At 70.0% G+C, this 113,785-nt stretch carries 106 protein-coding genes, 3 tRNA genes and 1 pseudogene (2 of these 110 only partly in view); 60 read left to right on the forward strand and 50 right to left on the reverse strand.

Annotation, left to right across the window (positions count from 1 at the left end; all coding sequences use genetic code 11):
* From LV79_RS06310 to LV79_RS06320, 3 genes are all read left to right on the forward strand, one after another.
* Positions 1–172, forward strand: the final stretch of a protein-coding gene (locus tag LV79_RS06310; protein ID WP_425547584.1) for an exodeoxyribonuclease III. Its footprint begins 683 nt before the window's first position; 172 of the gene's 855 nt are visible here — the last part of the coding sequence; its start codon lies beyond the left edge, outside the window; its stop codon occupies positions 170–172.
* A 141-nt stretch (positions 173–313) separates the two neighbouring features.
* On the forward strand, positions 314–1,030 hold the full coding sequence (locus LV79_RS06315) for a Crp/Fnr family transcriptional regulator (RefSeq protein WP_253832967.1): 717 nt from the start codon (positions 314–316) through the stop codon (positions 1,028–1,030).
* Between the two features lie 56 nt (positions 1,031–1,086).
* Complete coding sequence (locus LV79_RS06320) at positions 1,087–1,575, forward strand: hypothetical protein (protein ID WP_253832969.1); 489 nt, start codon at positions 1,087–1,089, stop codon at positions 1,573–1,575.
* A gap of 358 nt (positions 1,576–1,933) precedes the next feature.
* Here LV79_RS06320 and LV79_RS06325 read toward each other — a convergent pair whose 3' ends face one another.
* Positions 1,934–4,846: an AfsR/SARP family transcriptional regulator gene (locus LV79_RS06325; RefSeq protein ID WP_253832971.1), complete on the reverse strand. Its 2,913-nt coding sequence runs from the start codon at positions 4,844–4,846 to the stop codon at positions 1,934–1,936.
* A 200-nt stretch (positions 4,847–5,046) separates the two neighbouring features.
* Between LV79_RS06325 and LV79_RS06330 the strand changes: the two genes are divergently transcribed.
* Genes LV79_RS06330 through LV79_RS06340 form a run of 3 tightly spaced genes read left to right on the forward strand, consistent with a single transcriptional unit; the run spans position 5,047 to position 7,461 of the window.
* Positions 5,047–6,243, forward strand: coding sequence for a hypothetical protein (locus tag LV79_RS06330; RefSeq protein ID WP_253832973.1), 1,197 nt, complete (start codon positions 5,047–5,049; stop codon positions 6,241–6,243).
* Entirely contained in the window at positions 6,236–6,535 is a 300-nt protein-coding gene (locus LV79_RS06335) for a hypothetical protein (protein WP_253832975.1), read from the forward strand. The genes LV79_RS06330 and LV79_RS06335 overlap by 8 nt, the downstream gene beginning before the upstream one ends.
* Positions 6,532–7,461 carry a carbohydrate kinase family protein gene (locus LV79_RS06340; protein WP_253832977.1) on the forward strand — a complete coding sequence of 310 codons (930 nt, stop codon included), beginning with the start codon at positions 6,532–6,534 and terminating at the stop codon, positions 7,459–7,461. The genes LV79_RS06335 and LV79_RS06340 overlap by 4 nt, the downstream gene beginning before the upstream one ends.
* A gap of 11 nt (positions 7,462–7,472) precedes the next feature.
* On the opposite strand, the gene LV79_RS06345 is transcribed toward LV79_RS06340, so the two are convergent.
* The 3 genes from LV79_RS06345 to LV79_RS06355 form a co-directional block, all read right to left on the reverse strand.
* Entirely contained in the window at positions 7,473–9,563 is a 2,091-nt protein-coding gene (locus LV79_RS06345; protein WP_253832979.1) for an NB-ARC domain-containing protein, read from the reverse strand.
* Between the two features lie 185 nt (positions 9,564–9,748).
* On the reverse strand, positions 9,749–10,264 hold the full coding sequence (locus LV79_RS06350) for an OsmC family protein (protein WP_253832981.1): 516 nt from the start codon (positions 10,262–10,264) through the stop codon (positions 9,749–9,751).
* Positions 10,265–10,329: 65 nt separating this feature from the next.
* Positions 10,330–13,785, reverse strand: a complete 3,456-nt coding sequence (locus LV79_RS06355) for an indolepyruvate ferredoxin oxidoreductase family protein (RefSeq protein WP_253832983.1) — start codon at positions 13,783–13,785, stop codon at positions 10,330–10,332.
* A 138-nt stretch (positions 13,786–13,923) separates the two neighbouring features.
* Between LV79_RS06355 and LV79_RS06360 the strand changes: the two genes are divergently transcribed.
* From LV79_RS06360 to LV79_RS06370, 3 genes are all read left to right on the forward strand, one after another.
* Entirely contained in the window at positions 13,924–14,403 is a 480-nt protein-coding gene (locus tag LV79_RS06360) for an Lrp/AsnC family transcriptional regulator (RefSeq protein WP_253832986.1), read from the forward strand.
* A gap of 108 nt (positions 14,404–14,511) precedes the next feature.
* A complete protein-coding gene (locus LV79_RS06365) occupies positions 14,512–15,063 on the forward strand; it encodes a hypothetical protein (protein WP_253832988.1) in 552 nt (183 codons plus the stop codon).
* 34 nt (positions 15,064–15,097) lie between these two features.
* Complete coding sequence (locus LV79_RS06370; RefSeq protein ID WP_253832990.1) at positions 15,098–15,838, forward strand: maleylpyruvate isomerase family mycothiol-dependent enzyme; 741 nt, start codon at positions 15,098–15,100, stop codon at positions 15,836–15,838.
* Between the two features lie 10 nt (positions 15,839–15,848).
* On the opposite strand, the gene LV79_RS06375 is transcribed toward LV79_RS06370, so the two are convergent.
* The 4 genes from LV79_RS06375 to LV79_RS06390 all read right to left on the reverse strand — a co-directional run bounded on the left by LV79_RS06375 (position 15,849) and on the right by LV79_RS06390 (position 18,929).
* Positions 15,849–17,195: a sensor histidine kinase gene (locus LV79_RS06375; RefSeq protein WP_253832992.1), complete on the reverse strand. Its 1,347-nt coding sequence runs from the start codon at positions 17,193–17,195 to the stop codon at positions 15,849–15,851.
* A gap of 490 nt (positions 17,196–17,685) precedes the next feature.
* Positions 17,686–18,372, reverse strand: coding sequence for a response regulator transcription factor (locus tag LV79_RS06380; protein ID WP_253832994.1), 687 nt, complete (start codon positions 18,370–18,372; stop codon positions 17,686–17,688).
* Positions 18,373–18,384: 12 nt separating this feature from the next.
* Positions 18,385–18,546, reverse strand: coding sequence for a hypothetical protein (locus LV79_RS06385; protein WP_253832996.1), 162 nt, complete (start codon positions 18,544–18,546; stop codon positions 18,385–18,387).
* A complete protein-coding gene (locus LV79_RS06390; protein WP_253832998.1) occupies positions 18,546–18,929 on the reverse strand; it encodes a hypothetical protein in 384 nt (127 codons plus the stop codon). The genes LV79_RS06385 and LV79_RS06390 overlap by 1 nt, the downstream gene beginning before the upstream one ends.
* Before the next feature lie 129 nt (positions 18,930–19,058).
* Here LV79_RS06390 and LV79_RS06395 point away from each other — a divergent pair.
* Positions 19,059–20,057 (forward strand): annotated as a pseudogene (locus LV79_RS06395) (MFS transporter); the annotation flags it as partial.
* 108 nt (positions 20,058–20,165) lie between these two features.
* On the opposite strand, the gene LV79_RS34345 reads toward LV79_RS06395, so the two are convergent.
* Complete coding sequence (locus LV79_RS34345; protein ID WP_253833000.1) at positions 20,166–20,753, reverse strand: DUF5134 domain-containing protein; 588 nt, start codon at positions 20,751–20,753, stop codon at positions 20,166–20,168.
* Positions 20,754–20,773: 20 nt separating this feature from the next.
* Positions 20,774–21,001, reverse strand: coding sequence for a hypothetical protein (locus LV79_RS06405; protein ID WP_253833002.1), 228 nt, complete (start codon positions 20,999–21,001; stop codon positions 20,774–20,776).
* Between the two features lie 224 nt (positions 21,002–21,225).
* Here LV79_RS06405 and LV79_RS06410 point away from each other — a divergent pair, with 224 nt between their 5' ends.
* The 4 genes from LV79_RS06410 (at position 21,226) to LV79_RS06425 (ending at position 27,808) form a co-directional block, all read left to right on the forward strand.
* Complete coding sequence (locus LV79_RS06410; RefSeq protein WP_253833004.1) at positions 21,226–22,548, forward strand: GlnX family signal transduction membrane protein; 1,323 nt, start codon at positions 21,226–21,228, stop codon at positions 22,546–22,548.
* An 11-nt stretch (positions 22,549–22,559) separates the two neighbouring features.
* Positions 22,560–23,534, forward strand: coding sequence for a glutamate ABC transporter substrate-binding protein (locus LV79_RS06415; RefSeq protein ID WP_253833006.1), 975 nt, complete (start codon positions 22,560–22,562; stop codon positions 23,532–23,534).
* Between the two features lie 542 nt (positions 23,535–24,076).
* Positions 24,077–26,632 carry a serine/threonine-protein kinase gene (locus LV79_RS06420; RefSeq protein ID WP_372495328.1) on the forward strand — a complete coding sequence of 852 codons (2,556 nt, stop codon included), beginning with the start codon at positions 24,077–24,079 and terminating at the stop codon, positions 26,630–26,632.
* Positions 26,633–26,773: 141 nt separating this feature from the next.
* On the forward strand, positions 26,774–27,808 hold the full coding sequence (locus tag LV79_RS06425) for an RICIN domain-containing protein (protein WP_253833008.1): 1,035 nt from the start codon (positions 26,774–26,776) through the stop codon (positions 27,806–27,808).
* A gap of 20 nt (positions 27,809–27,828) precedes the next feature.
* Here LV79_RS06425 and LV79_RS06430 read toward each other — a convergent pair whose 3' ends face one another.
* Genes LV79_RS06430 through LV79_RS06440 form a run of 3 tightly spaced genes read right to left on the reverse strand, consistent with a single transcriptional unit; the run spans position 27,829 to position 30,837 of the window.
* Positions 27,829–28,959 (reverse strand): metallophosphoesterase, encoded by a 1,131-nt coding sequence (locus LV79_RS06430; RefSeq protein ID WP_253833010.1) that lies wholly within the window; start codon positions 28,957–28,959, stop codon positions 27,829–27,831.
* A gap of 9 nt (positions 28,960–28,968) precedes the next feature.
* The gene (locus LV79_RS06435) at positions 28,969–29,550 is read right to left on the reverse strand and encodes a PaaI family thioesterase (RefSeq protein ID WP_253833012.1); all 582 of its coding nucleotides are present in this window, start codon (positions 29,548–29,550) and stop codon (positions 28,969–28,971) included.
* A gap of 48 nt (positions 29,551–29,598) precedes the next feature.
* Positions 29,599–30,837 (reverse strand): MFS transporter, encoded by a 1,239-nt coding sequence (locus LV79_RS06440; RefSeq protein WP_301320765.1) that lies wholly within the window; start codon positions 30,835–30,837, stop codon positions 29,599–29,601.
* Between the two features lie 231 nt (positions 30,838–31,068).
* Between LV79_RS06440 and LV79_RS06445 the strand changes: the two genes are divergently transcribed.
* The 5 genes from LV79_RS06445 to LV79_RS06465 are packed head-to-tail and all read left to right on the forward strand — an operon-like array spanning position 31,069 to position 34,250.
* Complete coding sequence (locus tag LV79_RS06445; RefSeq protein WP_253833016.1) at positions 31,069–31,521, forward strand: hypothetical protein; 453 nt, start codon at positions 31,069–31,071, stop codon at positions 31,519–31,521.
* Positions 31,521–32,735, forward strand: coding sequence for a WXG100 family type VII secretion target (locus LV79_RS06450; protein ID WP_253833017.1), 1,215 nt, complete (start codon positions 31,521–31,523; stop codon positions 32,733–32,735). The genes LV79_RS06445 and LV79_RS06450 overlap by 1 nt, the downstream gene beginning before the upstream one ends.
* Positions 32,732–32,998, forward strand: coding sequence for a hypothetical protein (locus LV79_RS06455; protein ID WP_253833019.1), 267 nt, complete (start codon positions 32,732–32,734; stop codon positions 32,996–32,998). The genes LV79_RS06450 and LV79_RS06455 overlap by 4 nt, the downstream gene beginning before the upstream one ends.
* The gene (locus LV79_RS06460; RefSeq protein ID WP_253833021.1) at positions 32,995–33,735 is read left to right on the forward strand and encodes a WXG100 family type VII secretion target; all 741 of its coding nucleotides are present in this window, start codon (positions 32,995–32,997) and stop codon (positions 33,733–33,735) included. Before LV79_RS06455 ends, LV79_RS06460 begins: the two co-directional genes overlap by 4 nt.
* A complete protein-coding gene (locus tag LV79_RS06465; RefSeq protein WP_253833023.1) occupies positions 33,732–34,250 on the forward strand; it encodes a hypothetical protein in 519 nt (172 codons plus the stop codon). Before LV79_RS06460 ends, LV79_RS06465 begins: the two co-directional genes overlap by 4 nt.
* Positions 34,251–34,829: 579 nt before the next feature.
* Here the strand turns inward: LV79_RS06465 and LV79_RS06470 are convergent.
* Complete coding sequence (locus tag LV79_RS06470) at positions 34,830–35,594, reverse strand: helix-turn-helix domain-containing protein (RefSeq protein ID WP_253833025.1); 765 nt, start codon at positions 35,592–35,594, stop codon at positions 34,830–34,832.
* A 38-nt stretch (positions 35,595–35,632) separates the two neighbouring features.
* Complete coding sequence (locus LV79_RS06475; protein WP_253833034.1) at positions 35,633–36,838, reverse strand: L,D-transpeptidase; 1,206 nt, start codon at positions 36,836–36,838, stop codon at positions 35,633–35,635.
* A 381-nt stretch (positions 36,839–37,219) separates the two neighbouring features.
* Between LV79_RS06475 and LV79_RS06480 the strand changes: the two genes are divergently transcribed.
* The gene (locus LV79_RS06480; RefSeq protein ID WP_026425160.1) at positions 37,220–37,423 is read left to right on the forward strand and encodes a cold-shock protein; all 204 of its coding nucleotides are present in this window, start codon (positions 37,220–37,222) and stop codon (positions 37,421–37,423) included.
* 81 nt (positions 37,424–37,504) lie between these two features.
* On the opposite strand, the gene LV79_RS06485 is transcribed toward LV79_RS06480, so the two are convergent.
* The 4 genes from LV79_RS06485 to LV79_RS06500 form a co-directional block, all read right to left on the reverse strand.
* Positions 37,505–37,849, reverse strand: coding sequence for a hypothetical protein (locus LV79_RS06485; RefSeq protein ID WP_253833037.1), 345 nt, complete (start codon positions 37,847–37,849; stop codon positions 37,505–37,507).
* Between the two features lie 786 nt (positions 37,850–38,635).
* Complete coding sequence (locus LV79_RS06490; protein ID WP_253833039.1) at positions 38,636–40,855, reverse strand: heavy metal translocating P-type ATPase; 2,220 nt, start codon at positions 40,853–40,855, stop codon at positions 38,636–38,638.
* Complete coding sequence (locus tag LV79_RS06495; RefSeq protein ID WP_301320767.1) at positions 40,852–41,025, reverse strand: heavy-metal-associated domain-containing protein; 174 nt, start codon at positions 41,023–41,025, stop codon at positions 40,852–40,854. The genes LV79_RS06490 and LV79_RS06495 overlap by 4 nt, the downstream gene beginning before the upstream one ends.
* An 80-nt stretch (positions 41,026–41,105) precedes the next feature.
* Positions 41,106–41,402, reverse strand: coding sequence for a metal-sensitive transcriptional regulator (locus tag LV79_RS06500; protein WP_253833043.1), 297 nt, complete (start codon positions 41,400–41,402; stop codon positions 41,106–41,108).
* A 232-nt stretch (positions 41,403–41,634) separates the two neighbouring features.
* Here LV79_RS06500 and LV79_RS06505 point away from each other — a divergent pair, with 232 nt between their 5' ends.
* The 15 genes from LV79_RS06505 to LV79_RS06575 all read left to right on the forward strand — a co-directional run bounded on the left by LV79_RS06505 (position 41,635) and on the right by LV79_RS06575 (position 60,324).
* A complete protein-coding gene (locus LV79_RS06505; protein WP_253833045.1) occupies positions 41,635–41,880 on the forward strand; it encodes a hypothetical protein in 246 nt (81 codons plus the stop codon).
* A gap of 396 nt (positions 41,881–42,276) precedes the next feature.
* Positions 42,277–42,349: transfer RNA gene (locus LV79_RS06510), tRNA-Glu, on the forward strand.
* A 27-nt stretch (positions 42,350–42,376) separates the two neighbouring features.
* Positions 42,377–42,450: transfer RNA gene (locus LV79_RS06515), tRNA-Asp, on the forward strand.
* A gap of 154 nt (positions 42,451–42,604) precedes the next feature.
* Positions 42,605–42,678: transfer RNA gene (locus LV79_RS06520), tRNA-Phe, on the forward strand.
* Positions 42,679–43,652: 974 nt separating this feature from the next.
* Positions 43,653–45,173 carry a sugar transferase gene (locus LV79_RS06525; protein WP_253833047.1) on the forward strand — a complete coding sequence of 507 codons (1,521 nt, stop codon included), beginning with the start codon at positions 43,653–43,655 and terminating at the stop codon, positions 45,171–45,173.
* A 91-nt stretch (positions 45,174–45,264) separates the two neighbouring features.
* Positions 45,265–46,332, forward strand: coding sequence for a Gfo/Idh/MocA family protein (locus LV79_RS06530; RefSeq protein ID WP_253833049.1), 1,068 nt, complete (start codon positions 45,265–45,267; stop codon positions 46,330–46,332).
* Entirely contained in the window at positions 46,329–47,348 is a 1,020-nt protein-coding gene (locus LV79_RS06535) for an NAD-dependent epimerase/dehydratase family protein (protein ID WP_253833051.1), read from the forward strand. Before LV79_RS06530 ends, LV79_RS06535 begins: the two co-directional genes overlap by 4 nt.
* The gene (locus tag LV79_RS06540; RefSeq protein ID WP_253833053.1) at positions 47,348–48,475 is read left to right on the forward strand and encodes a DegT/DnrJ/EryC1/StrS family aminotransferase; all 1,128 of its coding nucleotides are present in this window, start codon (positions 47,348–47,350) and stop codon (positions 48,473–48,475) included. Before LV79_RS06535 ends, LV79_RS06540 begins: the two co-directional genes overlap by 1 nt.
* Positions 48,472–50,559, forward strand: coding sequence for a glycosyltransferase (locus LV79_RS06545; RefSeq protein ID WP_253833055.1), 2,088 nt, complete (start codon positions 48,472–48,474; stop codon positions 50,557–50,559). The genes LV79_RS06540 and LV79_RS06545 overlap by 4 nt, the downstream gene beginning before the upstream one ends.
* A gap of 2 nt (positions 50,560–50,561) precedes the next feature.
* Positions 50,562–52,415, forward strand: a complete 1,854-nt coding sequence (asnB, locus tag LV79_RS06550; RefSeq protein ID WP_253833057.1) for an asparagine synthase (glutamine-hydrolyzing) — start codon at positions 50,562–50,564, stop codon at positions 52,413–52,415.
* On the forward strand, positions 52,412–53,053 hold the full coding sequence (locus tag LV79_RS06555) for an acetyltransferase (protein ID WP_253833059.1): 642 nt from the start codon (positions 52,412–52,414) through the stop codon (positions 53,051–53,053). Before asnB ends, LV79_RS06555 begins: the two co-directional genes overlap by 4 nt.
* An 89-nt stretch (positions 53,054–53,142) precedes the next feature.
* Positions 53,143–54,249 (forward strand): DegT/DnrJ/EryC1/StrS family aminotransferase, encoded by a 1,107-nt coding sequence (locus LV79_RS06560; protein ID WP_253833061.1) that lies wholly within the window; start codon positions 53,143–53,145, stop codon positions 54,247–54,249.
* Positions 54,246–54,824, forward strand: a complete 579-nt coding sequence (locus LV79_RS06565) for an acyltransferase (RefSeq protein WP_253833063.1) — start codon at positions 54,246–54,248, stop codon at positions 54,822–54,824. The genes LV79_RS06560 and LV79_RS06565 overlap by 4 nt, the downstream gene beginning before the upstream one ends.
* 490 nt (positions 54,825–55,314) lie before the next feature.
* Complete coding sequence (locus LV79_RS34350) at positions 55,315–59,262, forward strand: DUF4082 domain-containing protein (protein ID WP_253833065.1); 3,948 nt, start codon at positions 55,315–55,317, stop codon at positions 59,260–59,262.
* 18 nt (positions 59,263–59,280) lie between these two features.
* Complete coding sequence (locus tag LV79_RS06575) at positions 59,281–60,324, forward strand: glycosyltransferase family 2 protein (protein WP_253833066.1); 1,044 nt, start codon at positions 59,281–59,283, stop codon at positions 60,322–60,324.
* Between the two features lie 43 nt (positions 60,325–60,367).
* Here the strand turns inward: LV79_RS06575 and LV79_RS06580 are convergent, their stop codons facing one another.
* Entirely contained in the window at positions 60,368–60,553 is a 186-nt protein-coding gene (locus tag LV79_RS06580; protein WP_372495273.1) for a DUF397 domain-containing protein, read from the reverse strand.
* Positions 60,554–60,562: 9 nt separating this feature from the next.
* A complete protein-coding gene (locus tag LV79_RS06585; protein ID WP_253833075.1) occupies positions 60,563–61,423 on the reverse strand; it encodes a helix-turn-helix domain-containing protein in 861 nt (286 codons plus the stop codon).
* A 151-nt stretch (positions 61,424–61,574) separates the two neighbouring features.
* Between LV79_RS06585 and LV79_RS06590 the strand changes: the two genes are divergently transcribed.
* From LV79_RS06590 to LV79_RS06600, 3 genes are all read left to right on the forward strand, one after another.
* Positions 61,575–61,793, forward strand: coding sequence for a hypothetical protein (locus tag LV79_RS06590; protein ID WP_253833077.1), 219 nt, complete (start codon positions 61,575–61,577; stop codon positions 61,791–61,793).
* An 88-nt stretch (positions 61,794–61,881) separates the two neighbouring features.
* Positions 61,882–62,379 (forward strand): SigE family RNA polymerase sigma factor, encoded by a 498-nt coding sequence (locus LV79_RS06595; RefSeq protein WP_253833080.1) that lies wholly within the window; start codon positions 61,882–61,884, stop codon positions 62,377–62,379.
* 10 nt (positions 62,380–62,389) lie between these two features.
* Positions 62,390–63,217, forward strand: a complete 828-nt coding sequence (locus tag LV79_RS06600) for a hypothetical protein (protein ID WP_253833082.1) — start codon at positions 62,390–62,392, stop codon at positions 63,215–63,217.
* 22 nt (positions 63,218–63,239) lie between these two features.
* Here the strand turns inward: LV79_RS06600 and LV79_RS06605 are convergent, their stop codons facing one another.
* From LV79_RS06605 to LV79_RS06625, 5 genes are all read right to left on the reverse strand, one after another.
* Positions 63,240–64,061 (reverse strand): glycosyltransferase family 2 protein, encoded by an 822-nt coding sequence (locus tag LV79_RS06605; protein WP_253833084.1) that lies wholly within the window; start codon positions 64,059–64,061, stop codon positions 63,240–63,242.
* Positions 64,058–65,614 (reverse strand): oligosaccharide flippase family protein, encoded by a 1,557-nt coding sequence (locus tag LV79_RS06610; protein WP_253833086.1) that lies wholly within the window; start codon positions 65,612–65,614, stop codon positions 64,058–64,060. The genes LV79_RS06605 and LV79_RS06610 overlap by 4 nt, the downstream gene beginning before the upstream one ends.
* Positions 65,611–67,053 carry an O-antigen ligase family protein gene (locus LV79_RS06615; protein WP_253833088.1) on the reverse strand — a complete coding sequence of 481 codons (1,443 nt, stop codon included), beginning with the start codon at positions 67,051–67,053 and terminating at the stop codon, positions 65,611–65,613. Before LV79_RS06615 ends, LV79_RS06610 begins: the two co-directional genes overlap by 4 nt.
* A 2-nt stretch (positions 67,054–67,055) precedes the next feature.
* Positions 67,056–68,087 (reverse strand): YveK family protein, encoded by a 1,032-nt coding sequence (locus LV79_RS06620; RefSeq protein WP_253833090.1) that lies wholly within the window; start codon positions 68,085–68,087, stop codon positions 67,056–67,058.
* A 140-nt stretch (positions 68,088–68,227) separates the two neighbouring features.
* The gene (locus tag LV79_RS06625; protein ID WP_253833092.1) at positions 68,228–69,859 is read right to left on the reverse strand and encodes a hypothetical protein; all 1,632 of its coding nucleotides are present in this window, start codon (positions 69,857–69,859) and stop codon (positions 68,228–68,230) included.
* A 264-nt stretch (positions 69,860–70,123) separates the two neighbouring features.
* Here LV79_RS06625 and LV79_RS06630 point away from each other — a divergent pair, with 264 nt between their 5' ends.
* Complete coding sequence (locus LV79_RS06630) at positions 70,124–71,290, forward strand: right-handed parallel beta-helix repeat-containing protein (RefSeq protein ID WP_253833100.1); 1,167 nt, start codon at positions 70,124–70,126, stop codon at positions 71,288–71,290.
* 99 nt (positions 71,291–71,389) lie between these two features.
* Here LV79_RS06630 and LV79_RS06635 read toward each other — a convergent pair whose 3' ends face one another.
* The 4 genes from LV79_RS06635 to LV79_RS06650 form a co-directional block, all read right to left on the reverse strand.
* Positions 71,390–72,322 carry a nucleotidyl transferase AbiEii/AbiGii toxin family protein gene (locus tag LV79_RS06635; RefSeq protein WP_253833102.1) on the reverse strand — a complete coding sequence of 311 codons (933 nt, stop codon included), beginning with the start codon at positions 72,320–72,322 and terminating at the stop codon, positions 71,390–71,392.
* A complete protein-coding gene (locus LV79_RS06640; protein ID WP_253833104.1) occupies positions 72,288–73,226 on the reverse strand; it encodes a type IV toxin-antitoxin system AbiEi family antitoxin domain-containing protein in 939 nt (312 codons plus the stop codon). The genes LV79_RS06635 and LV79_RS06640 overlap by 35 nt, the downstream gene beginning before the upstream one ends.
* A 99-nt stretch (positions 73,227–73,325) precedes the next feature.
* The gene (locus LV79_RS06645) at positions 73,326–74,291 is read right to left on the reverse strand and encodes a TolB family protein (RefSeq protein WP_253833106.1); all 966 of its coding nucleotides are present in this window, start codon (positions 74,289–74,291) and stop codon (positions 73,326–73,328) included.
* Positions 74,288–75,526, reverse strand: coding sequence for an MFS transporter (locus LV79_RS06650; RefSeq protein WP_253833108.1), 1,239 nt, complete (start codon positions 75,524–75,526; stop codon positions 74,288–74,290). Before LV79_RS06650 ends, LV79_RS06645 begins: the two co-directional genes overlap by 4 nt.
* A 197-nt stretch (positions 75,527–75,723) precedes the next feature.
* On the opposite strand from LV79_RS06650, the gene LV79_RS06655 reads away from it, so the two are divergent.
* Entirely contained in the window at positions 75,724–77,109 is a 1,386-nt protein-coding gene (locus LV79_RS06655; protein ID WP_253833110.1) for a glycosyltransferase family 4 protein, read from the forward strand.
* A gap of 30 nt (positions 77,110–77,139) precedes the next feature.
* Complete coding sequence (locus LV79_RS06660; protein WP_253833112.1) at positions 77,140–78,465, forward strand: UDP-glucose dehydrogenase family protein; 1,326 nt, start codon at positions 77,140–77,142, stop codon at positions 78,463–78,465.
* A gap of 74 nt (positions 78,466–78,539) precedes the next feature.
* Here the strand turns inward: LV79_RS06660 and LV79_RS06665 are convergent, their stop codons facing one another.
* Positions 78,540–79,349, reverse strand: a complete 810-nt coding sequence (locus LV79_RS06665; protein WP_253833114.1) for a hypothetical protein — start codon at positions 79,347–79,349, stop codon at positions 78,540–78,542.
* A gap of 459 nt (positions 79,350–79,808) precedes the next feature.
* On the opposite strand from LV79_RS06665, the gene LV79_RS06670 reads away from it, so the two are divergent.
* A complete protein-coding gene (locus LV79_RS06670; RefSeq protein ID WP_092781370.1) occupies positions 79,809–80,018 on the forward strand; it encodes a sigma factor-like helix-turn-helix DNA-binding protein in 210 nt (69 codons plus the stop codon).
* Complete coding sequence (locus LV79_RS06675; RefSeq protein ID WP_253833116.1) at positions 80,019–80,564, forward strand: Clp protease N-terminal domain-containing protein; 546 nt, start codon at positions 80,019–80,021, stop codon at positions 80,562–80,564.
* A 63-nt stretch (positions 80,565–80,627) separates the two neighbouring features.
* Here LV79_RS06675 and LV79_RS06680 read toward each other — a convergent pair whose 3' ends face one another.
* The 3 genes from LV79_RS06680 to yczE form a co-directional block, all read right to left on the reverse strand.
* Positions 80,628–80,990 carry a VOC family protein gene (locus tag LV79_RS06680; RefSeq protein WP_253833118.1) on the reverse strand — a complete coding sequence of 121 codons (363 nt, stop codon included), beginning with the start codon at positions 80,988–80,990 and terminating at the stop codon, positions 80,628–80,630.
* Positions 80,991–81,074: 84 nt separating this feature from the next.
* Entirely contained in the window at positions 81,075–82,157 is a 1,083-nt protein-coding gene (locus LV79_RS06685) for a calcium:cation antiporter (protein ID WP_253833120.1), read from the reverse strand.
* Positions 82,158–82,167: 10 nt separating this feature from the next.
* A complete protein-coding gene (gene yczE, locus LV79_RS06690; RefSeq protein WP_253833122.1) occupies positions 82,168–82,809 on the reverse strand; it encodes a membrane protein YczE in 642 nt (213 codons plus the stop codon).
* A 60-nt stretch (positions 82,810–82,869) separates the two neighbouring features.
* Here yczE and yczR point away from each other — a divergent pair, with 60 nt between their 5' ends.
* Together yczR and LV79_RS06700 are read left to right on the forward strand one after the other, a co-directional pair.
* Positions 82,870–84,312 (forward strand): MocR-like transcription factor YczR, encoded by a 1,443-nt coding sequence (gene yczR / locus LV79_RS06695; protein WP_443612876.1) that lies wholly within the window; start codon positions 82,870–82,872, stop codon positions 84,310–84,312.
* Between the two features lie 1,549 nt (positions 84,313–85,861).
* Positions 85,862–86,719 (forward strand): S8 family peptidase, encoded by an 858-nt coding sequence (locus LV79_RS06700; protein WP_253835853.1) that lies wholly within the window; start codon positions 85,862–85,864, stop codon positions 86,717–86,719.
* Here LV79_RS06700 and LV79_RS06705 read toward each other — a convergent pair.
* The 4 genes from LV79_RS06705 to LV79_RS06720 all read right to left on the reverse strand — a co-directional run bounded on the left by LV79_RS06705 (position 86,639) and on the right by LV79_RS06720 (position 90,992).
* Entirely contained in the window at positions 86,639–88,633 is a 1,995-nt protein-coding gene (locus LV79_RS06705) for a CHAT domain-containing protein (RefSeq protein WP_253833126.1), read from the reverse strand. The two genes, LV79_RS06700 and LV79_RS06705, sit on opposite strands and share 81 nt — an antisense overlap.
* Entirely contained in the window at positions 88,621–89,019 is a 399-nt protein-coding gene (locus tag LV79_RS06710; protein ID WP_253833128.1) for a hypothetical protein, read from the reverse strand. Before LV79_RS06710 ends, LV79_RS06705 begins: the two co-directional genes overlap by 13 nt.
* Positions 89,016–89,582 carry an RNA polymerase sigma factor gene (locus tag LV79_RS06715; RefSeq protein ID WP_253833130.1) on the reverse strand — a complete coding sequence of 189 codons (567 nt, stop codon included), beginning with the start codon at positions 89,580–89,582 and terminating at the stop codon, positions 89,016–89,018. Before LV79_RS06715 ends, LV79_RS06710 begins: the two co-directional genes overlap by 4 nt.
* A gap of 243 nt (positions 89,583–89,825) precedes the next feature.
* Entirely contained in the window at positions 89,826–90,992 is a 1,167-nt protein-coding gene (locus LV79_RS06720; RefSeq protein WP_253833132.1) for a pyridoxal phosphate-dependent aminotransferase, read from the reverse strand.
* 86 nt (positions 90,993–91,078) lie between these two features.
* Between LV79_RS06720 and LV79_RS06725 the strand changes: the two genes are divergently transcribed.
* A complete protein-coding gene (locus LV79_RS06725) occupies positions 91,079–92,290 on the forward strand; it encodes a DUF445 domain-containing protein (protein WP_253835856.1) in 1,212 nt (403 codons plus the stop codon).
* A gap of 35 nt (positions 92,291–92,325) precedes the next feature.
* Here LV79_RS06725 and LV79_RS06730 read toward each other — a convergent pair whose 3' ends face one another.
* Entirely contained in the window at positions 92,326–92,799 is a 474-nt protein-coding gene (locus tag LV79_RS06730; RefSeq protein ID WP_253833134.1) for a CGNR zinc finger domain-containing protein, read from the reverse strand.
* Positions 92,800–92,888: 89 nt separating this feature from the next.
* Here LV79_RS06730 and LV79_RS06735 point away from each other — a divergent pair, with 89 nt between their 5' ends.
* The 4 genes from LV79_RS06735 to LV79_RS06750 are packed head-to-tail and all read left to right on the forward strand — an operon-like array spanning position 92,889 to position 96,862.
* On the forward strand, positions 92,889–93,257 hold the full coding sequence (locus tag LV79_RS06735) for a VOC family protein (RefSeq protein ID WP_253833136.1): 369 nt from the start codon (positions 92,889–92,891) through the stop codon (positions 93,255–93,257).
* 47 nt (positions 93,258–93,304) lie between these two features.
* Positions 93,305–93,829 carry a PadR family transcriptional regulator gene (locus LV79_RS06740; RefSeq protein WP_253833138.1) on the forward strand — a complete coding sequence of 175 codons (525 nt, stop codon included), beginning with the start codon at positions 93,305–93,307 and terminating at the stop codon, positions 93,827–93,829.
* Positions 93,826–94,506, forward strand: coding sequence for an ABC transporter ATP-binding protein (locus LV79_RS06745; protein WP_253833140.1), 681 nt, complete (start codon positions 93,826–93,828; stop codon positions 94,504–94,506). Before LV79_RS06740 ends, LV79_RS06745 begins: the two co-directional genes overlap by 4 nt.
* A 52-nt stretch (positions 94,507–94,558) precedes the next feature.
* Positions 94,559–96,862 carry an FtsX-like permease family protein gene (locus LV79_RS06750; protein ID WP_253833142.1) on the forward strand — a complete coding sequence of 768 codons (2,304 nt, stop codon included), beginning with the start codon at positions 94,559–94,561 and terminating at the stop codon, positions 96,860–96,862.
* Positions 96,863–97,065: 203 nt separating this feature from the next.
* On the opposite strand, the gene LV79_RS34355 is transcribed toward LV79_RS06750, so the two are convergent.
* The 4 genes from LV79_RS34355 to LV79_RS06770 all read right to left on the reverse strand — a co-directional run bounded on the left by LV79_RS34355 (position 97,066) and on the right by LV79_RS06770 (position 101,833).
* Positions 97,066–97,749, reverse strand: a complete 684-nt coding sequence (locus tag LV79_RS34355) for a phytanoyl-CoA dioxygenase family protein (RefSeq protein ID WP_253833144.1) — start codon at positions 97,747–97,749, stop codon at positions 97,066–97,068.
* A gap of 50 nt (positions 97,750–97,799) precedes the next feature.
* The gene (locus LV79_RS06760; RefSeq protein ID WP_253833146.1) at positions 97,800–99,668 is read right to left on the reverse strand and encodes a helix-turn-helix domain-containing protein; all 1,869 of its coding nucleotides are present in this window, start codon (positions 99,666–99,668) and stop codon (positions 97,800–97,802) included.
* A 72-nt stretch (positions 99,669–99,740) separates the two neighbouring features.
* Positions 99,741–101,057, reverse strand: a complete 1,317-nt coding sequence (locus tag LV79_RS06765) for an MFS transporter (protein ID WP_253833148.1) — start codon at positions 101,055–101,057, stop codon at positions 99,741–99,743.
* A 20-nt stretch (positions 101,058–101,077) separates the two neighbouring features.
* On the reverse strand, positions 101,078–101,833 hold the full coding sequence (locus tag LV79_RS06770; protein ID WP_253833149.1) for a 3-hydroxybutyrate dehydrogenase: 756 nt from the start codon (positions 101,831–101,833) through the stop codon (positions 101,078–101,080).
* A gap of 123 nt (positions 101,834–101,956) precedes the next feature.
* Between LV79_RS06770 and LV79_RS06775 the strand changes: the two genes are divergently transcribed.
* Positions 101,957–102,319, forward strand: coding sequence for a TFIIB-type zinc ribbon-containing protein (locus LV79_RS06775; protein WP_285469566.1), 363 nt, complete (start codon positions 101,957–101,959; stop codon positions 102,317–102,319).
* 13 nt (positions 102,320–102,332) lie between these two features.
* On the forward strand, positions 102,333–102,947 hold the full coding sequence (locus LV79_RS06780; RefSeq protein ID WP_253835860.1) for a P-loop nucleotide/nucleoside kinase family protein: 615 nt from the start codon (positions 102,333–102,335) through the stop codon (positions 102,945–102,947).
* Here the strand turns inward: LV79_RS06780 and LV79_RS06785 are convergent.
* Positions 102,934–103,437 carry a DinB family protein gene (locus tag LV79_RS06785; RefSeq protein ID WP_253833151.1) on the reverse strand — a complete coding sequence of 168 codons (504 nt, stop codon included), beginning with the start codon at positions 103,435–103,437 and terminating at the stop codon, positions 102,934–102,936. The two genes, LV79_RS06780 and LV79_RS06785, sit on opposite strands and share 14 nt — an antisense overlap.
* 133 nt (positions 103,438–103,570) lie before the next feature.
* On the opposite strand from LV79_RS06785, the gene LV79_RS06790 reads away from it, so the two are divergent.
* From LV79_RS06790 to LV79_RS06815, 6 genes are all read left to right on the forward strand, one after another.
* The gene (locus LV79_RS06790) at positions 103,571–103,999 is read left to right on the forward strand and encodes a helix-turn-helix domain-containing protein (RefSeq protein ID WP_253833154.1); all 429 of its coding nucleotides are present in this window, start codon (positions 103,571–103,573) and stop codon (positions 103,997–103,999) included.
* Positions 103,977–104,594, forward strand: coding sequence for a hypothetical protein (locus LV79_RS06795; protein ID WP_253833156.1), 618 nt, complete (start codon positions 103,977–103,979; stop codon positions 104,592–104,594). The genes LV79_RS06790 and LV79_RS06795 overlap by 23 nt, the downstream gene beginning before the upstream one ends.
* Before the next feature lie 84 nt (positions 104,595–104,678).
* Positions 104,679–104,972, forward strand: coding sequence for a DUF2516 family protein (locus LV79_RS06800; protein WP_253833158.1), 294 nt, complete (start codon positions 104,679–104,681; stop codon positions 104,970–104,972).
* A gap of 152 nt (positions 104,973–105,124) precedes the next feature.
* The gene (locus LV79_RS06805; protein ID WP_253833160.1) at positions 105,125–105,703 is read left to right on the forward strand and encodes an alpha/beta fold hydrolase; all 579 of its coding nucleotides are present in this window, start codon (positions 105,125–105,127) and stop codon (positions 105,701–105,703) included.
* Positions 105,700–106,239, forward strand: coding sequence for a YbaK/EbsC family protein (locus LV79_RS06810; RefSeq protein WP_253833168.1), 540 nt, complete (start codon positions 105,700–105,702; stop codon positions 106,237–106,239). Before LV79_RS06805 ends, LV79_RS06810 begins: the two co-directional genes overlap by 4 nt.
* Before the next feature lie 112 nt (positions 106,240–106,351).
* Positions 106,352–107,044 (forward strand): response regulator, encoded by a 693-nt coding sequence (locus LV79_RS06815; protein WP_253833170.1) that lies wholly within the window; start codon positions 106,352–106,354, stop codon positions 107,042–107,044.
* Here the strand turns inward: LV79_RS06815 and LV79_RS06820 are convergent.
* Positions 107,033–108,154, reverse strand: coding sequence for an LOG family protein (locus tag LV79_RS06820; protein ID WP_253833172.1), 1,122 nt, complete (start codon positions 108,152–108,154; stop codon positions 107,033–107,035). The genes LV79_RS06815 and LV79_RS06820 overlap by 12 nt on opposite strands.
* Positions 108,155–108,197: 43 nt before the next feature.
* Between LV79_RS06820 and LV79_RS06825 the strand changes: the two genes are divergently transcribed.
* The gene (locus LV79_RS06825) at positions 108,198–108,632 is read left to right on the forward strand and encodes an SRPBCC family protein (protein WP_253833174.1); all 435 of its coding nucleotides are present in this window, start codon (positions 108,198–108,200) and stop codon (positions 108,630–108,632) included.
* Here the strand turns inward: LV79_RS06825 and LV79_RS06830 are convergent.
* The 5 genes from LV79_RS06830 to LV79_RS06850 form a co-directional block, all read right to left on the reverse strand.
* The gene (locus LV79_RS06830) at positions 108,629–109,456 is read right to left on the reverse strand and encodes a GNAT family N-acetyltransferase (RefSeq protein ID WP_253833176.1); all 828 of its coding nucleotides are present in this window, start codon (positions 109,454–109,456) and stop codon (positions 108,629–108,631) included. The genes LV79_RS06825 and LV79_RS06830 overlap by 4 nt on opposite strands.
* A gap of 259 nt (positions 109,457–109,715) precedes the next feature.
* Positions 109,716–110,591 (reverse strand): formyltetrahydrofolate deformylase, encoded by an 876-nt coding sequence (purU, locus tag LV79_RS06835; RefSeq protein WP_253833186.1) that lies wholly within the window; start codon positions 110,589–110,591, stop codon positions 109,716–109,718.
* Positions 110,592–110,894: 303 nt separating this feature from the next.
* Positions 110,895–111,632, reverse strand: coding sequence for a MerR family transcriptional regulator (locus LV79_RS06840; RefSeq protein WP_253833189.1), 738 nt, complete (start codon positions 111,630–111,632; stop codon positions 110,895–110,897).
* 66 nt (positions 111,633–111,698) lie between these two features.
* Entirely contained in the window at positions 111,699–112,517 is an 819-nt protein-coding gene (locus tag LV79_RS06845) for a class I SAM-dependent methyltransferase (protein WP_253833191.1), read from the reverse strand.
* Positions 112,518–113,049: 532 nt separating this feature from the next.
* Positions 113,050–113,535, reverse strand: coding sequence for a DUF2505 domain-containing protein (locus LV79_RS06850; RefSeq protein ID WP_253833193.1), 486 nt, complete (start codon positions 113,533–113,535; stop codon positions 113,050–113,052).
* 25 nt (positions 113,536–113,560) lie between these two features.
* On the opposite strand from LV79_RS06850, the gene LV79_RS06855 reads away from it, so the two are divergent.
* A protein-coding gene (locus LV79_RS06855; RefSeq protein ID WP_253833195.1) for a UDP-N-acetylmuramate dehydrogenase crosses the window boundary here: on the forward strand, positions 113,561–113,785 show its 5' end (the start). 864 nt of this gene lie beyond the right edge of the window; 225 of the gene's 1,089 nt are visible here — the first part of the coding sequence; its start codon is at positions 113,561–113,563; its stop codon lies off the right edge, out of view.

The following is a 113,785-nucleotide window of genomic DNA, read 5'->3' on the forward strand; positions in this document are numbered from 1 at the left end:
CGATAGAGTTGCCGCCGCCTGGGTGGATAGATATGCCCGCAAGGGAAGTGGCCCTAGCGACCACGCGCCGGTGATCGTCGACTTGGACGAAGCCCCTGACGGCGACATCGGCCCGGTAGTGCCACCACCGTCCGCGCGGGGTACGACAGCCAAACTCCCTCAGTCTCAATAGGTACACGCGGAGTAGAGGTTTTCGCGTTCGTCGTGGGCTGATCCGGGCTATCCGCGCGGCATCGGGGTGACGCGGGCCTCCTCCTCCGGCAGCCGTGCTGGGTCGTTCTTACCGTCGTCCGTACGACAGACGGGAGACGACGTGGGTGCTGATTCCGACTGGCCGTCGACCACCTTGCTCGGATCGCTCGCCGAGCGCACGCGGGCGGCGCTGCTCGCGGCGGGCTCCGAGATCCGCTACCCGCGCAACCACTACCTGGTGCGCCAGGACGAGGAAGGCGACATCGCGTACCTCATCATGGAGGGCGCGGTGAAGGTCTTCATCGAGACCGCCAACGGCACCAAGAGCCTGCTCGGCATCCGCGTCGCCGGGGACATGGTCGGCGAGATGGGCGCGATCGACCCCGACGCCCGCCGCTCGGCCACCGTGCAGGCGGCGACCGCGCTGGTGGTCCGCTCGGTGCACCGCAACCGCTTGCGCGCGCTGCTCACCGAGTACCCGGACCTGGCCATCGAGGTGAGCAGGATGATCAGCGCCCGGCTCCGCTGGGCCAACCGCCGCCGGGTGGACGCCACCATCAAGGACGGCCGGGTCAAGCTGGGCAGGCTGCTGGTCGAGCTCGCCAGCTACTACGGCGAACGGGTGGGTGACCACTGGGAGCTGCGCATCCAGCTCACCCAGCACGAACTCGGCTACATGGCGGGCCTGGCCAACCGCACCGTCGAGAAGGCGCTGGCCGACCTGGAGCAAGAACAGGTGATCAGCAAGGCGTACCGGCGCATCCGGATCACCGACCTGCCGCGCCTGCGCCAGATCGCGAGCTGGGGCGAGAATCCGCCGCCGTGCGTAGTGCCCTAGCCTGAAGTGCCGGAGAGTGTCGATCGCACCCCTCGGCGACCCGAAAGGCTCAATCCATGGCACCGATCGGCGCAGAGGCTTCACAACTCTGCGTGGCCGCCGCCGGGACCTGCGGCCAGGCCGCCGAGAAGGTGGTGACCACGGCCGTCGACGCCGCCGGGCTGACCGTCCGCTGGCAACCGGGCACCCCGCTCAGCGGCACCCTCGCTCCCGCGGGCCCAGCCCCCGTCGACCGCTTCCTGCGCGCGATCGATATCGAACTCGCCGAGCACAACGCCCACCGGTCCCGCCTCCGCCTCCGCATCGCCCTGCACCTAGGCGATCCCGAGTCCACCCGAGGCCTGCTCGCGATCCCCGCCCTAGCCGACGCGCTGGACGAGGCCCCGGACGCGACCCTGGCGGTCCTGGTGTCGGACCGGGTCCCCCGAACCACCCGCCCCACCACCGACTTCGCCGAACTCCACCACCGCGGCGACTCCTTCTGGCTCTGGACCCCCGGCTGGCGCCCACCTCACCGCCGCACCACCACCCCCCTCTGGCGCTGATCACACCCGTGCCTACATTCCGCAAGAAGGCGGAATGTTTCCGTAGAACGAGTGGATATCGCGCTGATCTGCGCGTCTTCTGTGACTAATCGCAGGTGTTCGCCCACTTTAGTGGAACACACGTACTGGTGACCCTCTGTTTCGCCGTTGCCGAGGGGGTCTTACGATGCCGCACTGAAGCGGAAATTGCCGCTGCGGTACTCGAATTGACAGCAAAGGCGGCACCCAGTGCAGCACGCAATCCTCAGTCTGGTTCCCCACGCCGACCTCCTCCTGGCGAGCGCCAAGGTGGCCGGAGGGGTCATCCAGTTCTTCTTCGATCGCTGGATCGATATGTCGACAATTCGCTAGCCAAGGGCTAGCGCGGTAGCGGGCGGGTGGGCTCGGCGGTGTCGTCGAGCGGGGTGGGTCCCCGAGGTGCTGGGACGGTTCGGGCGACGCGGGCTTGGGCCGCGCGGACCCATCCGCTCACCCGCCGCGCCCGCTCCGCGTCGATCGACGCCAGCAGTTCGGCGCACTCCTGCCACACCGCCGCCGCGCGTTCGTGTGCACCCGCCGAGCTGTGGCATCGCCCGAGGATCTCCAGGGCGTCGGCGCGCCCGTGCTGGTCCTGGAGGTCGTGGAAGATCCCTGCGGCTGCCTCCGCTTCGACAGTGCCGCCGCCTTCGAGGCCGAGCCGGGCCTCCGCGAGCACGAGCAGCGTCGCCGCGGTGCCCGCGCGGTTGCGCACTTGCTCGTGCATCGGCAGCGCCTTCGTGCCGTACTCGACGGCGGTCGCGAACTGTTCGATGCCCAGGTGCAGCCGGGCCAGCGCGGTCACCGTGGTCGCGGCGCCGCCGGTGTCCCCGATCTGCTTGGCCAGTCCGAGCGCCAGGTGGTACTGCACACCGGCCTCGTCCAGGTTGCCCAGCTGGACCGACAGGTCACCGAGCCGGTGGTGCACCTTCGCGATGGCCCACGGCTTGCCCTCGTCCCGCTCGAACAGCGTGAGGCTCCGCCGGAAGTGCCTGTCCGCATCCCCCAGTCGACCGCTCTTCAAGGCCAGCGTGGCGATGTTGTGCTGGCACACCGCCTGCCCGTAGACGTGCCCGATGGACACGAACAGGTCGTGTGCCCGCTCGTACTGCCTGATCGCCTCGGCGTCGTCGTGCAGCAACTCGAAGATCCGGCCGAGGTTGTTGATGCTCCCCGCTTGCCCTTCCACGTCCCCGGCCGCCTCCGCCGCGCTGATGCCGAGCCTGCTGGCCTCCAGCGCCTCGTGCAGGTACCCCAGCCTGCGGATCGGTTCGTAGATCGCCGCGGACAGGCGCCACAGCTGCGCGCTCAGGCCGGTCCGCGCCGCCAGTCGGATGATCTCCATCAGGTTCGGCCGCTCGTGCGTGAACCAGTCCAGTGCGGTCTTGTCGTCGGTGAACCGCGCGGGTACCACCGAACTCGTCGCGGCGAGCTCGGGGACGTCGTTGTCGTCGGGGGTGGTCTGGTGCCGGGCGGCGACCGCGGACAGTACGTACCAGTCGACCATCCGCCGCCTGGCCTCGTCGTGCTCGGTGTGTTGGGTCGCGCGCTCGGCGGCGAGGACGTGCAGCAGGTCGTGAATCCGGTAGTGGTCCGCCCCTTCCTGCTGCAACAGTTGCGCGCTGAGCAGCCGGTCGACGGAGTGGTCGGTGCTCGCCCGGTCCGCCCCGTTGATCGCCGCCACGACCGAGCCGCTGAACGTGGGCAACGGGTGCACCCCCAGCAGGTCGAACAGCCGCCGCTCTGGTTCGTCGAGGTTGGCGATCGACCAGGAGAACACCGTGCGCGGGGTCCGGTCGGGGGAGCCGCCCGCGTCGAGGATGCGTTCCCGCAGCTGGGTGGCCAGGTCCCGGAGCGACACCGACGGCTTGGCCGCGACGTGCTCCCCGGCGATCAGCAGCACCAGGGGGAACCCGTCGGTGAGCGCGGCGATCACGCTGGCGGCGGCCGGGTCGTCGGTGACGCGCGCGCCGAGCCGGGTGCGCAGCAACTCGATCCGCCGCTGGTCGTCGAGCGGCTGGATGTTGATCAGGTACGCGTTGTCCGACAGCGCGAGGCTGGTCAGCGACTGCCTGCTGGAGATGATCACCGGGCACTGGTTCATCGCGGCGAGCAGCGGCTTGGCGTGCTCTGCGTCGCTGACGTTGTCCAGCACGACGATCAGCCGCTTGCGGCTGGTCAGCTGCCGCAGCAGGACCGCTTTTTCCTCAGGCGCGTCGCCACCCGAAATCTTGTGCTGGCGCAGGAAGTCGGTCATCACGTGGGTCGGGTCGAGCGGCGCCGCGGCGGAGAACCCGTGGAAGTCCTTGTACAGCAACCCGTCTGGGAAACGGTCCATCCTCGAGCGCACCCAGCGTGCGATGAGCGCTGTCTTGCCGACGCCCGGTGGTCCGTCGATGGCCACCAGGGCGTCGGGGCGGGCGGTGGCTTCGTCGAGGCGGCGCAGGGCGTCTTCGCGGCCGATGAAGTACGGGGTGTCCCTTGGTAGGTCCGCGAGGGCGGGGCCGGGTGGTGTGTCGGTGACCTGGGGGCCGCCCGCGACCAGGTCGTCGTGGAGTTTGCGGAAGGTGGACTCGGGTTCGCGGTGGTGTTCGGCGGTGTAGCGCTGGGTGAAGGCGCGGTGAAAGTCCGGGATGTCCCTGGTGCGGCCCGCCGCGTGCAGTGCGCGCATGTACTGGCCTGCCAGGTGTTCGTCGTGCGGGCGTTCCTCGCGGATGGCGGGGAGCTCGCGCAGGACGTAGTCGTGGTCGCCGGTGGCCAGTTTCGCGTCGAACAGGGCGCGGTACGCGGGGATCAGCTCGCTGCCGATCAGGTCGTCGCGCATTCGCCTGGCGTAAGAGGTCTTGCTCTCGCCTAGCGGGTGGCCGTCCTCCCACAGTGCTACCGCGCGCTCCAGTTGGCGCGCCGACTCTGCCGGGTCATCTGTCGCCTCGCTCTGGGCGACGAGGGCGCGGAACCGGTGGTAGTCAACGCGATCCGTGTCGACCTCTAGCGAGTACCCGGCGCTGGTGGAGGTGATCCGGGCGCCCGCGATCGCGCGTTCGAACGCCCTCTTAGCCCGGGAGATATAGATGGTCAGCGTCTGGCGGGCCTCCGCAGGGCAGTCGTCGTCCCACAGGAACTCGATCATCCTGTCCCGGCTGACCGGCTTGTTCGCGTAGAGCAGCAGCAGCGCGACCAGGCTGCGCGGCTTGAGGTGCGTCGCCGTCCAGACCCGTCCGTGCAGCCGGATGGGGCCAAGGATGCGGATGTCCACCGACGTCCTCCTCCGGCGCGGCCGGGGCTGGTGAAAGCCGAGTGTCGCGCGACTGTGACCCCGGTCGCACCGCACCAGGGCGGCGTTACTTAATCGTTACTCGCGTGTTCCGGGGTCCGCAGGCCGACTGCAAGGCGACTGTTCGACGCCGCCTGGACTGTTGAGCAGGTGATTCCGTTGTTCACAGGGGGTGGGGAAGGGTGGAAGAGATCGAGTGGGCCACGGTGCCGGTCGGCGTCGATGCCCAGCGTTGGCAGACGGTCCGCACGCGGCGCACTGTCCTGGTGGTAGTGCACACCTTGGTGTCCGGCCAGCGGTTGCTCGACGTGGTCGGCCTCGTCGAGTCGGACCCGAGGGTGCAGGTGCTCTACACGCGGGCGCCCGATGTGTTCGGTGGGGGTGTGGACCGGTTCCTGGCCGGGGTGGGCGCGTTCCGGATCCCGTGGGCGCAAGCGGTTCGGGAGCGGTTTGACCTCGTGCTCGCCGCGTCCAGTGGCGGCCTCGAACGGGTGCACGGGCCGTTGGTGCTGTTGCCGCACGGCGCGGCGTACGGCAAGAGGACCGGCGCGGGCGGCCCGGTCTACGGACTCGACGCCCCGCGGTTGGTGCGCGACGGTCGTGTCCTGCCGTCCGCGCTGGTGTTGTCCCACGAGCGGCAGCGCGAGGTGCTCGCGGACCAGTGCCCGCAGGCGGTCGACGCGGCCTTGGTCGCCGGGGACCCGTGCTACGACCGGATGATCGCCAGTTCCGGGTTGCGGGCGCGGTACCGGGCGGCACTAGGCGTGCGACCCGGCCGCGAACTGGTGGTCGTGACGTCCACCTGGGGTGCGTCGTCCTTGGTGCGGGAGGAGTTGCCGCTCTACACGCGGTTGGTGCGGGAGCTGGACCCGCGGCGCTACCGGGTCGCCGCGACGGTGCACCCCGCGGTGTGGTTCGGCCACGGGGAACGGCAACTGCGGTCCTGGTTGGCCCAACCGCTGGCCCGCGGCCTGGTCCTGGTCGAACCGGAGCAGGACTGGCGGCCCGCCGTGATCGCCGCCGACCACGTCATCACCGACCACGGCTCGACCGGTGTGTACGCGGCGGCGATCGGGAAACCGGTGCTGGTCACCGGATCCCCCGCCGACGGCCTCGACCCGGCATCACCGCAGGCGCTGCTGGCCGAGTCCGCGCCGAGGTGGACGCCGCGCCGCCGAGTGGGACGCCAGTTCCACCAGGCGGACCCGGACCTGGCTGCCGCCGTGGCCGCCCGGCTCACGTCGCACCCGCGCGGCTCGCACAGGTTGTTGCGGGAGCGGCTCTACGAACTGCTCGACCTGCCGCTCACCGGCAAGCACCGCGGCCCCGAGCAGATCCCCGTGCCCGTGCGGGTTTCCGAGGGGAGGAACTTTGCCTAGCCACACGGTCGACGTCGTGCTCGTCCACTGGGCGAACACCGGCCGCGCCGCGAGGCAGAGCGCCGACGTCCTGCTGGCCGAGCACCACGACCAGTACACCGCGCGGCGGTGGGCGGCACGCACCCTCGCCGAGTACCCCGGCTGCCTGGTCGCCGCCGCCCGGCACGACGGTGGCCTCACCGCCGTCGCGAGACACCACAGTGGACGTCCACTGTGGATGGAGCTGACCGGCCCCGTCGACCCCGACCTGGCGTCGGCGGCCGCAACCGCGTTGGGAGAGGTGATCGCATGAGGAGCAGGATCGCGGTGGCCGGAGTGGTCACCGCCAGCACGGCGTGCAGCGTCCCGGCGTTCCCGGTACCGCTGATCTCCAGCAGGAGGTTGCCCGGCGGGGTGCACTTCCGGCTCTCGGGCAGCGGGCACACCGTGGCCAAGACCGTCACCCGGCTCGGCTCGGAGGTCGCCTTCGCCACCTACGTCGGTTCGGACCTGCTCGGCGCCGTCGCCGCGCAGGGTCTGCGGGACCAGGGGCTCTTCGGCCCGGGGGTCCAGGTCTGCGCGGAGCAGCCGAGGTCCCTGCTGCTGTTCGACCCGGGTGGGACGCGGTCGGGCACCAGCGACCTGCGCGACACCCCCGGGCTGACCTACCCGGGTCCGGTGTTCGACCAGTTGCTCGGCGGCTGCGACCTGGCCGTGCTGTCGAACATCTCCTTCACCCGACCGCTGGTCCCGGTCGCGGTCGAGCGCGGCGTCCCGTTCATCACCGACGCGCACCTCGTGGACACAGTGGACAGTGCGCACAACCGGGACTGGATGGCGGCCGCGCACGCGGTGTTCTGCTCGCACGAGGGGTTGCCCCGGGGCCCGGTCGACTGGGTCGCGGACATGTGGCGAGCGCACCGCACGCCGGTTGTGGTCGTCGGGTGCGGCGCGGACGGCGCGATCGTCGGACTGCGTGCGGACCGCCGGATCTGGCAGGTGTCACCGGTGACCCCGCGCGGGGTGTCGTACCAGAGCGGGGCGGGCGACACGCTGCTCGGTTCGTTCGCCCACCACTACGCCAGGTCGGGCGACGCCTTGACGGCCTTGCGCGCCGCGGTGCTCAGCGCGGGTTGGGCCGTGGGCGGTGAGCCGGGCACAGACCGCTCGCCGACCGCCGCGGTCCAAGAGGAACTGGTGGCCGCTTTGGGGCTACCCGCCGTCCAACGATTGCGTTAGCCGACAAGAGGTCAGGCCTCGCCCACCACGGGCGGGGCCTGACCTGGGTGGCGCAGTGCGAACGCCAGGTTCGCGTGCTGCTGCCGCGCGGCCGCCTCGCCGCGGGCACTGGCGGCTTGAGCCAGAGCCTCATGCGTCGCGGCCGCGTCTTGGCGCGCCTGGTACTGGGTGAACACGGCCAGTGCGGTGGTCAGCGGCTCCATCGCACCAGCGTGATCACCGAGGGCGAGTCGGGCGCGGCCCAGCTCGCGGCGGGCCCGCGCTGAGTTGTACGGGTCGGGTTCGGCCAGCCCGTCCAGCACGGTGTTCGCCTCAGTCAGGTGGCTCAGCGCCGCTGCCGGTGCTCCAGCCGCGATCTCGCTGGCACCGAGATCCGTCAAGAGCACGCCGGTGGTACGAGGTGAGGCGAAGTCCCGCAGTGTCTCCAAGGCTGTGGTGAACTCAGTGGTCGCCGCTTGGTGCGCGCCGCGCACGTGGTGCAGCAGGCCAAGGCTCTTGTGGGCGCTGGCCAAAGCGCGCTGATCGCCACGGGTCTCAGCATCGAGCAGGGATGTCTTGATCTCTTCTTCCGCGCTGTCGTACCGCCCGGTCTCGGTGTAGAGGCGAGCCAGTCGCCTGCGCGTCTTCGCCGCCAGAGAGGCATCGCCGAGCGTCTCCGCGGCTGACTTGGTGATGGTGCAGACCTCGATGGCGGCGGCGAACTGCTTGCTCACCGCGAAGGCGGGTTGCATGGCGTGGCCGAGCAGGTAGACCGACGCGGGCCAGCCCTGGTCGAGGCAGGTGCGCATCACCACGACGATGTCGTTGCGGACGCGTTCCACCCACTCGACCGCCCGGGTGTGGTCGTGCACGGCGTCGGGTAGGGCGACCGCCACCGCCTCCGGCCAGCGGGGTTGTGGGCGGTTCGGCATCAGCGCGGAGCTGACCGCCCTGGTCGCGGCGATGTACCAGTCCACCACGCGGCGCTGCACTGTGGCGGCGTCGTCGCGGGTGGCGGCGATCGCCTTGGCGTGCACGTGGACGAGGTCGTGCGGGCGGTACCAGCCCTCGTCGAGGGCGTCGACGAGCCCGGCGTCGACGAGGTCGTCGATGGCGTCGGCCGCGTCGTCGGCGGTCGTGTCCGTCGTCCAGGCCAGCAGCTCCGGGACGACCAGGCCGGGACTGAGCCCGATGGCCCGGTACGCCGCTGCTGTGCGGGTCGGTAGGCCTTGGTAAGCGAGGTCGAAGGTTGCGCGCACGGAGAAATCCTCCTCGCTGGAGAGCACTTCGAGCCGTCGTTGCTTGTCCCGCAACCGGTCAACCATCCAAGCGAGTGAACGCCTCGGTCGAGCGGCGATGAGGGCCGCCGCCACGCACAGCGCGATCGGGAGGCCGCCGCACATCCGGGTCAGCAGCGCCGCGTTCGGCCGCTCCGCCGCGACCCGGTCGGCGCCGACATAAGCGGCGAGCAGCCGCAGTGACCGGTCCTGGTCGAGCGGCTCGACCTTGACGGTGACGGCCCCGGTGGCGACCAGCGCGATCAGCTGCCGCCTGCTGGTCACCACGACCAGGCTCTCCGGCGCGGCCGGGACCAGCACCCTGGCCTGTGCGGCGGAGGTGGCGTCGTCGAGCAGCACGGCCAGCCGCCTGCCCGCCGTCAGCGACCGGTAGAGCGACGCTCGGTCGGCCAACGACGACGGGATCGACTCGGCGGGGATGCCCAACGCGCGCAGGAACCCGCCGAGGACGTCCTCGACCGGTACCGGCTCGCCGGTGGGCTGGGTGAGTTCGGCGAACAGCTGCCCGTCCGGGTAGCGGGCGCTGATCGTCGCCAACCACCACAGGGCCAGCGCCGTCTTGCCGACCCCGCCGACACCGCGCAGCACCACGACCCTCGGCGCGGTCGACGACGAGCCGCTGACCGTCTCGTCGAGCTCGGTCTGCTCCCGGGGCCGGTCGACGAAGTGCGGTGGCGGCGGGTGCAACTGCCTCGGCACGATGGCGGTCGGCGCGGAGGTGAGGTAGACGTCGCCGTGGATGTGTCCTGCTTGGACGGTGGGACCACCGACAGCACCGGCGATGGTGTTCCCGGTCTCGGGTCTGTCGTCTTCCCGCCGTCCCATCCAGCCCCCCGGCTTTCAACGGAACTCCGCGCACCGAGCCTAACGCAGCGGGTTCGCGCTCCGGGGTCGTTCTGGAGTGACATCCTCCGGCTGTTCCAGTGCCATCCGGGTGGTCGCGTTCACTCGGGGGAGTGGTTTGCTGCCCCTGCCCCGAACCCAACCGCCGACTGGGTGATTCCCGTGGTTCAGGCCAGTTCGACCGACACCGGCACCGCGTTGCCCAGGGTGTGCCCGACCGGGGAGGACGCGATCACCCGCTGGGGCAGCGCCACGATGTCCTCGGCGGGCGCGGGCGAGGCGATGCGCACCTTCGCGGTGATCGAGTCGAACCCGGCGTGGCCCTGCTTGAGCCCGAGGAACACGTGCAGGTCGATGTCGCCGCGCAGGTCGATGGCCACGGAGTCCAGCGGGATGCCCGCCACGGTGGCGTTGGCCGCGTAGCCGACCGCCAGGCAGTTGCCCAGCGCGCTCAGCAGTTGCTCGACCGGGTTGGGCGCGGTGTCCTGGCCGCCGAGCGCGGGCGGCTCGTCCGACGCGGTCTCGGCGAAGGCGCGGACCCTGGCCGTCGACTGGAACCCGCCCCGCCAGGTGACGTGCGACGCCCAGGTCGTCTTGGCCTTCGCGCTGTCCTCGGTGATCGCGGCGACCAGCGCGCCGACCGCTTCGATGTTGACGTCGTTGAGCCGGGTTTCCACCGTCATCGTCACTCCTGCCCTAGGGGACAACAGATTCCGACGGCGGGGGACCCGGCGCAACCGCGACCGCGCTATGAGACGGTGGGCCTTGCGGTTGACACGGTCCCGGTCCACGTCGACCCGGTGCCGCCCAGCCGGGAAACCAAGTCCGCCAACCGTTCGCGATAAATCTCCACGTTGGCCAGCTTGATCTCCTCGTAGCCGCGCACGACGTCGGGCAGCGAGGCGATCTCGACCGCGAGCTCGTACTGGTCCACAGCGGACACCAACCTGGGCACCAGCGACACGTACTCGGCGACCAGTTCCCGCTCCACCTTGCGCAGGTGCGCGTGGCCGAACGGGTCGACCGCCGTGCCCCGCAGCCGCCGCATCGCCCGCAGCACCCCGAACGCCGGTCGGGCCGTGCGCTTGAGGGTGATCTTGCGGCGCATGCCCATCGCCCGCAGCACCGGCGGGTGCAGCGCGAACCCGACCTGGGTGCCCGCGCCGAACTTCGCCTCGACCTCGGCCTGCGCGGCCAGGTGCAGCCGGGCGACCTCGTACTCGTCCTTGTAGGCCATCAGCTTGAACAGGTTCCGCGCGACCGCCTCCGACAGCGTGGTCGGCAGACCTGCCGCCCGCTCGGCGTCCGCCACCCGCCGCACGACCCCGAGGTAGCGCTGGGCGTAGGCCTCGTCCTGGTAGGCCACCAGCTCCGGCAGCCGCACGTCGAGCAGCCTGCGCAGCTCGCCGGTGAAGCCCTCCGCGAGCGGGGACGACGGCACCTCGGCGGTGGTCGAGCCGTCCAGCCAGGACGGGTCGAGCACGGCCTTGCGGCCCGCGCGGAACGCCTGGGTCGTGGTGGCCACCCCGACGCCGTTGATCTCGATGGCCTTCTCGATCGCCTCGGCGGTCAGCGGCAGCACCCCGAGCTGGTAGGCCGCGCCGATCACCAGGAAGTTGGCCGCCGCGGTGCCGCCGAAGAGGCGCTCGGCCAGCTCCAGGGCGTCGAAGGCGCGCAGGTCCTTGGTCTTGGCGGCGATCTTGGGCACCAGGTCGCCTGGGAAGGCGACGGTGTGGTCGACGACCATCCGGCCAGTCGGCACCTGGGCGGTCGAGACCACCGCGACCGTGCGCTCCGGCGCGCACCGGGACAGGTTGGGCTCCGTGGTGGCGGCCAGCGGGTCGAACACCAGGTAGCCGTCGGCCGCGCCAGCCGGGACCAGGCCGGGCAGCTCGTCGCGCACCGGCGAGATCCGCAGGTGCGACACCACCGCGCCCGCCTTCTGGCTCAGCCCGGTCTGGTCGAGCGCCCGCGCGTCCAGCCCGCTGATCAGCGCGGCCGTGGCCAGCACCTGGTTCGCGGTGACCACGCCGGTGCCGCCGATGCCGACCATCACCAGCGCCGCCGAACTCGGCCGGGACGCGGGCTCGGGCAGGTCAGCGGGCAGGTCGGTCTTGCTGGCTGGCTTCTTCTTGCCCTCACCGGGGACCACGGTCATGAACGACGGGCAGTCGCCGAGCAGGCAGGAGTAGTCCTTGTTGCACGAGGTCTGGTCGATCTGGGTCTTGCGGCCGAACTCGGTCTCCACCGGCTCGACGCTCAGGCAGTTGGACTTGCGCCCGCAGTCGCCGCAGCCCTCGCACACCGACTCGTTGATGTGCACCCGGGTGACCGGGTCCGGCGCCAGGCCCCGCTTGCGCTTGCGCCGCTTCTCCGCCGCGCACTCCTGGTCGTAGAGCACCACCGTGACGCCCGGGGTGTCGCGCAGCTCCTGCTGGACCTCGTCCAGGTCGTCGCGGTGGCGCACCTTGACCCCCGGCGCCCACGACGTGCCGCGCGGGTACTTGCGGGGGTTGTCGGTGACCACGACGGTCTTGGCGACGCCCTCCGCGTGCAGCATCCGGGTGACCGCGACCGGGTCGACCGAGCCGTCCGCGTGCTGGCCGCCGGTCATCGCCACGGCGGCGTTGTAGAGCAGCTTGAAGGTGATGTTCGTGCCCGCCGCGATGGCCTGGCGGACCGCGAGGCTGCCGGAGTGGAAGAAGGTGCCGTCGCCCAGGTTCTGGAAGAAGTGCGGGGTGTCGGTGAACCGGGCCGCGCCGACCCAGCTGACCCCCTCGCCGCCCATCTGGGTGAAGCCGACGCTGCGGTCCATGAAGGTGGTCAGCGCGTGGCAGCCGATGCCCGCGCCCGCCAGCGACCCGTCCGGGATCTCGGTCGACCGGTTGTGCGGGCAGCCGGAGCAGAAGAACGGCGTGCGGTTGACGACCGTCAGCGCGATCTGCGACCGGGTCGAGCGCTGCGGCAACCGCACGTGCTCGCGGCCGAGGCGCTCGGCGAGCAGCGGCCCGAGCACGGTGACCAGCCGGTCCGCCTCCAGGGCGCCGGTGACCGGGATGAGCGCCTTGCCGTCGGGCCCGCGCTTGCCGTAGACCCTCGGGCGCACGGCCCGGTCGAACAGGGCCTCCTTGACCAGCGTCTCGATGAACGCGCGCTTGTCCTCGACCACCACGACCTCGTCCAGGCCGTCGGCGAACCGGCCGAGGAGCTCCTGGTCGAGCGGGTGCACCATGCCCAGCCGCAGCAGCCGCACCCCGCGCCGCTCCAGCTCGCCCTCGGTCAGCCCCATGCGGCCGAGCGCGTCGCGCAGGCAGGCGTAGGTGTGGCCGGAGGCGATGATGCCCAGCCGGGCGTCGCGCACCGCGCCCTCGACCCGGTTGAGGCCGTTGGCCGCGCCGAACGCCACGGCGGCGGCGAGCCTGCCCTCCAGCACCTCCCGCTCCAGGGCCAGCGCCTCGGGGATGCCGACGCCCGCCTTGAAGGTCGGCTTCCACGGGCGGCCGTTCCACTCGAACTCCGGCACCGCGATCTCCGGCACCGCGCTGAGGTCGACCACCTCGTAGGCGTCGCCGATGGCGGTGACCACGGTGAACGCCGTCCACGCGCCGCTGAACCGGGACATCTCGAAGCCGAAGCGACCCAGCCGCAGCACGTCGGCCACGTCGACCGGGGCCAGCACCGGCATGTACGACTCGGCCAGTGCCATGGTCGAGTTCGACGGCAGCGACGACGACTTGCTCGCCGGGTCGTCCCCGGCCACCACCAGCACCCCGCCCTTGGGGGTGGTGCCCATCCAGGTGCCGTGCTTGAACGCGTCGACCGAGCGGTCCACGCCGGGGGCCTTGCCGTACCAGAGGCCGAAGACGCCCTCGAAGCGCGACCCTGGCAGCTGCGGGGCCAGCTGGGAGCCGTAGACGACGGTCGCGCCCAGCTCCTCGTTGACGCCGGGGATGAACTCGATGTCGTGCTCGGCGAGCAGCGCGGCGTTGCGGTCGAGGACCAGGTCCAGCCCGGCCAACGGCGACCCCCGGTAGCCCGACACCAGCCCGGCGGTCTTCCAGCCGCGGGCCTGGTCGGCGCGGTGCTGGTCGACCAGCAGCTTGCCCAGCGCCTGCACCCCGGTCAGCGCGCCGAGCCCGCTGACCCGGCTGACCACGTCGGCCGGTCGGTACTCGTTGGCCAGCTCGGGGAGCAACCCGGTCATCGCGTCCACACCTCTTCCGTGCGCCCTGCGCGCTTCCCGCAAGGAGACGGCTCACTATGAGCGCTGTGCAAGACTCCACGTCCAGAGTTGAGCGAATCGCTCAAAAGCGGGTCACTCGATAGTGGAAGGTTGCGCATCGTGGGCATCGTGAACCGACTCGACCTCAGGGTCATCCGGGAGCTTGTCGCGAACCCGCGGGTGGGCATCACCGAGCTGGCCGAACGGCTCGGCATCGCCCGCAACACCGCGCACGCCAGGGTCGGCCGGTTGGAGCGCCAGGGCGTGGTCGGCACCCGGGGGCGGGCGGTCGACTACACCCAACTCGGCGTGGAGGTGACCGCGTTCGTCACCGTGCAGGTCGCCCAGGGTCGGCTGGTGTCGGCGATCGAGGACCTGGCCGCGGTGCCGTTCGTGCTCGAGGCGCACGGCATCGCCGGGGACGGCGACCTGCTGGTGCGCGTCGCCGCCCGCAACACCCGGCACCTGCACGAGGTGATCAACGCGGTGCTCGCCTGCCGGGGCGTCATCCGCAGCACCACGGCGGTCGCGATGACCGAGCAGATCCCGTTCCGGGTCGCCCCGCTGCTCGACGCGGTGGAGCAGTCGCTCGCCGAGTGACCGGTGTCCCCTTTGGTCACAGCCGGATATCGTTCGGCTGTTCCCGGGCCGCTCGGTCGAGTCGCCGGAGTAGGTTTTCGAGCCACATCCGGCGAAGGGATTCCGCCTGTGGACCGTCTCCTGCTCGCGGCTTTCAGTTTTCCCGCAGTCATTTTCACGTTCCTCATCGTCGTGGTCGCCGGTTACTGGTTGTTGGTCGCGCTTGGAGTGTCCACAGTGGAGGCCGTCGGCGCCGCGGACCCGGAAGCCTTCGGCCTGGGGCGGGTTCCGCTCAGCGTGGCGCTGTCGATGGTGACGGTGCTCGCCTGGGGTGTGAGCATGCTCGGTGACGTGGTGCTCACCACCGCGGAACCGTCACCGCTGTTTCCCGGGGTGCTGATCCTGGTCGTCGCCCTTGCCGCCGCGCTAATCGGAACTCGATTCGCGATCCCGGTGCTGAACAAACTGCTGCCGGTTCGGCTCGACCTCGTGGGAACGGATTGCGTCGTGCGCACCGGGCGGGTCGACGGCAGTTTCGGTGCGGCCGAGGTGACCACCGTGGACGGTCGGACCGTTCTCGTCCAGGTGCGACAGTCCGGTGACCGACCACTGCGGACCGGTGCCAGGGCCCGCATCCAGGAGTACGACCGGCGCGGCGGCTTCTTCTGGATCACGGCGTAGGGCGGCTGTCGGTGGCCCGTGGTTGAGTCAGACCATGGATCACGCCACCTACCTGTCCCACGTGCGAGTGGAGAGCGCCCGGCTGCGCGCCGCCGCGGCGACCGCGCTGGACCGGCCCGTCCCCACCTGCCCCGGCTGGACCGGCGCCGACCTGCTCAACCACGTCGCCGAGGTCTACCTGGAGAAGGCCCAGATCATGCGGCTGGGCGCCTACCCGCAGCCGTGGCCGCCGGACCTGACCGGCACGGACCCGCTGGCGAACTTCGACGCCGCCACCACCGACATCCTCGCCGAGCTCGCGGGCCGCGACCCGGCCGACCACTCGCTGACCTGGTACGACCCGGACCAGACGGTGGGCTTCTGGCACCGGCGGATGGCCCACGAGGCCGTCATCCACCGCATCGACGCGGAGGAGGCCGCGGGCGTCGAGTCCGCCCCGGTGCCCGACGACCTGGCCACCGACGGCATCGACGAGGTCCTGATCACCTTCCTCGCTTTCGCGTCCGCCGCCTATCCCGGAGGATTCGACGGTGCGTTGGAGAACCTCGACGGTCGAACTGTCCGCATCGAGGCGGGCGCGTCATCCTGGTACGTGACCCTCGCCCCCGCGATCACGGTCGCCCCAAGCGGCACCGCGGACGCCACCCTCCGCTCCACCCCCGACCAGCTGCTCCGCTGGCTCTGGCGCCGCCCCACCACCGGCGACATCACGGTCGAAGGCGACCAGACCCTCGTCGCGACCCTTCACCACCTGCTCAAGTCCGCCACGCAGTAGCCGCCCGACATCACCGGGCGGCCAGGCGCACGGTGAACGCCGCCCCGCCTTCTGCCGCAGGCCCGGCCGTGATGGTGCCGCCCATCCTGGTGACCAGGCCGTGCACGAGGGCAAGGCCGATCCCGGTGCCCACGGGGCGGGTGGTCGCGTAGCGGGCGTTGAGCAGGCCGCGTTCGAAGGCGAGGTCGTACTCCTCCGGGGCCAGGCCTGGGCCGCCGTCGCGGACCTGCAGCACGGCGTGGTTGGCGTCGGCGGCCAGTGACAGCACGATGGGGCGACCCGCGGGCGTGACCCGGAGGGCGTTCTCGGCGAGCCCGTCCACCACCTGCCGCAGCCGTCGGGGGTCGGTTGTGACCACGACCGGACCGGTGGGGGACTCGATCGAGAACCGGACCCCGGCGGCGGCGCAGCGGGCCGACCACACCTGCGCGGACTCGGCGACCAGCGCGGTCAGGTCGACCGGCACCAGGTCGAGCCGGAAGTCGTCGGCGCCGAGCCGGGCGAGGTCGAGCAGGTCGCTGACCAGGCGGTCGAGCCGGTCGGCCTCTTGTTCGATGGTGCGCCCGGCCGAGGTGACCTGGTCGCCGGTGACCACACCGTCGGCCAGCGACTCGGCGAAGCCCTTGACGGCGGTCAGCGGGGTGCGGAGTTCGTGCGAGACCGACAGCAGGAACTCCCGTTGCCGGGCCTCGCTTCGCTGCAACGCGTCGGACAACGAGTTCACCGCCTCGGCGACGTCGGCCACCTCGCGGGGACCCTGGACCGGCGCCCGCAGATCGCGGCGACCGTGGGTCATCGAGTAGGCCACGGCCGCGGTGCGGGTCAGGGGTCTGGATAGGAGCCTCGCCAGCACCAGTCCAGCGCCCGCCGCCACGAGCAGACCGACAGCGAGCGCGAAGGCGATGTTGCGGACCAGTTTGCGCCCCGCGGCCTTCGACGTCTCCGCCTCCCGCACCAACGCGATCGCCCCGCGAGCGTCGGCAGGCCGCAACTCGACCAACAACGTCCGCTCCCCCACCTCGACCGCCTTGTGCTCCGGCCCGGTCACGTCCAACAACCCAGCCTGCCGAGCCACCTTCTCCGCGGTCGCGTCCCCGGACACCACCACCCCGTTCGGCCGCGCCTGCACCACAGCCACCCCCTGGCCGTTGAGCACCTCCACCATCCGCCGCAACCCGATCCGGTTGTCCGCGAACTGACTGGCGAACACATCAGCCTGATCCGACAACGTCTGCTGCGTAACCTCCCGAGCCGTCACCAACACCAACCGCGCCGAGATAACCCCACCGATCAGCGCCACCAACCCCGCCATAGCAACACTCAACGCGGTAACCCGAACCGCCAACGAGGCCCTCATCCGCACTCCTTCACTGACCCCCTCACTCACCCCTCGCACCCAACCACCCCCCGCCGTTCCCGCCAGCCCACATCACCACCGCCCCACCGTTCCCGACAGCCCACGCCGTCACTGCTCTGCCCCGTCTCCACCAGCCCGCCTCACCACACTCGCCACTGCCCCGGCGAGACCCGCGGCACCACTCGTGACACCAGTTGTGCTTGACGCCGACGGCAGCAAGGCAGGTCCCGAGTGTGGACCGTGTGCCGAGTGCTGGGAGGCGGGCTGGGATGGCGAGGTGAGGTTGGGGGCCATCTGTGGGTGGGGCTGAGTCTTGGCCGATTGGGTGCGGATTGGTGCTGGCTGGGCGCAGTGATGCTGGTGCTGGGTTGGTTGGATCGGCTGAGCGTGGTTGGGACCAGGTCGGCTGGGTGGTGCCGACTGGGGTGGGGTAATCGGCCAAAGCCAAGGCCAAGGCCAAGGCCAAGCAGGGCAGGGCCAAGGGCCGGACTCAGGTGGGGTCTGCGGCGTAGCCGATGCCTCGGACTGTGCGGATGGGGTTGGTGGGGCCTAGTTTGGCGCGGAGTTGGGCTATGTGGACGTCGACGGTGCGGGTGCCTGCGGCGGCGGTGTAGCCCCAGACCGCGCTGAGGAGTTGGGCGCGGTCGAAGACCTGGCCGGGGCGGCGCATCAGGTGGGCGAGCAGGTCGAACTCCGTGGTGGTCACCGGTACCTCCACGTCGTCGGTCCACACGCGGCGTTGGCCGAGGTCGAGTCGGGTGCCGCCCGCGCGCAGGACCTCGCCGACCACCGGGCCGCTCGCGCGGCGCAGGACCGTGCGGACCCTGGTGACGAGTTCGCGCGGGCTGAACGGCTTGGTGATGTAGTCGTCGGCGCCGAGTTCGAGGCCGAGGACGCGGTCCACCTCGTCGTCGCGGGCGGTGACGAACAGCACCGGGGTCCAGTCGTCGGCGGCCCGCATCCGGCGGCACACCTCGATCCCGTCCACCCCGGGCAGCCCGATGTCGAGCACCACCGCGACCGGCTTGAGCCGCTGGGTGGCCGCGATCGCGGCGAGGCCGTCGGTCTCGACGTGCACGCCGAAGCCGTCCCGGCGCAGGTAGAGGGTGACCAGGTCGGCGATGGCCGGGTCGTCCTCGACGACGAGCACCAGCCCGCGCCCGGGATCGGCTGTCATGCGCGCACCGTACTAGTCGCCCGCCAGTTCCGACTCGACATTGTCCAGTCTGGACTCGATGCCGCCCAGGTCCTGCTCGACCGACCCGGTGCCGCCGGGCGCGGGTGTGCTCCCGGTGTCCTGGCACGCCACGCAGCCCAGCAACATCGCGGCGGCAACGACGGCGCGGCGCATCACTTGGACCCGCAGTACTTGCCCTTGAACTCCTCGGCCCGCTGCTTGGCCTTGGTTAACTGGTCCACCCGACCCGCGCGCCGGTCGGCCTTCTCGCGCAGCAGGGTCGCGGAGGTCCCCCGGCCCGCCGCCTGCTCCTTGTCCGCCCGCGCCCGCAGCCACGCGGCCGACCCCTTGACCTCGGCGCCCCCGTTGATCCGCTCGACCAGCCTGCCCACCCGCTGCTCGATGCGCGGGATCCGCTTCTGGCAGATCGCGGTGACCTGCTCCGGGCTCAGCGTGATGGTGACCGGCGTGCTCGGCTGCGCGGCGGCGACTCCCGCCCCGGTGAGTCCGGTGCCGATGGTGATCGCCGCGATGATGACGGCTGACCTGGCTCGCATGGTGGTTCCTCCCTTGTGGTGACGAGGTCCAGGTTGCCGGGCGCTGGTTAAGGCCGTTGCCGGTGTGAGGTTCGGGTTGTGTAAGGACGGGCGTTGACGTCGATGTGAAGAAGCTTCAATACTGACCCGATGTCCTCCCGGTGGCCGGTCGTCGCCGCGTTCGCCGCCCTCGGGGTGGCCACGCAGGTGAGCTGGCTGACCTACGCCGCCACCACCACGGCCGCCGCCCGCCACTTCGGGGTGTCCGACCAGGCCGTCGGCTGGCTGGCGAACCTCTTCCCGCTGCTGTTCGTGGCCCTCGCCGTCCCGACCGGGATCGCCCTCGACCGCGCCCTGCGCCCCACCCTGGCCGTCGGCGCGCTGCTCATCGCTGCGGGCGCGGCGCTGCGGGTCGCCGAGGACGCCTACTGGGCCGCGCTGGTCGGGCAGACCCTGGCCGCCGTCGCCCAGCCGATCCTCGCCAACGCCATCACCCGGGTCGCCGCCGCCTACCTCGCCCCCGCGGACCGGCCACTCGGGATCGCGATCGGCGCGGGCGCCACCTACCTCGGCATGATCACCGCGATCGGCATCGGCACCGCCATCCCGGACGACATCCCCACCGTGGTCGCGATCGGTGCCGCCATCTCGATCGCCGCCGCCGTGGCCGGACTGCTCGCCCTGAGAGTGCCCCCGCCGCGACAACCCGAGTCCGAAGTGTCCCCGCTGAAGGTCTGGCGGGACCCGGGCGTGCCGGTGCTGGCCACCATCGTGTTCCTCGGCATGGGCATCTTCGTCGCGCTGGCGACCTGGTTGGAGCCGCTGCTGGCCCCGGCGGGCATCACCGCCGACACCTCCGGCCTGCTGTTGCTGGTCATGCTCGTCGCGGGCGTGGCCGGGTGCGTCCTCGTGCCACCGTTCGCCGCGCGCAAGGCACTCGAACCGAAGGCGCTGCAACTGACCGGTGTGGTCACGGCCCTGGCGTGCCTGCTGCTCGGGTTCCTCCCGATGGCCACCGGCGTCGCGGCGAGCGTGCCACTCGGGTTCCTGCTGCTGTCCGCGCTCCCGGTCGCCCTGGCGATGGTCGAGCGCGACGACCCGGGCAAGGCGGGCCCGATCACCTCGCTCATCTGGATGACGGGCAACGCGGGCGGGGTGGTCGTCTCGCTCGCCGTCGGCTTCCTGCTCGACACGCCCGGTCTGGCCTTCACCCTGCTTGCCGCCCTCGGTGTCGGGTCGGCCTGGTTGGCCGGGGAACTAGAGCATGACGAAGATGAGGTAGCCGGTCCCGAGAGCCATCACGAGCTGGCACGTGGCGGCGACGCGGCCATCGGCGAGCACACCGGTGCCCCCACCGCGAACGACGGCCGGTCCCAACCGGACGGCCTGGACGGCGAAGAACGCTACGAACGCCCAACCGAGCGCGGGTAGCGCCGCCGCGCCGGTGTGCGGCCCGGTCCACGCCGAGGACATCGAGTGCGCTGTGTGGGGGACCGCCAAGAGCATGTAGAGCATGCCGAGCCCGGCGACGGCGTGCTGCCAGTCATGTCCGTGCCAGCTGACCGGGGCACGACGACCACGCAGCAGGGTCGAACCGAGGAACCAGGCGGTCACCAGGGTGAACAGCGCCTGCCACCCGGCGGCGGGCAACGGGCCGCCGACCGGGGAGCACATCACCGCCATGCCCAGCGCCATGGTGGTGTGTGCGGTGTCCACCGCCCGGTGGCAGCCGGTGTAACCGGGCGCGGGCAGGCGCGCGGCGGCGACGAGCCGGGCAACGCCGTACCCGGCGATCGCGAGGAACGCCGTGGTGAGCACCCATCCGAGCCATACCGGGTCTGCCACAGTCCCCTGCTACCTGCCGCTCACCTGCCAGCCACCAGCACCTGGTCGACGACCCCGTTCTTCACGTCGTCGACCAGGTCGCTGAGCTGGCCGAGGCTCATCTGGATCCGCTGCCCGAAGTCGTCGGTGATCACCACGCGGCGCTCGTCCGGCGCGTCCGGGTCGATCCACAGTTCGGGACAGCCGCAGTTGCACTGCCCGCAGAACGTCGCGATGTGCTTCATGCCGTGCTCAGTGTTCCCGTTCATGCAAGTCACGGTCCCACCAGGGCCGACGGCGATCCAGACAGCAACCGAGCGACTACCGCGCGCACAAGTGGGACCCAGCGGTGACCGGCTGTGTCCACCGCGTGATCACGACCTGGTCGCCGAGATCGCCGACTTGGTGGCTCGGGGCATACCGCTGCACTAAGTTCGAGTCGACCGGGCAGCGGAGGGGAAGGCGGCGGGGACGTGCGGTTGGGTGTGACCCCGTGGTGACGGCCGCGCCGCAGCGGCCGCCAGGTCCGTCGGCCATCGGGCGGGTGACCCGCTCGGCGGCCACCACCCCGGGGCGGCTGTCGCTGGTGGCGGTCCTGCTGCTGGTGCTCACCGCGGTGACCGGGATCGTGACGGCGCTGACCGCGCAGGCCAAGCGCGACACCCTCGACGACCTGGTCGCGCACCGGGAGCCGCTGGCGACCGCGGCGCAGCAGATCTTCCGCTCGCTGTCCGACGCCGACGCGACGGCGGCGAGCGCGTTCCTCTCCGGCGGTGTCGAGCCCGCGGCGCTGCGCACCCGCTACGAGTTCGACATCTCGCAGGCCGGTACCGCGCTGGGCAAGGCGTCCGCCGACGTCGGCGGTGATCTGATGGCCGCCGAGCAGGTCGAGATCCTGTCCCAGCAGCTGCCCGTCTACGCGGGACTGGTGGAGACCGCGCGGGCCAACAACCGGCAGGGCTTCCCGGCAGGCGCGGCGTACCTGCGCGAGGCGTCGGGGCTGATGCGCTCCAAGCTCCTGCCCGCGGCCGAGCAGCTCTACGAGATCAACTACGACCGGCTCCAGGCCGAGCAGGAGTCCGCGCGGTCGGTGCCCTTCGCGCCGATCGCACTGGTGGTCGTGCTGCTGCTGGCCCTGGTGGTCACCCAGCGGTACCTGACCCGCAAGACCAACCGGCTGCTCAACATCGGCCTGGTCGCGGCCACCGCCTCGGTCGCGCTGACGATGATCTGGGGCACCGTGGCGATGGTGGTGCTCTCCAGCCACGTCGGCGACGCCGAGCGCGGTGGCGCCCAGCAGGTCGACGTCCTGGTGCAGGCCAGGATCAACTCGCTCAAGTGCCGCGCGGACGAGACGCTGACCCTGGTGGCCCGCGGCGACGGCCCCGGCTACGAACAGGAGTGGCAGCAGTTGGCCGCCACCATCACCGGCGACGGGCAGGGCAACCTGTTGCGCCAGGCCAAGGACCTCGCCTCCAGCGACGCGATGGCGGGCGAGGTGCAGCTCGCAGTGCAGAACGCCCAGGCGTGGGCCGACGCGCACCGCAAGATCCGCGAGCTCGACGACGGCGGCCAGTACGAGGAAGCCGTCAAGGTCGCCATCGGTGACGCCCCCGACAGCGCGGCCGCCGCGTTCGGCAAGCTCGACAAGAACCTGATCACCGCGCTCAACGCCGGGCGCGAGGAGTTCTTCACCCAGACCACGCGCGCGGGCAACGCGCTCACCGGCCTGGTGCCCGGTATCGCCGTCCTCGCGATCGTCGCGGCGGCCGGGATCACCTTCGGCATCCGCGAGCGGCTGCGGGAGTACCGATGAGGGGCGCGGCGATGCGGAGCGTCCTGCTCACCCTGGTGCTGGCCTTCGGCGTGACCGCGTGCGCCTCGTCCGGCCACCCGGTCGACCTGGCCACGGTGTCCTCAGTGGACCGGCCGCAGCCGGTCGGCGTCGAGGTGAACCCGCCGACCACCACCGGCGCGGCCACCCAGGTGCCGCCGTGCGACCCGACCGCGAGCCTGCGGCCGAGCACGAACCTGCCGCAGCCGGGCGCGATGCCGACCGGGTCGACCATGCGCGCCATCCAGGACCGGGGCAGGCTCATCGCCGGGGTCGACCAGAACACCTTCCTGTTCGGGTTCCGCAACCCCACCAGCAACGCGCTGGAGGGCTTCGACATCGACCGGGTGCGCGACGTGGCCGCCGCGATCTTCGGCGACCCGAACAAGGTGCAGTACAGGGTGATCACCTCGGCCGAGCGGATCGACGCGCTCAAGAGCGGCGAGGTCGACATCGTGGTCCGGACCATGACGGCCACCTGCGCGCGCTGGGTCGACATCAACTTCTCCACCACCTACTACGTGGCGGGCCAGCGGGTGCTGGTCGACCGGGCGTCGCAGATCACCGGGATCGACCAGTTGGGCGGCAAGCGGGTTTGCGCGAGCAAGGGCTCCACCTCGATCGCCCGGCTGCGCGAGTCCCCGGCGCCACCGGAGATCGTCGCGGTGGACAACTGGTCGGACTGCCTGGTGATGCTGCAGCAGGGCCAGGTCGTCGCGGTGTCCACCGACGACACGATCCTGGCCGGGATGGTCGCCCAGGACCCGAACGTGAAGATGGTCGGCCCGCGGTTCACCGAGGAGCCCTACGGCATCGGCATCCCCAAGCAGTACGAGGACATGGTGCGGTTCGTCAACGGGGTGCTCGAGCGCTCGATCACCGGTGGGTCCTGGGTGACCAGCTACAACAAGTGGCTGGCGCAGGCCGGTGACCGGGCCGTGCCGCCCCCGGCCAGGTACCGGGACTGAGCGGAGGTGCCCCGATGACGCACAGGACATCGCCGGGTGAGCCGGAGCCGACGCCCAAGCCCGCGCGTTGGAACTTCGACTCGCCCCCACCGTCCCGCGAGGAGTCCCCCATCGACGACCCCGCGCCGCCGACCCAGGTCGTCCGGCCACCCCAACCGGGTCAGCCCGCCCCGGTCTGGCAGGCACCCGCGCAGCAGGTCGCGGGTGGGCAGCAGGTTCCGCTGACCTCGCAGGCGCCCGCCCAGCCCGGCGCGCAGTCCCAGCCGCCCGCGCCCGTGGTGCCGCCGCCGGGTGAGCAGTCCCAGCCACTGCCGCACGTCCCCGTGACCCAGCAGGCACCGGGCGAGCAGTCCCAACCGATGCCGCACGTCCCGGTTGGACAGCCGAACCAGCCACTGGTCAACGAGCAGCCGCAGGCAGGGCAGGGGAACCGGCAGCAGCGCGGTCCGGCCGCGCCGTCGAACCAGCAGCAGCCCCGGCAGTCGCAGACCGGGCCGAGGCCGCGCCCGGGCAGGCAGCCCGGTCCCGGCCAGTCGCAGCCGTTGCCGCTCAACCAGTCCGCGCCGCCCCGTCGCCCCGGTCGGCACGCCGCGCCCGGTCCCGTCCAGTCGACCGGCTCGCACCCGTTCCCGCAGCCGGGCCAGTTCTCCAGTGGACCGCACCCGTTCCCGCCCGCGCGACCGCCGGTGCCGCCCGGCTCGCGGTCGGGCTCGCACCCGGTGCCCCCGCCGCCCGGTGTCCACTCCGGACAGTTCTCCCGGCCGCCCGCGCCACGTCCGCAGGCCGGTCCCGCGCGCCCGCCGATCCCCGACACCAGCGCCGCTGACATCACCGACCGGCACTCCATCCCGGACGAGAGCCCGCCGAGCCCGTTCGCCCCGCCGGACGACTCGCCGATGACCAGCGTACTCGCCGAGACGACGCTCACCCAGAGCATCGTGCCGCCCAAGCCGGAGGCGGAGGAGGACGAGCCGCCCAAGACGGAGCTGTTGACCCGCACCGACACCGGCTCAGGCTCGTTCCCCGGCACCGGTCGCCGCACCGGGTCGCGCGCGTCCGGCCGGGGCAGGCTCGGCGCCGGTCTGGTCGAGGTGCCGGTGGTGCCGGTGAAGGACCCGGCGAGCGCGGTGCTGGAGAACCCGGTCGTCGCGGAGAACAAGCGGTTCTGCACCAACTGCGGCGCCCAGGTCGGCCGGGGTGTCGACGGTGAGCCGGGCGAGGCGGAGGGCAGCTGCGCGACCTGCGGGCAGGACTTCAACTTCCGGCCCCGGCTCTTCCGCGGCGACCTGGTCGGCGGCCAGTACGAGGTGCTCGGCAGCATCGCCTACGGCGGTCTCGGCTGGATCTACCTGGCCAAGGACCACAACGTCAGCGACCGCTGGGTCGTGCTCAAGGGCATGATCGACACCGGTGACGCGACCTCGATGGCCTCGGTGGTCGCCGAGCGCCGGTTCCTCGCCGAGGTCGAGCACCCGAACGTCGTCAAGATCTACAACTTCGTCGAGCACCCGGACCCCAAGACCGGCTCGATGGTCGGCTACATCGTCATGGAGTACGTCGGCGGCCAGTCGCTGCGCCAGCTCGCCCTCGAGCACCACCGGCAGACCGGTCGGGCCGAGCCGCTGCCGATCGGCCAGGTGATCGCCTACGGGCTGGAGATCCTGCCCGCCATCGGCTACCTGCACAGCATCGACATGCTCTACTGCGACCTCAAGCCGGACAACGTGATCCAGGCGGGCGAGCAGCTCAAGCTGATCGACCTCGGCGCCGTCCGCAAGACCGACGACTACGAGAGCCCGCTGTTCTTCACCGCCGGGTACGCCGCCCCGGAGCTGGCCGCCGAGGGCGCGACGGTCGCCTCCGACATCTACACCGTCGGCCGGACCCTGGCGGTGCTCTCGATCGAGTTCGCCGGGTACACCACCCGCTACAAGCACACCCTGCCCGGTCCGGACGCCGAGCCGCTGTTCGCGCTGTTCGGCAGCTACTACCGGGTGCTGAGCCGGGCCACCCACGCCGACCCGGCCCGCCGGTTCACCTCCGCCGAGGAGATGGCCGACCAGCTGACCGGGGTGCTGCGCGAGGTCATGGCGCTGGGCAGCGGGAAACCGCGGCCTGGACTGTCCACTGTGTTCGGTCTGGAGACCAAGACGTTCGGCGCGTCCGACGCGCTGCCGGTGCCCAACCCGGTCGAGGTGGCGACCGTGCTGCCGCTGCCGCTGGTGGACACCGACGACCCGGCCGCGGTGGCGTTGGCGAGCATCACCGCCACCGAGCCCGCCGAACTGGTCGCGGCGTTGGCCAGCGCGCCCCAGGACTCCCTCGAGGTCCGCCTGCGGATGGTCAAGGCCCGGCTGGACCAGGGCGACCTGCGCGCGGCCGGTGCCGAGCTGGACGCCGCGCGGCGGCTGCCGAAGTCCCCTGCCGACTGGCGCCCGGACTGGTTCCACGGTCTGCTCGCGCTCGCCAACAACGCGCCCAAGGCGGCCAGGGACGCCTTCGCCCGGGTCTACGACGCGGTGCCGGGTGAGATCGCGCCCAAGCTGGCGCTGGCGGTCAGCGCGGAACTGGCAGGCGACCACTTCGCCGCCGCCCGGTTCTACGAGCTGGTCTGGCGCACCGACCACTCTTTCGTGAGCGCCGCGTTCGGCCTGGCCAGGGTGTACCTGGCGCAGGGTGGTCGGGCAGGCGCGATCGAGGTGCTGGAGGCGGTGCCGGACACCTCGAGCCACCACGTCGCCGCGCAGGTCGCCGCGATCAAGGTCAAGGCGCGCGGCCACGAGGTGGAGCGGGTCGTCGAGCACGAGCTGCACGACGCCGCCAAGCGCCTGGAGCGGCTCGCGCTCGACGCCGAACGCCGGACCAGGCTGGCCGCGGAGGTCTTGGAGGCCGCGTACGGCTGGGTCAAGGCGGGCAAGCCGGGCGCGAACCCGTCCAACGCCCAGCGCACCGTCCTCGGCTGCGAACTGTCCGAACGCGAGCTGCGGTTCGGGCTCGAGCGCTGCTACCGGGCGCTGGCACGGCTCGCCAGCACACCGGAGCAACGGCATGCCTTGGTGGACAAGGCAAACGCGATTCGACCCCGAACGTTGACCTAAATCCCGCGCAAGCTGGGAACTGTAGCTAGAAGAGGTGGTTTAGCGACCCGTACCGGGGATTGCTGCGCTGCCCGCGTGCCCCCCACGATCGGAAGTCCCCCTGTGACAACCGAAAGCGGGTCGGCTATGCGAAGACTGGCGATGACCGCGGTGCTCGTCCTGATCACGGCGGTCACCACCGCCACCACCTCCAGCGCGGCGCCCGCCGGGTGCGCCGCACCCGGTTCGGTCAACTGCCTGCAGATCACCAGCGCCGCCTTCGCCGGTGGGCTCGACATCGAGGACCCCGGCGACGCGCACTCCTACCTCCAGTTCGGCGGCGCCCTCGGCGACCGCTCGTTCTGGAAGCTGGAGCAGAACCCCGACTTCACCTTCCGCGTCCGCAACCTGGCCAGCGGCAACTGCGTCGACGTGTGGCGGTCCAACAACTACCTCGACCAGTGGGAGTGCGTCGGCCAGTCCAGCCAGCGCTGGCACCTGGTGCCCTTCACCGACGACTTCTCCAGCTTCTACCTCAAGCAGGAGGACACCGGCCTCTGCTGGACCCTGGACGACGAGGGGTACGTCTACGTCGACGACTGCGTGACGGGCAGCGCGCAGCAGTCCTTCAAGCTCGGCGTCAACAGCAACCTCCCCGGCACCAAGACCCTGGCGATCAAGTACGCCATGGACCGGTGCGACAAGAACCCGCAGACCTGCGGCTGGAAGGAGGACAAGACCAAGTACCCGGCGCACCTCGCCCCGGTCGCCTGCGTCAGCCTGCTGGTCAAGAACGGCACCCCGAACAACGCCACCTACTCGCGGGCCTGGAACCAGACCGTCGGGTGGCAGAACACCGTGGGCGGCAGCGTTTCCGTGTCGGTCCAGGTCGGGGTCAGCCTGGGCATCAAGGCGCAGGTGACCACGCAGATCCAGGCCAACTACGCGCACAGCTGGATCGGCTCGGAAGCGGTGACCGACACGGTCTCCATCACCCTCGCGCCCGGTGAGTACGGCTGGGTGACGCGGGCGGCGCTGGTCAAGAAGGTCACCGGCACCTGGACGTTGGACATCGGCGGTCAGAGCTGGACGCAGAAGGCCACGATCATCATCCCGGCCAAGGACGGCACCGACTCGAAGCTGAGTTCCATCGTGCTCAAGGCCGCGAAGACCCCGCCGACCGACTGCAAGGGCTAGGGCGTGTTCTGAAACACGCCCTAGGCGCCCGGGGTCAGCTCGACGACGGAGATGTCGGGCTCGGCGCCGACGCGGACCGGCGGACCCCAGCTGCCCGCGCCGTTGGTGACGTACAGCCAGGTGTTGTCCACTTTGGAGAGACCGGACACCGCGGGCTGGGCGGCCCGGACGAGGTAGTGGAACGGCCAGAGCTGGCCGCCGTGGGTGTGGCCGGACAGCTGGAGGTCGACGCCGAGGTCGACGGCCTGCTCGAGCTGTACGGGCTGGTGGGCTAAGAGGACAGTCGCGCCCACCCGCCCGGCCACGGCCTTCTTCATGTCCGGGCCGTCACCGAGGCTCTTGCCGGTCACGTCGGTCACGCCCGCGAGGGTGAAAGCGTCGGTGCCGCGGGAGATCCGGGTGTTCTCGTTGTGCAGGTAGTGCAAGCCGAGGCGTTCCAGCTCGGTCACCCACGGCTGGTAACCGGAGTAGTACTCGTGGTTGCCGGTCACGAAGTACGTCGGGGCTTCCAGGTCGCCGAGCGGGGCAGCGGCACCGCCCAGTTCGGCGACCGTCCCGTCGGCGAGGTCGCCGACCATGGCGACCAGGTCCGGCTGGGTCTCGTTGATCATCCGGACGATCCGCTCGGTGTGCGCGCGGCCCATCAGCGGTCCGAGGTGGATGTCGCTGACCACCGCGATGCGGAACCCGCGCAACCCGGTCGCCAGCCCGCCGATCGGCACCGTCACCCGCTTCACCGCGGGCGGGCCGAGCGCAGACACCGTGCCCGCGCCGACGATGCTCGCCGACGCCGCAGCCGCGACCACGGCCGCCGCGCGCGAGAGGAACAGCCGCCTGCTCTCGTCGGTCTCCTCGGCGGGCTTGGTCCACTTGCGCAGCGCCAGGCGCGGCAGTTCCAGCACGGCGAGCACCAGCAGCAAGTAGAAGAACAGCGCCAGCCACAGGTAGCCCGGCCACGCGAACCACGCCGCGATGTCGACCCCCACGAACCGGGGCAGCACCAGCGCGGCGACGGCCAGCAGCGCGAACACCCCGAGCACGACCGTGCCGATCTTCCTGGCCCGCGCGGTCGTGGTGGTGTCGCGCACCAGCCGCTTCCACAGGTAGAGGTGCAGCGCCAGCACACCGAGCCCGACCACGGCCATGAACATGCGGCCAGCCTACGGATTCAGCTCCACCGGCCGTGAGCCGAGGAGGCTGGGGTCGGCGGCGACCGCCCGCAGGTCCTCCGCGCGCCCGTTGTCGATGAAGTGCTTGATCTCCACCAGCACGAACAGCGCCCGAGCCCGCACCGCCACCGGCCCGTCCTCGCTGTCGATGCGCCCCTCGGCGCTCACGTAGACCTTGCGGCCCGCGACCCCGTCGAGGTGCGCGTCGATGACCAGCGTCGTGCCCACCGGGACCGGCCGCAGGAAGTCGGTCTCCAGCCGCCCGGTGACCGCGGGCCTGCGCAGCAGGTTCCCCACGGTCGTGCCGAGGGCCTCGTCGAACGCGCAGGCCAACAGTCCGCCGTGGGCCAGTCCCGGCGCGCCCTGGTGCGCCTCGGTGACGGTGAACCGCGACAGGATCCGGTGTCCTTCGCCGACGGACGCCCGCAGGTGCAGCCCGTCTTCCTGCCGGTCGCCGCACCCGAAGCAGTACGCGTAGTGCGGCGGCAGGTCTGTCCCCGGCGCGGGCGTGTCCTCGTGGCGCTCCGGCATCTCCACCGCCACGGGCGGCCACACATCAGCGGTTCGGCTCATTACCGGAGAGTAGGCCGACCGGTCGCTGTGGCCGCGCACACGCCCTGGTCAGTCGTCGAGCGCGCGCAAGGGCTTGCCCGCCGTCTCCGGGAGCAGGTGGATCGGCACGGCGGCGATCAGGGCGGCACCCATCAGGTAGTACGCGGGGACGAGTTGGTCGCCGGTGGTGTCGACCAGCTTGGTGACGATGTAGGGCGCCGTCCCGGCGAACAGCGCGGTCGACAGGTTGTAGCCGATGGCGAACGCGCTGTAGCGAACCCTGGTGGGGAACATCGCGGGCAGCACGGAGGGGATGGTCGCCAGCAGGATCGTCAGCGGCAACGCGACCAGTGCCAGACCTGCGACCAGGGCGACCGTGCCGCCGGACCCCATCAGGGAGAAGGCGGGGATCGGCAGGACCAGGAACCCGGCGCACGCGGCGTAGAGGAACGGCTTGCGGCCGAACCGGTCGGTCAGTGCCCCGACCGGGCCGACCAGGGCCATCATCCCGACGATCACCGCCATGATCACCAGCAGCGGCGTCCGACCGGACAGCCCCAACGTGGTGGTCAGGTAGGACTCCATGTAGGACAACATCACGTAGTCGGCGACGTTGAGCAGGATGATGTAGCCGATGAGGTGCAGGATCGGCCGCCACTGGGTGCGCAGCACGGTCTTGAGCGGCGACGCGTCGACCTGGTGGCGGGCCGCGAGCTCCTCGAACAGCGGCGTGTCCTCGAGGCGGGTCCGCAGGTAGAGCCCGACCAGCCCCAGTGGACCGGCGAGCAAGAACGGGATCCGCCAACCCCAGTCCGCCATGGCCGCGTCGCCGAGCGCGATCGTGCACGTCGTGACCACGCCTGCGCCTAGCAGGAACCCGCCGAGCGAGCCGAACTCCAGCCAGCTGCCCAGGAACCCGCGCCGCCGGTCCGGGGCGTACTCGGCGATGAAGGTGGCCGCTCCGCCGTACTCGCCACCCGCCGAGAAGCCCTGGACGAGCCGGGCGAGCACGACCAGGATGGGGGTCAGCACACCGGCCGTCTGGTACGAGGGGAACAGTCCGATCGCGAACGTCGACCCGGACATCAGCACGATCGTCGCGGCCAGCACCTTGCGCCTGCCGAGCCGGTCGCCGAGCGGGCCGAAGACGAACCCGCCGAACGGCCGGGCGATGAAGGCCACCGCCAGCACCGCGAAGGTCCCCAGGACGTTCTCCGTCGGCGTCGCCGCGTCGAAGAACACCGCGCCGAGCACGGCGGGCATGAAGCCGAAGACGCCGAAGTCGTACCACTCGATGCAGTTGCCCATGGCCGACGCGGCCACCGCCCTGCGCACCGGCGGCTGCCCCTGGTCGGTCCTGGTCGTCTCACTCACCGTGTCCGATTCACTCACTCGTGGAGGGTAACGTCACCTATTCACCGGTGCTGATCCGTGCGTGGTTGCCCACGTGAGCGCCGGACGTGCCCAGTTGTGCACAAGCCCCCCGCGTGGGGTAGAACGCGGAATCGCGGTCAGTCAGGCTGGCGGTGGGAGGAAGACATGACGTGGGTGCACAACGCGCGCGAGGCTGAGGCGCTGCTCGCCAGGTACCAGCCGGTGGCGCACGCCGAGCTGGTGACCGAGGTGGTCGCCGGTCCCCGGGGCGACTTCACCATCACCGGGTCCGGCAGCGACGCCGTCGAGGTCGACTACGCCGCCCTGGAGCGGGCCGACCGGGAGCTGGCCGCGCTGCACGACGACCTCGTCAAGCAGCTGCGCGCCGCCGAGGACCTCGGTGAGCCGCTGTCCGCGGGCACGGGCCCGGTCGCGGTGGCCATGTCGCGGTCGTTCCTCGGGCGCGCCGACACCACGGACGGCCTGCGCGCGGTGCTGTCCAACTACTTGAAGGAGCTGGCCGAGGTGCGGGCCACGATCAAGGCGACCCTGGTCGCCTACCGCAGCGTCGACGAGCACGCCGAGACCGCGATCCGCCACGCCGGGGGTGCGCTCTGATGGCGGGCCACCACGCGTACTCCGACGACCACGAGCCGACCGCCAAGCAGTGCCGCGACAAGGAGGGGCGCAAGCGCAACAAGGAGCTCGACGACTTCCGCCAGGTCAACTGGGACCACTACGACCACGCCACGCTCTACAACATGGTCATGAAGGCCGAGCCCGGCCTGCTCGCCGAGCGCGCCGGGCAGTGGTCGGACCTGTCCAAGCGGATCGCGGGCACCACCGGTCACGTCCAGAACATCCTGCAGGGCCTGCTCGGCACCTGGCGCGGTCCGGCGGCCAAGAGCGCGGCGGAGTCCAACACCCGGCTCACCCAGTGGGCGGGCGAGGCCGCGCACACCACCGACCGCATCGGTGAGGGCCTGTCGAACTTCGCCGGGGCGGTCATCGACGCCCAGCAGCGGATGCCGGAGCCGGTGTTCTACTACGCGCAGCGGCACTTCGAGTCCGGCTACGACATCAAGGTCGACCGCGACCCCAGCGACGCCATCCTGCTCAAGGCGCTTGCCGAGGACCAGCAGCCTTCCGCGACCCAGCACGCCGAGGCCAAGGCCAAGGCGGTGCAGGTGATGAAGGCCTTCGCGACCGAGAGCCACGACGTGCGGTCCACGCTGCCGGACTACCCCTCCACCGCGCCCGCGCCGCGTCCCGGTGCGCCGGAGCCGGTCCCGACGATCACGTACACGGCGATGCCCGAGCACGAGAAGTGGCCGCCGAGCAAGCCGCCGACCACCACCACGCCGCCACCGGAAGACCCTGGCGGCCCCGGTAAGCCAGGCGGTCCTGATGGCCCGGGTGTTTCCCATGTCCCGGACAGCGGCACGGACGTGTCCAACTACAACCCGACCACGTCGCCGACCACCGGGTACGGCCCTGGTGCGACCGGGTACGGGCCTGGCGGCAGCCAGTCCGGCGGCTCGGTCGGCGGCGGGTTCGGCGGGGCCTTCGGTGGGCGAACCGGCAGCGATGCCGTGCCGCGCGGCGGTGCCCTGTCCGGTGTGGGCGGGCTCGGTGGCGGTCGTGCGGGCGGTGGCTTCGCTGAGGGCGCTCCCGGACGCGCTGGTGCCGCGGCTGGCGGCATGTACCCGCCGATGGGAGGCGGTGCGGGTGCCCAGGGCGAGGAAGACAGCGAGCACAAGAACCGCTACGTCGAGGGCATGGACTTCTTCGACGACCTGCCCCCGGCGTACCCACCGGTCTTCGGCGCATGACCGGCTTCACCGTCGACCCCGGTGAACTCGCCACCGCGGCGACGGTCCTGCGCGACGCGACGACGTCCGTGGCGGAGGTCCGCTTCGACCAGGTCGACGCGGGCCCTGGCCGGTTGAACGCCGTCGTCGCTGTGCTGTCCGCGGACACCCAGGAGGCGCTGACCTCGGTGGCGGGCAGCCTGGCGCACGCCGCCGAGACGGTCGCCGACGCCGGGAACGCTTATCTCCGAGCCGACTCCGACGCCACCGGGCGTCTCCGGTGAGCAGCTACCCGGGTCTCGGTTTCGACCCGGCGGCAGGGGATCCGGACGCTGTCGCGGATCTCGCCCGGGAGTACACCCGGGCGGCGGACGCTGTGGACCAGGCCAAGGCCGCCGCCGATCGTGGGCGGGACTTGGCCTCGGGGTGGACAGGTGACGCGGCCGCTGGGTTCTCCGCGCGGCTGCGGGAAGTCGACACGGCAGCGCGGGTGACTCTCCTGCGCCAGGCCGCGACTGTCCTCAGTGGATGGACGACGACCCTCGTCGCCACCAAGGCGACCGCCGAGCGACTCGACCGCGCGGCCACCGCGCTCCGCCGCCAGATCGCCACCGCAGAGGACACCGTCGACCGCTGGCGCGACGAACTCGACCTCACCCGCTCCGCCCACGCCGCCGCTGAACACGCCACCGCCGAGACCGGCCTGGCCGACCTGCGCGACCGCCTCGACGCCGTCCTCCGCGAGGCCAGAACCCTCGCCGCCGACCACGAACACGCCGCCAACGCCGTCGCGGACCACCTGGACTCCCTGCGCGGCAACCCAATCGAGGTTCCCATGGCCACCCGGTCCATAGTGGACTTGCTCAACCGCCTGTCCACCACGTCAGCCGCCATGGCAGGCCTGGTCGCAGGCCCCGCAGGCGCTGCACGCCCACCCAGCGCCATCACCGCCTTCACCACCGCCCTGCGCACACCCCCACCGGCGCCGAGCACCATCACCGTCGCCGAGCGCCCCCGGTGAGACTCGCCCCGGTCACGGGCATCACCCCGGTCACCCTGGCCTCACCGGACCGAACCGCCGCCGAACTGACCACCCTCATACTGGCCACCCGCGGCCCCGAAGCCGCCCACGACCCAGCAATCGCCCAGTCAGCCCACGAAGCGGCAACCCTCGCCCATGCCTCCGGAGCAGGCCTCGTCGCCACAGTCACCCACCCCACGGCTGACCCGGCGATCCTCACGGCCCTCCTCACCACGACCGACACCCCGAACGGCTCCGGCTCTACTGCGGACCTCCGCACCCACCTGACCCAGGACGACATCCCAGACACCACCGAATCCACCACCGAACGCGGCTACCCGGTCGTCATCATCGAACGCATTACTACTTCGCCGGGTTGCCAGCTGCAGGCTGCGGTATTTCAGCCTGGGACGGCTCGGGTGGCCCTGTTTACGCTGCACTCGGTGAGTGGGCGGGGGTGGTGGGAGCTGGCTGGCCTCTTCGGGCAGCTTGTGACCTCGGTGGAGTTCGGTTGAGCGGCTCCTCCACAGGGGGCTGAGTTGTCCACAGGGTCTCCTGTCAGCCTTCTCGCCTCCGGTGGCGCTTCGGTAGGCTGTATATCGGGGGCTGCTCAGGGGCGGGTGGGGGTGTCTACAGTGGATTCCTGCCGCTCGGACTGGGTGCGGCGGGTTGTCCACAAAAGGTTGAGTTATCCACAGGGCTGACTTTCAGCCTCTCTGTGCTTGCGGCCCCCTCGGTAGGCTGTGTTTTCGGGGGTCGTTGGTTCGGGTTGATCTTGTTGGCCGTGGGCGGCAAGGCGTTGAGCTGGGGAAGTCCGGGTCTCGTGGCCTTCGCTGCGCTGCGGTAGACGGCTCGCCTGCGGCATCGGACAGGCGCGAGAATGCGAGCCAGCGCCGTGGTGGAGCGATGGCGGGTCAACGTCGTCAGCGGGCGGTCTTGGGGCCAACGTCGTCGGTGGGCGTTTGAGGGCCAACGTTGTTGGGGTGGGGGCGACGTCCCCGTCACTCTGTGTCTCGCCAGACGCTCCACCGCCTCTTCGCGTCCCGCCAACACCGTGAGAGGTGCCGCGCTCCGCCACGTCCCCAGCCCCCAGGTCAACGGGTGTGGCGGTCTCGGTAGTCGCGGGGGGAGTGGCCGGTGGATTTGTGGAAGGTGCGGGAGAAGTGGGCGGCGTTGGTGAAGCCGCAGTGGCGGGAGATTTCGGCGATGGTGCGCGAGCCCTGGGTGGGGTCGGTGAGGAGTTCTTTGGCGCGGTCGATGCGCATGGTGCGGATGCGGCCGGAGATGCCGTCGCCGTCGGTGAAGAGTTGGTAGAGCCTGCGCCGGGAGATGAACAACGCGTCGGCGATGCGGTCGGCGGTGAGGGTGGGGTCGGCGAGGTGGTCGCGGATGTGGTCGATGGCGGCGCGGCGGCGGGTGGCGAGGGCGTCGGCTCGGTCGAGTTCGGTGCGCAGGGCGGTGCGCAGGACCAGTTCGGTCAGGCCGAGGAGGAACGCGCGGGCGCCGTGCTGGTCCAGTGACTCCGGTGCCGCGACCAGGTGCGCCACCGACGAGGACACCAGCGACTGCAGCCCCCGGTCCAACGGCACCGGCTGGAACAGCAGCGGCCGCAGCTCCCCGAAGCCCACCGACAGCTTCCCCGCCGCCACCGAGATCAGCACCACGCCGCCGCGCACCCGCACCGAGCACTCGCCGAACGCCAGCGCCACCCCCTGCGGCGGCAGCCTCGGCACGGTGGCCCGCAACAGGACCTGCACCTGCGGGGGTTCCGACCGCGACCGGCCCTCGATGGCCAGTCGGGCGGCGGCCGCCCCCGAGGCGCGCACCACCAGCTGACCGGGGGCGACCTGGGCGTCCATGGCGGACAACCCTAGACGCCCCCGGGTGCTGCCCCCGGTCAGTTCGCGGTGGCCGACATGGCGGTCCACTTGTCCCAGGACAGCGCCCAGTCGAAGTAGTCGCCGTCCGCCTTGCCCAGTTGCTGGTTGCTGCCGGTGATCTCCACCGGGTCGCCGACCATCGCCGAGTCGTAGTAGATCTTGGCGTTCGCCGGGGCGAGGTTCACGCAGCCGTGCGAGACGTTGCGCTTGCCCTGGTCCGGGATGGAGGGGGCGTAGCCGTGCACGAACTCGCCGTTGTTGGAGACCCGGACCGCCCACGGCACCACGACGTTCTCGTAGTTGTACTTGGGGTTGGTCATCCCGTAGCTGGCGTGCTTGCTCATCACCACGTGCGTGCCGGACTTGGTGACCCGGCCCGGGTCGGACTCCAGGCCCATCGACGCCGGGAAGTCGTGCGTCTTGACGCCGTCGCGGTAGACGACCATCCGGTGGGTCTGCGTGTCCGCCTTCACGACCTGCGACCGGCCGATGCTGAACGACGAGGTGACGTCGTCGCGCCCGTAGTTCCCGCCGCCGAGGTCGACGCCGTAGATGCCCACCTTGACCTCGACCTTGGTGCCCGGCGTCCAGTACTCCTTGGGCCGCCAGTGCGCGGTGCTGTCGTCGAGCCACGCCCAGGCGCCCTCGTTGACCGGCGTGGTGGTCACCGTCATCGCCTTCTCGGCGGCCACCTTGTCCTTCACCGGTGCGTCGAACACGACCGCGACCGGCATGGCGATCCCGTAGGTCTGGCCGTCGCCGGTGTTGAGGCTGGCCTTGCTGGTCCGCTTCGGCTTGACCGTGGTGAACGAACCCGCGATGGCGACGTTCTTGCCGTCGGTGCCCAGCGCGCTGCCGGACCAGGTGTAGGTCTTGCCGTACCCGAGGTGCTCGGCGACCGCCCACGACTTCTTGTCGGCGGCGAGTTCTCCCTTGACCTGCTTGCCATCCGCGTTGGTCAGGGTGATGGTCTCCAGCGCGCCGTCGGTCACCGCGACCGAGATCGGACCGGCCGGGCTGACGTCCTTGGCGTCAGCGGCGGGCGTCGCGACGACCTTCGCCGACGGTTTCGCGGGCGCCTGGGAGGTCTGCTCGGTGGCGCCTCCCGTGCCCGTGGCCGCCATGGACTCCCCGGAGGTGCACCCGCTGAGGCCGAGCACGGCCACGAGCGCCGCCCCGACCAACCCGACCGCCGGGCCCCGTCGCCTGCTCCACGCACCCATCGCCGACTTCCCTTCCCCCACAAGCCATTCGAACACTGATAACGACGCCGGGGCGGAACGGATCGTTGGCTCGGGCAAGTGTGACTCGTGTCACTTTTCATTGCTCTCGCACCGAATCCGGAGAGCGATGCGACCACTTCGGAGCGTACCGAAGCAGATCACCCGCTTGGGCTAGCCGAGCGCCCGTCAGGCAGTAGTGCGGCCCTGGTCGAGCCGATACGCTTTTGGTTGCAGGCCGTGGTTTCTGTGTTCGTGCGATTCACGCTCGCGGAACGACTACGCGGGCGCGCTGCTTTTCCGCTGAGGTAGGCGGGAGTATCGCCCGAGGGCGGCCCGGGGTTGCACGGTGCAGCCCCATGCTCCTGCGATGGAGGCAGGTTTATGGCACAGGGCACTGTCAAGTGGTTCAACTCCGAGAAGGGCTTCGGCTTCATCGCGCAGGACAACGGCGGCGCCGATGTCTTCGTGCACTACTCGGAGATCCAGAGCAAGGGTTTCCGCACCCTTGAGGAGAACCAGCGGGTCGAGTTCGAGGTCGGCCAGGGCACCAAGGGCCCGCAGGCGACCAACGTCGTCCCGCTGTAGTTCCCCGCGCTGGACAGCAGATAGGCCCCGAACCGCGAGGTTCGGGGCCTATCACCGTCAGGTTTGGTCGAGCCGGGTGGACTAGCGGCGCTGCAGTTGCTGGGCTTCCCACTCCAGGCGCTGCATGACCCACTCCTGGGCCAGCGCCATCGGGGAGGTCTGGCGGTAGGCGGCCAGTTCGCGCAGCTGCTCGGTCGCCATCAGCGACAGCCGCAGCTGGAAGACCTCGGCGGAGCCGAAGCGGCGGCCGGAACCGGTGGTCTCGGCGTCGGTGTCGGCGTCGGGCGAGAGCGCCGCGAGGTACGACTCCAGTTCGTGGTCGGGCAGGGTGTCCTCGACCTGCTGCCCCACCGTGCGGTGGCGCCCGGTGCTGGTGCCGACCGCTTTGAGATCGGTCCGGCTGCGTCCGAAAGAGGGAAAAGGCACCGGGACACGATAACGGTTCGGTTGCACGACCGCAGTGGGTGTGACTGGCGACACAGCAACCATCCCGGCCGCGGTGCGTTGACCTGGGGATATGGAGAGGCCCCCGCGCCAGGGGGAGGAACGCGGGGGCCGGAGGGGATCTCCACAGGTGCTGACCGGGGGTGTGTCAGCCCAACGATTGTTGCACGCGCACCGGTCTCCACGGGAGTGCTCACTGGGAAAAATTGCCGTCAATGTTCACCTGATGTTCGTCTTGCTTCGTGGCCTTCCCACCGCTAGTGACCTGCGCTGATGATCTTCCCCGCACCCTGAAGTTCCCTCTTATGGGGTACAGAAGTTGTCCACATGTCGATCTCCGCCGGGGTGCTTTCAAGATCGACTGCCGGGGGGTCCCGGTAGACTGGCCCAGGGACGCCCCCCGGAGAGGGTGGGGGCCGGGCACTCGCTTTTCGCGCGCGCGAGGTCGCGGCTGCGGGGTGGAGCGGGCGGGCATTCCGGCAGGTCAGGGGCAGGTTTGGCCGGGGCGTGAGGTGGTCGCCGGGGGCTGAAATCGGGCTGGGTAGCCGACATTTGGTTGGCGGAGTGCCAGGGGTTGGGATGAGCTGGCGCTTGTCGGGAGCGGCGAGCCGGGGAGCGGTGGCTTACTTCCTGAGGTGCTAGGCCGAGGATCGTCGGCTTGAACCGGGATGGCGGCTTGCGTCGCTCTGCCTGCTAGCGGTTGGCGGGTTCTGTGGCGGCGGTTCGAAGATCAGGCCCAATGCCGGCGAAAGGGGCGGTGTGCGGGCGTCAGGCGGCGGTGGGGCGGAAGCGGCGGAGGCGGAGGCTGTTGGCGACCACGAAGACGCTGGAGAGGGCCATGGCTGCGCCTGCGATCATCGGGTTGAGGAGGCCGAGGGCGGCCAGGGGGATCCCTGCGACGTTGTAGGCGAAGGCCCAGAAGAGGTTGCCCTTGATCGTTGCCAGGGTGCGGCGGGAGAGGGCGATCGCGTCGGCTACCAGGCGGGGGTCGCCGCGGACGATGGTCAGGTCGCTGGCCTCGATGGCGGCGTCGGTGCCGGTGCCCATCGCGAGTCCGAGGTCCGCGGCGGCCAGGGCGGGCGCGTCGTTCACCCCGTCGCCGACCATGGCGACCACGGCTCCCTCGGCGCGCAGCCGTTCGACAGCGGCGACCTTTTCCGCGGGCAGCACCTCGGCGATCACGTCGGTGATGCCGACCTCCGCCGCGATGGCCCGCGCGACCCGTTCGTTGTCACCGGTCAGCAGCACCGGCCGCAGACCGAGCGCGCGCAGGCGGGCGATGGCCTCCGCGCTGGTCGGCTTCACCGTGTCGGCCACCGAGATCACCCCGAGCGCGGCGCCGTCAGCACCGGCGGCGACCACGGTCCGACCGTTCGCCTCGGCACCGGCCATTGCGGACACCAGCTCCGCGGGCAGCTCGATCCCGTGCTGTGCCAACAACCTCGGCCGCCCGACGACCACCACGGCACCGTCCACCACCCCGGTCACCCCGAGGCCCTCGGCGTTGCGGAAGTCCACGACCTGACCCGAACTCGCCGCCCCGGCAGCGATCGCGCGGGCAACGGGGTGCTCCGAGGCCGACTCGACCGCGCCTGCCAGGTGGAGCAACCGCTCGGTGGTGACACCGGGAGCGGGCACCACGTCGACGACCGACATCTGGCCGGTGGTGATGGTGCCGGTCTTGTCCAGCACCACGGTCGTCACCCGGCGGGTCGACTCCAGCACCTCGGGGCCCTTCACCAGGATCCCCAGCTGCGCGCCGCGCCCGGTGCCGACCAGCAGGGCCGTCGGCGTCGCCAGCCCGAGCGCGCACGGGCACGCGATGACCAGCACCGCGACCGCCGCCGTGACCGCGCCGTCCGCGGAAGCGCCCGCGACCAGCCAGCCCGCCAGCGTCAGCACCGCGATCCCGAGCACCACGGGCACGAACACCGCGGAGATCCGGTCGGCGAGCCGCTGCACCTGGGCCTTGCCGGTCTGCGCCTGCTCGACCAGCCGCGCCATCTGGGCCAGCTGCGTGTCGCCGCCGACCCGGCTGGCGCGCACCACCAGCCGACCGCTCGTGTTGACCGTCCCGCCGACCACCGCCGCGCCCGGACCGACCTCGTCCGGCACCGACTCCCCGGTCACCAGCGACCGGTCGACGGCCGACGAGCCCTCCTCGACCACGCCGTCGGTCGCGACCTTCTCCCCGGGGCGGACCACGAACAGCTCACCGACGCGCAGGTCACCGACCGGCACCCGCACCTCGACCCCGTCGCGCAGCACCGCGACGTCCTTCGCGCCGAGCGCCAGCAGCGCGCGCAGCGCCGACCCCGCCCGCCGCTTCGACCGGGCCTCCAGCCAGCGGCCCAGCAGCAGGAAGGTGGTGACGCCGACGGCCACCTCGAAGTAGATGTCGGCCCGCCCGTGGTCGTCCGCGGGGAACAGGCTGAACTCGTGCGTCATCCCGGGCACACCCGCGCCGCCCCAGAGCAGCGCGTACACCGACCACAGGAACGCGACGCCCACGCCCATCGACACCAGCGTGTCCATGGTCGCGCCGCCGTGCCGCAGGTTGACCGCCGCCGACCGGTGGAACGGCCACGCGCACACCAGGACCACGACGTACGACAGGGCCAGGGCGGTCCACTGCCAGGTCGGGAACTGCCACGCGGGCACCATCGACACCGCGATGACCGGCGCGCTCAGCCCCGCCGACAGCAGGAACCGCAGCCGCGCGTCGTCGACGTTGGCGCCCGTGTCCTCCTCCGGCTCGTCCGGCACCGGGCTCGCCTCGTAGCCCGCGCCGCTGACGGCGTCGACCAGCGCGGTCGTCGGGAACCCGGGCGGGACCTCGACGGTGGCGCGCTCGGTGGCGAAGTTGACCGAGGCGCGCACCCCGTCGAGCTTGTTCAGCTTGCGTTCGACCCGACCGGCGCACGCGGCGCAGGTCATCCCGCCGATGGCGAGCTCGACCCGCTCGGTCGGCCGCTCCACGGTGGTCATGTCAGCTGGTACCCCGCCTCGGTCACCGCGGCCGCGACCGCGCCCCGGTCCAACCCGGTCGCGCTGGTCACGGTGACCGCGCCGGTGGCCAGGTCCACGTCGACGCCGGAGACGCCGCCGATGGCGGAGAGCTCCTCGGTGACCGACGCGGCGCAGTGGCCGCAGGTCATCCCGGCAACGGTGTAGACGGTCTGCTCGGACACTTCGGTGTTCCTCCCGACAGCTGGGGTGTGGCTGGGACTGGGTGTGGCTAGGACTTGACCAGACGGGCGATCGCGTCGGCCGCCTCCCTGACCTTGATCGCGGCCGCCTCGTCGCCCTGGCGCGCGGCGTCGACGACGCAGCCGGCCATGTGCTCCTCGAGCAGTTCGAGCGCGAACGCCTGCAGCGCCTTGGTCGCGGCGGAGACCTGGGTGAGCACGTCGATGCAGTAGGCGTCCTCGTCGACCATCCGCTGCAGGCCGCGGACCTGCCCCTCCACCCGGCGCAACCTGCGCAGGTGGGCGTCCTTCTTGGCACTGGGGCGGTGCGTGTGCTCGTGCTCCATGCCACCTACGATACCCATAGGGGGTAGGGGTGGCTGGTCGGTGTGTCGATCATCTCCGGTCGATCCCCGGTCGGGTGGTCCTGCCTGGTCAACCTCTGGCGCCGAACCGGGCTCGGCGCGAAAAGATGTCACGGACGGCTACCGAGGGTGCGGTGCGGTTCACTCCTCGGGGGGCTGTGTGCGCGGCGAGTTGTCTCATAGCCTCACGCCAAACAAAAGCCGGGGAGGCACCATGAGCGGGTCACTCGAAGTGCGCAGTTTCCTTCTCCAGCAAGACAGCCTTGGAGGGTCGAACCAGTTCTCGACCGGGGTCCCCGCCCCCCGTTCGGGCGAGTCCGCACGCGTCTCCGAGGACCAGGTCCGCCGCGCCCGTCTGGCCGTGGCGATGGGTGCGCAGTCGGTGGAGGACTGCCGTGAGCTGCTGGAAATGCTCGGACTGGTGGAGGGCGACGACGGCCTGCCGCCGGTCCGCCGCTGAGTCGTTCCAGCTCCGTTTTCAAGATCGGATCCGACCGTCGGGAAATGTTCTCCGGGTGCCGCCGAAGATCATTTTCTAACCCGGGGCCAACTCCGGCCCCACCTCGTCGCCGGTGCGATTCCCCGGATTCGCGCAATTCGATCAAGCAGGTAACCCAGCGTGACCCTCGCCCGGTGCCGCGGGCGGGGGTCGACCACCCCCGTCGGAGCCGATCACCCCACGGCCGCCCGACAAGATCGACCAGGGTGGTGTTAGCCCAGGTAGGACCCGGTTCAGGGGGGCAGTTTTGGAGCCAGGGGAGGTGTGCCCTAAGCTATCCCTGCTCCCAGAGGAACCGGGTCACTCGCACCGGGGAACTTGGAAGCGCGGTCGATCGGTTCGCCCGGAATTGGTCGGGCTCCCATCGTCTAGCGGCCTAGGACTCCGCCCTTTCAAGGCGGCAGCGCGGGTTCGAATCCCGTTGGGAGCACGTAGTACTGTAGTAGTAGTGACGCAAGGCCCTGTGGCGCAGTTGGTTAGCGCGTCGCCCTGTCACGGCGAAGGTCGCGGGTTCGAGTCCCGTCAGGGTCGCGAGCTTTGGCATGCCCTTGTCCACGGAATTCGTGGACCTGGGCGCTCGCCATTGCTTCTGGGGGGCGACCCCCCAGACCCCCACGGTGCGGTACTTGGCGGAACCAGCGTGGTTCCTCTTAGTACTGCTGCTGGTGGGGGTGTTGTGTTACTTGGCCAGGTAGCTCAGTTGGTACGAGCGACCGCCTGAAAAGCGGTAGGTCGGCGGTTCGACCCCGCCCCTGGCCACGGACGACGGCCGATCCATGTTCGCGGAGTGCGCGAACGGGGTCGGCCGTCGTCGTATCTGGGGGGCGACCCCCCAGACCCCCACGGTGCGGGGGGCGCGTAGTGCGAGGGACGAGCGCGTAGCGGGGTGGGGACCTGGCAGACGTTCTCGGGGGACTCGACTGGGCCTTCGGCCGTCGCGTCGGGTGTGGGGCGATGGGTGTAGCTAGCGACGCAGGTGTGGGGTTCGCTTCGGGACTGGTCTCCCTGGTCTTTGGCTCCTGGTGTTCGGGTTCGGGCTTCGTCGGGAGTGGTATGGGGCTGGGTGTGGTAGTGGGGTTGGGCGGGTTGGCGGAAGTTGATGTGTGAGGCGGGCCACAGATAGGTGTTGCCCATAAGTGGAGTGGTATGGAACACCCGTGGTGGCCACCGGGTGTGGGCACGGTCCGTGATCATTGACCGGGGCCGCTTGCGCGCGGGATTGGGCAGGTCAACGGGGTAATAGGGGCGTTGAGGGAAATCCGCGTTCGCGATTGGTGGAAAGTCGGTGGGGCTGGACGGCGGCAGGCGGGAGACGTTGCCTGTGTCACGCTGGACGGCTGCGATCTCACTCGCTGGTGCGAATTCACCGGTCAAACCGGGCTGAGGTTATACGCTCTGTGACCTGCCTGACTGTCCTGGCTGGACTGTCCCTTGTGCTCACGGGACGTGACCCCACCTGCGACGGAGTCCAGCGGCAGGTCACGGCTGTGCATCATCAATTGCTACCCGCTGTGTAGTCGGTTGCCTACACACCAGTGGTCACGCCGAACGGGTTACATAAGAACTAACCCTCCGTGTAACGGCCCCGGGGAACCAAACGAATGAGCTATCGCAGCCACGCCCCAGATCGCCGCAGCTCGGGGGCCAGCTCACCCCTCTTCAGACCACCGCAACGAGTCACGGGATGCCCCGTGCCCGTGCATGCCCGATCCACCCACAACGGGGGATACACGATGCGTGACCAAGTCGGCCTCCCGCGCCGCAGAACGTCCCTCTGGCCAGCACCGGGCGGTCAGCGCCGTGGCACCAAGCCGCGCCGCGACCTACCCGCGGGCGAGCCCTCATACCCGCCAGTGGCGGGCTGGGAGCCTCGCTACCGCACCGGCGTGCTGCTCTCGGACGTCTTCTCCGTGCTGTTCGGGGTGCTGGTCGTCGGTGGTTTCGTCACCTACCGGGTCGACCCGACCAGCCCGCTCATCACGCCGACCGCCATCGTCACCTTCGGCGTCCTCGTCGTCTCCCTGATGGTCAACCGGGTGTGGAACCTCGCAATCCTGGGTCAGGGCGCCGAGGAGTTCCGCCGCCTCGGCCGCGCGTTCGTGGCCGCCTCGGTCGTGCTGGCGCTGGGTGGGTTGCTCTTCGACATCACCCGCATCCGCCCGTGGGTGTTCATCGTGGTCCCCGCGACCGCGCTGCTCGTCTTCCCGATGCGCTACGTGCTGCGCCAGTTCCTGCACCGCGCCCGCCGCGAGGGCCGCTGCCTGCTGCCGGTGATGGCCGCGGGCAACGTCGAGACCATCCGCGACCTCATCACCCGCACCCGCGGTGCCACCCACCTCGGCTGGCGGATCGCCGCCGTCTGCACCACCGACGGCATGGGCGAGGACGTCACCGAGATCGACGGCGTCCCCGTGGTCGGCCAGCTGCGCGACCTCGCCGCCCACGCGCGCCGTGGCGGCTACCGCATCGTCGCGGTGACCCCGGACGCCTACTGGACCCCCAAGCGCCTGCAGCAGCTCGCCTGGAAGCTCGAGGGCTCCGGCGCCGAGATGGTCGTCGCCCCCGTGCTCATGGAGGTCGCGGGCCCCCGCCTGCACGTCGACGCCGTGCTCGGGATGCCGCTGCTGCGCGTGTCCGCCCCGTCGTTCACCGGTGTGCGCCGCGTGGTCAAGGACGTCTTCGACAAGGTCGGCGCCGCGATCCTGCTGACCCTGCTCGCGCCGGTCATGATCGCCGTCTCGCTCGCGATCGCCATCGACACCCGCGGGCCGGTCTTCTACAAGCAGCGCCGCGTGGGCAAGGACGGCCGCGAGTTCACCATCGTCAAGTTCCGCACCATGGTGGTCAACGCGCACAAGCTGGTCGCCCAGCTCGCTGAGCAGAACGAGGGCCACGGCCTGCTGTTCAAGATGCGCAAGGACCCGCGCGTCACCCGAGTGGGGGCGATCCTGCGCCGCTACTCCATCGACGAGCTGCCGCAGCTGTTCAACGTGCTCGCGGGCCCGATGTCGCTGGTCGGGCCGCGCCCGCCGCTGCCCGAGGAGAGCGCCCGCTACGCCCCCGACGTGCGCCGCAGGCTGCTGGTCAAGCCGGGCCTGACCGGGTTGTGGCAGGTCAGCGGCCGCAGCGACCTCCCGTGGGAGGAAGCGGTCCGGCTGGACCTGCGCTACGTCGAGGATTGGTCCTTGGCGCTGGACGCGGTCATCCTGTGGAAGACGTTCCGCGCCGTGTTCACCGGCCAGGGCGCCTACTAACACCCCCGCGACCCGGGGATCGAACTCGAACGCCCGCACCGGCGCAGGGGCCGGTGCGGGTGGGAATCAGCACTGACTAAGGGGATTCAGCGTGGGAACCATCGGGCTAGCCGTCATCGGCGCGGGGTACTGGGGGCCGAACCTGGTGCGCAACGCGCAGGCCACCCCCGGCCTGCGGTTGCAGTACCTGTGCGACCTGGACGCCGACCGCGCCCGCAAGGTGCTCGGCGAGTACTCGACCGTCGCGGTGTCCGACTCCCTCGACGAGGTCCTCGCCGACCCCGCGGTGGACGCGGTCGCGATCGCCACCCCGGCCGCGACGCACCTGCCGGTCGCCATGAAGGCGCTCGAGGCGGGCAAGCACGTCCTGGTGGAGAAGCCGCTCGCGGCGACCTACGACGAGGGCCGCCTGCTGGTCGAGGCCGCCGACAAGCGCGGTCTGACCCTCATGCTCGACCACACCTACTGCTACACCCCGGTCGTGGAGCACCTGCGCGACCTGGTCCGCGGCGGCGGCATCGGCTCGGTGCAGTACCTGGACTCGGTGCGCATCAACCTGGGCCTGGTCCAGCCGGACGTGGACGTGCTGTGGGACCTCGCCCCGCACGACCTGTCGATCTTCCTGTCGATCCTGCCCGACGGCGTGCGGCCGATCGCGGTCGCCGCGCACGGGTCGGACCCGATCGGCGCCGGTCGGGCCTGCGTCGCGCACCTGACCATCGAGCTCACCGGCGGGGCCATGGCCCACGTGCACGTGAACTGGCTGTCGCCGACCAAGGTCCGCACGATGATCATCGGCGGCTCGAACCGCACCGTGGTCTGGGACGACCTGAACCCGGCGCAGCGGCTGGCCGTCTACGACCGCGGCGTCGACCGCAAGGACGCAACCGAGGTCGGCGCCCAGGCCCGCGCGCAGACGATGGTGTCCTACCGGACCGGTGACATGGTCGCCCCCGCGCTGCCCGAGAAGGAGGCGCTGCGCGCGGTGATGGCCGAGTTCCGCGACTCGATCACCCAGAGCCGCCCGCCGCTGACCGACGGCCGCTCCGGCCTGCGCGTGCTGTCCATCCTGGAGGCCGCGTCCGCGAGCCTCGCCAAGGGCGGGGTCTTCCTGCCCATCCGCTCTGTCGAAACCAGCACCGAGGGAGTCAACGCATGAGCGCGCAGCCGATCGAGGGCCAGCGCATCCTGGTCACCGGGGGAGCGGGCACCATCGGCTCGTCCGTCGTGGACCAGTTGGTCGCCGCGGGTGCCGCCGAGGTGACCGTGCTGGACAACTTCGTGCGCGGCCGCCGGGAGAACCTCGCCGACGCCGCTGCCGCCGCGGGTGACCGGCTCAAGGTGGTCGACGGCGACATCAACGACCGCAAGCTGGTCGGCTCGCTGACCAAGGGCGTCGACCTGGTGTTCCACCTGGCCGCCATCCGCATCACCCAGTGCGCCGAGGAGCCCCGGCTGGCGCTGGAGAGCCTGGTCGACGGCACCTTCACCATCATCGAGGCCGCCGCGGCCGAGGGTGTCAAGAAGGTCATCGCGTCCAGCTCGGCGTCGATCTACGGCCTCGCGGAGTCGTTCCCGACCGACGAGCGGCACCACCCGTACAACAACGACACCTTCTACGGCGCCGCGAAGGCGTTCAACGAGGGCATGCTGCGCAGCTTCAAGGCCATGCAGGACCTGGACTATGTCGCGTTGCGTTACTTCAACGTATACGGTCCGCGTATGGACGTGCACGGCCTCTACACGGAGGTGCTTATCCGCTGGATGGAGCGCATCGTCGACGGCAAGGCGCCGCTGATCTTCGGTGACGGCGCGCAGACGATGGACTTCGTGCACGTCCACGACATCGCCAGGGCCAACCTGCTTGCGGCCCGCGCGGACGTCACCGACACCGTCTACAACATCGCCAGCTCGTCCGAGACCAGCCTGCTCGGGCTGGCCGAGGCGCTGCTGTCGGCGATGGGGTCGGACCTCGGTGTCGAGCACGGCCCGGAGCGCAAGGTCAACGGCGTGACCCGCCGCCTCGCCGACATCAGCGCCGCCGAGCGCGAGCTGGGCTGGCGTCCGGAGATCAAGCTGGACGAGGGTCTGCGCGGCCTCGTCGAGTGGTGGCGTACGGAGAAGATCAACACAGCGAAGGCCGCAGTTGTCGACACTGCTGGGGGTGCCGCCTGATGGCCATCCCCGTGATGAAGCCGCTGCTCGGCGAGGAGGAAGCCCTCGCCGTCGCGGAGACCGTCCGGTCCGGCTGGGTGGCGCAGGGGCCGCGGGTCGCCGCGTTCGAGAAGGCCTTCGCCGAGCGGGTCGGCGCGGCGCACGGCATCGCCGTGTCCAACTGCACCACCGGCCTGCACCTGTGCCTGCACCTGCTGGGCGTCAGCCGCGGTGACGAGGTGGTGGTGCCGTCGCTGTCGTTCATCGCGACCGCCAACGCCGTCCGCTACTGCGGCGCCACCCCGGTGTTCGCCGACATCGACCCGCTGACCGGCAACCTGACCGCCGAGACCGTCGCGGCCGCGATCACCCCCGCCACCAAGGCGATCATGATCGTGCACCAGGGCGGGGTCCCGGCCGACGTCAAGGCCATCCGCGCGATCGCCGGGGACATCCCGGTGGTCGAGGACGCCGCGTGCGCCGCGGGGTCCACACTGGACGGCAACCCGGTCGGTACCGGCGCGCTGCTGGCGGCGTGGTCGTTCCACCCGCGCAAGCTGCTCACCACCGGTGAGGGCGGCATGATCACCACCGATGACCCCGAGTGGGCGACCCGGCTGCGCAGGCTCCGCGAGCACGGCATGAGCATGTCCGCCGCCGACCGGCACGCCGCCGGTGGCGCGGTCGTCGAGTCCTACGTGGAGACCGCGTTCAACTACCGGATGACCGACATCCAGGCCGCGATGGGCCTGGTGCAGCTCGGTCGCCTGAACGGGATCATCGAGCAGCGGCGCGCGCTCGCCGCCCGCTACCACGAGCTGCTCGCCCCGCTCGGCCTGCGCGCGGTCACCGACCCGGCGCACGGCACCACGAACTACCAGTCGTTCTGGGTCGCGCTGCCCGAAGGCGCCCCCGACCTGCTGGTTGTGCTGGGCAAGCTCGCCGAGGCCGGGATCTCCGCGCGGCGCGGCATCATGGCCGCCCACCTGGAGCCCGCGTACGAGGGCCACCCGCACGCGCCGCTGCCCGGCACCGAGGAGCTGGCCACCCGGTCGCTCATCCTGCCGCTGCACCACGAGCTGACCGACGCCGACCAGAAGCACATCGTCGGCTCCCTCGCCGACGCCCTGGGCCTGGTGGCGTCATGACTTCCGCACGACCTGTCGCGGTTGTCATCGTCACGTACAACAGCGCCGAGGTCATCGCCGATTGCCTGCGCGCCCTGCCCGCCGCTCTCGAGGGCGCGGGCGAGTCGCGGGTGATCGTGGTCGACAACGCCTCCCACGACGGCACCACCGACGTGGTCGCGTTGACCGACTCCGAGGTCAAGGTCGTGCACCGGACCGGCAACGACGGCTTCGCCGCTGGCGTCAACACCGGGTTCGCCCACGCCGATGGCTGCGACGTGCTGGTCCTCAACGCCGACATCCGGCTGGCCCCGGGCGCGGTCAAGGCACTGCGCGCGGCGGTCAAGCCGGGCGTCGGTGTCGTCGCACCCAAGCTGACCGAGCCCGACGGCAGCATCCAGCACTCGCTGCGCCGCACCCCGACGGTGCTGCGGACCCTGGGTGAGGCCGTCCTCGGCGGCCGCAGGGCCGGGCGGTTCGGACCGCTCGGCGAGACCGTCACCAAGCCCGCCGCTTACGAGCGCGCGGGCTTCGTCGACTGGGCGACCGGGGCGGCGTGGCTGGTCACCCGCGAGTGCATCGAGGCCATCGGTCCCATCGAGGAGCGCTACCTGCTCTACTCCGAGGAGACCGAGTTCATGCTGCGCGCCGGGGCCAAGGGCTTCCGGACGTACTACGAGCCCGCCGCGCGCGCCGTGCACCTCGGTGGCGAGTCCGGCACGTCGCCGCGCCTGTGGTCGCTGCTGGTCACCAACAAGGTCCGGCTGCACCGCGAGCGGCACGGCAAGGTCGCCGCCGCGGGCATGTGGGCCGCGTCCGTGCTCAACAGCCTGCCCAGGGCCGCGCGCGGCTCCGCGACGCACAAGGCCGCCGTCAAGGCGCTGCTGACCCAGCGCGCCTGGCCCCAGCCGTTGTCCGCGCCCGCGAAGTCCGTGAAGGTCTCGAAGGACGCCCCGCCCTACGTCTGCTTCTCCGCGCAGGACTGGTGGTACCACAACCAGGCCCACTCGGACTTCCAGCTGATGCGCCGGGTCGCCGAGCACCGCAAGGTCCTGCTGGTCAACAGCATCGGCCTGCGGATGCCGACGCCGGGCAAGAGCACCCAGTTCGTCCGCCGCATCCTGCGCAAGGCGGGCAGCGTCGCCAAGCTGGTGCGCCGCCCACTGCCGGAGGTCCCCGGCTACTACGTGATGACCCCGCTGCCGCTGCCCTTCTACGGCAGTGAGCGGGTGCGCGCGCTCGGCGCCAAGCTGGTCCGCGCCCAGGTGCGGGCCGTGTGCGCGGTGCTGCGGATGCCGAACCCGATCGTCGTGGCGACCATCCCGACCGCGTGGGACGTGGTGCAGGGCTTCGAGCACCGGCGGCTGGTGTTCAACCGGTCCGACCGGCACTCGGCGTTCCCCGAGGCCGACCAGACCACCATCGCCGCGCTGGAGGACAAGCTGCTCTCCGGCAGCGACCACGTCCTCTACGTCAGCCGCCAGCTCCAGGGCGAGGAGTCCGGGCTCACCCAGGACCGGGCGCACTTCCTCGACCACGGCGTCGACCTGCAGCACTTCCGCCGCCGCGCGCAGCTGCCAGCCGACATCGCGAGCATCCCCGGCCCGCGCATCGGGTTCTTCGGCAGCCTGGACGACTACCTGGTCGACTTCGACCTGCTCGAGCGGCTGGCCCAGGAGTTCCCCGAGGCCGCGCTGGTGCTCATCGGCGACGCGACGCTGTCGATGGAGCGCTTCGCCAAGTACTCGAACGTGCACTGGCTCGACTTCCGGCCCTACGCCGAGATCCCGGCCTACGGCACCGGCTTCGACGTGGCGATCATGCCGTGGCTGGACAACGACTGGATCAAGCACGCGAACCCGATCAAGATGAAGGAGTACCTGGCGCTCGGCCTCGCCGTGGTCAGCACCGACTTCCCCGAGGTGCACCAGTACCCGGAGCTGATCAGGATCGCCAAGGGCCACGACGCGTTCGTCGAGGCCGTCCGGCAGACTCTCACCGACGGCGGCTTGTCCACTGTGGAGGGCAGGCGGGAAGCCGTGCTGCCAGCCTCGTGGGACTCGCGGGCGCGGCAGCTGATGGACCTGGCCGAAGGGCAGCGGTAGCGATGTGCGGAATCGCCGGAGTGCGCAGGCTCGACGGGGCGCCGGTCGACCCGGCCGTGCTGGTCGAGATGGCCAGACGGCTGCACCACCGCGGCCCGGACGACGCGGGGACCTGGATCGAGGGGCCGACCGGCTTCGCGCACACCCGGCTCTCCATCATCGACCTGGGTGCCTCGGTGCAGCCGATGCTCACCCCGGACCGGCGCAAGGTGATCGCCTTCAACGGCGAGATCCTCAACTACCGGCAGCTGCGCGACCAGCTGGACTACCCGTTCCGCACCAGCGGTGACACCGAGACCCTGCTCGCGCTCTACGACAAGCACGGCGTCGACAGCGTCACCAAGCTGCGCGGCCAGTTCGCCTACGCGATCAACGACGCCGACACCGGCGAGCTGCACCTGGTGCGCGACCGGCTCGGCATCCTGCCGCTGTACTACTACATCGACAACGAGATCTTCGCCTTCGCCTCGGAGATCAAGGCCCTGCTCCCGGCGATCGGGCAGCGCGGCGTCGACGTGGCCAGCCTGCACGACTACCTGGCGCACCGGTCGGTGCCCGCCCCGTACACCCTGGTCGACGGCGTCCGGAAGGTCCCGCAGGGCCACCGGCTGACCCTGGGCCGCGACGGGCAGGTCCGGCTGCGCGCGTACTGGCAGATCCCGGCCGACGCCGCGCACCGCGACGTCACCCCGGAGGCCGCCGTCCGGCTGGTCGCCGACGCGCTCGACGCGTCCATCGCGGACGCGCTGGTCGCCGACGTGCCGGTGGGCGCCTACCTCTCCGGCGGCATCGACTCCAGCCTGATCTCGGCGCTGACCGCCAAGGCCAAGCAGGGCGATGGCCTGCACACGTTCTCCGCCGGGTTCGGCGACCCCCGGGTCGACGAGCTGGGCTGGGCGCGCAAGGTCGCCGACATCGTCGGCAGCGAGCACCACGAGGTGATCGTCAGCGCCGAGGACTTCAAGGACAACTGGCACAAGCTCAGCTGGCACCGCGACGCCCCCCTGTCCGAACCGGCCGACGTGGCCGTGTTCAAGCTGGCGGAGCTGGCCCGCACCCAGGTCAAGGTCGTGCTGTCCGGCGAGGGCAGCGATGAGCTGTTCGGCGGCTACCCCAAGTACCGCTTCGCCCAGGCCACCCGCTGGGCCGGTCTGGTGCCGGAGGCGCTGCGCGGTCGGATCCTGCCCCGGCTGGAGCGGGCGCTGCCCGCGTCCCGGTCGCGGCTGGGTGTTGCCGTGCGGGCGATGGGCGAGGGCAGTTCCGCCGAGCGCATGCGCGGCTGGTTCGCCCCGTTCACCGAGCGGGAGCGCGACGGCCTGCTCGGCGGTCCCGCCGTGCGCAGCGCCATCGCCCCGTACCAGCGCGGTCGCGGCGACGCGCTGAGCCGGATGCTCTACGCCGACTCGCACGCCTGGCTGGCCGACAACCTGCTCGAGCGCGGCGACCGGATGTCGATGGCCGCCTCGCTGGAGCTGCGCCCGCCGTTCCTGGACCACCGGCTGGTCGAGCTGGCGTTCTCGCTGCCCAGCTCGGTCAAGGTCCGCAACGGCGTGACCAAGTGGGTGGTCAAGGAGGTCGCCAGGGCGCACCTGCCCGGCGACGTCGTCGACCGCGCCAAGTCCGGCTTCAAGGTCCCGCTGGACGCCTGGTTCCGCGACGGCCTGCGCGACATGGCCAACGACCTGCTCACCGGCCCGTCGTCGTTCGTCGCCGACGTGCTCGACCCGACCGCGGTGCGCAAGCTGCTCGACGAGCACCACGCGGGCACCCGCAACGAGCAGCCCCGGCTGTGGACGCTGCTGTCGCTGGAGGTCTGGCACCGCGAGTTCGCCAAGGCGTCCCAGGTCGGGGCATGAGCCAGTCGCTCCTGCTCGTCGGCGCCGGTGGTCTGGCCAGGGAGGTGCTGGCCGCCGCGCGCGCGGTGCCCGGCGAGTTCACCGTCCGCGGCCTGCTCGACGACGACCCGGCTCGGCACGGCTCCGATGTGGACGGTGTGCCGGTGCTCGGCCCGTCCGACCTGGTGCACGAGCACACCGACGACCAGGTGCTGGTGTGCGTCGCCTCGCCGGGTCGGCCGGAGGGGCGGGCGAACGTGGTCCGCAGGCTCGACCTGCCCGCCGAGCGCTACGCCACCTTGGTCCACCCGGCGGCCTCGGTCGCACACGGCGTGGAGCTCGGTGCGGGCACCGTGCTGCTCGCCGGGGCCGTCATCACCGCGCCGCAGCGGGTCGGCGCGCACGTGCTCGCCATGCCGCACGTGCTGTTCACCCACGACGACTTAGTCGGCGACTTCGCCACCTGCGCCGGGCGGGCCACGCTCGCGGGCGGTGTGGTGGTCGCCGAGTCGGCCTACCTGGGGGCGGGGTCCCTCGTCCGCCAGGGCGTCCGCATCGGCTCCCGCGCCGTGATCGGCATGGGCGCCGTCGTGCTGGCCGACGTGCCGGACGGCGAGACCTGGGTCGGGGTACCGGCCAAGCCGCTCATCCCGTCCTGACCGCCCCGACCGCCCTGACCCACCCCGTTCGGCTGCCCGGCCGCGGCTTGATCGACCAAACACCCTTTCGCACCTGAGGAGAGCTCACCATGACCGGCCCAATCCCCCTGGTCGACCTGGCCGCCCAGCACGCCGCCGTGGCGGACGAGGTGGCCGCGGGCTGGGCGGCCGTGCTCGCCAAGACCGCGTTCGTCGGCGGCCCGCAGGTCACCGCGTTCGAGGGCGAGTACGCCGCGTTCGCCGGGGTCGAGCACTGCATCGGCCTCGGCAACGGCACCGACGCGCTGGAGCTGGCGCTGCGCGCGCTGTCGATCGGCGCTGGCGACGAGTGCATCGTCCCGGCCAACACCTTCATCGCCACCGCCGAGGCCGTCGCCCGGACCGGGGCGACCCCGGTGCTGGTGGACTGCGACCTCGACACCGCCCTGATCGACGTCGACGCCGCCGCGGCCGCCGTGACCACCCGCACCCGCGCGGTCCTGCCGGTCGACCTCTACGGCCAGGTCGCGCCGATCGAGAAGCTGCGCGCGGTGCTGCCGACCAACGTCGCCATCGTCGAGGACGCCGCCCAGTCGCAGGGCGCCACCCGCCATGGCCAGACCGCGGGCTCGTTCGGCGACATCGCCGCCACCAGCTTCTACCCGGGCAAGAACCTCGGCGCCTACGGCGACGCGGGCGCGGTCACCACCTCGCGGGCCGACCTGGCCGAGCGGGTCCGGCTGCTGGGCGCGCACGGCTCGCCGCGCAAGTACGAGCACCCCGTCCTGGGCTTCAACTCCCGGCTCGACACCCTGCAGGCCGTCGTCCTGTCGGCGAAGCTGCGCAGGCTCGCTGGCTGGAACGCCGCCCGCCGGGTCGCCGCGGACCGCTACACCGCGTTGCTGTCCGAGGTGGACGGTGTGACGACCCCGGTCGTCGCCGAGGGCAACGTGCCGGTGTGGCACCTGTACGTGGTCCGGGTCGCCAACCGCGACGCCGTGCTGGGCAAGCTGCACGCCGAGGGCATCGGCGCGGGCATCCACTACCCCACGCCGGTGCACCTGACGGGCGCGTTCGCCGACCTGGGGCTCGGCGAGGGCGCGTTCCCGGCCAGCGAGCGGCTCGGCGCCGAGATCCTGTCCCTGCCGCTGTTCCCGGAGATCACCGAGGCGCAGCAGGAGCGGGTTGTGTCCGTGCTCACCGAGGCGGTCCGGTGACGACCGTGTCATCGAGCGTGTTCGTCCACGAACGTGGACTGTGCGAGAGCGACGAGGTCGGCGCGGGGACCCGCGTCTGGGCCTTCGCGCACGTCCTGCCTGGCGCGCGCGTCGGCAAGGACTGCAACATCTGCGACGGGGCGTTCGTCGAGACGGGCGCCGTTCTTGGCGACCGCGTGACGGTCAAGAACGGCACGCTGGTGTTCGGCGGGGTGACCTGTGAGGACGAGGTCTTCCTCGGCCCCAATGTGCTGTTCACCAATGACTTCCGGCCCCGCGCGCACATCCGCAAGGGTCCTGACCAGCTGATTTCCACCGTTGTCAGGCACAACGCGACCCTTGGCGCCGGCACCGTGGTGGTCTGCGGGACCGAGATCGGCGCGTTCGCTTTCGCCGGCGCGGGCGCGGTCGTGACCAAGGACGTGGAGCCGCACGCCTTTGTCGTGGGCAACCCCGCGGTGCGCAAGGGCTGGGTTTGCGAATGCGCAGCGCGGCTCGACGAAGATCTGCATTGCGCCGAGTGCGGGCTCGACTTCCGCACCGCCGGGACGGGCAATGGGCTGACCCGGGCCTGAGTTTTCACGTTTCACCCAATGGCCGCCGATCACCATCGGCGGCCATTCGGGTTTCCGGGCCTGTTGCCCGGCACCTTCCTGTGCGCCGATCAGGTGATTGTCGTGCGGTGCCGATCGACCGCCGGGACCCCCGAGCAGGTAAGGGATTCCCCAAAGGACACTGCGAGTTGGCTGGGAGCGGGCGGTGCCTCACCCGCAGCCACAGATCCACTCTGGACGGTGAACACCCGGTTGCTGGCTGGACATTGACCAGCTCTACCCCAGATGGGGGTAACGGTGTCATCGTATGTGACGATGTGCAGGTAAATAGGAACCGTGTGCCCTGTCGCGCGTCCCCTATTCGGTGCCAAGTTCAGATTTTACCTAACAGCGGTTACTCACCGTGGAGGCTCGGATGGACCGTGCGAAGCTGGCCGCACGCGCTCGGGGGCGGGCAGGGCGTGGTTTACGCACTGCTCTCGCAGTATCACTTGTCGTTGTCGGACTCCCCGTGCTCGTTGCGTCACCGGCTGCCGCCGGTCCGTGTGACGCGCCCGTTAACCCAATCGTCTGTGAGAACTCGAAGCCGGGAACGGAGCGCGGCGACTGGTTCGTCGAGAGCCCGTACGGCGACATCGAGGGCTACGCGACCGCCGCGAGCATCCAGCCCGGCGAGCGGCTCGATTTCAAGATCAAGACTCCCAGCACGAACTACCAGATCGACATCGTGCGCCTCGGCTACTACGGCGGCACCGGCGGCAGGCTCCAGCAGACGCTGGCCCCCACCGCGCACCTGCCGCAGAACCAGCCGGACTGCCTGTACCAGACCACGACCGGCATGGTCGACTGCGGGAACTGGGGTGTCTCCGCGTCCTGGTACGTGCCGAGCACCCAGGTCCCCGGGTTCTACGTCGCGAACTTCATCCGCAACGACGGCAACGGTGCCTCGCAGTACCCGTTCGTCGTGCGCAACGACTCGTCGACCTCCGACATCGTCGTGCAGACCTCCGACCAGACGTGGCAGGCCTACAACAAGTACGGCGACAAGGACACCAACCAGTACAACCTGTACGAGGGTGGTTTCTCCGGCTCGCCGGACGGCCGTGCGTTCAAGGTCAGCTACAACCGGCCGTACCGCAACGCGGGCACGTCGAACTTCCTCAACGCCGAGTACCCGATGATCAGGTTCCTCGAGCGCAACGGTTATGACGTCAGCTACCTCACCGGCGTCGACATCACGCGCAACCCGAACCTGCTCAAGAACCACAAGGTGTACATCTCCTCGGGCCACGACGAGTACGTCAACGCCATCCAGCGCACGGGTATCGAGTCGGCCAAGGCCGCGGGTGTGAACCTGTTCTTCTCGACCGGCAACACCATGTTCTGGAAGACCCGGTTCGAGAACTCGATCGACTCGTCGAACACCGCGCTGCGCACGATGGCCTGCTACAAGGAGACCAAGGCCGTCGGCGGCGCGAAGATCGACCCGAGCCCGCTGTGGACCGGTACCTGGCGCGACCCGCGCCAGTCCCCGCCCAGCGACGGCGGCCGCCCGGAGAACGCGCTCGTCGGCACCCTGTTCAACGTCAACGGCTACCGCGCGGACTCCATCCAGGTCCCGGCGTCGTTCGGCCGCAACCGGTTCTGGCGCGGTACGTCGATCGCCTCGGCGACCACGACCACCACGCTGCCGCAGGGCACCCTGGGCTACGAGTGGGACGGCGACCCGGACAACGGGTACCGCCCCGCGGGCTCGATCCCGCTCTCGGACACCACGGTCACCGTCGACGACGGCCAGTTGCTGCTCGACTACGGCCACCTCTACGGCGGCGGTCCCGCGAACCACAAGATGACGCTGTACCGGGACCAGACCAGCAAGGCGCTGGTGTTCTCCGCCGCGACGGTGCAGTGGTCCTGGGGTCTCGACTCCGACCACACCTTCCCGGCCGGTGCCCCGCCGACCGCGCCGACCAGCCTGGCCATGCAGCAGGCGACGGTCAACCTGCTCGCTGACATGAGCGCGCAGCCCAAGACGCTGATGGCGGGCCTGAGCCTGGCGACCAAGTCGACCGACACCGTCGGCCCGACCGTCACCATCACCTCGCTGACCGAGGGCTCGACCGTGCCCGCGGGCACGCCGCGCACCATCACCGGTACCGCGGTCGACGCGGGCGGCGGCAAGGTCGGCTCCGTGGAGGTCTCCGTCGACGGCGGCACCACCTACCACCGGGCGACCGGCCTGGACAACTGGTCCTACGCCTGGACCCCGAGCACGCTCGGGGCGGCCACGGTCAAGGTCCGCGCCTCCGACGACGGCGCCACCCTCGGCGCCACCGTCAGCAGGAACGTGACCGTCGGCGCGCAGCAGTGCCCGTGCACCATCTTCGGCACCCAGACCCCGAGCACGGTCGACGGCGGCGACGCCGCGGCCATCGAGGTCGGCACCAAGTTCACGACCTCGGTCAACGCCACGGTCACCGGTGTCCGCTTCTACAAGGCGGCCACCAACACCGGCTCCCACACCGGCAGCCTGTGGACCTCGGCGGGCCAGCAACTGGCTACCGGCACCTTCTCGGGTGAGTCGGCCACCGGTTGGCAGACACTGACCTTCGGCACCCCGCAGCAGATCCGCGCCGGGCAGACCTACGTCGTGTCCTACAGCGCGCCCAACGGCCACTACTCGGTCGACCCCGGGTTCTTCAACACCAAGGGTGCGGGCATCGTCCCGCTGACGGCGCCCGCCACCGGCAACACCACCGGCGGCAACGGCGTGTTCAAGTACGGCTCGGGCTTCCCGAACAGCTCGTACAACGGCGGCAACTACTGGGTCGACGTGGTCATCACGACCGACGGCGCGGACAACACCGCGCCGGTGGTCAGCTCGACCGCCCCGACCTCGGGTGCCACCGGCGCCTACCGCGACGGCAGCGTCTCGGCGACCTTCAACGAGGCCGTCGACCCGAGCAGCGTGCAGTTCACCGTCCAGGCCAACGGCAACCCGGTCCCGGGCACCGTCAGCGTGGACGACAAGAAGGTCACCTTCAGCCCGACCGACCTGCTGCCCGCGAACACGGTGCACAACGTGTCGCTCAACGCCACCGACGGCTACGGCAACGCGCTCGCCGCCGTCAAGACGTGGAGCTTCACCACCGGCACCACGCTGCAGCCGTGCCCGTGCAACCTGTTCGGTTCCCGGACCCCGGCCACGCCGGACGCGGGTGACGCCAGTGACGTCGAGCTGGGCGTGAAGTTCACCGTGGGTGCCAGCGCCAAGGTCACCGGCGTGCGGTTCTACAAGAACTTCAACAACGTCGGCACGCACACCGGCTCGATCTGGACGACCGGCGGGCAGCGCATCGCCACCGGCACGTTCACCAACGAGACGGCGACCGGTTGGCAGACGCTGACCTTCGCCGAGCCGGTGCAGATCCAGGCGGGCCAGACCTACGTCGCCTCGTACCGGGCGCCCACCGGGCACTACTCGGTCGACCACGGCTACTTCGCCAACCAGGGCGCTGGACGCGGTGTGCTCACCGCGCCGAGCTCCCCGGCCGCGAACGGCAACGGCGTGTACGTCTACGGCGGTGGCTTCCCGAACAGCACCTACAACGCGAACAACTACTGGGTCGACCCGGTCATCGACACCTTCGGGGCGGACAACACCCCGCCGTCGGTGAGCTCGACCAGCCCAGCGGCCAACGCGACCGGCGTGTCCACCGGCACCGGTGTCACGGCGAACTTCTCCGAGCCGATCAACCCGGCCACGCTGCAGTTCAGCGTGACCCGCAACGGCACCGCGGTCCCGGGCACCACCCAGATCGCCGCGGACAACCGGAGCGTCACGTTCGCCTCGACCGACGTGCTCGTCGGCACCGCGCAGTACACGGTCAGCGTCCAGGCGGCTGACTCGTGGGGCAACCAGATGGCAGCGCCGTTCACGTGGAACTTCACGACCGGTGCCGCCGGGCAGTGCCCGTGCAGCCTGTTCCGCCCGACCGACGCCCCCGCGCACACCGCGGTGGACTCCACGGTCGAGCTGGGCATGCGGATCACGCCGAGCCAGAACGGCTACATCCGCGGCGTCCGGTTCTACAAGCCCGCGGGTGACGCGGGTACGCACACCGGAACGCTGTGGACCAACGCTGGCGCCCAGTTGGCGACCGGCACCTTCACCGGCGAGACGAGCAGCGGGTGGCAGACCCTGACGTTCAGCACGCCGGTCCAGGTGACGGCGGGTACCACGTACGTGGTCTCCTACTGGGGCTCGGCGGGCAACTACGGCTACACCACGCAGTACTTCACCACCGACCGGACGAACGGGCCGCTCACCGGGCCCGCGAGCACGGAGGCAGCGCCCAACGGCGTCTACCGTTACGGCAGTGGAGGCCTGTTCCCGAACGGCTCCGGTAACGGAACCAACTACTGGGTCGACGCAGTGTTCGCGACTACTCCGTCCTAGTACTAGGGAGCTAGCCAAGTGGCCAGCGTTGACGTGGTGATCCCGTGCTACAAGTACGGGTCGGTCCTGCCGACCGCCGTGCGCAGTGTTCTCGACCAGCCGGGCGTGGACGTCCGGGTGCTCGTGATCGACGACTGCTCCGGTGACGGCAGTGCCGATGTGGCCCGCGAACTGTCCGCACAGGACAGCCGGGTGAGTGTTCTGGAGCACGAGCGGAACAAGGGCCACATCGCCACGTACAACGAGGGCCTCATGGACTGGGCGAGCGCGGACTACTGCGCTCTACTGTCCGCCGACGACGCACTGACCCCGGGTGCGCTCTTGCGGGCCGCACGCCTGCTCGACGCGCACCCGGAGGTCGGCTTCGTCTACGGCCGCCCCCTGCACTGGGACGGCAGCACCCCGCTGCCGCAGGCGCGCACGGAGGACCAGGGCTGGACCGTCTACAACGGACCGTCCTGGCTCCGCCGCCGCTTCGCCCTCGGTGAGGGGTGCATCACCTCCCCGGAGGTGGTGGTCCGCACCACCCTGCAGAAGAAGCTGGGTGGCTACGACCCGGAACTGCGCCACACCGGCGACATCGAGATGTGGATGCGCTTCGCCCTGCACGCGGACGTGGGGTACCTCAAGGGCGTCGACCAGGCCTACTACCGGGTCCACGGCAACAACATGTCGGCGGCGTACTACGCCTCGGTCGTCAACGACCTCCGCCAGCGGCTGGCCGCATACACGGCCATCACCTCCCGCACCGACAACAACCTCCCCGACCGCCTCGACATGGACCGCGCCGTTCGCCGCGTCCTGGCCCGAGACGCCCTCCGCCGCGCGGGCCGCGCCTTCGACAAGGGCCGCAGCGACACGGACCCCGTCGACGAACTCGTCGACTTCGCCCGCGAGTCCCACGGCGACATCGAGAACCTCCCGGAGTGGCACACCTTCCAACTCCGCAAGCGCCTGGGCCCCAAGCGAGCCCGGGCCCTGTCCCCCCTGGTCCTCACCGCCCCGGCGCGTCGCATCCGCCAACACGCCCGAATCCTCAAGTGGCAGCGCGAGGGGATCTAGAGCCCGACGACAGGGCGGCCCACGGGCCGCCCTGTTCTGGTTTCTAGGCCAAGGAAGCCAGCAGCGCGGTCAGGCTCCGCGCGGGCAGGACCACGATGGGGCCGGTGGGGTTCTTGGAATCCCGCACCGCCACCCGCTCGGCGGCGAACGCCACCTCCACACACGCACCGTTGCCGCTGCTGGCACTGCTCTTGCGCCACACCGCCCGGGAAAGGTCTAGCTTGGCCATCATTGTCTCCTACTTCAGTTGCTGTGCGAGTTCTTTCAGCAGTTGCGATGAGTCTGCGGGACTCATCGCAACTGCCCGCAGGTGATCGAAGATGAACTCGTAGCGGTGTACATCCTTCTCTGACTCCAAGAAGAGATCGCCCGCCATGCTGTCGATGTAGACCAGGTCTGTGTCCATCAGGTCAGGGAAGGTCAGGTGGATGAACGACCCTGGCATGCCTGGATGGGCGCCTGCCCCGAACGGCACGACCTGTAGCGTCACCTCAGGGCATGCCGCCGCATCCAGCAGCCGCTGGTATTGGCCTTCCATCGTGCCGCGACCGCCGACCATGCGGTGCAAGGCTGCCTCGTCAACGATCGCCCAGAAGCTCGGCGGCTTCTCCTTGCTCAACAGCGTCTGCCGTGACAGCCGTGCCTGAACTCGCGCCTCGATGTCCTGCTCGCTGTACTGCGGCAGGACGCCGCGGATCACCGCCCGGGCATAGTCCTCGGTTTGCACCAGACCGGGGATGAACAGCGATTCGTAGTTCCGGATCGTCTTCGCCTCGGATTCGAAGCTGATCAGGGCCGTGTACTCGTCGGGCAAGTCGCTGTGGAACGGCTGGAGCCAACCCTGCTTCGCGGCGTCCTTCGACAGCGCCACGAGCTGCGGGCGCAGCTCCGCGTCCACCTCGTACAGGCTCAACATCGCCGCCAGTGTCCGGCCCTGGGGTCGGGCCTTGGCCGACTCGATCCGGTACAGGGTGACGCTGTTGATCCCGGTCTGCTCCGACACCTCTTCCCTGGTCATCCCGGCCTCGCCGCGCAGCCGCCGGAGTTCGGCGGCCAGGCGGCGGAGCCGGACCGTGGGTGTCGTCTTGCGCTGTGCCACGGGGTCCAATCTTTCCGCACTCCTCCCACACCCAGCAAACGCATCACTTGATTATGCAGGGTTGCGTACCCAGCCAAGCTCCTGCATGCTTGTGTTTACACCCCGCTCTGTCACCCTTTGTAGTCGGGGCGCCGAAGCCAAGGAGTCGCCCGTGGACATCACCAAGACCGCCAAGTACGCCTTCAACGGCGCCTACGCCATGGACTACGTGGTGCGGAACCCGCACGACATCGAGCTGACCTTCGGCAAGCCGGGTGAGACCCCGGTGTTGTCCGTCCGCGTCGACGACATCTCCCGTGTCGCGATGTTGGCCGTCAACGCGACCAGCGACGTGCACGTCCTGCTGAACCTGCCCCCCGACCAGGACTAGTCCCGCACACTCGGGGGAGAACGGGTGCAACCCCCGTGTCGGTAGCGGGCGTGTGTAGTGGGTAGCTACAGGCTGGCCAGGGGGTTCGATGAGCGATCGGGATCGCGACTTCGCTGAGTACTTCGGGGCGAGGTCGACGAGCATGCGCGGCACGGCGTACTTGCTGTGCGGCGATTGGCACCGGGCGGAGGACCTGGTGCAGACCGCGTTCGTCAAGCTCTACCGGGTCTGGGACAGGGTCGCCGAGCGCGGGAAGCTCGACGGTTACACCAGGCAGATCCTGGTCAGGACGTTTCTCGACGAGACCCGGCGCGGGTTCTTCAAACGGGAAACGGTGACGGAGGACCCCGGTGACCACGCCTCGCCGAGCGGCGGGAGCGTGGAGGACCGGGTTGTCCTGTTGCGGGCACTGGCCAGGGTGCCCGCCCGGCAGCGTGCCGCACTGGTCCTGCGGTACTGGGAAGACCTCTCGCTGGAGGAGACCGCGCGGGTCATGGGCTGTTCCGAGGGCACGGTGAAGAGCCAGGCCGCTCGGGGGCTCGTCAACCTGCGCGGTCTGCTCCCCGCCCCCACCGCGACCCTCTGAAGAAGGACCAATGGACGAGCACTCCTTGCGTTCCGCGTTCACCGAAGCCATGAACTCGACCCCGACGCCGCCCGAGATGGACGGCGAGCGGGTGCTGCACGACGCGCGCCAGGCCAAGCGGGCGCACCGGGCGAAGCTCGCGGGCTTCGCCTCGGCCGCCGCCGTGGTCGTGGTCGCCGCGGGTGCCTTCGCCCTGCCCGTGCTGGGTGGCGGTGTCGCCGACTCCGTCGCCGTCGGCAGCACCCGGCACCCCACGCAGAGCCAGACCGGCAGCCCGGACCCGACGGCGACCGAGACGAAGCCGACGTTCCCCTCCGGCCAGTCCGACCGCACCGAGACCAGCGGCCCGCAGGACGACCGGAGCAAGGTGCTGCTCACCCGCGTCCTGGAGGTCGTCCCGCCCGGCTACACCGCGCCGGAGCAGTTCGACAACCCCGACAGCCTCCCGGCGCGCGACCACCAGGCCCAGGTCGTCGACGACCACGCCGAGGTCTGGGAGTACCTGGGGTACATCACCGTCGGCAAGGGCGACGGCCGGTGGGGCCGGATCGTGGCCGCCAGTGTCCACTTCGGACAAGGCGCGGTCGGGTGCGGCACCGAGGAGTCCCGCCCGCCCGCCGAGTGCAAGACCATCGAGGTCGGCGGCAAGCACGTCGCGGTCTACACCGGCGTCGGCCGCCCCGACCAATGGGCGGTCTACCAGCACCCCGACGGCGTCGTGGTCACCGTGACCCAGAGCAAGTCGATCATGCCCCAGATCCAACCCCTCGCCGACTACCCCTTCACCGCCAGTGAGCTGGCTGCGCTCGCCACGGGCACCAAGTTCACCTTGAGCTAGCGGGCCAGGAAGCCCCCGCCGGTCAGGCGGGGGCTTCCGGCGTCCAGGCCGTGTAGTAGCTGTCCTCGTTGACCAGGTACCGCACCGTCGGCTCCGGGACGTGCTGCACGACCCGGGTGCGTGCCATCCGGTGCACGAACTCCCAGTCCTCCTTGGGCAGCGTCTTCTTCACCCGCGGGATCCGGCTGAACAGCACGTCGTCGCCGCGGCGCAGGACGATGGAGTTCGAGTCGACGTACGGCGAGTCGTCGACCATGGTGCGGCGGTCGAACTCCTCGGACAGCACGTCGAGCACCGTCCCGTCGGCCCTGCGCCGCTCGACGGCGGAGTACACCAGGTCGGCGCCGCGGTGCAGCGCGGCGAGGGTCTGCTCGAGGTGGTCCTCGCGCCAGGTGTTGTCGTCGTCGAGGAAGGCCAGGTACTTCGAGCGGGTCAGCCGGATGCCGACGTTGCGCACCAGGCCGAGCACTGCGGAGTTCCGCGACAGGCTCACCGCGACCAACCGGGGGTCCGACGGCAGCGTGGGCAGGCCCGCGCCGTCGTCGACCACGATCACGACCTGGTCGTCGACGGTCTGCGCCAGCGCCGACTCGACCGCGAGCGGCAGCAGCTTGGGCCGCTTGTAGGTCGGCATCACGGTGGCCACCAGGGTTTCCGGCCGCTCGCCGACGGCCGAGCGCAGCCGCGCCACCTCGCCGTCCTCGAACTTGCGCAGCGCGGGCACCCGGCGTCCCAGTTGGACCTTCGTCTTGGCCTCGTGCATCGGCCACAGCCCGAAGGTGTCGCGGAGGGCGCGGCGGACCGTGGCGGACACGCCGTTGCGGTCCTTGAGGGGGGCGGTCACGCGGCCACCCCCGAGCGGCCGGGGAGCATCTTGCGCATCGGGTACACCACCGGGAGGTAGACGAGTGCGGCCACCAGGCCGCCGATCAACATCTGGGCCCACACGTTCGAGAAGGTCTCGCGCACGACCACCGCGGACCCGACCAGCAGCACGCCGCCGACCAGTGGTCGCACGCACGCCCGCAGCGACGGCGCCAGCCGGATCCCGCGCCGCGCCACCATGAAGGCGAAGGCGGGCAGCACGATCAGCACCGCCACCGCCGCCTGGGCGATGGCCGCGCCGCGGATGCCGTCGAGGTGGGTGCCGAGGAACAGCGCCGGGACGACCGTGCCCAACCACAGGCCCTGCAGGCCGATCAGCACCCGGTTGCCGTCGAGGGCGACCATCAGGTCGTAGCCGATGAACAGCAGGATCCGGGCCAGGCCGAGGATCGCCAGGAACTGCAGCGCCACCGCGCCGGGCACCCACTTGGCGCCGTAGATGATCTGCAGCATCGGCGCCGCGTAGCAGGCCAGCAGCGCGCACACCGGCAGCGCGGCGGCCATCATCAACCCGACACCGCGGGCCAGCGCCTGCTCCAGTTGCCGCTTGTCGTCGGCCATCCGGGAGAACCCGGCCAGCGACACCCGCCGCGCGGCCTCGGAGAAGATCTGCAGCGGCAGGCTCGACTGGTTGAACACCATCAGGTACAGGCCGAGCGCCGCCGCGTCCAGCATGCCGCCGACGACCAGCTTGTCGACCTGGGTCACCGACAGCGTCAGCAGGCTCGCGGCGGCCAGCGGCAACCCGAACTGGATCAGCTGCCTGGCCACCACCGGGTCCCAGCCCGGCCGCACGCGCACCGGGCACAGCCACAGGTAGCAGCTCATCGACACCAGCGCGCCCGCGACCTGCCCGATCGAGAAGCTCATCGGGCCCGCGCCGGACGCGCCGAGGGTGATGGTCAGCGTGGTGACCACGACGAACGACGCCGCGTCGCAGAAGAACCGGGTGCGCTGCAGGAACTCGCGGTTGAGGACGGTCGCGGGCACGATCGCGATGCCGTCGATCACCACCGCCAGGCACAGGATGTTGACCACGGGCACCGCTTCCGGGTTGCCCATCAGGTCGCAGTACCAGGGCGCCAGCAGGAACAGCAGCCCGTAGATCAGCAGCGAGTTGAGCACGGCGATGGTCATCGCGGTCGGCGCGAACTCGCGCACGTCGCGCTCCCAGCGCACCACGGCCAGGCTCACGCCCAGCTCGTTGAACGCCTGCAGCACGGTCAGCGCGGTCACCGCGATCGCGAACACGCCGTAGTCTGCGGTGGTCAGCAACCGGGCCATCACGATCCCGGCCATGAAGATGCCCATCCGCAGGACCACGGTGTTGAGCAGGCTCCACAGGATGCCCCGGCCGACCTTGGTGCCGACGGTCGGTTCGGCGAGCGCGGGTTCGCTGGCGAGCGGGGGTGCCGCCGGTCCCAACTCGGTCGCCACCGCTCTGGCCGCCGGTAGGTCTGACTCGCTGGCGGTCGGAGGCTGTTGCGGCGCCTTGGGGGCGTCACCGGTCACGCGGACACCTCAGGTCTCTGGTCAGGTCGAGTGCGGGGACGATCAGGTCTCGACCGGGTGGTCGGCCCGTCCCGGTGATGTCGTCGTCGCAACCGCCCCGGGCGTTGCGCCGGTGGGGTCAACAGTGGCGGAATCCCACCTGGTTGCTCCTGCACCGTCCGCCACAGCGCTCCCGCGATCCCGATCAGCAGGAAGGTGTAGCCGGTGGCGACCGCGAAACCGATCAGGTCGAAGGTCGCCGAGGAGATGCTCGGGACCGCGATGCACGCGGCGAGCGTGACGCCGAGGTCCTTGATCCGCGGGTCCTTGCTCGCCAGCCGCGCCCGGAACGCGCAGTACATCGCGGCCAGGTACAGGAAGATCAGCAGGGCCAGGCCGATGGCGCCGTTCTGCACCAGCGTGCCCAGGTACTGGTTGTCCAGCCAGCCGTACTTCTCCGGCAGGTACGTGCCGAGACCGCGCCCGAGGAACAGGTGCTCGGGGATCTCCTTGCCCGCCCGCTCGACCGCGCGGCGGCGGCTCTCGGCGCTCGGGTCGACGCTGATGCTGGTGAACAGGCTCAGCAGGGTGCCGACGAGACCGGGCACCATCAACCGCATCGCGATGAGGAAGCCGAGCATCCCCCACAGGGCCTTGACCCGGCGCTTGGGCGCCATCGCCGGGATGATGAAGATCGCCGCGATGGCCAGGCCGAGGATCGCCGACCGCGACAGCGACTGCATCGAGGCGACCGCCAGGATCGCCAGGCACAACCACCACCGCTTCGTCTGGCCGCCGTGGTCCAGGCCGCGCAGCGCGTAGTGCAGGGCGAGCGGCACGGTCATCGCGCAGACCACGCCGAACTCGATCGGGTGGCCGGAGGTCCCTGCGGGGCGGCGGAAGTTGGAGCGCTCCAGCACGTAGGACATGGAGCCGTTGGCGCGCAGGCCGGGCAGCATCAGGTACTGCGTGAGGTCGAGCGCGGCCATGAACTGCAGGATGCCGACGAACGCCATGAAGGTGGCGCCGACGATCATCGCCTTGAGCACCCGGTCGATCCTGGCCAGCCCGCGCACGCCGTCGGTGACCGCGATGCCGACCGCGACCACGGCCATCACCGTGATCAGCGTCCGGTCGGCCGCCGCCAGCTCGTCGCCGGGCAGGTAGCCGTAGGTGGCGTAGCCGTAGGTCGCCAGCTGGGAGCAGACGAACAGGAACAGCGCGGTGCGGGCGGCGTTGCGGCCCTTGGCCACGCCCAGCGTGCTGACCATCTGCGCCAGGAACCACAGCACGCCCATGAGCAGGCCGATGGCCACCCCGGGGGTGAGCGACATCGGCAGGCCCTTGATCACCAGGGCCGCCGGGATGACGGTCATCGCCAGCGCGTACACGCAGGCGATCGTGGCGCCGTCGAAGCGCGCTTTGCCGCCGGTCTGGTCAGGCAGCTGCTCGCCCGCCACGGTCAGCCACGCGGTTCTTGCGGCGCCTGGGCAGGCTTGACGCGGACGGTCGGAGGCTCGCGGTACTCCTCAGGCGACCGGTTGCCCTGTCCTGGGCGGCGGTTGAGCGCGCTACCGGGCGCGGGCGGCGTCAACTGCCCGCTCTTGGTGCCGGTGGCGGGGGGCTTGGGAGCGCCGTTGGCCGGCCGACCGTTGGGGTTGCTCTTGTTCCCCGGCTCCACCTGGGCCGGTCGCAGCATCTGGGTCCGCTCGGACGACGACTGCCCCAGCGGCTGCGGGGTGCGCGTCACGGGCGGCAGGTTCTGCCGGGGCGGCTCCGGGTCCCGGGGGGCCGGTCGGGACGGCTCCGCGCGGTCGTCCACGTCGTCGAGGTCGTCGTAGTCGTCCAGGTCGTCCTCGTCCGGGTTCTCCTTCAGGCGCTTGCGCTCCTTGCGGGTCTCCAGGAAGTAGACGACGGTGAGGCTCGCGATCAGGCCGAGTACCAAGGCGACCGCCGCGCCGCGCAGCTTGCCGCCGCGCAGCGGCTCCGGCTTGGTCGGCGGGACGACGTCGTCGACGCCGATGAACGTGCTCGGCGGCGCGTTGAGCGCCTGCTGCCGCTTCGCCAGCTCCGCCTTCACCCGGTCGAGGACCTTCACCGCCAGCTCGCGGGCACCGGGCTCCGAGGCGCTCTCGGTCTTGACGGTGATGAACGGGCCACCGTCGCCGCCGCCGGTCAGCACGAACTTGTGGTCCGGCGAGTCACCGCCGAGCGACTTGACGACCTCGGGGGTGTTGATGCTCTGGATGACGATCGCGGCCGAGATGGTCAGGCTGGTCTCGAACGCCAGCAGCGGGTTCGTCTGGCCGGGGACCTTGTCGGTGACGCTGGTCGCCCCGCCCGCGGGCGAGGTGAGGACCATCGTGCCGACCGACTCGTAGTGCAGCGGGATCGCCACGTAAGCGCCCCCGGCGGCGCCGATGGTCACGGCGAACACCGGGAGCGCGATGTACCACCGCTTCAACAGCAGCAGCAGTGTCTTGAAGAAATCCATCATCTGCGCCCCAACACACGACGTGACACGAGCTACCGGTCCGGTCGCCTACTTGTAGGTTCATCGCTAAGCGAAGAAAGTCGTTACTCCATGTGATGCTACGCGCGCACCTGCTCGGCTGATCGGTCTAAACGCCCGATCTACCGGTTCAGGTTCACCTCGTACCTCCACACCCGGTAGGACGTACCGTCTGCCACCGGGGTTGTAAGCAGCAGGTCTTTATCGCAGACGACGATGTCGACTTTGGTCCCGCCGCCCTGCTGCGGCTCGACGAACCGCACGCAGCCCGGGTTCTTCTCGTCCGGTGTGCCCGGATCGCTGTCGCCCCGCGCGTAGAGGGCGACCCCTCGGCTGGCGAGGAACTGGTGCACGGTGCCGTTCTTGAGGGCGTCGAGGTAGTCGGCCGAGTTGACCAACCCTTCCAAGTGGACCACCGGTCGGTGCAGGTGGTAGCCCACGCTGCCCGCCCGGTCACCCATCGCGATGGGCTCGCCCGCCGGGGCGAGCGCGTCGATCTGCGCGGCGACGGCCGGTCCCGCCTCGATGAACGCGGAGCGGGCCACGCCGCCCTTGCCCGAGCGGACCGCGTTGGCGCCCACGGCCGCGACGACCACGAGCACGACGGCGAGCGCGGCGTACTTGCGCGCGGGGACCCAATTCGCCCATTTGTCCACAAGGGCCGGTCCGGCGAGCGCGACGGCCAGTGGCGCGGAGGAGAAGTACCAGGGCCACAACTGCCAAGAGGAGGTGAACGCGTAGTAACCGACGGTGAGCGCGCCACCCGCCAGGATGACCGCGCCGAACCGGGCCGAGAGCCCCAACCCGCCGGTCGCCCTGGCCACCAGCGCGCCCACGACCACCACGATCCCGATGGCGCCGAGGTAGGTGGACTGGCCGAACAGCACGGGGGAGGTGAGGAACTGGCCGATGGTGTCGGCGTTGAACCCGCCACCGCCGATCGCTTTGGCCTGCCCGGACACCGGCAGCGGGGTGTGGAACAGGGCCTGGTTGACCAGGAGGTAGGCCACCAGGGCGGCGGCCGGTGCGGCGGCCATCCACAGGCCCAGCCGCAGCCACGGCTTGCCAGCGCGGGTCCAGGCGACCACGGCGACGACGGCGAGCACGGCCATCGGGAAGACGGTGTCGAGCCGGGCGAGCACGGCGATGGCGACCAGGACGCCGACCTTGCGGGCGGCGGCCGCGCCGAAGTCGGGCGCGGTGAAGCCGTCGGTGCGCAGGTAGGTCGCGGCGAGCCAGAGCAGGGCGAACAGCAGCAGCCCGGTCTCCATGCCGGAGTACCAGAACGAGGGACCCGCCGCGCCCACCACCAGGAGGGGGGCAGCGCAGAGCGTGACCACGACCGGACGGCCGGTGAACTGCCCGATCCGGTCGATCTGCCGTCCGGACGCAATGGCCAGGACCGATGAGACCAGCGTCACAGCAACCAACGCGGCCTTACCGTTCGTGATGGAAAACACCGGAACGAGGATCAACAGCCACAGAGGGTGATATCCGTTGGTCGGGTCGAGCCCGTTGAAGGTCGAACCGTCGCCCGCGGCGATATGTCCGGCTACGCCGAAGTAGTAGAAGGCGTCGTCGTCGAAGAGCCCGACCGAGGTCGAGTACGGGGTGAACGCGACCACCGCGATCCGGATGACCGCGAGTACGCAGGCCACCGCCGTGGCGGTGAGCCACACGGGTACTCGCGTGCTGGCCCCGTCGGCGGCGTCGAGCCGTTCCGGGGCGGGTGTCGGACGGGCGCTCGTGCGCATCCCAGCTCCCGGCTGCCTGGTGATGGGTGAGCGGATGTGCTCGGTGCAGGCATCGCGTACCAGGCGGAATCGTTACGCAGCGTCGCCTCGCTCGGACGAGTGACGGATCCCACGCTTGGTAATCAAGATGGCCGCCGCTTCGTGACTCCATTGTGATCTGGCGAGCGATGTGCCTAGAGTTCCAGCGGCTCCGGGACACCGTTGTCCCGGGGTGAAACCCTTGTCCTGTAACGGGGGCGACTTGTTGCCAACCGGAAGGATCTCATGTCCGCTCGACATCACACGTCTGCGGAGTTAGGCAAGCGGCACGGTCTCAGACGGGCGCGCGACATCGCCCTCACGACCGGACTGGCCCTGGGGGCGCTGGTCCTGGCATCAGGGTGCAAGCCCGTGGCCGGGAAGCCCGCTCCGCCCGTACCGACCATCCCGACGAGTTCGACCATCCCGGCGCCGACCTCCGCGCCGACCTCGACCGAGACGACGACGACGAGTGCTCCACCGTCCACCACGACGGTGTCGAGCGGCTCACCGACCGCCTCGTCGACCCTCAAGCCATCCACCCCCAAGCCGACGGCCCCGCAGCCGGGCACGCCACCGCCCAACGGCGCGGCGCCCCAGCCGGGCCAGGTCGGGTTCAAGGGTGACCGGGCGAAGCTCAAGGTCGTCGACGGCCCCGGCTCCGCCCCACCCGGCACCACGTGGAACTCCGGCGCGCTGCGCTTCAGCGGCAACGTCACCCTCGAGAACGTCTACGTCAAGGGCGGCATCGAGTACAACGGCAAGGGCACGCTGACCATCAAGAACTCGGTCATCGAGGGCAACCACAACAGCTGGGCGCCCCTGCTGGGCAACAGCGGCCACATCAACGTGAGCGACACGACGATCACGTACAAGGACGACCAGTGGCCGGGCCCGCAGTGGGGCAACGGCGCCATCCACGGCGACGCCACGGTCACCGTCCAGCGCTGCGACATCTCGGGCACGCCGGACGGCATCCAGAACGGCCCCGGCAACAGCACCATTGAGCAGAACTACATCCACGACCTGCTCCGCGCCGGTGCCTACCCGAACAACACGCACAACGACGGCATCCAGTCCTACGGCGGCCCGAACACGGTGATCCGGTTCAACCGCATCGACATCAGCGCCGACGGCAAGGCCTACGACGGCACCCACCAGAACGCCGCGGTGTTCATCATGGAGGGCGACTCGGGCCAGACCACCGGCCTCCAGATCGTCGGCAACTACCTCGCAGGCGGCGGCTACATCATGCGAGTGGGCGCCTCCGCCCGCGCGGCCGTCATCACCGACAACAAGTTCGGCACCACAGCAGGCGGCTGGGGCGAAGCCCTCATCGACAAGGGCGCCACCATCGCCGCCTGGTCGAACAACGTCAGCTCGTCGAACAAGCAGATCAACAAGCCCAGCTAGCCCCCACGGACTTGTTCCCAAGGCCGCCGTCACTCCCCCAGGTGACGGCGGCCTTCTGCTACGCCAACCACCGCGAGCCTGCGTGGGGCAGCCCCTCGTTCAGCGCCAGGCTTGTTCCAGGGGACGCCACTTCCCGGCGGGTGGTTCGGGTCGCAGGAGTGGGGTGATGAAGGCGTTGGCGAGGTCGTGGACCCCGTCCAGGGTGCGCAGGTGGGCCGGGAGCTCGCCGACACCTTGGGCAGCCTTGCGGTAGCCGATGGACCAGTCGCGGCTGGGAACTCGGTAGGCGGCTGGAAGGGTGAGGTTCTTGCCGTGCCGTACCCGGCGTGCGGCCTCATCGCGGAGGATGCGGTGGGTCTCGATGCCGGAGAGCGAGGTGTTCACGGCGAACAGGGCGAGGTCGACGAGGTCTTTGTACCGGCTGGATGGGTTGCCCTTGGCTTGGTACAGCTCGTACATCGCGCAGATCTTGTCAGCGACGTGGTCTTCGACGGGAAACAGGCGTGCCTCGGGCCAGGGAGCGCACTCGGTGGTGAAGACGGGGTCGAGCGGTTCGGTGGTGACGGTGCCCCGCGGCGCGTGATCGGCGGCCACCACGTCGACGTTGACCTCGTAGCCCGCGAGGGGAGCCTGCTCGAACATCACCCGGAACCGCACGTTGCGGGTCGGGTTGTCCAGGTCGACTTGTTCGGAGGTCGACAGGTGGCCGAACCAGATCTCGTCGTCGAGGCGGAGCGCCGCTGCCACCTTGAGGACCTCGACGGCCGCCGCGGTGGTGTCCTCGGTGCTGAGCAGGTCGATGTCGCTGGAGTAGCGGGCAGCGGGCCAGCGCACCAGCATGGCCTGTCCGCCCTTGAGGACCCACCGCTCGGCGTGCTCGCCGTGGAAGACGCGAGCGATGAGCCGCCGGTGGAAGTGCAGTTGCAGCAATTCGGTGAACGAGCCCCCGGTCTCCCTGGCCTTGTTCTTGGCACGGTCCTTTTGGGAGGCCAGATAACTACTGGGGGTTCTCGGTTTCGGTGGTAGCGCCACGGCCGCCATCTTCGTCCTCGCCGTCGACGATGGCACGGAGGGGACGCGTGTCGGGCTTGGGCGACACGCGTATGCCTGCGATTGCTGAGCGGATCCGGTCGGTCGAATCGCCGGCGGGTGCGCCGATTCCAGCGGTGCCCAGCAGTGCGGTGATATCGACTGATCCCATGCCCGTGAGAGCTTGCATGGCGTTGCGGAAGCCTTGTGCTGCGGTGGTTCGCGGTGGGGCCGGGCGCTGTGCGAGTTGGGCGGTGGTGGTGCCGATCTGGGCGAGGAGGTGTTCGAGCAGTGCCTCGCCGTCTCCGGGTCGGCGGACGCCGTAGCGGAGGGCGTAGGGGCCGATCCGCTCGGCGAGCGTGTCCAGGCGCGCCAGGTTCGCCTCGACCGCCTGTCGGATGATCGCGGCGACGTGGCTGCCGTCGACGTGCTGGTCCAGCAGGTCGCAGATGGTGCGCACGGCTGTGGTCACCGGGAGCCCGTCCAGCGAGGTCACGTCGTCGTCGTCCAGGTGGGTTGTCTTGAACCACAGGTCTGGGTCGCGGCTGGTGCGCCGTTTCGGCGCGCTGATGGTGATCCGGTCGTCGACCAGGTCGCCGAGCCCGTGCAGCCGGGCGGCGGATTGGTGGGAGAGCACCCCGCCGTTCACAGCCAGAGGTTCCCGCATCCACGCGGGTGTTCCCGGATCTAGAGCCAGCCAGGCGGCCTGTTCCTCGCGGGCGCCGGACCGCACTGCCGTGGTGGCCGCGTAGACGCCACGGCGGACGCGGTCGAGGTGGCCTGTCTTCTCCAGTCGGTGCAGGGTGACGCCGTCTACGCCGACACCCCCGGCCTGTCGGGACGTCACCATGCCCCACTGCTCAGCCGTGAACGCGCCAAGCAGTCCCAGTCCTCGCTGCGCCTCCATGCAGCAAATATTACACCCATGTGCAGCGTTTTTAACGTCGCAGATGTAAGAAGTGCTGCATCAACCTGTAACAAATGCTGTCTCAGGTCAACTGCTTGGTCAAGCCGCTGGTCCCGGTGACGACGCGGCCGCGACCAGTTCTCGGGGTTGGCCGGTGCCGTCTGCGGCGGATTCGTAGATCGTCGGGGCGCCGCCCTGTTGGACCTTGGCGTAGGCGAGGGTTGTGGGGTTGAGCCAGGCGGCTTGGTCGTCGACGCCGTCGGAGCCGGGGAGTTGGGTTTCCTTGCCGGAGGCCAGGTCGAGGACGTAGAGCTGCCAGGTGCCCAGGCGCCCGCCGCGTTTCTTGTACGCGACGCGGGTCTGGTCCGGCGACAGGGACGGGCACTCGGCGGACTGGCGCACGGTCACCATGGCGCGGGTCTTGAGGTCGCCCTTGATCAGCCAGGTCGTGTTCCCGGAGCCCAGGGTCGCGTAGAACGAGTTGTCGTCCGAGGCGACGGTCACGCCCCAGTAGTTCTCGTTGACCCGCTTGTCCGGCACGCCCTCGATCGTCATCGAGAACGCTTCCAGCGACTCGACCAGTTCGCCGGTGCGGAGGTCCAGGATCCCCGTGCGCGTCGAGAACCCGCCCGGGGCGAGGTAAGAGTCACCGGTCACGAACACGGTCCACGACACGATCTTGCCGGACGCCGACACCCGCGCGCGCGACGGCGTACCGGGCAAGGGCACCGTCCGGACCTCGGATCCTCCCACGTACACGGCAGCCTCATACGCGCCAGGCAGGCTCATCCGCAGGCACACCGTCGTACCGGCGGAGGTGTACACGCGTAGACACTTCAGCTCCCCCGGCGTCCTCTTGCCCGAAGCGTCCAATGTCGACACGAGGTTCTGGCCGCTGCCGTTGTCGACGAAGGTCAGCCCGCTCGCCACCGCGGCGCCCGGCTGGGTCGCGGCGACCTGCTGGTCCCGCACCGTCACCACCACGTAGACCACCCCGAGGGCGATCACGACCACCATCGCGGTTACCCCGACCACGATCCGGTTCCGTACGAACCAGTCCTTCACCGCGAGACCTCCGGGCGGATGAGCAGGAACACGCCGACCAGCGCGATGACCATAGTGCTGATCGAGATGAGCACCGCGGTGCTGAACGCGAGGTTCTGCAGCAGCAGGCCCACGGCGATCGAGGAGGCGAACCGGGCGAGGGCCTGGCCGGTCTGCACGATCGACAGGCCGCTGGCCCGCAGGTGCTCGGGCACCAGGGTCGCACCGTGGGCCATCAGCACGCCATCGGTCGCGGCGTAGAACAGCCCGTGCAGCCCGACGGTGATGACCACCAGCACGATCCCGGTGAACGGGCCGAGCAGCAGCAGGTACACCGCCAGCAGCACGACGTGCCCGGCGAAGAAGACCCGCCAGCGGCCGAGCCGGTCCGCGAGCCTGCCCAGCGGGGTCGCGGCCAGCAGGAACGTCAGCGCCGTCCCGACCGGCATCAGCGCCAGCCAGGTCGGCGACACCCCGGAGACCTTCTGCAGCACGACGAACACGAACGCGTCGGAGATGGTGGCCAGGCCGAGCAGCCCGGCGGCGATGGTGGTCCGGCGCATGCCCTTGTTGCGCAGCAGGTCGGCGGTGGCCCGGAGGGTGACGACCTTGCCGGGGACCCGCTCGAGCCGGGGCTGGCGGACGAAGAAGATGAGCACGATCACACCGAGCGCGGCGAAGCAGAAGCTGATCATGAAGATCGGGTTGGGCCGGGTGGTCACCCAGGTCAGCAGCGCGAATGTCGCCAGTGGACCGAGCAGCGCGCCGATGGTGTCCATCGTGCGGTGCACGCCGAACGACTCGCCCAGCTTCTCCTTCGGCGTCACCAGCGAGATCAGCGCGTCGCGGGGGGCGGTGCGCAGGCCCTTGCCCGCCCGGTCGATCGCGAGCACGCCACCGAGACCGACCGAGGACGCGCCGATCGCCGGGAACAGCAGCTTGGTCGCCGCCGACATGCCGTACCCGGCGATGGCGACCGCCTTGTGCCGGTGCACCCGGTCCGAGATGTGCCCACCGACCAGCCGCAGCACCGCCGTGGCACCGGTGTAGATGCCGTCGAGCAGGCCGAGCTGCAGGTAGCTCATCTGCAGGTTGAAGATCACGTAGATCGGCAGGAACGCCGTCACCATCTCCGAGGAGATGTCTGTGAGCAGGCTCACCGTGCCCAGGAGCACAACGGTGGTCGGCACCCGGCTCGGGCGGGCTCCACCGTCCGACGGCGACGCCTTGGTCTGCCTGGTCGACGCAACGTACACCCGAACACCTCCGCAGCTAGACCGCATCGCCGCGGTGCCTCGACCCGCGTATCGGAAAAAAACCACGGTGTGTAACAAGCTGCCGAACTGGACCGAATCTTTGGTGGGTAGTCGCGGGGTTAACTCACACCGCCGGTAACCGATATACCCGATCGAGCGAACACAGCAGTAGTGGTCCACCCCAGGAAGAGGTCCCCGTGAGCCGTCAGAGGGCCCCGCACGTCCTGATCATCGTGCAGAACCTGCCCGTCCCGCTAGACCGGCGGGTGTGGTTGGAGTGCAAGGCGCTCAGAGCCGCGGGCTACGAGGTGTCGGTCATCTGCCCCAAGGGGCCCGGTGACCCGGCGTACGCCGTTCTCGACGGCGTCCACCTCTACAAGTACGCCCCGCCCAAGCAGGCCGACGGCGTCGCCGGGTACGCCTGGGAGTTCGTCTACTGCTGGCTGCGCACCGCCGCGCTGAGCCTCAAGGTCCGCCGCCGCGCCCGGTTCCACGTCATGCAGGCGTGCAACCCGCCGGACACGTACTGGGCGCTCGCGCTGCCGTGGAAGCTCGATGGGGTGAAGTTCGTCTTCGACCACCACGACCTCAACCCCGAGGTCTTCCGGTCGCGCTTCGGCGAGCCGAAGAAGCTCGCGGGCAAGGTGCAGCTCGCCATCCTCAAGTGGCTCGAGCGGCGCACTTTCCGCACGGCCGACCGGGTCATCTCGACCAACACGTCCTACCAGGACATCGCGGTCAACCGCGGCGGCGTCAAGCGCGAGCACACCACCGTCGTGCGCTCCGGGCCCGACACCTCCGTCATGCGGCCGGTGTACGCGGACCCCGACCTGCGCCGCGGCGGCAAGCACCTGGTCGCCTACCTGGGCATCATGGGGCCGCAGGACGGCGTGGACGGCGTGCTGCTGGCCGCCGACCGCATCGTGCACCACCACGGCCGCCGCGACTTCCGCTTCGTGCTGCTCGGCTTCGGCGACTGCCTCGACGAGCTCAAGCAGCAGAGTTCCGACCTCGGCCTCGACGACTACGTCGAGTTCACCGGCCGGGTCGGGCCGGACAAGATCGCCAGCTACCTGTCCGCGGCGTCCATCGGCCTCTCGCCGGACCCGCGCAGCCCGCTCAACGACGTGTCCACGATGAACAAGACCATGGAGTACATGGCGTACGCCCTACCGGTTGTCGCCTACCGGCTGACCGAGACGGTCGTCTCCGGCGGCGACTGCGCGGTCTACGTCGAGCCCGGCGACAGCGACGGCCTCGCCGACGCGGTGCTGGAACTGGCCGACGACCCCGCGCGCCGCGCCGAGCTGGGGACCGCGGGTCGACGCCGGGCCGAGCAGGTGCTGGACTGGCGCCCGCAGGCGCAGGCGTACGTCGGGGTGTATGACGAACTCCTGGGCTTCCCCTCGGCTGGCCCGTTCCCGGACGGCTGGCCGAGCGTGGACCGCAGGTCCGGGGAGACGACCGACGAGCTGCGCGACCAGTGGGGCAACCAGCTGGTCGACCTGCGTGACGAAGCGGCGTTGCGCGAGTTCGCCGCGACTCGCATCATCGCGACCGAGCCGGTCCGCGGCCAGAGCTGACTGCGCGTTCGCGCAGGGGAGAGGTACTTGATGTTCGTACGACGGATCGCCGTGATCGGCACCGGTTACGTGGGGCTGACCACGGGGGCCTGCCTGGCCTCCCTCGGGCACGACGTGATCTGCGCCGACGTCGACGCCGACAAGGTCGCCCGGCTGACCCGCGGTGAGGTCGACATCCTGGAGCCGGGTCTGGCCGACCTGGTCGCCGAGGGCATCGCCGCCGGTCGGCTCACCTTCGTGCTCGGCGCGGCCTCGGCCGTGCGGCACGAGCCGGAGGTCATGTTCCTGTGCGTCCCGACGCCGATGGGCGTCGGCGGCGTCGCCGACCTGAGCATCGTCGAGTCGGTGATCGAGGAGGTCCGGGAGCTGCTGCCCGCGGACTGCGTGGTGGTCAACAAGTCCACCGTGCCGGTCGGGACCGCCGACCGCACCGAGGAGCTGCTCGACCGCGCCGACGTCGCCGTGGTGTCCAACCCGGAGTTCCTGCGGGAGGGCAGCGCAGTCTACGACTTCCTGAACCCGGACCGCATCGTCGTCGGCGGCAGCAAGCAGGACGCCGCCGAGCGGGTGGCCGCGCTCTACGCCAAGCTCGGCGCGCCCACGGTGCTGACCGACGCGCCCAGCGCGGAGCTGGTCAAGTACGCGGCCAACTGCTTCCTGGCGATGAAGCTGTCCTACGTCAACGCGGTGGCCGAGCTGTGCGACCGGCTCGGGGCGAACATCACCGACGTCACCGAGGGCATGGGCTACGACAAGCGCATCGGCCAGGCGTTCCTGCAGCCCGGCCCGGGCTGGGGCGGGTCGTGCCTGCCCAAGGACACCTCCGCGATGCTGCAGCTCGCGGACGCGGCCGACTTCGAGTTCCGGCTGATCCGGGCGACCATCGAGACCAACACCCGGCAGCGCCAGCGGATGGTGGAGAAGGTCCGGCTGGCGGTCACCGGCAAGCGCAACGGCTCGCTGTCGCGCCGCCGCCTCGCGCTGTTCGGCCTGACCTTCAAGGCGGGCACCGACGACCTGCGCGACTCCCCGGCCCTGGCCGTGGCCGCGCTGCTGCGCCAAGCGGGCGCTGACCTGGTCGGCTACGACCCGGCGCTGCGCCAGGACACCCAGCACCCGGACCTGTCCTCGGTCACCGTGTCGGACGACCCGTACCAGGCGGCGAAGGACGCGGAGGCGGTCATCGTGCTGACCGAGTGGCCCGAGTTCCGCTCGCTGGACTGGCAGCGGCTGGCCGAGTCGGTCCGCAACCCGATCGTCGTCGACACCCGCAACCTGCTCGACCCGGCCGTCGCCCGCCGCGCGGGCTTCGAGTGGATCGGCCTGGGCAAGCCGTTGCCCGCTCCGACGGCCTGACCACCCGCGTTCTCCGAACCGCCGAGACCTCCCCCCTCGGCGGTTCGGCCTTTCCGGGGTCCTGGTCTGGGGCGTCAGAAGGTGATGACCACGAGCGCCTGGTCGTCGTGCGCCTTGGGCCGCGGCCACTTGAGGCCGTCCGGATCGTCGCGCTCCGCTTCCCGCACGGTGTCCAGGACGGCCTGGGGTCCGGCCGCGGTGGCCAGGTCGAGCACCTGCGCCCAGCCGAACAACCGGTAGTCGTCGACCCCGCACGACACCCCGTCGCTGGCCATGAGCACCGACCGCACCGACCCCCGTGGCCACGACCGCCGCATCGCCCGGTGCGCCGCCGCGGGCACGGCTTCCGCCACCCAGTAGCCACCCTCTTGGTTCCGCAACGCCGACGTCTTGCGAGCCGACGCCCGCACCGCGGCCACGTGATCCGCCGAGTACCCGCCGCCCCCGCGTAACCGATCGCGGTAGCTCCCACGCGGCACGTGCCGTAATCGGGTGTCCGATAAGACATCCGGTTCCGGCGTGAACGCCACGACAGGGCTGTCCGCCAACACGAGCGCCTCCACGGTGTCCGCGTCCCACCGCACAATCGCCACAGTGCTACACGGACTCTCGCCCGGCGTGAACCCGTTTCCCCGCGCGACGGACCGGATCGCCCCAGCCAACAGGCTCCCCAGATCCAACTCCGGCGCCGCCGACAACCGCGCGGCGACTTGGGCGCCGAGTTCCCCCGCGAACACCCCGCCACCAGGCAGGTCATCGCGCATCGAGGTGGCCCCGTCCAACAACACGACGGCATCCGGCAACACCAGCACAACGTCCTCACTGGGCCGCTGCTCGCCACCCAGCCCTACACCCGCCGCCTCCGCTACCGCGATCTCCGGCATACCCCCGATGCTCCCACCAACCCGATCCCCCCGCCCAACACCCACGGCGAGATCAACTCCACCTCCCATTCCCACTAGTCCCATTACTGACGCCACCCCGCTCGCGACCAACCCCACCCGTCCTGCCGCGCTGCCCGCTCCAGCCGTCCACTCCGTCGCCGCCCCGGTGACGAGGTGCTCCGGACCGAGGGCCGCCCTCTGGAGGACGGCCGATCGCACTGCTCCTGTAGGCAAGCACGTGCCTTTGGCGTCGTGGAACGTGCGCAGCCAGGCACTCACCGCCACCCACGCGGCCGCCGCTCCTGTTGCCACTCCCGCTCAGCCCGACACTCGCTCGGGCCGCCCCCGCCCCCGCCCCCGCTCCTCGCGAGCCCGCGGGTCGTCACCAGGGGTCGGTCACGAGACCCACGTCGTCAACTTGGGTTGACAAGCGGACTGTCGTCAACGTAAGTTGACGGCATGGCTGAAGCGACACAGTTGGCCAGCGCGGCTGGTGATCGGGATCCCCGGGTGGGGCTCCGTGCGGTCGCCGCACTGCGGAAGCTGCTGGAGCAGTTGGAGGCGGTGCAGGTGCGCAGCGCGCGGCTCAATGGGTGGTCATGGCAGGAGATCGCGGCCGAACTCGGGGTGAGCAAACAGGCCGTGCACAAGAAGTACGGGAGGAACTAGATGTTCGAGCGGTTCACCAAAGCGGCCCGGCTGGTCGTGCGGGACGGGGTCCACCTCGCCGAGCAGGACGAGGCCGCGCGGATCGAGCCCGAGCACCTGCTGCTCGCGCTCCTCAAGCAGGACGGCAGTCGCGGCACGGCGGTCCTCGCCCACCACGCCGTCACCACCGCGTCGGCCCAAGCGGCCATCGACAGCATCCGCAGGCGCGGTGGCCTGTCGGATGCCGACGCGGCCGCACTCGGCGAGTTCGGCATCGACGTCGAAGCCGTCGTCGCCGCCGTCGAGCAGACCCACGGCGCGGGTGCGTTGAGCGGCACGGCTCGCCGCCCCCGCTCGATCGGCCCCCGCTGGCGGGTCCCCTTCTCCGGCGACGCCAAGCGCGTCCTCGAACTCAGCCTCCGCGAGGCGTTGGCCCGCGGCGACAAGTCCATCGGCGACGAACACCTGCTCCTCGCCATGCTCAAGGCGGGTGGTGTCGCCGCGGAGGCGTTGACCTCCCTGGGGGTCACCCACGAGAACGTCACCACCTACCTGCGCACCAGCTGATCCGATCTCGGCACACCCCAGCGGCTGGGGGTGCGGGTCGGCGTCCGCGTGGCGGTGCGCTCGCTAGACCTCCAGCACCGACAGGATGTTGCCCGCCGGGTCCGTGAACCACGCGATCGGTGGCCCGTACCCCCGCATGATCCCCCGCTCATCGGTGTTCTCGTACTTCTCGAACCGCACCCCCTTCCTGATGAGTTCGTCCACAGCGGACTCGATGTCGTCGACCGGGAAGTTCAGCACGGTGAACGTCGCGGCCACGTGGTTGGGCTTCGGGTAGACCAGCACCGTGCCGCCACCGCCGAGGGTCAGGGTCAGCATCCCGTTCACCTCGGACACCCGCAGGCCCAGCGTGCTGCTGTAGAACAGTTCGGCGGTCGGGATGTCGTCAACGGAGAAGCCGCTGAACGCCTTGGTCTCGTTGAACACGATGGTCTCCTCGCCTGTGTGGTGTGTCGCGTTCGAGTGTCCACGAGTTTTGTCAAGCCCGTCTTCATTTGTCCACAGGCATGATCACGGAGTGACGGCGAGGAACAAGAACGCGCTGAACAGCGTCAGGTGCACGGTGCCCTGCAGCAGGGTCGCCCGGCCGGTGACCAAGGTCAACATGCTCACCAGCACGGTCAGCACCAGCAGCACCAACTCCTTGGGCCCCAGGCCGAGCGTCAGCGGGCCGGTGAGCCAGATCGAGGCGATGGCGATCGCCGGGATGGTCAGCCCGATGCTCGCCAAGGCCGAACCCAGCGCCAAGTTGAGGCTGACCTGAAGCCGGTTGCGCAAAGAGGCTCGAACGGCGGCAACTGTTTCCGGTAGCAGTACCAGCAAAGCAATGACCACACCGACGAATGACACCGGCGCGCCAGCGGACTCCACCGCAGCCTCTAGCGTCGGTGACACCGTCTTAGCCAACCCCACTACTGCCACAAGGCAAGCCAAGAGCAGAACCAGGCTGGAAATCGCTGTCCGGGATGTAGGCGCTTCCGCGTGATCGTCCTCGGTCAGGCTTGTCTTGGGCAGGAAGTAATCCCGGTGCCGGACGGTCTGCACGAACACGAACACCCCGTACAGCACCAAGGACGCCACACCCGCGAACGCCAACTGCGAACCTGAGTACGTCGGCCCGGCCGTGCTCAGGGTGAACGTGGGCAGCACGAGGCTCAGCGTCACCATCGCCGTGATCACCGCGAGCGCGCCGCCCGAGGCGTGCGCGCGGAACTCCTGCACCCGGTGCCGCAGTGAGCCGACCAGCAGCGCCAGGCCCACGATGCCGTTCGTCGTGATCATGATCGCCGCGAACACGGTGTCCCTGGCCAGCGACGCCGCCTTCTCGCCGCCGGAGACCATCAGGGTCACGATCAACGCGACCTCGATGACCGTCACCGCGATGGCCAGGATCAGCGTGCCGAACGGTTCGCCGACTCGGTGCGCGACAACCTCGGCGTGGTGCACGGCAGCGGTAACTGCCACTCCTAGGCCAACGCACACCAGGGCTATCAGCACCGGCCCCAGGTCGCGGCCGTAAGAGATCAGGAGCACCAGTAGAGCGAACGGCGGGACGGCCAGACTCCAGCGGGGCAGTGTGGGAGCGGTGGTCATACCGCTGACCCTAGTGTCCGATTTTGGCCTCGGCCTGCGGACGCCAGGTCACGAACGGGAGGAACGCCTGCGCGAGCGGTCCGATCGCGAGCGCGTAGAGCAGCGTGCCGACGCCGACCGTCCCGCCCAACAGCCACCCCGTCGCGAGCACGATCACCTCGATACCCGTGCGCACCCATCGGATCGAGTACCCGGTCTTGGCCGAGACCCCGGTCATGAGCCCATCGCGCGGTCCTGGCCCTAGGCGCACGCCGATGTAGGCGGCGGTCGCGAGCCCGTTAAGGCCAACGGCGACAACCATCAGCACGATTCGGGTCGCCATGGCCTCTGGTGCAGGCACAAGCCACAGCGTCAGGTCGATCGACGTGGACACGAGCAAGACGTTCGCGATAGTCCCAACGCCCGGTCGCTGCCGGATCGGGATCCAGCACAGCAGGACCAGCACGCTGGTGAGCGCGGTGACCGTGCCGAAGCTCAACCCGGTGATCTTGTGCAGTGCCTCGTGCAGCACGTCCCACGGTGCCAGGCCGAGAGCCGCCTCGATCTGCAGGCCCGTGCTGAAGCCGTAGAGGGCGAGGCCCGCGAAGAGTTGCGGCAGGCGTCTGCCCGGGCTCGTGCGCAGCGGGACGGGGGACAGGTTGGTGGGGGCCATGCGGACCATCGTTGCCCAAGATTGGCCCTTCTTCGAGGGCCAATCTGCGATAATTGGCCCATGCTTCCCCCTGGAGGACGGGTCTCAGCTGCGAGATTGGTCCGCATGCTCGGCGAGTGGCGTGACCAAGGCAACAGGGCCGGGTCCGCCGGTCTCGCCGCGGGCATCCGATTGCTGCTCTTCGACGGCCAACTCCCGCCCGGCACGACGCTGCCCGCCGAGCGCGAACTCGCCACGGCTCTCGGCGTCAGTCGCACTTTGGTGGCCTCCGCGTGGGACCAACTTCGCGAAGAGGACCTCATCGTCAGCAGACGAGGCTCTGGGTCGCGGACAACTCTGCCTGCCGCCCACGTCAGTGCGCCCTTCCCTGAGCGCCTTCAGCCCTTAGACCTCGCCACAGCAGCGCCGGGTGCGTTGCCTGGTGTTGGGCTCGCGGTAGACGCTGTGCGGGGCGCCTTCGCGCTAGAGCTGTCCTGTCACGGCTATATGGGCTACGGCGTCGAGATCTTGCGTGAACGCCTAGCTCAGCGTTTCACCGCTCGCGGCTTGCCTACGACGCCGGATCAGATCCTGGTCACCAACGGCGCCCACCATGCCCTTGCGTTGGTCTTACGGGCCATGACGGCACCAGGGGACCGTGTCCTGGTCGAGCAGCCCACCTACAACAACGCTCTAGAGGCGATCCGCTCAGCGCACGTCATGCCGGTACCCGTGCCGATGCCCGAGCAGGGATGGGATCTAGAGGGCGTCGAGGTCGTTCTCCGGCAGGCCGCTCCCCGTTTGGCCTACCTGATCGTCGACTTCCAGAATCCCACCGGCCGCAGGTTGGACGCCGCGGGCAGAGAGCAGCTGGCCGCGATCCTGCGCCGGGCGCGCACACCGGCGGTGGTAGACGAGACCCTCGTCGAACTCGACCTCGACGGCGACCCCTTGGACGGCCCGCCACCCATGGGGTGCTTCGAGGCCGACCTGGTCATCACCGTCGGATCGGCCAGCAAGTCGCACTGGGGCGGCCTCCGGTTGGGCTGGATCCGGGCCTCGGAGGAGGTCATCGGGCGACTGGCGGCGTCCCGGCGCGCCTTCGACCTCGGCTCGCCCGTGTTCGAGCAGCTCCTGCTCGCCCACCTCTACGCCGATCCGGAGCCGATGCTGCGCGAGCGCAGGGCGGAGATGGCGGCGAACAGGTCCGTGCTGGTCGACTCACTGCGTGAGCACTGCCCGGACTGGTCGTTCGAGGTCCCGCGCGGCGGCCTGAGCCTCTGGTGCGAACTCCCCGCGCCGATCGGCACCCGGATCGCGGTGGCGGCGCAGACCGTGGGGGTCCGGGTGGCGCCCGCGTCCCGGTTCAGCGTCCACGGCGGGTTGGATCGACGGCTCCGGGTACCGTACACCCTACCGGCGTCGGACCTGGTGGAAGCCGTGCGCAGGCTGGCAGCAGTGGCCGCGCGCGTCACCGGATCGCCTGGAACGCTCGGTTCCGACGGTCTAATCCCGGTCGCCTAGCTGGCCTCGCCGGTGTCGAGGCGGTACAAAGCCAATGCGCTGGATGGTGTAGTTGTTTGGACCTTTCGCCACCCGAGCGCGGCTCGACCTCGGTAGCACCCCGGCGGTCGGCACAGCCCCGCGTTGTGCCGACCGCCAGGGGTGGCCGAGGGGGGAGCCCCGGCGCCGCGGGGGCATCGCGGCGCCGGGGCCAGGTCCCGATCTGACCGGGCGCGGTCGGCAGATCGGGTTGGGAAATGGCTCTAGTGGCGGGAGGCCGCCGAGGGGGATGACCGGTCGTCAGGCAGACCAGTCCCGTGAGATCGACCCGGTCAGTCGGGTGAGGAGCTGAGCAGCCCGGCGACGTCACCGGGTGCCTGCATCGAGCTCGCCGTCGCTACGCCTGTCGCGTATGGCGGCACTACCCGTGCGCGATCGCCGAGGACGCCTAGGAGCGCCCTACCGTGTCCGCCGTTGTCGTACGTCGGTGACGCTGCCGAGCCCGGTGCCGCTGGGCACACAGGTGCGGCCGGAGCGGGGGGCAAAGGCGTCTTCCCCGACTCGGCCTGGGGTCCGTCAGCAGGAACCGGAGGCTTGGCGGGCGGTGCTGCCTGAGGTGGCGGCACCGCGTTGGGTCTATGAACAGCAGCAGCGCGCGACGACTTCGTGGCGTGCTTGTGCGACTTGGCGCTCTTACGAGCAGGTGCGACCTGTGGCTTCACAGGCGCGGTAGCCGCAGCTGGAGGAGGCGTTGGGACGGGAGGCGCAGGCACCTCTACCGCCGGAAGTGAGGGGACGATCGGGTTGGAGACCGTGCCAGTCAGGTCTGACGGCTTGGGCACGGCGTTGGCGATGACACCCGTGCTGCTGGCCATGCTCAGCGGGCGAGGCCTGGTCGAGGAACTGGCCACTGCCCCGGTGTAGGTAGTCCCACCTTCAGCCGAGAGCGGGTAGAACTCGACACCCGTGTCAGCGGCGGCGGTACCCGCCAGGAGCGCGGTCATCACCCACGCGGCCATCATCAGCCCACCGGTGATGGCGAGCCGGAGCAGCAGCCGAGGCCCGCCGAGCGATCGCGCCACGTGCATCACCGCCATCCCGGTTCCCATCGTCGATCCGTCACCGACCGGTGTGACCAGGCCACTATCCAGTACCGGGTCGTCCTTCTGCACCCTAACCGCGTGTGTTCCACCCGGAAAGACGGTGCGCGACGCCAGGTGTGCCGAACCCACGGCAGGATTGATCACCGACGGTGGATTCCACCGGACCGGGTGAACGTGGTGCTTCTTCCGAGCGAGTGCGCGATTGCGACGTCACGGTGTCCGTTGTGCACACCGACCGCGGCGCGCGGGCACTGTCCCGTCTGGCCGAACGCGAACACGATTTGGTCTTGCACGATCCGGATGGTCCCGGCGAATGCTTGCTCCGTAGGGGGCAACTCGTGGTGCCGCGCGCGTCCTTGTCCGCCGCCGTCCGCGCGCTCGACCGCTGGATCGAGTCCGTTGACCCCGCCGAGCACGCAGTCGTCCGGCTGCGCGCGGGCGTCGACTGCGTCCAAGTGGCGGCAGACATGGCTGATCGCGTTCCGGTGTCGGTCAACCACGTCCACACCGTCCTGACAGGAGCACCGGTCCTGCACGGAACGGGAGCTGATGCGATTCCGGTAGACCTACCGGCGGAACCCCCACGACAGGCGTGGGCGAAACAGGCGACTGTGCTCGTCCTGGATAGCGGTATCGACCCACATCCGTGGTTCGTGGGACGTAGCTGGTTCGGCCAATGGGGTCTAGAGGTCATCGACGGAGATGGGGACGGCGTCGCTGATCGGCAAGCCGGTCACGGCACATTCGTCGCGGGCGTCCTTCTGCGACATGCGCCGGGTGTGACCATTCGTCAGTACCCGGTCCTGTCCTCGTTTGGCCTAACGGACGACCGGACGGTGGCGACCACTCTGCGCAGAGCGCGCTACCTGGCGGCGGCTAAGAGAGAGCGGCTTGATGTGCTGCTGATCAGCGCTGGATGCCACACAGCCGATGACCGTTGCCCTCCCGTGCTGGCCGAAGAACTCGCGTTCTGGCCAACGGTCGTGGCCGCTGCGGGCAACTCCAGCACGACGAGGCCGTTCTGGCCCGCCGCGTTGCCGTCAGTGACCGCGGTAGCCGCGACGGGACCGGATGGCGGCCTGGCGCCGTTCTCCAACTGCGGTGAGTGGGTTGACCGCACCGCGCCCGGTGTCGACGTCGTCAGTGCCCACGTGCGGCTCGTGGACGGGGAGCGGGTCTACGGGGCGGCGAAGTGGAGCGGGACGTCGTTCGCCGCGCCGCAGGTCGCCGCAGACCTGGCGCGGTCAGCGGCCGATCACCACGAACCCCAACCCGGGGTGTCCGGCCTGGGCACCCGCGAGCGCGGCCCCGGCATCAGCGCCTAGCGCCAACCGCGCGTGCAGGTCGATGACCAGATCGGAGACCCGTTCGTCGGCCACCGGCAGAGTGCTGGCGATGACTGACCGCGTGCCGTGGTCGAGGAACACCTGCGGTAGGTCTAGCGCTGACTCGCAGGCCGATAGGACCACCCGCGCGGGTGGGCGGTCCAGTCTGGCGACGTGATGGCCGAACAACGGCCCGTCCGCGAGTTCTAGGGCCGAGAACAGCGGCGCGCCTGGTCTGTGGACGCAATGCGCGGCGATGTGGGCGGTGCCCGCCCCAGCCAACGCGGCGAGTACGGCGTCAACGGTGGCCTCTTCGCCGGTGAGGAGGACGCCGCCGTGCGCTCGGTGCAGCGCTCTAGCCTCGTCCTCCGCATGTTCGAGTCTCGGGCCTGCGACCCAGACGTGCCCCGCCGGGATGGCCCCCTCGGCGGCTAGCCAGTGAGCGGCAGATGGCGCTGTCGTGACCGGAATAGTGCTCAACGAAGGTAGAGCTGACCAGGGGGTTTGGTGCAGATGCCTTGTGAGGATCACCAGTGGCCGGGGCGGCAGATCGATCTTCGAGAAGAGTTGCCCGTCCAAGTCCCGGAGGGCATGGCTAGCGGCGTCATGACCTCGGCCCGTCGTGGCCACGAGCGTCATTGCGGCCCGGACGGCGGCTAGGTCTATCCGACCGAGGTCGTGTACCGCGAACCGGCGGTCGACGATGGCAACGGCCGATGTGTGTCCGTTGTGGATGTAGAAGTTCAGCAGCGAGGCGCCGCCTAGTGCCTCCACTACCTCGGCAGGTGTTGGTACTCGACCAGTGCCATCACTCGCCGCGCGTTCGCGCTCGACCCATGCGAACACGGCTCGTGGGCTGGTAGCGGCCTCGCGACCTGTCCTCGCCAGTTCTACCGACCGGGGATCGGACTTCAGCCCTGCTCTGCATGCAGCCAGTGCGGCGCCTCTTGTCGTCGCCAAGCGTGCTTGCGCCAGCCAGCCCAGCGAGCGAAGCAGGTGATTTGGTGAGAACCGCTCGGTGGCCACCAGTTCCGGTTTGCCCGCCGCCAACCGCAGACGAACTGCGACCACGGGTTCGCAAGCCTCGGCGATATCGGCGATGTCGACCTCTTCGCCGGCTGAGATCCGCGCGTGCGCGTCAAGCGCTCTCGCTTCCGGCAGGTCAACCCGGCTGGCCGCGCTTCGAGCGGCGACGAGGTCTCCCGCTCGTAGGCAGTACCAGCCGTAGGTGAGCATTGCGTCGGCGTAGGCCGGTCCGCGTCCAGCTGCACCTAGCAACCTGCCTGCTCGCGTTAGAGCTACCCCCGCCTCTTGCAGTAGACCGCCGTCCAGCAAGGCCTTGGCTCGATCGACGAGCACCTCAGGGCGACGGGTTTCGTCTATAGCTGCCGTGTCGTAGAGCTCCAACGCCCGTGGTAGGTCACCCGCCTCAGCCGCGACAAACCCCTGGTTGTGCTTACACGTCGCCGCCCGCTCAAGCTCTCCGAGTCCTCTATAGATCTGGTAGGCACGCTCCAGCGCGTCATCGGCCTCGGTGAACCGCTGCAAGAACGCCGCTGAGACGCCCAGTCCGACTAGTGCGTTGGCCTGCCAGCGCAGATCCAACCGAGGGTCGGCTATCGCGAGTTCCAGCGCCGGTATCGCTGCCGCGTGTTCGCCGTCATGACACAAGAGGAGAGCGGCTAGACACCCCGCGCGTGGGTCCTGAACTTGGCTGACGAGGTGGGCGCTCGCTGCTGGATCGCCGAGCTGGTGGCGGACCCACGCCAGCGTAAGACGCGATTCACTACGTTCGTCGTCAGTGCTTGCGGCGATAAGAGCAGCTTCGGCGACCCGACGCGCCTCTCGCGTCTTACCGTCCTCGTGCAGCGCTACTGCGGAGGTCTGTAGTGCCTTCCACGTCACCGCAGCCATGGCGACACAAGCGCTGCGGCGTGTGAGCGGTGCAAGACGAGCCGGACTCGGCCATCGGGCAGGTCGGCGGAGAAGGTGCCCACGGAGTCGGGGAGCAGCAGCGTTGCGCCATCGCGAGAGTGCAGCTCGATGTGCGAGACGCCCAGGTCGTGGTCGACCAAGCCGGTGAGCCGGGCACCCAGCTCCACCACGAGGCCGTCGCCCCGCCAGACTTCGCCATCGCCGCGCACCAGCACCCGGTCGGCGGTGAACAGTTCCAGCTCGTCCCAGTCGATCCCCAGCAGGGCGCCCGCGGCGACCGCGGCGTCGCGCACCCGCGCGGGCATGGGGTCCAAGTGGTCCAGCAGCGTGCGCAGCTCCGCCAGCAGGTCGTCGTCGCTGATCATCCGGTCGCCCCCTCGGGCATCCCGAAGACCGCCAACTTGCGGCGGAGGAGGTCAAGGCACCTGGCCCTGGTTGTGCTGACGCTCGCGTTGGCAACACCGACGGCCTTGGCCAACTGCGCGTAGTTCAGTTCTGGCGCGAACGCCATTAGACCCAACAGGCTCCGGCAGCGTTGACTGAGTTGTTCGAATGCTCGCCACAAGAGGTCGTCGCGGTCGGATCGCAATACCGCGGCCTCTGGGCTGTAGTCGTCTCGTTGGACAATCCACTCGACTTGGTCGGTACTAACCTCCCGGCTACGCGCCCCTATGACGCGTAGGCATTCGCGGCGGGCGGTTGTCGCCAACCAGGCGCCGAGCCGTTCCGGCGTACGGATGGTCCCCGCCTTCTCGGCGAGGGTGATCCACGTGTTCTGGCTGACGTCCGCGGCGTCGGCGAGGCTCAGCCGGTGGGCCCGGGCGATCTGCCACACCAGCGGGGCGTACCGGCCGACGAGTTCCCGCCAGGCCGCTTGCCCACCGCCGAGCGCGTCGTGCAGCAAGTCTGTAGTGGACAGTGTGTCCATGCTGGTCTCCCGCCTGAAGTGATCCGTTCGCCGCTTCAGACGGGGGGTCGCTCGCCGCCGCTCCCGTTGACCCTCAAAGGTGTGAAACGCACTGGTAGCGCTAACTGTGACAGTTAGTGCTACCAGTTCTTATGTCCGAGGCTGTGGATTATCCGGCCGCCAGACGCCACCCCATTGAGTGATGACATCCCGCTCGTCCCATGGCTTCCTGGAAACAGCGGCAGAAAGGAAGGTGATGTCCGATCAACGAAGAAGGTGCAGCCGGGAAATGGCCTCGTCGAGGACCTCGTCGCGCTTGCAGAAGGCGAACCGGACGATGTGGCGCCAGCGGTCCGGGTCGTCGGTGAACACCTGCACCGGCACGGCGGCGACCCCGATCTTCTCGGGCAGGGCGCGGCAGAACTCCAGGCCATCGGTGAACCCGAGCGGGCGGACGTCCGCGCAGACGAAGTAGGTGCCCTCGGCGATGCGCACGCCGAAGCCCGCTTCGGCGAGCCCGGTCGACAGCCGGGTGCGCTTGTCCGCCAGCGACGCCCGCAGGTCGGCGACCCAGGCCGATTCCGACCGCAGGGCGTGGGCCACCGCGGGCTGGAACGGCGCGCCCCCGACGAAGGTGAGGAACTGCTTGGCCGCGCGCACCGCCGCCACCAACTCGGCGGGGCCGCACACCCACCCGATCTTCCAGCCGGTGCAGTTGAAGCTCTTGCCCGCGCTGGAGATCGTCAGGGTCCGCTCGGCCATCCCGGGCAGCGACCCCAGTGGGACGTGCTCGCGGTCGTCGAACAGCAGGTCCTCGTACACCTCGTCGGTGATCGCGAGGAGGTCGTGCTCCTGGCACACCCTGGCGATCTCAGTCAGCTCGGCACGGGTCAGCACCGTGCCGGTGGGGTTGTGCGGGGTGTTGACCAGGATCGCCTTGGTCCTGGGGGTGACGGCGGCGCGCAGGGCGTCCACGTCGAGGCCGAACCGGCCGGTCGGTTCCTCGGCGAGCGGGACGACCCGGCGCTGCCCACCCGCGAGGGCGACCGCGGCGGCGTACGAGTCGTAGTAGGGCTCGAACAGCACCACCTCGTCGCCGCTGTCGATCAGGGCGAGCAAGGTCGCCGCGATCGCCTCGGTCGCGCCCACCGTGACCAGGATCTCGGTGTCCGGGTCGAAGTGGGTGCCGTACCGGGCGCGCTGCTCGGCGATGGCCGCGCGCAGCTCCGGACGGCCGGGGCCGGGCGGGTACTGGTTGACCCCCGAGGCGATGGCCTCCTGGGCCGCGGCCAGCATGCCCGCTGGGCCGTCGGTGTCCGGGAAGCCCTGACCGAGGTTGACCGCACCCGTGCGCACCGCCAACGCGGTCATCTCCGCGAAGATCGTCGAGGTGAACGGCTGCAGGCGGGGCACGAGGCTGGTTCGGGGCACGGTGGCCAATCCTCACGGAGAATGGGGGGGTGGAGCAACTGGCACCGGTCCCCGGCGAGGTGGAGAAGCGGCTCGCGCTGCGTCGGATGAAGCTCGTCGCCCTCGCCTTCCTCGGCGCGGCGACGGTCATCTTCCTGGTCGCGACGTTCTGGCAGGCGGCAGGCGCGCCCGGCTGGGTGGGCTACCTGAAGGCAGCGGCGGAGGCCGGGATGGTGGGCGCCCTCGCGGACTGGTTCGCGGTGACCGCGCTGTTCCGCAGGCCGCTGGGCCTGCCGATCCCGCACACCGCGATCATCCCGACCCGCAAGGACGCGCTCGGCGACAGCCTCGGTGAGTTCGTCGGCACGAACTTCCTGTCCGAACAGGTCGTGCGCGAGCGGTTGCGCAGGGTGGGGGTGGCCGCCCGGTTCGGCGAGTGGCTCGCCAAGCCGGACAACGCCGATCGGATCACCTCGGAACTGGCGACGGTGATGCGCGGGGCGGTCACCGTGCTGCGGGACGAGGACGTCCAGGCGGTCCTCGAGCAGGCCGTCGTGTCCCGCATCGTGGGCGTGCCGTGGGGGCCGCCGCTGGGCAAGCTGCTCGAAGGTGCCTTCGCCGACGGGTCGCACCACAAGTTGGTCGACCTGATGTGCGACCGCGCCTACGACTGGGTCAAGGACAACCACGACCAGGTCATGAACGTGGTGTCCGACCGGGCGCCGTCCTGGTCGCCGAAGTTCTTCGACTCGCTGGTCGCCGACAAGGTCTACGGCGAGGTGTTGAACTTCGCCTGGGCGGTGAAGACCGACGTCAACCACCCGATGCGGCTCTCGCTGGACACCTTCCTGCGCGAGTTCGCCGGCGACCTGCAGCACGACCCCAAGGCGATGGCCCGCGCGGAGACGGTCAAGCACCAGGTGCTCGACCACCCGCAGGTGCAGAACCTCATCGGCTCCACCTGGTCCACCGCCAAGAAGATGCTGCTCGACGCCGCCGAGGACCCGTCGAGCGAACTGCGCACCCGGGTCCGCTCCGGTCTGGTCTCCCTGGGCACCAAGCTGGCCACCGACGACGCCCTGCGCACCAAGGCCGACACCTGGCTCGAAGGTGCCGCCGCCTACATCGTCCTCAACTACCGCGACGAGATCACCACCCTGATCACCGACACCGTCGAGCGCTGGGACGCCGACGAGACCGCCCGCAAGGTCGAACTCCAGGTCGGCCGCGACCTGCAGTTCATCCGCATCAACGGCACCGTCGTCGGCGCGCTGGCAGGCCTGCTCATCTACGCCGTCGCCCAGCTCATCGGCGGCTGATCCACGGCCGCGCCACCCCGGCCCACCGAGGTGGGTCAGGGGAGTTTGGCGCGTTCGCGCCAGGTGCGGGCCTTCTCCCGGTTGCCGCAGACGCGCATCGAGCACCAGGTGCGGGAGCGGTTGCGGGAGCGGTCGAAGAACGCCCAGCGGCAGTCGCCTGCCGGGCAGATCTTGATCCGGTTCCACTCGCCCAGCACGGCCAAGCGGGTGGCGGCGGCCAGGACCGCGCTGGTGGCCGTGGTGGCGACCAAGGTGGGGATCCCGGCGACCAGTTCGACCTGGACGGTGGCCGGGGGCGGTGGTGGGGCGGCCCGGCCACCGATCACGGCACGCAGGCCGTCCCGGGTGGCGCGGGTGTGCGGGTCGTCGGCGAGGGCGTGGTCGGTGAGCCACCCGCGCCAGCCGACGGGGTCGTCCAGCACATCGGTGTGCAGCTCGAAGTCGACGGTGTTCAGGAAGTCGAGGAGCAGCGCGACATCCCTGGCGCTGCTGTCCTCAGCACTACTCACGACACCACTGTAAGCCGAATACCGGTTGCTTCGAGTTTGGCTAACTCGCATACTCCGTTCGCTGGTTACGCCACCCGTGGGAGGACACCATGACCGCCGCTGTGCCCAGGTTCTTCGCTGTCGTGCTCGACTGCCCTGATCCGATCGCGCTGTCCGGCTTCTACGCCGACCTGCTGGGCTGGGCCCGCGACGCCGAACCCGCCGAAGACGGCTCGTGGGCCACCATCGAGGGCGACGGCACCCGGCTCGACTTCCAGAAGATCGACGGGTACCAGCCGCCCACCTGGCCGCACCCCGAACGCCAGCAGATGCTGCACCTGGACCTGCAGGTCGACGACCTCCAGGCGGGACACGACCGGGCGGTCGACCTGGGCGCCACACCACTGGAGCGGTCGAGCACCTCGTTCTGGGTCTACGCCGACCCCGCCGGGCACCCGTTCTGCCTGGTCCGGAGCTAGACCGCACGCTATTCGTTGAGTGTATACACGTGCTGTAGAGTGACGGCATGTCAATCGGACACGCGTTACTCGGCCTGCTGGAGACCGGCCCCCGGCACGGGTACGACCTGAAGCGCGTCTACGACGAGCGCTTCGGGCACGACCGTCCGCTGGCCTACGGCCAGGTCTACTCGACGCTGTCGCGGTTGCTGCGCAACGGACTGGTCGAGGAGAGCGGGGTTGAGGCAGGTGGGGGACCTGAACGCAAGCGGTACGCGATCACCAACGCCGGGGTCACCGACGTCTCGGAGTGGCTCGTGACCCCGGAGAGCCCGCAGATCTACCTGCAGAGCGCGCTCTACACCAAGGTCGTGCTCGCGCTGATGTCCGGCCGCGACGCCGAGGAGGTGCTCGACACGCAGCGGTCGGCGCACCTCACCGCCATGCGGGAGCTGACCGCCCGCAAGCGGGCAGGCGACCTGACCGACCAGTTGATCTGCGACCACGCGCTGTTCCACCTCGAGGCCGACCTGCGGTGGCTGGAACTGACCGCGGCGCGGCTGTCCGACCTGGCCAGGCAGGTGGCCGGATGAGCGAGGTGCTGCTCAGCGGAACCGATCTCATCAAGTCCTTCGGCCCCAGCGACGCCCTCTGCGGCGCGTCGATGCTGGTGCACGAGAACGAGATCGTCGCCGTCCTCGGGCCGTCCGGGTCGGGCAAGTCCACACTCCTGCACTGCCTCGCGGGCATCGTCATGCCGGACAACGGCGCCGTCACCTTCCAGGGCCGCGACCTCGCCGGGATGACCGACAAGGAGCGCAGCGCGTTGCGGCGCACCGACTTCGGCTTCGTCTTCCAGTTCGGCCAACTCGTCCCCGAGTTGTCGTGCCTGGAGAACGTCGCCCTCCCGCTGCGGCTCGGTGGTGCCCGCCGCAAGGTCGCCGAGGCCAAGGCCCGCGAGTGGATGGAGCGCATCGAGGTCGCGCCCCTGGCCGACAAGCGGCCCGGCGAGGTTTCCGGCGGCCAGAGCCAGCGGGTCGCGGTGGCCAGGGCACTGGTCACCGGCCCCAAGGTGATCTTCGCCGACGAGCCGACCGGCGCACTGGACTCCTTCAACGGCGAGCAGGTGATCCGGCTGCTGGTGGACACCGCGCGCGACACCGGTGCGTCGATCGTGCTGGTGACGCACGAGGCCAGGGTGGCCGCCTACTCCGACCGCGAGGTCGTTGTCCGCGACGGCAAGACGCGCCAGGTGGCGTTAGCCCACTAGGTCGGGCTGGGGAGCGCCGGGTGCGGAACCCGGTGCCTGGCGAGGGAGTGACGTGGTACGCGCCTGGGTGAACGACTTCGGCATCGGCGTCCGGCTGGCCATCTGCGGCGGCCGGACGTCGCTGACCAGGTTCGTGCTCAGCACCATCGGGGTCGGGTTGGCGGTGGCGGTGCTGCTGCTCGCCTCCTCGGTCGGGCCGATCCTGGACGCCAGGGCGGCCAGGGAACTGGTTAACATCCCCAGCACCGAGCCCGTCCCCGGCGTGGCACCGACCCTGCAGCTCAGCGTGCGGAGCCTCTTCCAGGGGCAGTCCTTGGAGTTGGTGTACCTGCGGGGCGCCGACAGCACGTCGCCGGTGCCCCACGGGATCCCGCGGCTGCCCGCGCCGGGCGAGATGTTCGTGTCGAAGGAGTTCGCTGAACTGCTCGCCGACCCGCTGCTGCGGAAGCGGCACGGCGAGCGGGTCGTCGGCGTCATTGATCCGGACACGGTCCGGGACCCGAAGGAGGCCATCGCCTACGTCGGTAGCGGCGACCTGCGGGTCGATCCCGCGACCCGGGCCCAACAGGTCTACGGGTTCGGTGTACCGATCCACGCGACCAAGTCGCTCAACCCCGACGCCCTGCTGCTGTTGCTCCTGGGCACCCTCGCCGTGCTCATCCCGGTCTTCATCTTCTTGGTCTCCAGCACCCGGATCGCCGGTGTCGACCGGGACCGCAGGTTGTCCGCGCTGCGGCTGGTCGGTGCCGACGACCGGCAGATCCGCCGGATCGCCGCCGCCGAGACGCTGGTCAGCTCGCTGTCCGGGCTGCTGCTCGGCGCCTGCCTGTACCTCGTCGGGCGGCAACTGGCGAGCAGCGTCACCCTCTACCGGGCCAGCGTCTACCCGGGCGACATCGTCCCGGTGCCGTGGATGGCGGCGCTGGTGGTGCTCGTCGCACCGCTGCTCGCGGTCTTCGCGGCCCAGTTCGCCCTGCGGCGGACCATCATCGAGCCGTTGGGCGTGGTCCGCTACAGCAAGCCGACCAAGCGCAGGCTGATCTGGCGCTTCTGCGTGGTCGCCCTCGGCGTCGCGCTCCTGAACTACCACACCAGGAACGGGCAGGACGGCACCGGCAGCGACCTGTGGGCGATCAGCATCGCCATGGGCGTCGCGCTGGTCCTGCTCGGTGTTCCCGCGTTGCTGCCGTGGGCGGTCGAGCACGTGGTCGGCCGCATCCGGGGCGGGGCGACGTCGTGGCGGTTGGCGGTGCGCAGGCTCCAACTCGACAGCGGCACGTCCTCCCGCGTCGTCAGCGGGGTCGCGGTCGTGCTCGCGGGCGCCATCGCACTGCAGGGCACGTTCGCCTCGATGGCCGAGGAGCTCGCGGTGACGTACCAGAGCGAGGACGCCGACCAGGCCCACGCGAACGTCTACGCCACCCGGTCCACCATGGCGGGCACCGAGAGCGTGCTGGACACCGTCCCGGGGGTGGCCGCGTGGAGCCTGATCCGCACGGTGGAGCTCCGCGCGGGCACCGATGTGCTGCTCGCGGAGGTGATGAACTGCGAGCTGGCCGCCGTCAACCGGATCATCCCCGACTGCGTCGACGGGAAGGTCTACACCGAGCGCGACATCAACCTCGCCGCCTTCCCCGCGGGGCGCGTGACCACGATCTTCGTCCCCGGCGGGGACCTCGACTTCGACGCGCTGCACCCCGAAGGCCAGTGGGAGATCCCCCAGGTCGTCGAGCGGCTCCCCGACCGCGGCGTCTGGGACAACCGCATCCCGGGCATGCTCCTGGTGACACCGGGCGCGATCCCCCAGCTGCCGCCGGTCAAGGTCGCCGCCACCTACAACCTGAGCCTGGACCGGTCGATGCCCGACACCGGGGACCGGCTGCGCACGGCCCTGGCACCGTTCGGGTGGCAGGCGCGGGTCTCGAACGCGGACCGGACGACGCTCACCCGCCAGCAGGAGACGTTCCTGAGCATCCGCAGGGGTCTGCTGATCGGCGCGATCTTCACCCTGCTGCTGGCCGGGCTCAGCCTGCTCGTGCTCGCCGTCGAGCACATCAGGGAGCGCAAGCGGCCGTTGGCCGTGCTGGCCGCGAGCGGTGTGCCCACCGGGGTGCTGGCGCGGTCGCTGCTCTGGCAGATCGCCATCCCGATCGCGCTCGGCGTGCTGATCGCGGTCGTGCTCGGCACCGTGCTGTCCGTCGAGACGATGCTGATCATGGGGAGCCCGCTGGTGCTCGACTGGGCCAGCGTCGTGACGATGTCCGCGACCGCCGCCGGTCTCGTCCTCCTCGTCTCGCTGCTCACCCTGCCGTTCCTGCGCAGCGCCACCAGGTTGGACTCGCTGCGGACCGAGTGACCATGCCCGCGTGTCAGGGATCGTCTCTGGGGGTCGGTCCCTGGCACGCGGGCCTTTCACCACGCGCCACCGCGCGAGCACCCGGCGGAAGGCGGCGAGCAGCCGCGTGGTCGGCCCGGACATGGTGTTCCTCCTGTGTTCTCCGTTGGCGGGCATACCGTCGCAGAAAACGCAAGAGCGGGTGAGAAGTTGTCCACAGGGCGCTAGACCAGCAGGTAGGCGGCGCTTCCGAGGCGTTCGATGGTGGATTCCGACGGTTGCGGGTCGAACCCGGACGTCCCGCAGCGGCGGCCGAAACCGGTGAGCACGGCGTGGCGCGCCGACGCGGACCGGTTCACCGTGCCCGAGTGCCACAGGTGCGAGTTGAACAGCCACGCGGTTCCCGCCTGCCCCAACAGCAACGCCTGGTCGGGGTGGTCCTCGTGGCCGAGCGGCGGCACGAAGCCGTAGTCGAGGTGGGACCCTGGGACGACCCGGGTCGCGCCGTTGTCCGGCGTGAAGTCGACCAAGGCGACGATGGCCGTGCAGACCCGCCAGCGGATCGGGCCCACGCGTTCGGACGGGTCGACCTGCACGTGGTCCGGGCGACCCGCGCGGTAGGTCATGGCGCTGATCCGGAACTCGGGTCCGAGCAGGTGGCGCACCGCGGCGAGCAGGTTGGGGCGCAGCCACAACGGGTCGAACACCGGCCCCGCCTCGAGCAGGTCGGTGAGCCGCAGGGTGCCGCCGCCCGGCGCCAGCGACTCGATGGTGTCCAGCGCCGCGGTGATCTGCGGCGCGGTGAGGAAGTCGTCGAACCGGCAGTAGCCGAGTTCGTCGAGTTCGCTCAGCTGCTGCGGCGCGAGCAAGTCCGCGCGGACGCCCAGTTCGTCGAGGACCTCGTACACGTCTCCAGATGTAACCCAGGCGAGGCCCGCCCGCCACCGAAATCGCGTGACTACGCGGAAGTAAGTCGAAACAGCCGGAGCGCGAGCTGGATTTCCAGTGCTCGCTCCGGGGTTTGCCAGTCCGCCCCGAGCAGCGAACCGATCCGCTCGAGCCGTTGCACGACCGTGTTCACGTGCACATGCAGGAGTTCTTTGGCTCGAGTGAGGTTGGCGCCCGCGGTGAAGTACGCCTCCAGGGTGCGCAGCAGTTCGGTGCCTCGGCGGTCGTCGTACTCCAACACCGGCCCGAGCGTGACGTGAACGTAGGCCTCTAGATCCGCTTCGCCGAGCAGTAGGCCGACAAACCCCAGATCGGACATCGTGCTGCCTGTGCCAGTACGGCCAAGTGCCAGCAACGACCGCACGCACCGCACAGCTTCCGTGTGTGCGGCGACTAGACCCTCAACCCCGCCGACCGGTCCGGCAGCACCAACGGTGACCGGTGAGTCCATAGTGGAACTTAGTGACTCGGCGACTCTAGCCGCTAGAGCGTTCGGGTCTTCCGTGCGCGCGAGTAGAACTACCTGGTCAGCGTGTACGCCGACCAGCACGGCGAATCTCCCTGCCGCGGTGACGAGTCGTCGTCGCGACACGTGCTCGGCCGTCACTACGAGAACTGAGAATGTCTCCGTGAGGTCGACACCCAGGCGCTGTCCGCGAGCCAGTAGCGCGGCTGGGTTGCGATCGGGTGAGGTAAGCAAATCCGTCAGCAGTTCGCCGCGCACTTCGTCTTCCGCCTGCGCGACGGACCGGCGCAGCATCAACAAGAGGGCGGTGACCACCCCGGCGCGCTCGAATAGTCTACGGTCGGCGTCGGATAGATCAGGGCGATCCGTGAGAACCAGGCTGCCGAGCAGCTCTTGCCCTGCCTGAACCGCACATACCCACCCATCTGAAGTGGACACCGCGCGACCTGAGGCTCTAGCGCTGCTGACGGCCTCTTCGTTGGCCCACGCAGGGCTATTTCCCACTCGCGCCAACTCGGTGCCGGTCGCGTCGAAGACAGCGATACCGCCGTGCAACACATCGGCCACCGCAGCGGCCACTTCCGGTAGGTCGCCACCGCGGAGGATGAGATCGGTCAGCTTGTCGTGGGCTTCCTCGGCGCGTCGCATGGCCTCGTTGTGGCCGCTGATCGTGGTGTTGGCGACGTTGAGGTCGGCCAGCGCCAGTCGGGTCTCGTCGAGCAACCCGGCGTTCTCGATCGCTATCGCCGCGTGGTTCGCCAGTGATGAGAGGAGCGCCACCTCATCCGGGGAGAAGTCCCTGGCTGAACGATCGGCCGCGAAGAGGACACCGATGACCTTGCCGCCGACGGCAAGGGGAACGCCGAGGATGGCTGTAAGACCCTCGTCATGCACCGATGAGTCGATGGGAGTCGTGTGGCGGAAGCGGGCATCGGCGAAGTAGTCACGGGTGGCGTAAGGCCTGGCGGTCTGGGCTACCAGCCCACCCAGTCCCTCGCCCATGGCTAGCGTCACCTGCTGGAACAAGGCGGATGCCGAGCCATCGGTCACGCGCATGTACGTGCGACCCGCGTGCTCGTCGTTGAGCGTCAGGTAGGAGACGTTCACTCGGAGGAGCGTCCGAGCGCGCCGCACTATCGACCGCAGTACCGCGTCGGTGTCACGGAGTCGGGCGAGGTCACTGGCTGTGTCGAAGAGAGCGGTCAACTCGGCCTCGCGCCTACGGTGCGCGACGAGAGTCTGGCGCACCCTCAGCGCGTGCTCGGCCGCCTGGTCGACGGCCGCGAGCTCGTCCGCTGGGAGCCCTGCGGCCCGCGCGGCCACCGCGACCTGCGCCAACTGCTCCCCGCTCGCCCCAGCGGCGAGCAGGCCGAGCAGTTCGCGCACGGCGTCGTGGGCCCTCACGGGGGTCATGGTCGCACCAATCCCCGCGAAACGCGTGGACGGCTCGGGACCGACCAGATCGTGACCGGTCCCGAGCCGGGTTCACCTCCCCACGGGCACCGGGCTGTCGACGCTCTCGGGCTCGGCGAGCGAGTGACCTCGGGTTTCCCGGGCGGCCAGGATCGCGATGACCGTGATCGTGCACATCCCGACCAGGTAGAGCGACACCGGCACCGTGCTGTCATAGCGCTGGAACAGTGCCGTGGCGATAAGAGGCGCGACAGCGCCCGCGGCGATCGAGGAGAGTTGGCCACCCACGGACAGGCCGGTGTACCGCACTCGAGTGGGGAACTGTTCCGAGAAGAACGCCGCCTGCGGTCCGTACATCGCTCCGTGCAGAGTCAGGCCTACCGTCGCCGCCATGATGATGAGCCCGGGGGAGCGCGTGTTCAGAAGGGCGAAGAACACGAACGCCCACACCGCCATCGTCACCGCCCCGAACAGGTACACCGGCCGACGTCCCAACCGGTCGGACAGCGCTCCCCAGAGCGGGATGCTGACGAAGTGGACCGCGGAACCGATCATCACCGCGTTGAGCCCCACGGTCTTCGCCATGCCAAGACCGGTAGTGACGTAGACCAGGATGAATGCCGTGATGATGTAGTAAGACACGTTCTCCGCCATGCGCGCGCCGATGGTCACCAGCACTCGCTGCCAACTGTTGCGGAACACCTCTACGACCGGGACATGCGGTTCGGCCCTCTCGGCGGCCTTAACCTGCGCGGCCAAGAAGACAGGCGACTCGGTCACGCTCAACCTGATCCACAGCCCGATGAGCACAAGAACGCCAGACAGCAGGAACGGCACGCGCCACCCCCACGCCAGGAACGTGGCGTCTGACTGCACTGCCGCGAGCAGGGCTAGGACCCCGGTGGCCAGCAGGTTCCCTCCTGGCGCCCCGCACTGCGGCCAGGATGCCCAGAACCCGCGCCGCTCCGCTGAACCGTGCTCGGACACGATCAGCACGGCTCCGCCCCACTCGCCCCCGAGCGCGAACCCCTGGATGAGCCGCAGTGTGGTGAGCAGCAACGGCGCACCTATGCCTATCGCGGCGTACGTGGGTAAGAGGCCCATCGCGAAGGTTGAACCGCCCATGAGTAGCAGGCTCAGGACGAGCAAACGTTTGCGGCCTATCTTGTCGCCGTAGTGACCGAAGACAAGACCACCGATCGGCCTCGCGACGAACCCGATGGCGTAGGTCAAGAACGCCAGAAGGGTCCCGGTCAGCGGGTCCGCGGTCGGGAAGAACAGCTTGTTGAACACAAGAGCCGCAGCCGACGTGTAGAGGAAGAAGTCGTACCACTCGATTGTGGTGCCGACGAGGCTCGCACTGACGATCCGCACGAACGGTTTGGACATGGCGGTTCTCTCCGATCCGACTAGTTGGCTGTCCAACCGCCGTCGACCGGGATAGAGCTACCGGTGACGTTGGCTGTGTGGGGACCGCATAGCCACAACACGGTGGCGGCTACGTCCTCGGGTTCGACCAAGCGCTTGATCGGTGACCGGTCCAAGAGCACCTGCTCGACGACTTCGTCTGCCTCAACCCCGTGGACGCGGGACTGCGCCGCGATCTGGTCGGCTACCAGCGGTGTGCGCACATAGCCCGGACTGACGCAGTTACTCGTAACCCCGTGCGGGGCGCCCTCTACGGCGGCGACCTTCGATAAGCCCTCTAGCGCGTGCTTGGCGGTGACATAAGCGGCTTTGAAGGCGCTAGCGCGCAGTCCGTGAACACTGGAGATGTTCACGATCCGACCCCACTCGCGCGCGTACATGTGCGGCACCACGCGGCGGATGAGGAGGAACGGCGCGGTGACCATCACCCGCTGGATCAGGTCGAACCGATCGGGTGGGAACTCGTGCAGCGGCGCGACGTGCTGCAACCCGGCGTTGTTGATCAGGACGTCGACCTCGGTGGGCAGCGCGTCGACGAAGGCCGCGTCCGCGAGGTCGACCACGTGCGCCACCCCGCCCACCTCGTCGGCGAGCTCCTCGGCGGCGGGACCCGCGCGGTCGACGATGTGCACCTTGGCGCCTGTCGCGGCCAGTGCGCGCACGCACGCGCGACCGATCCCGCTCGCGCCACCCGTCACCAGCGCGGTGCGGCTGTTGTGATCCGGACCACTCTCCATGGCAGATGACGGTAGGTACGCCAGGTCCCGGCGGCCATGTGCGCCGGGCCTACAACCCGGCGCCGAGGAGTGTTGATCACGGCCATGCCGACATGCGCACCAGTAACTGCGTAGTCTGACGTAGTGATTTGTCCGAAGTGCCAAAACGTGATGCGCACCGTCGACCGCCTCGGCGTGCACATCGACCAGTGCGATGGGTGTCGGGGGATCTTCCTCGACCGTGGTGAGCTCGAGCAGATTGCCGCAGCTGAGCAGCGCCACTACACGGCAGCGGCACCGCCTCCGCCGTACCAGGGTGCGCCGCCGCCTCCTGCCGCTTATCCGCCTCCGGCTGCCGCGCCGTACCCCCCTCAGGGCTACGGGCACGGCTACCGCGACTCACCCCCCGGGTACCGCGACTCGCCTCCCGGGTACGGCCACGCCAGCCACGGCCACTACGGGCACAAGAAGCGTCGTAAGAGCTTCCTCGAAGACCTCTTCGACTGATCCGTTGAACCCGATGATCTGCGTCGCCTGCGGAGAGTGGGCTGACGAGCCTCGGGTCGACGGCGACGTCCTGGTCTGCGGGTTGTGCGGGCATCGGGAGCCCTTCGCGCGGCTCCCGATGTTCGCTCTGACCGGCCCCAGCGGCACGGGTAAGTCAACCGTGTGCCGCGGTCTCGGCGCGCTCTTGGGCGAGCGCGCGGTGGTCGTGGAGCAGGACGTGCTGTGGATCGGTGCCCTGCGCGACCCCGAGGACGACTTCGGGGCGTTCCGGCAGACCTGGCTGCGGATGGCGGCCATGATCAACCAGAACGGCCGCCCGACGGTGCTGTGCGGCACCGTCGCCCCGCCGCAGTTCGAGCGTCGTCCCGAACGCGTGCTCTTCTCCGAGATCCACTACCTCGCCCTGGTGGCCGACGACGACGTGCTGGCCAAGAGGCTGCGCGCTCGACCTGCCTGGCGAGGTTGGGACAACGAGCAGCGGATCTCGGACATGCTCGCCTTCAACTCGTGGATCAAGACGACCACGACAGAGCCGCCGATGGAACTGCTGGACACCACCACGGCCACGGTGGGGGACACGACCAAGGCTGTCGCGGACTGGATCCTGGGCCTGCTCAAGGCCCGGTAGTGCCGTCGATCGCCTCCCGCAGGAAGTCGGCGTGCCCGTTGTGCCGCGCGTACTCGTGGATGAGGTGCAGCATCACCAGCCTCAGCGACACGTCCGACCCCCATCGAGGGAAGTAACCGGTCACATCGAGTGATTCCGCTGCCTGCTCGATCTCGCGAGAGTGCGCTACCTCGCGCTGCCACGTCGACACTGCCTCGCTGACCGTGGCGCCCTCTAGGTCGAACGCCTGCTGGTAGTCACCGCTGTCTGACCACACCAACGGCAGGTCTCGGCCGTCGATGACCCTCCGGAACCAGGTCCGCTCTACCTCCGCCATGTGCCGGACCAAACCGAGGAGAGTTAGCTCTGACGGCGGCGATGACCTGCGGCGCATGTCCTCCTCTGACACGCCCTCGCACTTCATGGCCAGCGTCGCGCGGTGGAAGTCGAGGTACGCGCGCAGGGTCTCCCGCTCCCCGCCGGTCAACGGCGGGCTGATCCGGTCACTCATGCCGCAAGCCTCCTCCTCGCCGGACATGCTCCGGCGCGCGCTGTGATCGACCGCACTGACCTGCGCAAGCAGTCCGCTTGCAGCAGCTAGCACGCGGGCGTACCGTCGGTGGTGGCACGAGGAGGCGGTACCGGTGGACGACAACGAGGGCAGTGCGATCGACAAGGTCGCGGACCTCGGTCGCGGGATCGGCGCGTACATCAAGCAGCAGCGCAACAACGCCGAGATCTCGCTGCGCCAGCTCGCCCGGTTGGCCGGAGTCTCCAACCCCTACCTCAGCCAGATCGAACGTGGCCTGCGCAAGCCGAGCGCCGAGATCCTGCAGCAGATCGCCAAGGGGCTGCGGATCTCCGCGGAGGCGCTGTACGTGCAGGCCGGGATCCTCGACCTCCCGGCCGGGGGTCCGGTCACCGACGCTGTCCGCGCCGACCGTGACCTGACCGAGCGGCAGAAGCAGGTGCTGATGGACGTCTACGAGTCCTTCCGCCGCGAGAACGCTGCCGCCAAGTCCACTGTGGAAGGCCAACAGAGGAGTGACGATGACGCTGCCGAAGACCGATGACGTCCGCAAGGCCGGTGGGCAGGCCGTTGCCGCGGTGAACACCGCGATCGAGCAGGCCCGCACCCCGCTGCTCGCCGCGCTAGGCGCCGGTGACCTCGCCGCGAAGGCGGTCGTGGACGCGGTGCAGAAGGCCAAGGCGCGCGCCGAGACGACCCCGGGCGAGCTGCGCGGCAAGTTCGACCCGGCCGAGCTGCGCAAGCTCGTCGAGGAGTACACCGCCGCCGCGTTCCGGCTCTACCAGGGCCTTGCCGAGCACGGCGAGGGCGCGCTCGACAAGCTGCGCGCGCAGCCGCAGGTCAAGAAGCTGGAGGAGGCCATCGAGGCCGCGCAGGTCCGGGTCGGTGTCGCCGCCGGTGACGCCAAGACCCTGGCCGAGGACGTGCTGGCCAAGGTGACCGGCAAGACCCGCGAGGCGGGCGAGAAGGCCGCTGAGACGGCCGAGACGGTCGCCGCCGAGGTGGCCGAGGCCGTGCTGGACGCGGGTGACGAGGTGGCCGAGGAGGCCCGCAGCGCGACCCGCCGGGTCGCGAACCGCACCGCCCCCGCGACCAAGCCCGCCGCCCGCAAGCCTGCCACCAAGCCGACCACCAAGTGACTCGACTGGACCCCGTGCGCCTCCCCCGGGTGAGCGCGCGGGGTCTTGTGGTGGATTCGGGCGGATCGCACGTAGGCTGACGAGGTGCCACCTACCGCGTACTTGATCCTGAGGGTCATCGACTGGGCCGCCGTGCCCGTCGCGGCCTTCGCGTTCATCCACGCGCTGCTGCAGCGGCCGGACGCGTATTCGGCCGCTGAGCGCTTGAGCAAACCCGCGTGGGTCGGTATCACCGCGGGGGCCACCGCCGCACTGCTGCTGTTCAGCTTCGCCAGCACCGGCTGGATCCTCTGGACCGCGGGTCTCGTGGCGGCGCTCGTGTACATCGTCGACGTGCGGCCGAAGCTGATCGAGGTGCAGCGCGGCCAGCGGTGGTGATTGCCCGCGCTTACGGCTCGGGAGAACCACGCACGATCGTTGTCCCGGGGTTGGGCGCCACCGCGGGCGAGGCTCGCATCCCGGCGTCAGGCCTACCTGGCACGCGGATTGTGTTGACCCTTCCTTCGCACGCTGACGCTACCGACGCGCCGTTGGACTACTGGCGCTATCCCGCGATCGCCGATGACGTTTCCAGTGCCCTTGACGGCGCGCGGCAGGCCATAGGTGTCTCGCTAGGGGCGGGAGCCCTCAGTAACCTCATTTCCCGCTCTCCTGACACGCTCGACCGGGTCGTGTTGATGCTGCCCGCCGCTCTTACGAAGCCGAGGCCTCCAGCTTCTGCCGCGCACGTGCTGGAGATGTCTACAGCGGCTCTCAACGGCGATCGGGAACGTCTGCGCGCTCTTGTCGCGGCCGACGCGCCTGGCGGCTTGGACGACTACGTCGATGACCGCACGGACGCACTTCTTCGATTGGGTCCGGCACTGGACGCCGTCGCCACCCAAATCCCGGTGCCTGATCCGGCGGCACTCCTGCATGTCTCGGCCGAAATACTTGTTGTTGCCGCAACTGGTGACTTGTTGCACCCAGCGGAGACCGCCCACGAGGCGGTGGCCGCCTTCCCGAAAGCGACCCTGGTCCAGTTCGACTCGCCCGCGCCAATGGTCACCCACCGGCGCGAGTTGCGGGCACTGCTCGTCGACTTCCTCGGCGTACCCTCTGCCGGGTGACCTGGACCATCGCCGGAACCCTCACCGTTCTCCCCGCCGCGGAACACCCCGAACTGCTCGCCGACCCCGTTGCCAAGGCTCTAGTGGCACTCGACGCCAGTCGCGTCGGTGTCGCCGAGATCGATCCGGATCTCGCTGACACTGCCGCCTTCTGTGAGCACTACGGCTCACCGCTGAGCGCTTCGGCTAACTGCGTGGTCGTACTCGGCAAGCGGGGTGGCGACGAGCGGCTCGCGGCGTGTTTGGTGCTGGCGACCACGCGGGCTGACGTCAACGGTGTGCTCCGTAGACGCCTAGACGTACGCAAGGCCTCCTTCGCGCCGATGGAGCTAGCTGTGGAGCAGAGCAGAATGGCCTACGGCGGCATCACACCGGTGGGGCTGCCGCACGAGTGGCCGTTGTACGTAGACGCTGCCGTTGCCGCTGCCCCGGAACTCGTGATCGGTAGCGGCATCCGGGGTAGCAAGCTGCTCGTGCCAGGTGACTTGATGGCCGCGCTACCGGGCGCGGAGGTAGTCGAAAACCTCGCCCGATAGACCGAACGAGCGGCGTTGGCCCCGACGATCGTCGGGATGACGCCACATTCCCTGTTCCACCACGCTTTCAGTGTGCTTGCATACGCCCCGTGAGCAGGAGAGGGGCTATCACGTGACTACGCAGACCGAGGTTGATGGGACAGTCATCGAGCGAGCGGTGATCCGAGTGGGGATCGTCGACGACGAACCGATGGCGCGCGCGTTCGTGTCCAAGATCCTGGGCGCGGCCGCGGACGTCGCGGTCGTCGCCGAGGGGGCTGACGGAGCCGACGCGTTGGAGTTGGTGCGCACGACCGAGCTGGACGTGCTGTTGCTGGACCTGCGCATGCCCAGGATGGATGGGCTGGACGCGCTTCGCGAACTCCGCAGACAGCCCAGAGTCCCCGCGGTCGTGGTCCTCACGACCTTCCACGCGGACCAGGCGGTCGCCACCGCGCTGCGGCTCGGCGCAAAAGGTTTTCTGCTCAAGCACATCGAGCCCGCGGAGTTGGTCCGCGCCGTGCGCGTGGCCGCCAACGGCGGCGCCGTGCTCGACCCGACGTTGACCAACGACCTGATGGGCCACCTGGCCACCCACCACCTCGACCGCATCGGTGCGGCGGCCGAGGTCACCCGGCTCTCCGCGCGGCTGCGCGACGTGCTGCGGTTGGTGGGGATGGGGCGCAGCAACGGTGAGATCGCCGAAGAGCTGCGCCTGTCCGACTCCACCGTAAGGGGCTACGTCTCGGAGATCCTCGCCGCGACAGGTTGCGCTAACCGCGTCACCGCGGCCGTTCTCGCGCAGCGGGCGGGGTTACTCGACTGACGCGTAGGTAGCCAGGAACGCGACAGCCTCGGCGGCGTCATCGGTGACCAGGATCCACCGCTCCGCAGGTCGCCCCTTGGCCAGTTCGCGCACCAACGGCGCGGCCGGGACCTCCTCGGTCCAGAACCGCTCGCCCAGGAACACCATGGGCGCAGCGGGCCCGACCGAGCCGTAATGGTTCTGGGTGTAGTCCTGGAAGACCTCCTGGACCGTGCCCGCGCTGCCGGGCGTGTAGATGATGCCGCCGGTCGCCACGGTCAACAGGCCCTCTTCGCGGACCGAGTTCTCGAAGTACTTCGCGTGCAACTCGCAGAACGGATTTGGCGGTTCATGTCCGTAAAACCAGGTCGGCAAGCCGATGGTTCTCGGCTGGTCGCCGGTCGGTAGGTCTACCGCCAAACCTGCTGCCAGCCAGCGACCGATCTCCGCGGGGTCGACCGACCGGCCGCTGCCGAACCTCGGCGCCGAGGCCAACACCGCCAGCGCGTCATCCACCCCGGACTTGTCAGCGAGTCGGACGCCGAGCGGGACCGCCTCCATCGCACCGGGGCCGCCACCGGTCAACACGGTGAACCCTGCCTGGCCCAGCTGCACGCCTAGCTCTACCGCGCCGCGGTAGCCCTCAGAGTCACGAGTAAGGGCGTGACCGCCCATGACGGCGACCGGCATCCCCGTGAGGACGTCGTCGAGTGCCTCGCTGATGCCGTGGTCGTGGAGGCGTTCGGCCAACGCGTGTAGCGGGTCCGGCGGGTGCCCCTGCTCCTGGGTGTGCTGGTAGATCCGGGCATCGGGTGTGAGTGCGTAGGTCTCCGGCTGGGTAGCGTCAAAACCCTCGAACAGCTCCGCAGGGGTGTAGAGCCGAGACCGGTACACCTCGTAGGGCAATCCGGGAACCGCTGGGAACAAGAGGGCGCCAGCCGCGTGGGCACGCCGTTGAGTCTCTGGGCGGAGAGTGCAGCCTAAGAGCAAGGCGCCGTCGAGGGACGTCTTCAGCAGGGAGTCGTCGTCCGGGTCTGTGAGGTCCAACCTAACCAGGACGGTCTTACGCAGGTCCAAGCCGTTTTCGCGATGCTTACGCAGGCCTGGCAAATCAGCGATCTCGATGCGCACGCCGGTAGCCTAAGCATCCCCGGTTGCCGACGTATGGAGAATGATGAACCAGGTCCAGGCGCTTGCCGAACGTACGATCGCCGCGCCCGTGGATCGCGTACGAGCCGCTGTGGCCGACTACCGGGAAGTCCGACCGCGAATCCTCACGGCGCACTACAGCGAGTACGAGGTTCGGTCCGGCGGTACCGGTGCGGGCACGGTTGTGCACTGGCGGTTCCAGGCCACGAGCAAGCGGGTGCGCGACTGCCTGCTCGACGTGAGCGAGCTGAGCTCGGGCGCGCTGGTGGAATCGGACCGAAACTCCACCTTGGTCACCACATGGACCGTAGAGGGCAACGCCACCACCTCAACCGTGCGCGTTGCTACTACCTGGGAAGGTGCCAACGGGGTCAAGGGGTTCTTCGAGCGCCTCTTCGCTCCGGCGGGCCTCAAGCGCGTCCACGACGAACAGCTGGCCAAACTCGCCGCCGAGCTCTAGCCCAACGCCTGCATGAACGGTGCGTGAACGCCTAGGCGGTCGCCCGGGAGTGGGCGACCGCCTAGGGTCATCAGGTCGCAGCGGAAGGCCGGTGCGAGGCCGCGTTCAGCGAGCCAGCTCGCCAGCTCCGGGTGCTGGTCGTCGACGTCGACCCGGATGGCCCCGCCGACGTCCGCCGCCAAGTCCGCGATCAGCGCGCGGGCGTCCGCCGGGTTGGTGGCGATGACCGGCCCGACGATGGTGGAGTCCAAGTCGGTCCCAGGACGCCAACTGGCCGCGTACCCGACGAGGTCGCCGTTCCGCTCGACGACGCGAACGTGGTCGGCGAAGTCGAACAGTCCGGACAGGACGTTGGATCGATCCACTCCGAACACCGCTGTGTCGAGGGTCAGGATGGCCGCCAAATCGCCCCCGCCGGCCGTCCTCGTACGGCCGCTCGGACCGGCGTCGAGCGTGCCGCTGTAGGCGTCGACCTCGGCGAGGGACCGGAAACCGAGCCGCTCGTAGAGCGGGCGGCCGAGTGAGGTCGCGTGCAGGTGCACGGTCGCGTCGCCCGCCTCGGCCAGCACGTGGCTGACCAGGCGGGTGCCGAGGCCCTGGCGGGCGTGGCGAGCGGCCACCAGCACCATGCTGATGGCCGCCACGTCGCCCGAGGTGGTCAGGATCGTGGACGCGACGAGGTTGTCGCCCTCGTCGACGATCCCGTAGCCCTGCCCGGTGTCGAGCAGGAACTCCCACTTGCGGTCCTCGTAGGGCCACTCCCGGTCCGCCGCCAGCTCCAGGCACGGTCTGACGTCGGTAGTGGACAGCGTTCTGACTCTCATGGTGCCAACCTCCCCAGTGGTCACACGGGAATCGTGCCGCTCGATTGCCTTGTGCGGCAAACGATTTAGCGCGCATACTCGGAAATTGGCAGTTCGTCAAACGGCTATCCCGAGTTATCCCCACACCATCGTGTCACTGACGCGGGCCACCAACGCGCCTACCGTGGAAATCGGACACCAAACCCGACTCCCCGAGGAAACCGTTGTGCGCCAACACGTTCTCCACCAAGGTCTCCGCCCGAACCTCCGCCAGGCTCGATCAGAACACCACGGTCTTGTTGCCGTGCAGCAGGATCCGGCCCTCCAGGTGCGCCCGCAGGCCGCGCGCCAGCACGACCTTCTCGATGTCGCGGCCCTTGCGCACCATGTCCGCGACCGAGTCGCCGTGGCCGACCCGGATCACGTTCTGCTCGACGATCGGACCCTGGTCCAGTTCGGCGGTCACGTAGTGGCAGGTGGCGCCGATCAGCTTGACGCCGCGCTTGTGCGCCTGGTGGTAGGGCCGCGCGCCGACGAACGAGGGCAGGAAGCTGTGGTGGATGTTGAGCGCCCGCCCGGCCCAGTCCGCGCACAGCTGCGGGGGCACCACCTGCATGAACCGCGCCAGCACGATCGCGTCCGGGGTGCTGGCGTCGACCAGCTGGCGCAGCTGCGCGAAGGCGGCGGCCTTGCCCTCGGGGTCGGCGGCGGGGAACGGCACGTGGTGGTACGGGATGCCGTGCGCGCGGGTGATCGGGGCGAGGTCGGTGTGGTTGCCGACCACCGCGCGGACGTCGACGTCCAGCTCTCCGCTGTGCACCCGGCCGAGCAGGTCGTAGAGGCAGTGCCCCTCCTTCGACACCAGGATCACCACCCGGCGGCGCACCCCGGTGTCGACCACGCTCCAGTCGGCGGCCGGGCTCAGCTCGCGCGCCACGGCGGCGAACCGCTCCCGCAGCTCGTCCACCCCGAACGCGATCGAGTCGGCCCGCACCTCCTGCCTGGTGAAGAACCAGTTGGTCTCCGGATCGGTGTGGTACGCCGCCTCGACGATCCACCCCCCGGCGTCCGCCAGGAACCCGGCGATCCGCGCGACGATGCCCGTCCGGTCCGGACACCCCAACCTGATCACATAACGACGCTCGTTCGACGGCACGCGCCAATCCTCGCAGCTCCTGTCCACTTGGCAGTCCACCCCGGCCGCCTGCGGTTCGCGTGGTCGCTCGCGCACCGGGCGTGGCGTGTCGTCGTGGCGATGCTCCTGAGAGCACGTGGTGCCATCGAGAAGTTGTGCCGTGGTGGGTTCTCGGCGGCGCGCTGCGGCCTTGGTGTGCTGCGGGGCGGCGGTGGTCGTGGCGGGCTGGTGCGGGTTGGTCAACGGTCGTGGGCGATCGTGTTCCGGCGCGGTGTGCCGCTGGGTGGCCGGTGGTGGTGTGGCGGCACCGGCCACCCAGCGGGACTACGACAGCGTGGTCTCCGCGTACTCCGTCATCGCCGCGCGCAGGTACTCCGCGAGGCGGGGGTCGGTCTTGTCGAAGTTCGCGCGGAACCGCGGGTCGTCGGCGTAGACGTCAGCCAGGCCCTTGTACGACTCGCGGTTGGGCTGCCAGAACGCCTGGATCCAGCGGTAGTGGCCGTCGATCGTGGTCTGCACCGCCGCGTCCCGCGGGGTGCGGCCCGCGTCGATGTGCTCGACCAGCGCCGCCAGCATGGCCGCCCACTCCTCGCCGTGGCCCTGCTGCCAGGTGGCGGCACCGCCCGTGGTCACCGCCTCGGGGCCCCAGCGCTCCCTGGCCTCCTGCTGCAGCTGGTCCTGGGTGGCGGCGTCGAACCCGTCGAACCAGTGGTCGGTCTTCGTCATGGTCGTTCCCTCCTCGACATCGGTGATGGTTCTGGAGACGGTCCTGGCCAGCCGGTCGAACCGGTCGCGCTCGGCGAGCAGCCAGCGGTGGTGCATGCGCAGCACCGCGACCTGGTCCTGGCCGTCGCGCACGATCTCGGCGATCGCGTCCAGGCCGAGACCCAGCTCCCGGAGCACGAGGATCTGCTGCAACCGCAGCAGTTGGTCCTGCTCGTAGTACCGGTAGCCGTTGGCCCCGACCCGTGCGGGCGGCAGCAGGCCGATCTCGTCGTAGTGCCGCAGCGTCCGCGACGTCACCTTCGACATGCGGGCGACCTGAGCCGTCGACCAAGCCATCTGAACCTCTCCTACCTGGGCTTTTCCGGCCCGACACCTACGGTAGAAGTTGACGCGACGTCAATGTCAAGCCGAGTTCGGCGCTACCGCCGACCACGAAAGGGTGACCTCGCCCAGTCGCCACCGCCGACGGGTGTCCAGCACCGGCCAACCCTCGGCCGCCAGCAGCCGCACCGCCTCCACCCAGCGGGCCCGCGGGCCGAACGGGGCGTACGGGGCCGCCGTCGCCCAGCAGCCGTCCAGGGCGCGCAGGAGGTCGAACACCGGCTCACCGGGCACGTTGCGGTGGATCAACGCCTTGGGCAGCCGCTCGGCCAGGTCGGAGGGGCGTTCCAAGTCCGCGGGCAGGCAGGCCAGGGTGAAGGTGCGCGGGCCGTCGGCGTCGAGCAGCACCCAGGAGCAGCGCCTGCCGATCTCGTCGCAGGTGCCCTCGACCAGCAGACCGCCCGGCGCGAGGCGCGCCAGCATCGTCGCCCAAGACCGCGCCGACTCCTCCTCGGGGTACTGGCGCAGCACGTTGAAGGCGCGCAGCAGCACCGGCCGCGCGCCCGCCAACTCGAACCCACCCCGGCGGAAGTCCAACACCGGCGGATCCGCGACAAGCTTGCCCGCCGCGACCCGCTCCGGATCGATCTCCAGGCCGAGTACCCGAACCTGGGGGTGCACCGCGTGCAGCCGGGCAGCCAGTTCGACCGTGGTGACCGGAGTGGCGCCGTAGCCGAGATCGACCACGAGCGGGTCCGGACTGTCCAAAACAGACTGAACGGCCGCCGTGCCCAACAGCCACCGATCCACCCGCCGCAAGCGGTTCGGGTTGGTGGTGCCCCGAGTCGGCACCCCAAGCGCCCTAGCCCGCCCCGCAGCCAACCGTGGCGCCTTGGCCATCACCGCGCCATTCCCCTCACGTACCAAACCCCAGTCACCAACCCAGCCCAACCCCTCGCCGCCGAACGCCCCCGACCCCCAAACCCCCGCCGCGCCACCCGCGCACCACCACCGCCACTCCCCACCCCGGCGCCCACGCCCACCCCTTGGCCGGTCCCCGCTCCTGACACCGTGACCAAACCCGCGGCGTTGCCCGAACCTCGGCCAGCACCCACACCCGGCGTGATGGCTACGCCCGACACGGCCAGCGCGCCCAGGGCGGTGCCCGAACCTCGCCCGGTAGACAGCCTTGCGCCCGGGGCGTTGCCTACCTCTTGGCCAGCGGCCGCACTTGGTTTGGTGGCCGAGCCTGGTTTGGTGCTTGCACCTTGTGCGGTGGGTGTGGCCGCAACTGGTGTGGGGGTTGCGCTTGCGGTGGGTGGGTGGGGGCGCGGGTGATGGGGTGGGTGTGGGCTGGGAGTTGGGTGCGCGTTGTGTTGGGAACGGGCGTTTGGGGTGGTGCGGTTCGAGGAGGGGGTGGGGGGTGGTGGGGTCACTGGGACTCGGTGAAGGCGGCTTCGGCGGTGAGGAGGTCGTGGATGTGGGTGGCGATGGCGGATTCGATTTTTCCGCCGATCAGCGGGATGCGGACCTTCACCTCGGCGGCGGTGTGCAGTTCGCTGCCGGTTGGGGTGGTGGTGAGGGTGTAGGTCCCGTTGACCTCGCCGGGGACGCCGGTGACTGTTGCCTTGGTGGTGCCGGTGAAGCCTTGGGTGGCGGGCCGCCAGGTCTCGGTGCGTTCGACGACCAGGTCGCCCTTGACGATGGTGCGGATGGCTGAGGGGAGCTTGGTTGAGTCGATGCCCTGGCGCAGGCGGTAGCGCACTGTCTCGCCGGTGGTCTCGAGGTCGACGAGGGTGGCGTCCTTGCCGCCGATGGCGCGCAGGCGGGACTCGAGGAACGCGCGGTCGACCAGGCGGGCGTGCACGGTGGCTGCCGGGGCGGTGAACGCGGCGCGGTGCTCGATACGGCTGGTCATGTGCGGGAGGTTACCGTTGGTGCCCGTGACCAGCCTTCCCCTCGGCGCCGACGTTCGTTCCGGTGTCCCGCTGTCCGGCTACACCACGCTGCGGCTGGGTGGACCCGCGGCCAGATTCGTCACCGCGGGCTCGGCCGCGGAGGTGGTGGACGCCGTCAAGGCGGTCGACCGGAGCGGGGAACCGCTGCTCGTGCTCGGTGGCGGGTCCAACCTGGTCATCGGGGACCTCGGGTTCGACGGGACGGTCGTG

The organism is Actinokineospora globicatena (assembly GCF_024171945.1).
GTDB classification, from domain to species: domain Bacteria; phylum Actinomycetota; class Actinomycetes; order Mycobacteriales; family Pseudonocardiaceae; genus Actinokineospora; species Actinokineospora globicatena.

Coding starts and splice junctions, on each gene's coding strand:
- LV79_RS06320 (WP_253832969.1), top strand. CDS start 1,087: ATGGCACCGATCGGCGCAGAGGCTTCACAACTCTGCGTGGCCGCCGCC.
- LV79_RS06340 (WP_253832977.1), top strand. CDS start 6,532: ATGAGGAGCAGGATCGCGGTGGCCGGAGTGGTCACCGCCAGCACGGCG.
- LV79_RS06345 (WP_253832979.1), bottom strand. CDS start 9,563: ATGGGACGGCGGGAAGACGACAGACCCGAGACCGGGAACACCATCGCC.
- LV79_RS06350 (WP_253832981.1), bottom strand. CDS start 10,264: ATGACGGTGGAAACCCGGCTCAACGACGTCAACATCGAAGCGGTCGGC.
- LV79_RS06355 (WP_253832983.1), bottom strand. CDS start 13,785: ATGACCGGGTTGCTCCCCGAGCTGGCCAACGAGTACCGACCGGCCGAC.
- LV79_RS06370 (WP_253832990.1), top strand. CDS start 15,098: ATGGATCACGCCACCTACCTGTCCCACGTGCGAGTGGAGAGCGCCCGG.
- LV79_RS06375 (WP_253832992.1), bottom strand. CDS start 17,195: ATGAGGGCCTCGTTGGCGGTTCGGGTTACCGCGTTGAGTGTTGCTATG.
- LV79_RS06380 (WP_253832994.1), bottom strand. CDS start 18,372: ATGACAGCCGATCCCGGGCGCGGGCTGGTGCTCGTCGTCGAGGACGAC.
- LV79_RS06385 (WP_253832996.1), bottom strand. CDS start 18,546: ATGCGCCGCGCCGTCGTTGCCGCCGCGATGTTGCTGGGCTGCGTGGCG.
- LV79_RS06390 (WP_253832998.1), bottom strand. CDS start 18,929: ATGCGAGCCAGGTCAGCCGTCATCATCGCGGCGATCACCATCGGCACC.
- LV79_RS06405 (WP_253833002.1), bottom strand. CDS start 21,001: ATGAACGGGAACACTGAGCACGGCATGAAGCACATCGCGACGTTCTGC.
- LV79_RS06415 (WP_253833006.1), top strand. CDS start 22,560: ATGCGGAGCGTCCTGCTCACCCTGGTGCTGGCCTTCGGCGTGACCGCG.
- LV79_RS06425 (WP_253833008.1), top strand. CDS start 26,774: ATGACCGCGGTGCTCGTCCTGATCACGGCGGTCACCACCGCCACCACC.
- LV79_RS06430 (WP_253833010.1), bottom strand. CDS start 28,959: ATGTTCATGGCCGTGGTCGGGCTCGGTGTGCTGGCGCTGCACCTCTAC.
- LV79_RS06435 (WP_253833012.1), bottom strand. CDS start 29,550: ATGAGCCGAACCGCTGATGTGTGGCCGCCCGTGGCGGTGGAGATGCCG.
- LV79_RS06440 (WP_301320765.1), bottom strand. CDS start 30,837: ATGGGCAACTGCATCGAGTGGTACGACTTCGGCGTCTTCGGCTTCATG.
- LV79_RS06445 (WP_253833016.1), top strand. CDS start 31,069: ATGACGTGGGTGCACAACGCGCGCGAGGCTGAGGCGCTGCTCGCCAGG.
- LV79_RS06450 (WP_253833017.1), top strand. CDS start 31,521: ATGGCGGGCCACCACGCGTACTCCGACGACCACGAGCCGACCGCCAAG.
- LV79_RS06455 (WP_253833019.1), top strand. CDS start 32,732: ATGACCGGCTTCACCGTCGACCCCGGTGAACTCGCCACCGCGGCGACG.
- LV79_RS06470 (WP_253833025.1), bottom strand. CDS start 35,594: ATGGACGCCCAGGTCGCCCCCGGTCAGCTGGTGGTGCGCGCCTCGGGG.
- LV79_RS06475 (WP_253833034.1), bottom strand. CDS start 36,838: ATGGGTGCGTGGAGCAGGCGACGGGGCCCGGCGGTCGGGTTGGTCGGG.
- LV79_RS06480 (WP_026425160.1), top strand. CDS start 37,220: ATGGCACAGGGCACTGTCAAGTGGTTCAACTCCGAGAAGGGCTTCGGC.
- LV79_RS06490 (WP_253833039.1), bottom strand. CDS start 40,855: ATGACCACCGTGGAGCGGCCGACCGAGCGGGTCGAGCTCGCCATCGGC.
- LV79_RS06495 (WP_301320767.1), bottom strand. CDS start 41,025: ATGACCTGCGGCCACTGCGCCGCGTCGGTCACCGAGGAGCTCTCCGCC.
- LV79_RS06500 (WP_253833043.1), bottom strand. CDS start 41,402: ATGGAGCACGAGCACACGCACCGCCCCAGTGCCAAGAAGGACGCCCAC.
- LV79_RS06505 (WP_253833045.1), top strand. CDS start 41,635: ATGAGCGGGTCACTCGAAGTGCGCAGTTTCCTTCTCCAGCAAGACAGC.
- LV79_RS06525 (WP_253833047.1), top strand. CDS start 43,653: ATGCGTGACCAAGTCGGCCTCCCGCGCCGCAGAACGTCCCTCTGGCCA.
- LV79_RS06535 (WP_253833051.1), top strand. CDS start 46,329: ATGAGCGCGCAGCCGATCGAGGGCCAGCGCATCCTGGTCACCGGGGGA.
- LV79_RS06540 (WP_253833053.1), top strand. CDS start 47,348: ATGGCCATCCCCGTGATGAAGCCGCTGCTCGGCGAGGAGGAAGCCCTC.
- LV79_RS06545 (WP_253833055.1), top strand. CDS start 48,472: ATGACTTCCGCACGACCTGTCGCGGTTGTCATCGTCACGTACAACAGC.
- asnB (WP_253833057.1), top strand. CDS start 50,562: ATGTGCGGAATCGCCGGAGTGCGCAGGCTCGACGGGGCGCCGGTCGAC.
- LV79_RS06555 (WP_253833059.1), top strand. CDS start 52,412: ATGAGCCAGTCGCTCCTGCTCGTCGGCGCCGGTGGTCTGGCCAGGGAG.
- LV79_RS06560 (WP_253833061.1), top strand. CDS start 53,143: ATGACCGGCCCAATCCCCCTGGTCGACCTGGCCGCCCAGCACGCCGCC.
- LV79_RS06580 (WP_372495273.1), bottom strand. CDS start 60,553: ATGGCCAAGCTAGACCTTTCCCGGGCGGTGTGGCGCAAGAGCAGTGCC.
- LV79_RS06595 (WP_253833080.1), top strand. CDS start 61,882: ATGAGCGATCGGGATCGCGACTTCGCTGAGTACTTCGGGGCGAGGTCG.
- LV79_RS06600 (WP_253833082.1), top strand. CDS start 62,390: ATGGACGAGCACTCCTTGCGTTCCGCGTTCACCGAAGCCATGAACTCG.
- LV79_RS06620 (WP_253833090.1), bottom strand. CDS start 68,087: ATGGATTTCTTCAAGACACTGCTGCTGCTGTTGAAGCGGTGGTACATC.
- LV79_RS06625 (WP_253833092.1), bottom strand. CDS start 69,859: ATGCGCACGAGCGCCCGTCCGACACCCGCCCCGGAACGGCTCGACGCC.
- LV79_RS06630 (WP_253833100.1), top strand. CDS start 70,124: ATGTCCGCTCGACATCACACGTCTGCGGAGTTAGGCAAGCGGCACGGT.
- LV79_RS06640 (WP_253833104.1), bottom strand. CDS start 73,226: ATGGAGGCGCAGCGAGGACTGGGACTGCTTGGCGCGTTCACGGCTGAG.
- LV79_RS06660 (WP_253833112.1), top strand. CDS start 77,140: ATGTTCGTACGACGGATCGCCGTGATCGGCACCGGTTACGTGGGGCTG.
- LV79_RS06665 (WP_253833114.1), bottom strand. CDS start 79,349: ATGCCGGAGATCGCGGTAGCGGAGGCGGCGGGTGTAGGGCTGGGTGGC.
- LV79_RS06670 (WP_092781370.1), top strand. CDS start 79,809: ATGGCTGAAGCGACACAGTTGGCCAGCGCGGCTGGTGATCGGGATCCC.
- LV79_RS06675 (WP_253833116.1), top strand. CDS start 80,019: ATGTTCGAGCGGTTCACCAAAGCGGCCCGGCTGGTCGTGCGGGACGGG.
- LV79_RS06685 (WP_253833120.1), bottom strand. CDS start 82,157: ATGACCACCGCTCCCACACTGCCCCGCTGGAGTCTGGCCGTCCCGCCG.
- yczE (WP_253833122.1), bottom strand. CDS start 82,809: ATGGCCCCCACCAACCTGTCCCCCGTCCCGCTGCGCACGAGCCCGGGC.
- yczR (WP_443612876.1), top strand. CDS start 82,870: ATGCTTCCCCCTGGAGGACGGGTCTCAGCTGCGAGATTGGTCCGCATG.
- LV79_RS06700 (WP_253835853.1), top strand. CDS start 85,862: ATGGCTGATCGCGTTCCGGTGTCGGTCAACCACGTCCACACCGTCCTG.
- LV79_RS06705 (WP_253833126.1), bottom strand. CDS start 88,633: ATGGCTGCGGTGACGTGGAAGGCACTACAGACCTCCGCAGTAGCGCTG.
- LV79_RS06710 (WP_253833128.1), bottom strand. CDS start 89,019: ATGATCAGCGACGACGACCTGCTGGCGGAGCTGCGCACGCTGCTGGAC.
- LV79_RS06715 (WP_253833130.1), bottom strand. CDS start 89,582: ATGGACACACTGTCCACTACAGACTTGCTGCACGACGCGCTCGGCGGT.
- LV79_RS06725 (WP_253835856.1), top strand. CDS start 91,079: ATGAAGCTCGTCGCCCTCGCCTTCCTCGGCGCGGCGACGGTCATCTTC.
- LV79_RS06735 (WP_253833136.1), top strand. CDS start 92,889: ATGACCGCCGCTGTGCCCAGGTTCTTCGCTGTCGTGCTCGACTGCCCT.
- LV79_RS06740 (WP_253833138.1), top strand. CDS start 93,305: ATGTCAATCGGACACGCGTTACTCGGCCTGCTGGAGACCGGCCCCCGG.
- LV79_RS06745 (WP_253833140.1), top strand. CDS start 93,826: ATGAGCGAGGTGCTGCTCAGCGGAACCGATCTCATCAAGTCCTTCGGC.
- LV79_RS06760 (WP_253833146.1), bottom strand. CDS start 99,668: ATGACCCCCGTGAGGGCCCACGACGCCGTGCGCGAACTGCTCGGCCTG.
- LV79_RS06765 (WP_253833148.1), bottom strand. CDS start 101,057: ATGTCCAAACCGTTCGTGCGGATCGTCAGTGCGAGCCTCGTCGGCACC.
- LV79_RS06770 (WP_253833149.1), bottom strand. CDS start 101,833: ATGGAGAGTGGTCCGGATCACAACAGCCGCACCGCGCTGGTGACGGGT.
- LV79_RS06780 (WP_253835860.1), top strand. CDS start 102,333: ATGATCTGCGTCGCCTGCGGAGAGTGGGCTGACGAGCCTCGGGTCGAC.
- LV79_RS06785 (WP_253833151.1), bottom strand. CDS start 103,437: ATGAGTGACCGGATCAGCCCGCCGTTGACCGGCGGGGAGCGGGAGACC.
- LV79_RS06795 (WP_253833156.1), top strand. CDS start 103,977: ATGACGCTGCCGAAGACCGATGACGTCCGCAAGGCCGGTGGGCAGGCC.
- LV79_RS06825 (WP_253833174.1), top strand. CDS start 108,198: ATGAACCAGGTCCAGGCGCTTGCCGAACGTACGATCGCCGCGCCCGTG.
- LV79_RS06830 (WP_253833176.1), bottom strand. CDS start 109,456: ATGAGAGTCAGAACGCTGTCCACTACCGACGTCAGACCGTGCCTGGAG.
- LV79_RS06840 (WP_253833189.1), bottom strand. CDS start 111,632: ATGGCTTGGTCGACGGCTCAGGTCGCCCGCATGTCGAAGGTGACGTCG.
- LV79_RS06845 (WP_253833191.1), bottom strand. CDS start 112,517: ATGGCCAAGGCGCCACGGTTGGCTGCGGGGCGGGCTAGGGCGCTTGGG.
- LV79_RS06850 (WP_253833193.1), bottom strand. CDS start 113,535: ATGACCAGCCGTATCGAGCACCGCGCCGCGTTCACCGCCCCGGCAGCC.